85 protein-coding genes and 3 tRNA genes are annotated in these 99,604 nt (G+C 63.3%); 35 read left to right on the top strand and 53 right to left on the bottom strand.

The annotated features are described in order from the left end of the window. Positions 1 to 1,221: 1,221 nt before the first annotated feature. Positions 1,222 to 2,226: a YeiH family protein gene (locus FLQ03_RS05150; protein WP_144372889.1), complete on the bottom strand. Its 1,005-nt coding sequence runs from the start codon at positions 2,224 to 2,226 to the stop codon at positions 1,222 to 1,224. Between the two features lie 98 nt (positions 2,227 to 2,324). On the opposite strand from FLQ03_RS05150, the gene FLQ03_RS05145 reads away from it, so the two are divergent. Beyond that, the gene (locus tag FLQ03_RS05145) at positions 2,325 to 3,203 is read left to right on the top strand and encodes a LysR family transcriptional regulator (RefSeq protein WP_144372888.1); all 879 of its coding nucleotides are present in this window, start codon (positions 2,325 to 2,327) and stop codon (positions 3,201 to 3,203) included. Between the two features lie 12 nt (positions 3,204 to 3,215). On the opposite strand, the gene FLQ03_RS05140 is transcribed toward FLQ03_RS05145, so the two are convergent. Next, complete coding sequence (locus tag FLQ03_RS05140) at positions 3,216 to 3,830, bottom strand: LysE family translocator (protein ID WP_144372887.1); 615 nt, start codon at positions 3,828 to 3,830, stop codon at positions 3,216 to 3,218. A 121-nt stretch (positions 3,831 to 3,951) separates the two neighbouring features. Between FLQ03_RS05140 and FLQ03_RS05135 the strand changes: the two genes are divergently transcribed. Further along, positions 3,952 to 4,395 carry an Lrp/AsnC family transcriptional regulator gene (locus FLQ03_RS05135; RefSeq protein WP_144372886.1) on the top strand — a complete coding sequence of 148 codons (444 nt, stop codon included), beginning with the start codon at positions 3,952 to 3,954 and terminating at the stop codon, positions 4,393 to 4,395. A 95-nt stretch (positions 4,396 to 4,490) separates the two neighbouring features. Here FLQ03_RS05135 and FLQ03_RS05130 read toward each other — a convergent pair whose 3' ends face one another. Continuing rightward, entirely contained in the window at positions 4,491 to 4,832 is a 342-nt protein-coding gene (locus FLQ03_RS05130; protein WP_144372885.1) for a hypothetical protein, read from the bottom strand. 10 nt (positions 4,833 to 4,842) lie between these two features. Continuing rightward, complete coding sequence (gene lgt / locus FLQ03_RS05125; protein ID WP_144372884.1) at positions 4,843 to 5,637, bottom strand: prolipoprotein diacylglyceryl transferase; 795 nt, start codon at positions 5,635 to 5,637, stop codon at positions 4,843 to 4,845. 212 nt (positions 5,638 to 5,849) lie between these two features. On the opposite strand from lgt, the gene ilvD reads away from it, so the two are divergent. From ilvD to FLQ03_RS05105, 4 genes are all read left to right on the top strand, one after another. Then, on the top strand, positions 5,850 to 7,706 hold the full coding sequence (gene ilvD, locus FLQ03_RS05120; RefSeq protein WP_144372883.1) for a dihydroxy-acid dehydratase: 1,857 nt from the start codon (positions 5,850 to 5,852) through the stop codon (positions 7,704 to 7,706). 364 nt (positions 7,707 to 8,070) lie between these two features. Next, a complete protein-coding gene (locus tag FLQ03_RS05115; protein WP_170252314.1) occupies positions 8,071 to 11,604 on the top strand; it encodes a pilus assembly protein in 3,534 nt (1,177 codons plus the stop codon). 1,362 nt (positions 11,605 to 12,966) lie between these two features. Further along, the gene (locus FLQ03_RS05110; RefSeq protein ID WP_170252313.1) at positions 12,967 to 17,427 is read left to right on the top strand and encodes a pilus assembly protein; all 4,461 of its coding nucleotides are present in this window, start codon (positions 12,967 to 12,969) and stop codon (positions 17,425 to 17,427) included. Positions 17,428 to 17,598: 171 nt separating this feature from the next. After that, positions 17,599 to 21,180 carry a pilus assembly protein gene (locus FLQ03_RS05105; RefSeq protein WP_170252312.1) on the top strand — a complete coding sequence of 1,194 codons (3,582 nt, stop codon included), beginning with the start codon at positions 17,599 to 17,601 and terminating at the stop codon, positions 21,178 to 21,180. A 118-nt stretch (positions 21,181 to 21,298) separates the two neighbouring features. Here the strand turns inward: FLQ03_RS05105 and rlmD are convergent, their stop codons facing one another. After that, the gene (gene rlmD, locus FLQ03_RS05100) at positions 21,299 to 22,894 is read right to left on the bottom strand and encodes a 23S rRNA (uracil(1939)-C(5))-methyltransferase RlmD (protein WP_144372879.1); all 1,596 of its coding nucleotides are present in this window, start codon (positions 22,892 to 22,894) and stop codon (positions 21,299 to 21,301) included. Between the two features lie 142 nt (positions 22,895 to 23,036). Between rlmD and FLQ03_RS05095 the strand changes: the two genes are divergently transcribed. Next, complete coding sequence (locus tag FLQ03_RS05095; protein ID WP_240802200.1) at positions 23,037 to 23,903, top strand: L,D-transpeptidase; 867 nt, start codon at positions 23,037 to 23,039, stop codon at positions 23,901 to 23,903. 193 nt (positions 23,904 to 24,096) lie between these two features. Continuing rightward, a complete protein-coding gene (locus tag FLQ03_RS05090) occupies positions 24,097 to 24,528 on the top strand; it encodes a hemerythrin domain-containing protein (RefSeq protein WP_144372878.1) in 432 nt (143 codons plus the stop codon). On the opposite strand, the gene FLQ03_RS05085 is transcribed toward FLQ03_RS05090, so the two are convergent. The 6 genes from FLQ03_RS05085 to FLQ03_RS05060 form a co-directional block, all read right to left on the bottom strand. Beyond that, complete coding sequence (locus tag FLQ03_RS05085) at positions 24,525 to 24,824, bottom strand: HigA family addiction module antitoxin (RefSeq protein ID WP_144372877.1); 300 nt, start codon at positions 24,822 to 24,824, stop codon at positions 24,525 to 24,527. The two genes, FLQ03_RS05090 and FLQ03_RS05085, sit on opposite strands and share 4 nt — an antisense overlap. 113 nt (positions 24,825 to 24,937) lie before the next feature. Further along, complete coding sequence (cybH, locus tag FLQ03_RS05080; RefSeq protein WP_144372876.1) at positions 24,938 to 25,642, bottom strand: Ni/Fe-hydrogenase, b-type cytochrome subunit; 705 nt, start codon at positions 25,640 to 25,642, stop codon at positions 24,938 to 24,940. Between the two features lie 219 nt (positions 25,643 to 25,861). Next, positions 25,862 to 27,652 carry a nickel-dependent hydrogenase large subunit gene (locus FLQ03_RS05075; RefSeq protein ID WP_144372875.1) on the bottom strand — a complete coding sequence of 597 codons (1,791 nt, stop codon included), beginning with the start codon at positions 27,650 to 27,652 and terminating at the stop codon, positions 25,862 to 25,864. After that, positions 27,652 to 28,761, bottom strand: coding sequence for a hydrogenase small subunit (locus FLQ03_RS05070; RefSeq protein WP_144372874.1), 1,110 nt, complete (start codon positions 28,759 to 28,761; stop codon positions 27,652 to 27,654). Before FLQ03_RS05070 ends, FLQ03_RS05075 begins: the two co-directional genes overlap by 1 nt. A 401-nt stretch (positions 28,762 to 29,162) precedes the next feature. Further along, positions 29,163 to 29,741 carry a HupE/UreJ family protein gene (locus tag FLQ03_RS05065; RefSeq protein ID WP_144372873.1) on the bottom strand — a complete coding sequence of 193 codons (579 nt, stop codon included), beginning with the start codon at positions 29,739 to 29,741 and terminating at the stop codon, positions 29,163 to 29,165. Positions 29,742 to 30,049: 308 nt separating this feature from the next. Then, positions 30,050 to 30,490 (bottom strand): GNAT family N-acetyltransferase, encoded by a 441-nt coding sequence (locus FLQ03_RS05060; protein ID WP_144372872.1) that lies wholly within the window; start codon positions 30,488 to 30,490, stop codon positions 30,050 to 30,052. A gap of 249 nt (positions 30,491 to 30,739) precedes the next feature. Here FLQ03_RS05060 and FLQ03_RS05055 point away from each other — a divergent pair, with 249 nt between their 5' ends. Further along, on the top strand, positions 30,740 to 31,165 hold the full coding sequence (locus tag FLQ03_RS05055; protein ID WP_144372871.1) for a hypothetical protein: 426 nt from the start codon (positions 30,740 to 30,742) through the stop codon (positions 31,163 to 31,165). A gap of 51 nt (positions 31,166 to 31,216) precedes the next feature. On the opposite strand, the gene FLQ03_RS05050 is transcribed toward FLQ03_RS05055, so the two are convergent. The 18 genes from FLQ03_RS05050 to FLQ03_RS04965 all read right to left on the bottom strand — a co-directional run bounded on the left by FLQ03_RS05050 (position 31,217) and on the right by FLQ03_RS04965 (position 47,872). Beyond that, positions 31,217 to 32,542: a sensor histidine kinase gene (locus FLQ03_RS05050; protein ID WP_144372870.1), complete on the bottom strand. Its 1,326-nt coding sequence runs from the start codon at positions 32,540 to 32,542 to the stop codon at positions 31,217 to 31,219. Between the two features lie 368 nt (positions 32,543 to 32,910). Then, on the bottom strand, positions 32,911 to 34,356 hold the full coding sequence (locus FLQ03_RS05045; RefSeq protein WP_144372869.1) for a nickel-dependent hydrogenase large subunit: 1,446 nt from the start codon (positions 34,354 to 34,356) through the stop codon (positions 32,911 to 32,913). Then, the gene (locus tag FLQ03_RS05040) at positions 34,353 to 35,345 is read right to left on the bottom strand and encodes an NADH-quinone oxidoreductase subunit B family protein (RefSeq protein WP_144372868.1); all 993 of its coding nucleotides are present in this window, start codon (positions 35,343 to 35,345) and stop codon (positions 34,353 to 34,355) included. Before FLQ03_RS05040 ends, FLQ03_RS05045 begins: the two co-directional genes overlap by 4 nt. A gap of 1 nt (position 35,346) precedes the next feature. Then, positions 35,347 to 36,783 (bottom strand): sigma-54-dependent transcriptional regulator, encoded by a 1,437-nt coding sequence (locus FLQ03_RS05035; RefSeq protein WP_144372867.1) that lies wholly within the window; start codon positions 36,781 to 36,783, stop codon positions 35,347 to 35,349. Between the two features lie 39 nt (positions 36,784 to 36,822). Further along, complete coding sequence (hypE, locus tag FLQ03_RS05030; protein WP_017508547.1) at positions 36,823 to 37,860, bottom strand: hydrogenase expression/formation protein HypE; 1,038 nt, start codon at positions 37,858 to 37,860, stop codon at positions 36,823 to 36,825. After that, the gene (gene hypD / locus FLQ03_RS05025) at positions 37,857 to 38,981 is read right to left on the bottom strand and encodes a hydrogenase formation protein HypD (protein WP_144372866.1); all 1,125 of its coding nucleotides are present in this window, start codon (positions 38,979 to 38,981) and stop codon (positions 37,857 to 37,859) included. The genes hypE and hypD overlap by 4 nt, the downstream gene beginning before the upstream one ends. After that, positions 38,978 to 39,214, bottom strand: coding sequence for a HypC/HybG/HupF family hydrogenase formation chaperone (locus tag FLQ03_RS05020; RefSeq protein ID WP_144372865.1), 237 nt, complete (start codon positions 39,212 to 39,214; stop codon positions 38,978 to 38,980). Before FLQ03_RS05020 ends, hypD begins: the two co-directional genes overlap by 4 nt. Further along, on the bottom strand, positions 39,193 to 41,505 hold the full coding sequence (hypF, locus tag FLQ03_RS05015; RefSeq protein WP_144372864.1) for a carbamoyltransferase HypF: 2,313 nt from the start codon (positions 41,503 to 41,505) through the stop codon (positions 39,193 to 39,195). The genes FLQ03_RS05020 and hypF overlap by 22 nt, the downstream gene beginning before the upstream one ends. 3 nt (positions 41,506 to 41,508) lie before the next feature. Beyond that, a complete protein-coding gene (hypB, locus tag FLQ03_RS05010) occupies positions 41,509 to 42,555 on the bottom strand; it encodes a hydrogenase nickel incorporation protein HypB (protein ID WP_144372863.1) in 1,047 nt (348 codons plus the stop codon). Between the two features lie 72 nt (positions 42,556 to 42,627). Then, entirely contained in the window at positions 42,628 to 42,969 is a 342-nt protein-coding gene (gene hypA, locus FLQ03_RS05005) for a hydrogenase maturation nickel metallochaperone HypA (RefSeq protein WP_206210871.1), read from the bottom strand. Further along, entirely contained in the window at positions 42,962 to 43,954 is a 993-nt protein-coding gene (locus tag FLQ03_RS05000) for a hypothetical protein (RefSeq protein ID WP_144372862.1), read from the bottom strand. Before FLQ03_RS05000 ends, hypA begins: the two co-directional genes overlap by 8 nt. Then, on the bottom strand, positions 43,951 to 44,439 hold the full coding sequence (hybE, locus tag FLQ03_RS04995) for a [NiFe]-hydrogenase assembly chaperone HybE (RefSeq protein ID WP_170252311.1): 489 nt from the start codon (positions 44,437 to 44,439) through the stop codon (positions 43,951 to 43,953). Before hybE ends, FLQ03_RS05000 begins: the two co-directional genes overlap by 4 nt. Next, positions 44,436 to 44,648 (bottom strand): rubredoxin, encoded by a 213-nt coding sequence (locus FLQ03_RS04990; protein ID WP_017508555.1) that lies wholly within the window; start codon positions 44,646 to 44,648, stop codon positions 44,436 to 44,438. The genes hybE and FLQ03_RS04990 overlap by 4 nt, the downstream gene beginning before the upstream one ends. Then, positions 44,645 to 45,535 carry a hydrogenase expression/formation protein gene (locus FLQ03_RS04985; protein WP_144372860.1) on the bottom strand — a complete coding sequence of 297 codons (891 nt, stop codon included), beginning with the start codon at positions 45,533 to 45,535 and terminating at the stop codon, positions 44,645 to 44,647. The genes FLQ03_RS04990 and FLQ03_RS04985 overlap by 4 nt, the downstream gene beginning before the upstream one ends. Beyond that, entirely contained in the window at positions 45,532 to 45,978 is a 447-nt protein-coding gene (locus FLQ03_RS04980; RefSeq protein ID WP_144372859.1) for a thioredoxin domain-containing protein, read from the bottom strand. Before FLQ03_RS04980 ends, FLQ03_RS04985 begins: the two co-directional genes overlap by 4 nt. 19 nt (positions 45,979 to 45,997) lie before the next feature. Then, positions 45,998 to 46,324, bottom strand: a complete 327-nt coding sequence (gene hypC / locus FLQ03_RS04975) for a HypC/HybG/HupF family hydrogenase formation chaperone (protein WP_144372858.1) — start codon at positions 46,322 to 46,324, stop codon at positions 45,998 to 46,000. Further along, positions 46,324 to 46,941 carry a HyaD/HybD family hydrogenase maturation endopeptidase gene (gene hybD, locus FLQ03_RS04970; RefSeq protein WP_144372857.1) on the bottom strand — a complete coding sequence of 206 codons (618 nt, stop codon included), beginning with the start codon at positions 46,939 to 46,941 and terminating at the stop codon, positions 46,324 to 46,326. Before hybD ends, hypC begins: the two co-directional genes overlap by 1 nt. A 91-nt stretch (positions 46,942 to 47,032) precedes the next feature. Further along, a complete protein-coding gene (locus FLQ03_RS04965) occupies positions 47,033 to 47,872 on the bottom strand; it encodes a substrate-binding periplasmic protein (protein WP_144372856.1) in 840 nt (279 codons plus the stop codon). Positions 47,873 to 48,065: 193 nt separating this feature from the next. Between FLQ03_RS04965 and FLQ03_RS04960 the strand changes: the two genes are divergently transcribed. From FLQ03_RS04960 to FLQ03_RS04945, 4 genes are all read left to right on the top strand, one after another. Then, positions 48,066 to 48,716 carry a HugZ family pyridoxamine 5'-phosphate oxidase gene (locus FLQ03_RS04960; RefSeq protein ID WP_170252310.1) on the top strand — a complete coding sequence of 217 codons (651 nt, stop codon included), beginning with the start codon at positions 48,066 to 48,068 and terminating at the stop codon, positions 48,714 to 48,716. A 93-nt stretch (positions 48,717 to 48,809) separates the two neighbouring features. Further along, a complete protein-coding gene (locus tag FLQ03_RS04955; protein ID WP_144372854.1) occupies positions 48,810 to 50,924 on the top strand; it encodes a sensor histidine kinase in 2,115 nt (704 codons plus the stop codon). Further along, positions 50,917 to 52,557, top strand: a complete 1,641-nt coding sequence (locus FLQ03_RS04950) for an EAL domain-containing response regulator (protein WP_144372853.1) — start codon at positions 50,917 to 50,919, stop codon at positions 52,555 to 52,557. Before FLQ03_RS04955 ends, FLQ03_RS04950 begins: the two co-directional genes overlap by 8 nt. Further along, positions 52,554 to 54,395: a sensor histidine kinase gene (locus FLQ03_RS04945; RefSeq protein ID WP_144372852.1), complete on the top strand. Its 1,842-nt coding sequence runs from the start codon at positions 52,554 to 52,556 to the stop codon at positions 54,393 to 54,395. Before FLQ03_RS04950 ends, FLQ03_RS04945 begins: the two co-directional genes overlap by 4 nt. Positions 54,396 to 54,517: 122 nt before the next feature. On the opposite strand, the gene FLQ03_RS04940 is transcribed toward FLQ03_RS04945, so the two are convergent. The 11 genes from FLQ03_RS04940 to FLQ03_RS04890 all read right to left on the bottom strand — a co-directional run bounded on the left by FLQ03_RS04940 (position 54,518) and on the right by FLQ03_RS04890 (position 63,081). Continuing rightward, the gene (locus tag FLQ03_RS04940) at positions 54,518 to 55,087 is read right to left on the bottom strand and encodes a YceI family protein (RefSeq protein WP_144372851.1); all 570 of its coding nucleotides are present in this window, start codon (positions 55,085 to 55,087) and stop codon (positions 54,518 to 54,520) included. Positions 55,088 to 55,149: 62 nt separating this feature from the next. Next, positions 55,150 to 55,695, bottom strand: a complete 546-nt coding sequence (locus FLQ03_RS04935) for a YceI family protein (RefSeq protein ID WP_144372850.1) — start codon at positions 55,693 to 55,695, stop codon at positions 55,150 to 55,152. A gap of 29 nt (positions 55,696 to 55,724) precedes the next feature. Further along, entirely contained in the window at positions 55,725 to 56,261 is a 537-nt protein-coding gene (locus tag FLQ03_RS04930) for a cytochrome b (RefSeq protein WP_144372849.1), read from the bottom strand. Continuing rightward, positions 56,258 to 56,716 carry a MarR family winged helix-turn-helix transcriptional regulator gene (locus FLQ03_RS04925; RefSeq protein WP_144372848.1) on the bottom strand — a complete coding sequence of 153 codons (459 nt, stop codon included), beginning with the start codon at positions 56,714 to 56,716 and terminating at the stop codon, positions 56,258 to 56,260. Before FLQ03_RS04925 ends, FLQ03_RS04930 begins: the two co-directional genes overlap by 4 nt. Before the next feature lie 173 nt (positions 56,717 to 56,889). After that, complete coding sequence (locus FLQ03_RS04920; protein WP_144372847.1) at positions 56,890 to 57,867, bottom strand: GlxA family transcriptional regulator; 978 nt, start codon at positions 57,865 to 57,867, stop codon at positions 56,890 to 56,892. 178 nt (positions 57,868 to 58,045) lie between these two features. After that, positions 58,046 to 58,828 carry an ABC transporter ATP-binding protein gene (locus tag FLQ03_RS04915; RefSeq protein ID WP_144372846.1) on the bottom strand — a complete coding sequence of 261 codons (783 nt, stop codon included), beginning with the start codon at positions 58,826 to 58,828 and terminating at the stop codon, positions 58,046 to 58,048. Continuing rightward, entirely contained in the window at positions 58,825 to 59,952 is a 1,128-nt protein-coding gene (locus FLQ03_RS04910) for a succinylglutamate desuccinylase/aspartoacylase family protein (protein WP_144372845.1), read from the bottom strand. Before FLQ03_RS04910 ends, FLQ03_RS04915 begins: the two co-directional genes overlap by 4 nt. A gap of 10 nt (positions 59,953 to 59,962) precedes the next feature. After that, a complete protein-coding gene (locus FLQ03_RS04905; RefSeq protein WP_144372844.1) occupies positions 59,963 to 60,694 on the bottom strand; it encodes an ABC transporter permease in 732 nt (243 codons plus the stop codon). After that, complete coding sequence (locus tag FLQ03_RS04900) at positions 60,691 to 61,380, bottom strand: ABC transporter permease (protein WP_144372843.1); 690 nt, start codon at positions 61,378 to 61,380, stop codon at positions 60,691 to 60,693. Before FLQ03_RS04900 ends, FLQ03_RS04905 begins: the two co-directional genes overlap by 4 nt. An 84-nt stretch (positions 61,381 to 61,464) precedes the next feature. Next, positions 61,465 to 62,229, bottom strand: coding sequence for an ABC transporter substrate-binding protein (locus tag FLQ03_RS04895; RefSeq protein WP_144372842.1), 765 nt, complete (start codon positions 62,227 to 62,229; stop codon positions 61,465 to 61,467). An 87-nt stretch (positions 62,230 to 62,316) separates the two neighbouring features. Further along, a complete protein-coding gene (locus tag FLQ03_RS04890; RefSeq protein ID WP_144372841.1) occupies positions 62,317 to 63,081 on the bottom strand; it encodes an ABC transporter substrate-binding protein in 765 nt (254 codons plus the stop codon). Positions 63,082 to 63,600: 519 nt separating this feature from the next. On the opposite strand from FLQ03_RS04890, the gene FLQ03_RS04885 reads away from it, so the two are divergent. The 5 genes from FLQ03_RS04885 to FLQ03_RS04865 all read left to right on the top strand — a co-directional run bounded on the left by FLQ03_RS04885 (position 63,601) and on the right by FLQ03_RS04865 (position 73,213). Next, positions 63,601 to 68,403: an NAD-glutamate dehydrogenase gene (locus tag FLQ03_RS04885; RefSeq protein WP_144372840.1), complete on the top strand. Its 4,803-nt coding sequence runs from the start codon at positions 63,601 to 63,603 to the stop codon at positions 68,401 to 68,403. A 422-nt stretch (positions 68,404 to 68,825) separates the two neighbouring features. Then, positions 68,826 to 69,941 (top strand): ABC transporter ATP-binding protein, encoded by a 1,116-nt coding sequence (locus FLQ03_RS04880; RefSeq protein ID WP_144372839.1) that lies wholly within the window; start codon positions 68,826 to 68,828, stop codon positions 69,939 to 69,941. A gap of 65 nt (positions 69,942 to 70,006) precedes the next feature. Next, positions 70,007 to 71,044 (top strand): ABC transporter substrate-binding protein, encoded by a 1,038-nt coding sequence (locus FLQ03_RS04875; RefSeq protein ID WP_144372838.1) that lies wholly within the window; start codon positions 70,007 to 70,009, stop codon positions 71,042 to 71,044. A 75-nt stretch (positions 71,045 to 71,119) separates the two neighbouring features. After that, on the top strand, positions 71,120 to 72,382 hold the full coding sequence (locus FLQ03_RS04870; protein WP_144372837.1) for an ABC transporter permease: 1,263 nt from the start codon (positions 71,120 to 71,122) through the stop codon (positions 72,380 to 72,382). A gap of 6 nt (positions 72,383 to 72,388) precedes the next feature. Further along, positions 72,389 to 73,213: an ABC transporter permease gene (locus tag FLQ03_RS04865; protein ID WP_144372836.1), complete on the top strand. Its 825-nt coding sequence runs from the start codon at positions 72,389 to 72,391 to the stop codon at positions 73,211 to 73,213. Positions 73,214 to 73,281: 68 nt separating this feature from the next. Here FLQ03_RS04865 and FLQ03_RS04860 read toward each other — a convergent pair whose 3' ends face one another. From FLQ03_RS04860 to coaBC, 4 genes are all read right to left on the bottom strand, one after another. Continuing rightward, a complete protein-coding gene (locus tag FLQ03_RS04860; RefSeq protein ID WP_144372835.1) occupies positions 73,282 to 73,551 on the bottom strand; it encodes a hypothetical protein in 270 nt (89 codons plus the stop codon). A 187-nt stretch (positions 73,552 to 73,738) separates the two neighbouring features. Then, positions 73,739 to 74,725, bottom strand: a complete 987-nt coding sequence (locus FLQ03_RS04855) for a GGDEF domain-containing protein (RefSeq protein ID WP_144372834.1) — start codon at positions 74,723 to 74,725, stop codon at positions 73,739 to 73,741. A gap of 13 nt (positions 74,726 to 74,738) precedes the next feature. Continuing rightward, complete coding sequence (gene dut, locus FLQ03_RS04850) at positions 74,739 to 75,191, bottom strand: dUTP diphosphatase (RefSeq protein ID WP_144372833.1); 453 nt, start codon at positions 75,189 to 75,191, stop codon at positions 74,739 to 74,741. 7 nt (positions 75,192 to 75,198) lie between these two features. After that, positions 75,199 to 76,383: a bifunctional phosphopantothenoylcysteine decarboxylase/phosphopantothenate--cysteine ligase CoaBC gene (gene coaBC / locus FLQ03_RS04845; RefSeq protein ID WP_144372832.1), complete on the bottom strand. Its 1,185-nt coding sequence runs from the start codon at positions 76,381 to 76,383 to the stop codon at positions 75,199 to 75,201. Positions 76,384 to 76,530: 147 nt separating this feature from the next. Between coaBC and radC the strand changes: the two genes are divergently transcribed. The 3 genes from radC to FLQ03_RS04830 all read left to right on the top strand — a co-directional run bounded on the left by radC (position 76,531) and on the right by FLQ03_RS04830 (position 78,087). Further along, entirely contained in the window at positions 76,531 to 77,205 is a 675-nt protein-coding gene (gene radC / locus FLQ03_RS04840; protein ID WP_144372831.1) for a RadC family protein, read from the top strand. 71 nt (positions 77,206 to 77,276) lie between these two features. After that, entirely contained in the window at positions 77,277 to 77,528 is a 252-nt protein-coding gene (locus tag FLQ03_RS04835) for a hypothetical protein (protein WP_144372830.1), read from the top strand. Positions 77,529 to 77,712: 184 nt separating this feature from the next. Next, the gene (locus FLQ03_RS04830; RefSeq protein WP_144372829.1) at positions 77,713 to 78,087 is read left to right on the top strand and encodes a Gfo/Idh/MocA family oxidoreductase; all 375 of its coding nucleotides are present in this window, start codon (positions 77,713 to 77,715) and stop codon (positions 78,085 to 78,087) included. A 224-nt stretch (positions 78,088 to 78,311) separates the two neighbouring features. Here the strand turns inward: FLQ03_RS04830 and FLQ03_RS04825 are convergent, their stop codons facing one another. The 3 genes from FLQ03_RS04825 to FLQ03_RS04815 all read right to left on the bottom strand — a co-directional run bounded on the left by FLQ03_RS04825 (position 78,312) and on the right by FLQ03_RS04815 (position 81,651). Next, complete coding sequence (locus FLQ03_RS04825; RefSeq protein WP_144372828.1) at positions 78,312 to 78,920, bottom strand: 3'-5' exonuclease; 609 nt, start codon at positions 78,918 to 78,920, stop codon at positions 78,312 to 78,314. Further along, a complete protein-coding gene (locus FLQ03_RS04820) occupies positions 78,917 to 80,725 on the bottom strand; it encodes a putative nucleotidyltransferase substrate binding domain-containing protein (protein WP_144372827.1) in 1,809 nt (602 codons plus the stop codon). Before FLQ03_RS04820 ends, FLQ03_RS04825 begins: the two co-directional genes overlap by 4 nt. An 83-nt stretch (positions 80,726 to 80,808) precedes the next feature. Next, positions 80,809 to 81,651 (bottom strand): class II glutamine amidotransferase, encoded by an 843-nt coding sequence (locus tag FLQ03_RS04815; protein WP_144372826.1) that lies wholly within the window; start codon positions 81,649 to 81,651, stop codon positions 80,809 to 80,811. Between the two features lie 166 nt (positions 81,652 to 81,817). Between FLQ03_RS04815 and FLQ03_RS04810 the strand changes: the two genes are divergently transcribed. Both FLQ03_RS04810 and hslO read left to right on the top strand, forming a co-directional pair. Continuing rightward, on the top strand, positions 81,818 to 82,402 hold the full coding sequence (locus FLQ03_RS04810; protein WP_144372825.1) for an Ntn hydrolase family protein: 585 nt from the start codon (positions 81,818 to 81,820) through the stop codon (positions 82,400 to 82,402). Beyond that, the gene (gene hslO, locus FLQ03_RS04805; protein WP_144372824.1) at positions 82,399 to 83,277 is read left to right on the top strand and encodes an Hsp33 family molecular chaperone HslO; all 879 of its coding nucleotides are present in this window, start codon (positions 82,399 to 82,401) and stop codon (positions 83,275 to 83,277) included. Before FLQ03_RS04810 ends, hslO begins: the two co-directional genes overlap by 4 nt. Positions 83,278 to 83,416: 139 nt before the next feature. Here the strand turns inward: hslO and FLQ03_RS04800 are convergent, their stop codons facing one another. The 3 genes from FLQ03_RS04800 to FLQ03_RS04790 all read right to left on the bottom strand — a co-directional run bounded on the left by FLQ03_RS04800 (position 83,417) and on the right by FLQ03_RS04790 (position 86,393). Then, on the bottom strand, positions 83,417 to 84,283 hold the full coding sequence (locus FLQ03_RS04800; RefSeq protein WP_144372823.1) for an HDOD domain-containing protein: 867 nt from the start codon (positions 84,281 to 84,283) through the stop codon (positions 83,417 to 83,419). Positions 84,284 to 84,350: 67 nt separating this feature from the next. Then, complete coding sequence (locus FLQ03_RS04795) at positions 84,351 to 85,436, bottom strand: aminotransferase class I/II-fold pyridoxal phosphate-dependent enzyme (RefSeq protein ID WP_206210870.1); 1,086 nt, start codon at positions 85,434 to 85,436, stop codon at positions 84,351 to 84,353. A 63-nt stretch (positions 85,437 to 85,499) separates the two neighbouring features. Further along, positions 85,500 to 86,393, bottom strand: coding sequence for an alpha/beta fold hydrolase (locus FLQ03_RS04790; protein WP_144372821.1), 894 nt, complete (start codon positions 86,391 to 86,393; stop codon positions 85,500 to 85,502). Between the two features lie 57 nt (positions 86,394 to 86,450). Between FLQ03_RS04790 and FLQ03_RS04785 the strand changes: the two genes are divergently transcribed. Next, positions 86,451 to 87,296, top strand: a complete 846-nt coding sequence (locus tag FLQ03_RS04785; RefSeq protein WP_144372820.1) for an AraC family transcriptional regulator — start codon at positions 86,451 to 86,453, stop codon at positions 87,294 to 87,296. 78 nt (positions 87,297 to 87,374) lie between these two features. Here the strand turns inward: FLQ03_RS04785 and guaB are convergent, their stop codons facing one another. Further along, positions 87,375 to 88,838 carry an IMP dehydrogenase gene (guaB, locus tag FLQ03_RS04780; protein ID WP_144372819.1) on the bottom strand — a complete coding sequence of 488 codons (1,464 nt, stop codon included), beginning with the start codon at positions 88,836 to 88,838 and terminating at the stop codon, positions 87,375 to 87,377. A gap of 137 nt (positions 88,839 to 88,975) precedes the next feature. Here guaB and FLQ03_RS04775 point away from each other — a divergent pair, with 137 nt between their 5' ends. The 10 genes from FLQ03_RS04775 (at position 88,976) to FLQ03_RS04730 (ending at position 97,119) form a co-directional block, all read left to right on the top strand. Continuing rightward, on the top strand, positions 88,976 to 89,410 hold the full coding sequence (locus tag FLQ03_RS04775; RefSeq protein WP_144372818.1) for a DUF4124 domain-containing protein: 435 nt from the start codon (positions 88,976 to 88,978) through the stop codon (positions 89,408 to 89,410). After that, entirely contained in the window at positions 89,411 to 91,216 is a 1,806-nt protein-coding gene (gene uvrC, locus FLQ03_RS04770) for an excinuclease ABC subunit UvrC (protein WP_144372817.1), read from the top strand. Positions 91,217 to 91,233: 17 nt separating this feature from the next. Next, positions 91,234 to 91,815: a CDP-diacylglycerol--glycerol-3-phosphate 3-phosphatidyltransferase gene (gene pgsA / locus FLQ03_RS04765; protein WP_144372816.1), complete on the top strand. Its 582-nt coding sequence runs from the start codon at positions 91,234 to 91,236 to the stop codon at positions 91,813 to 91,815. 97 nt (positions 91,816 to 91,912) lie between these two features. After that, a tRNA-Gly gene (locus tag FLQ03_RS04760) sits at positions 91,913 to 91,988 on the top strand. Positions 91,989 to 92,038: 50 nt separating this feature from the next. Then, positions 92,039 to 92,112: transfer RNA gene (locus FLQ03_RS04755), tRNA-Cys, on the top strand. A gap of 329 nt (positions 92,113 to 92,441) precedes the next feature. Beyond that, complete coding sequence (gene hmpA, locus FLQ03_RS04750) at positions 92,442 to 93,653, top strand: NO-inducible flavohemoprotein (protein ID WP_144372815.1); 1,212 nt, start codon at positions 92,442 to 92,444, stop codon at positions 93,651 to 93,653. An 80-nt stretch (positions 93,654 to 93,733) separates the two neighbouring features. After that, the gene (locus tag FLQ03_RS04745) at positions 93,734 to 94,198 is read left to right on the top strand and encodes an RrF2 family transcriptional regulator (RefSeq protein WP_144372814.1); all 465 of its coding nucleotides are present in this window, start codon (positions 93,734 to 93,736) and stop codon (positions 94,196 to 94,198) included. A 171-nt stretch (positions 94,199 to 94,369) separates the two neighbouring features. After that, positions 94,370 to 95,653, top strand: a complete 1,284-nt coding sequence (locus FLQ03_RS04740; protein ID WP_144372813.1) for an acetyl-CoA C-acetyltransferase — start codon at positions 94,370 to 94,372, stop codon at positions 95,651 to 95,653. Between the two features lie 116 nt (positions 95,654 to 95,769). Further along, positions 95,770 to 95,853: transfer RNA gene (locus FLQ03_RS04735), tRNA-Leu, on the top strand. 108 nt (positions 95,854 to 95,961) lie between these two features. Further along, positions 95,962 to 97,119 (top strand): tyrosine-type recombinase/integrase, encoded by a 1,158-nt coding sequence (locus FLQ03_RS04730; RefSeq protein ID WP_144372812.1) that lies wholly within the window; start codon positions 95,962 to 95,964, stop codon positions 97,117 to 97,119. A gap of 38 nt (positions 97,120 to 97,157) precedes the next feature. Here FLQ03_RS04730 and FLQ03_RS04725 read toward each other — a convergent pair whose 3' ends face one another. Next, positions 97,158 to 97,736, bottom strand: coding sequence for a hypothetical protein (locus FLQ03_RS04725; RefSeq protein WP_144372811.1), 579 nt, complete (start codon positions 97,734 to 97,736; stop codon positions 97,158 to 97,160). A 564-nt stretch (positions 97,737 to 98,300) separates the two neighbouring features. On the opposite strand from FLQ03_RS04725, the gene FLQ03_RS04720 reads away from it, so the two are divergent. Beyond that, positions 98,301 to 98,969 carry a hypothetical protein gene (locus tag FLQ03_RS04720; protein WP_144372810.1) on the top strand — a complete coding sequence of 223 codons (669 nt, stop codon included), beginning with the start codon at positions 98,301 to 98,303 and terminating at the stop codon, positions 98,967 to 98,969. Between the two features lie 222 nt (positions 98,970 to 99,191). Here FLQ03_RS04720 and FLQ03_RS04715 read toward each other — a convergent pair whose 3' ends face one another. Further along, positions 99,192 to 99,485, bottom strand: coding sequence for an ATP-binding domain-containing protein (locus FLQ03_RS04715; protein WP_144372809.1), 294 nt, complete (start codon positions 99,483 to 99,485; stop codon positions 99,192 to 99,194). Between the last annotated feature and the right edge of the window lie 119 nt (positions 99,486 to 99,604).

The raw sequence follows: 99,604 nt of genomic DNA, 5'->3' as shown, positions 1-99,604 counted from the left end.
GGCGCAAGCGCCTGCACCCATCCTACGAGCTGGCGGTGAGCCACTTTGTAGCGGAGATGTAGGATGGGTGCAGCGCAGCGTAACCCATCAGTATGCTGCGATTGAGGCGATGGGTTACGGCGCAAGCGCCTGCACCTATCCTACGAGCTGGCGGTGAGCCACTTCGTAGGGGAGATGTAGGATGGGTGAAGCGCAGCGTAACCCATCAGTATGATGCGATTGAGGTGATGGCTTACGGCGCAAGCGCCTGCACCCATCCTACGAGCTGGCGGTGAGCTGCTTCGTAGCGGAGATGTAGGATGGGTGCAGCGCAGCGTAACCCATCACTATGATGCGATTGAGGTGATGGATTACGGCGCAAGCGCCCGCACCCATCTTACGTGCTGGCGGTGAGCTGCTTCGTAGCGGAGAGGTAGGATGGGTGCAGCGCAGCGTAACCCATCACTATGATGCGATTGAGGTGATGGATTACGGCGCAAGCGCCTGCACCCATCCTACGAGCTGGCAGTGAGCCGCTTCGTAGCGGAGAGGTAGGATGGGTGAAGCGCAGCGTAACCCATCAGTATGCTGCGATTGAGGTGATGGGTTACGGCGCAAGCGCCTGCACCCATCCTACGAGCTGGCGGTGAGCCGCTTCGTAGCGGAGATGTAGGATGGGTGAAGCGCAGCGTAACCCATCAGTATGCTGCGATTGAGGCGATGGGTTACGGCGCAAGCGCCTACACCCATCCTACGAGCTGGCGGTGAGCTGCTTCGTAGCGGAGAGGTAGGATGGGTGAAGCGCAGCGTAACCCATCAGTATGCTGCGATTGAGGCGATGGGTTACGGCGCAAGCGCCTGCACCCATCCTACGAGCTGGCGATGAGCCGCTTCGTAGCGGTGATGTAGAATGGGTGCAGCGCAGCGTAACCCATCATTATGATGCGATTGAGGCGATGGGTTACGGCACAAGCGCCTGCACCCATTCTACGAGCTGGCGGTGAGCCGCTTCGTAGCGGAGAGGTAGGATGGGTGCAGCGCAGCGTAACCCATCAGTATGACGCGATCGAGGTGATGGGTTACGGCGCAAGCGCCTACACTCATCCTACGAGCTGGCGGTGAGCCGCTTCGTAGCGGAGAGGTAGGATGGGTGCAGCGCAGCGTAACCCATCAGTATTATGCGATTGAGGCGATGGGTTACGGCGCAAGCGCTTGCACCCATCCTGCGTGCTTTCAAACAGTTCACCCCAACAGCCAGTTGAACAGGCCGCCGCCCGCCATCAGCCAGCCAAACAGCAGCCCGGCCAGCAGCAGCGGTTGCCAGCCGGCGGCGCGGATGGCGCTGGCGCGGGTGTCCAGCCCCAGCGCGGCCATGGCGGTGGCCAGCAGCAGGGTGGTCAGCTGCTGCAGCGGTGCCACCACGGCGGCCGGCAGCCAGCCGCTGCTGTTCAGCGCCACCATCGCCACAAAACCAAAAGCAAACCACGGGATGGTGATGCGGCCACGCTGGCCGTCCGCCTGCGGCTGGCGGCGTTGCCACCAGGCCGCCAGCAGCAACAGGAACGGCGCCAGCATCATCACGCGCAGCATTTTGGTAAGCACGGCGGCGTTGGCCGCTTGGTCGCTTACCGCCTTGCCGGCGGCCACCACTTGCGCCACTTCGTGCAGGGTGGAGCCGGTCATCACGCCGTAGGCGGTATCGCTGACGCCCAGGCTGGCCAGCAGCGGGTAGGCTGCCGGATACAGCAGCATGGCGAGGCTGCCGAACAGCACCACGCCGGCCACCGCCAGGCTGGCGCGCTCGCCGCTGGCGCGGATCACCGGCTGTGCCGCCATCACCGCGGCGGCGCCGCAGATGGCGCTACCGGCGCCGATCAGCACGCTGCTTTCGCGGTCCAGCCCCAGGCGCGGCCCAGCCCACAGCGCCAGCGCGAAGGTGCTGCCCAATACTGCGGCGTCAATCAGCCACACGGTGGGGCCCAGCTGGCCCAGCTCGCCCAGCGTCAGGCGCAGGCCGAACAGGACGATGCCGGTGCGCAGCACGGTGGTTTTGCAAAACGCCAGCGTGTGCGGGTCGGGGCGGGTATGGCGCGGGCCCAGGTTGGCCGCCAGCATGCCCAGCAGCATGGCCACGGTGAGGGCGGATACGCCGTGCGCGGCCAGCCACGTCAGGGTGGCCAACCACAGCGAGGCCAGCGCCAGCGCGAGTGCCAGCAGCAGGCCGTGTTGCTTATCCAGAATCTTCATATCGTTATTACCTCCATGAATAAGCCAAGCTTAGTGGGCTGCTATTCAGTGGTAAAACGGATAATATGAATGGTACCGATCACTAAAACCGATTAATCATGGCGCTAAAACTATCGCTGCGCGAACTGGAAGTGTTTGCCGCCGTGGCCGCCTGCGAGTCGGTCACCCGCGCTGCCGCCGAGGTGGCGCTGTCGCAATCGGCCGCCAGCCAAGCGCTGGCACAGCTGGAGCAGGCGCTGGGCGTGCCCTTGTTCGACCGCATCGGCCGTGGCCTGCAGCTGAACGAACACGGCCGCACGCTATTGCCACGGGCGCGGGCGTTGCTGGACGAAGCGGCGGCGCTGCAGGATTTGTTCGGCGAGGCGGCGTTGTCGTTGCGGCTGGGGGCCAGTACCACCATTGCCAACTACCTGTTGCCGCAGCGGCTGGCCGCTTTGCGGCAGCGTTGGCCGCAATGCCGCGTCAGCCTGCAGGTGGCCAATACCCGCGACATCGTGGCGGCGGTGGCGGCGCTACAAGCCGACTTCGGCCTGATCGAAGGCCCGTGCCACCACCCGGCGCTGCACAGCCTGCCGTGGCAGCAGGACGAGCTGCTGGTGTTTGCGGCGGCCAACCATCCGCTGGCCGGGCGGCAGGTGAGCCAGGCCGAGCTGGCGGCTGCGCCGTGGCTGCTGCGCGAGGCCGGTTCCGGCACCCGCGAGGAAGTGGAGCGCGTGTTGCTGCCGCACCTGGGCAGCCTGAACGTGGAAATGGAGCTGGGCGATTCCGAGGCCATCAAGCGGGCGGTGGCGGCCGGGCTGGGCGTGAGCTGCTTGTCGCGCCGCGTGGTGGCCGAACTGCTGGACAGCGGCGCGCTGGTGCCATTGCAAACGGCCTTGCCGCCGCTACAGCGCACGCTGTGGTGCATACGCCATCGCGACAAGGCGCCCGGCAGCAGCATGCGCGCCTTTCTGCAGCTGGACGGTCTGGCGCCATAGTGCCGCTTGCGCCTAGCCGGCCAGCGTGCGCCACGCCATCAGTACGGCAAAGCCGATCAGCAACACGCCGCACAGCTGGTTGATGCGCCGCTGCCCGGCCGGCCCCAGCCGCGCCAGCAGGCGCCCGCCGCCGTAGGCCAGCAACAGCCACCACAGCGCCGAGCCGGTAAACACGCCGGCCACCATCAGCGCCGCGTCGGCTGGCGCCGGTGGCTGGCCGCCTGCCAGGCTGGCAAATACCGCGATAAACGACAGGATGGTCATCGGGTTGCTCAGCGTCAGCCCCAGCGCCGACAGATAAGCCATGGCCAGCCCGCCGCCTTCGCTGGCGCGGGCGGCATGGTTGGCCGCGGCGCGGCGCAGCGTGCCCACGCCCATGTACAGCAGCAGCGCGCTGCCGGCCAGCGCCAGCGGGGTGGCGATGGTGCTGAGGGTGTGCAGCAGCGTCCCCATGCCGGCAGCGCCAGCGCTGGCGTACAGGCCGTCGGCGCTGGCAGCACCCAGGCCGGTGACAAAACCGGTGGCCGGGCCACGGCGCAGCGTGCGCTCGATGCACAGCAGGCCGATGGGGCCGACCGGTGCGGCAATGGCCAGCCCGATGGCGGCCGCTTCCAGAAACAGGCTCATGGTGTTCTCCTTTGCTGCTGCATAGTGTGGCGTGGCGCGCTGCCGCTGCCCATGCCGTGATGCAGGCGATGCGCTATGCTGGCTTAAGAAATTCAGGCCAAACGGCAGAAAGGCTTAACAAATGGAAGTGGATGCCAAATCGTGGGCCATTCTGGCCGCGCTACAGGACAACGCGCGCCAGTCGCTGACCGAGCTGGCGCAGGCGGTGGGGCTGTCGGTGCCGGCGGTGTCGGAGCGTGTTAAACGCCTGGAAGAGTCGGGGGTGATTCGCGGCTACCACGCGGTGGTGGCGCCGCTGAAGGCAGGGTATGCGCTGTCGGCGTTGGTAGGCATTACCGTGCCGCAGCCGGCCAAGAAAACGCTGCTGGACAGGTTGGCCGCCATGCCGGAGGTACAGGAGTGCCACCACGTGACCGGGGTGGATTCCTACGTATTCCGCGTGCTGGCGCGCGACGTGCAGCATCTGGAGCTGCTGGTGTCGCACCTGAACGATCTGGGCGAGACGCGCACCAGCATCATTCTGTCCACGCCGCTGTCGGCGCGGCCGGTGTGCCCGCCGCGTTAGGCGGTGGCGGCCGGGCAGCGTGGCGCCACATAAAACAGCAAGGCCCTGCCGGATGGCAGGGCCTTGTGCTTTGCGGCCAACCTTGGCGGCAGGCGCTAATCCACGCGGATGTACGCCCAGCCCTTGGCCTTCATGCAGCTGTTGTACATGTCCTCGCGTTGCTCGGCATTGGCGTCGTAGCTTTCACGGCGTTCCGGCTCCCAGTAACCCGGTGTCCAGGTGCACTGGTTGTTGGCGCCGCAGATCTGCCGTGGCGGCTGGAACGAGGCGGCGCGCGCCACGCGTTCGCGCATGTCCGGCGGGAAGGCTTTGGCGGCTTCCTGCTTGCACGGGTAGCTTTCGGCGTCAAAGTTGCGGGTGCCGTCGCCGTGGCGCCACTGGTAAGTGGCGCAGCCGGCCAGCAGGCTGCACAGCAGCAGGGGAACGATGGCTTTCATCGCAGGCTCCTCAAACAGTTTGCGGCTGGCGCGCCGCCCAGCGGTATAGCGCGATACCGGCCACGATCATCGGCAGGCTTAGCCACTGGCCCATGCTGATCACGTCGGACTGGCCGAAGATGCCGGCGTCCGGGGTGCGGAAGTATTCGGCGATGAAGCGGAAGCTGCCGTAGCCGATCAGGAACACGGCCGATACCTGGCCTACCGGGCGGCGGCGCGCCGAGAACAGCCACAGGATGACGAACAGCGCCAGGCCTTCCAGCAGTGCCTGGTAAAGCTGCGACGGGTGACGCGGCAGCATGTCCACGCGCGGGAACGCCATCGCCCACGGCAGGTCGGCCGGTGCTACGCGGCCCCACAGTTCGCCGTTGATGAAGTTGCCGACGCGGCCGGCGGCCAACCCTGTGGGTACCAGCGGGGCGACAAAGTCGGCCACCTGCCAGAAACTGCTGCCTTTCTTGCGCGCAAACAGCGCCATGGCCACCAGCACGCCGATGAAGCCGCCGTGGAAGCTCATGCCGCCTTTCCACACCATCAGGATTTCGGCCGGGTGCTGCAGATAGTAGCCGGGCTGGTAAAACAGCACTTCGCCCAGGCGGCCGCCGGCGACTACGCCCAGCACTGCCCAGGTAAGGAAGTCGTCCAGGTCCTTGGCGCTCCAGCCGCTCCACGGCTGGCTTTTCACGCGCAGATTGCCCAGCCACAGGAACAGGCCGAAGCCCAGCAGGTACATCAGGCCATACCAGTGCACGGCCAGCGGCCCCAGGTGGATGGCCACCGGGTCAAACTGAGGATGGATCAGCATTTGTCAGTAATGTGCGTTTGCGGTAAAAGGAAGATCGAAATTATACGGAAAGCGCCCGATGGCGTCCCGACGCGATCATGACGGGATGTTGTCATTCACAGAAACTTCACGCACCCGGAAGTTCCTGCCAGCTGCTCACAGAAGCGGTATCCGCGCCCCGGGACACGTTACTTCCGCCCACGGGCGGGCAAAGAGAAACCAAGGATCAAGCCATGCCGCAATACCGCTCCAAAACCTCTACCGCAGGCCGCAACATGGCCGGTGCCCGTGCGCTGTGGCGCGCCACCGGCATGAAGGACGAAGACTTCCAGAAGCCCATCATCGCCATTGCCAACAGCTTTACCCAGTTCGTACCCGGCCACGTGCACCTGCACAATATGGGGCAACTGGTGGCGCGCGAGATTGAACGTGCCGGCGGCGTCGCCAAAGAATTCAACACCATCGCCGTGGACGACGGCATCGCCATGGGCCACGGCGGCATGCTGTACAGCCTGCCCAGCCGCGACCTGATCGCCGACAGCGTGGAATACATGGTAAACGCGCACTGCGCCGACGCGCTGGTGTGCATCTCCAACTGCGACAAGATCACCCCCGGCATGCTGATGGCCGCGCTGCGCCTGAACATCCCGGTGGTGTTCGTGTCCGGCGGCCCGATGGAGGCCGGCAAGGTGCAGTGGGGTAACGAGATCCGCAAGCTGGACCTGGTGGACGCCATGGTGGAAGCGGCCAACAGCGCCGTGTCCGACGCCGAGGTAGACAAGGTAGAGCGTAGCGCCTGCCCGACCTGCGGTTCCTGTTCCGGCATGTTTACCGCCAACTCGATGAACTGCCTCACCGAGGCGCTGGGCCTCTCGCTGCCGGGTAACGGCAGCCTGCTGGCCACCCACGCCGACCGCAAGGAGCTGTTCCTGAAAGCAGGCCGCCTGATCGTGGAGATCACCAAGCGCCATTACGAGCAGGACGACTTCAGCGTGCTGCCGCGCAGCATCGCCACCAAGGCCGCGTTCGAGAACGCGATGAGCCTGGATGTGGCGATGGGCGGCTCCACCAACACCGTGCTGCACCTGCTGGCGGCCGCCAGCGAAGCCGGTGTCGACTTCAAGATGGCCGACATCGACCGCATCTCGCGCAGCGTGCCGTGCTTGTCCAAGGTGGCGCCTGCCACGCAGAAGTACCACATGGAAGACGTGCACCGCGCCGGTGGCGTGATCGGCATTCTGGCCGAGCTGGACCGCGCCGGCCTGATCCACCGTGACGTGCCCACCGTGCACAGCGCCAGCATGGGCGCCGGCATCGAAGCCTGGGACGTGATGCGTCATGGCCCGGATAGCGAGCCGCACCGCTTCTACCGCGCGGCACCGGGTGGCGTGCCGACCACCATCGCCTTCAGCCAGAGCATGCGTTACCCGACGCTGGACGACGACCGCGCCGAAGGCTGCATCCGCGACAAGGCCAACGCCTACTCGCAAGACGGCGGCCTGGCCGTGCTGTACGGCAATATCGCCGAGCGCGGCTGCATCGTGAAAACCGCCGGCGTGGACGATTCCATCCTCAAGTTCACCGGCCGCGCCCGCGTGTTTGAAAGCCAGGACGACGCTGTGGCCGCCATCCTCGCTGACCAGGTGGTAGCCGGCGACGTGGTCGTCATCCGCTACGAAGGCCCGAAAGGCGGCCCCGGCATGCAGGAAATGCTGTACCCCACCAGCTACCTGAAGTCCAAGGGCCTGGGTAAGGCCTGCGCGCTGCTGACCGACGGCCGCTTCTCGGGCGGTACCTCCGGCCTGTCCATCGGCCACGTGTCGCCGGAAGCTGCCGAAGGCGGCGCCATCGGCCTGGTGGAAGAGGGCGATACCATCGAGATTGACATCCCCAACCGTGGCATCCATCTGGCCGTCAGCGCTGAAACGTTGGCCGCACGCCGCGCCGCACAGGAAGCCCGCGGTGCGCAGGCGTGGAAGCCGCTGGACCGCCAGCGTGTGGTCAGCCCGGCGCTGCGCGCCTACGCCGCCATGACCACCAGCGCCGACACCGGCGCAGTGCGTGATGTGTCGCAGGTAGAGCGCAAGTAAGAAGTAGCAAGTTTAAACGAAGCTAAAAAAACCGCCGCATTGCCAATTAGGCAGTGTGGCGGTTTTTATTTATTGCTGCCTTACTCTTTTTTATAATCGATAATCCAATTTTTAATTGAAATGTCTATTTTTGTTTGATTTGTGATTTCGATATAAATAAGAAATTCTCTATTGTTCTCAATGGCTTCTCTGTCAATTAAGATGAATGTTTGCTTATTCAAACATTCGCCCTGGTTTTGCTATGAAGAAGCTTTTGATTGGGTGGTTTGTCGCTGCCTATATGATTTTTTCTGCTATGGCCTATGCGCTGGTGCCGACGAGTACAGCACCGTTGGCGGGCGTAACTGCGGCGGATGGGGTCAATGTGCTGCTGGCACTTTCGATTGAATATCCCACTGCCGGCTGGGCTTACCAGACGGGCTATACCACCACTAATGAATACTTGGGCTATTTCGAGCCCGGGTTGTGCTACAGCTATGTCACCAACGACAACAGTGCGGGTGTCAACTATTTCAACCCGGTCAGTGCGGTCAATAACGCCAGCTTGCGTACCTGCAACGATGGCTTGTGGTCGGGCAACTTTCTCAATTGGGCGACCGGCACCGCTACCGACATCTTTCGCAAGACGCTGACCGGTGGTTACCGGGTTCGGGAGGCGACCGGCAAGACCATTTTACGCATGTCGCGCCACGGCTATGGCGATGACTCGCGCAGTTACGACGATTTTCAAGGTTATCTGCCGCTGCTAATCGGCCACGGCAGTACTGCCCGCTACCGTGATGTCACTGCGACGCTATTGCGGCCAACTGCTTCGCCATTTTCTCTCACACTGACTCGCAATTACCAGCGTGAAGAATGCGGTAGAGGATGCAATTGGGTGAAGTACAACGACACTACCACCTTCGACCTGAATGTGCGCGCCTGTGTGAAATCCACCAGATTTGGCATGGCCAGTAACTGCACCTTATACACGCCCTCTGCCGGGGTGGTGGATTACAAGCCGGAGGGCCTGATTCAGAAATACGCCAAAACCATGCGGGTGGGGGTGCTGAGCTATTTGCTCGACGATGCTGAAAACCGCGATGGCGGCGTGCTGCGTGCGCGCTTGAAGTACCCTGGCTGTTACCAGACGGTAACCACCAATAGTGGTAACAGTATTGCCTTGGGCCAGGAGTGGGACCCGAAAACCGGGGCCTTCTACCCCAACCCCGACCCAACCGACGCCAGCAACAGCAGCGTCAGCGACAGCGGGGTGGTCAATTATCTGAACCGTTTCGGAGAGTTGGGCTACAAGACGCTGGACCCAGGGGCCGAGCTGTACTACGCCGCCTTGCGCTATTTACGTAATAAAGGTGATGACAGTGCGTATTCGACTATCACCGATGATAGACAGAAAGACCGTTTCCCGGTCATTACCGACTGGGAGGACCCATTGACGTATTCTGACCAAAATAACTTCATTCTCTACTTTGGTGATGTCAACGTTCACCGCGATGTGGACTTGCCGGGTTCTACCTGGACAGACATTCCCACGCGCCCTCCTGGCGATGATAGCGAAATCAACGTCAGCACTTTGCTTAATACCGTGCGCAATGGCGGTACCAGCAACATCGGCTCTACCCACTCACCGGGTTATATTGCCGCGCTGGCCTACTGGGGCAATATGTTCGATATTCGCGGCGATAAGCTTGGTCAGCAGCGGGTGAAGGCTTTCATGATCGATGTGGTGGAAGGTGGCAACTACAAGAGCGAAACTACCAACGCTTTCTATCTGGCAGCCAAGTGGGGTGGTTTTGACGACAGTAACGGCAACAAGACGCCGGATGTGAAGTCGGAATGGTCAACCGATCTGCAAACCATCGGCGCGTTCCCTACCGGTGTGCCAGACAACTACGCCCCGGCTAACAACCCGGAGGCGCTGATCCGGGCGCTGAACCGTGCGTTCAGTTATGCGGCGCTGGCGGTCAAACCGTCGCTGTCCGGCCTTAGCGTGTCGTCTGGCAATAACAGTGTCGGCACCGGCAACCACCTGTTCCGCACCACGTTTGAACGCTCGTCTGCCAACAGTAGCGATGGCGGCGCAGACTGGTATGGTGACATCGAGGCGTACAAGGTGACGCTGAACAGCAGCAATGCGCTGAACAGCAACTCGCTGGCACTGGACTGGAGTACCAAAACCATTCTGGAAAGCCAGCTTGGCACCACGGCCAGTGGCCGCAATGTGTACGCCCATAACAAGAGCGCCGAGCGCGGTATGGTTTTCGACACCGGCAGCAGTTATCTGCAAACTCAGACCGGCCTCAATGCGGCGGGTTTGGCCTATCTGCGTGGTGACAATACCAATGCCGGCAACAGTGGCAGCAGAGCCTATCGTGCGCGCAGCTACCGTCTGGGGCCGATCGAGCTGGCCAAGGTGGCGTTCAATGGTGCACCGGCGGACATCAGCGGCTGCGGCAGTTTCAGCAGCAACGCCAAGGGGCGGCCAGCCATCTACGCGGTACCCGCTAACGACGGCTTCCTGCACATCTTCAACTACGGCAACAAGAATGACGCGGACAAGGGCAAGGAGCTATTTGCCTTCATGCCGTCTGCGGTGTACCCGCAAGCGGCCAGGTTGGCCGCCAAAGACTACGACTACGTTCGCCTGCACGATGGTAGCCCGGTCATCAAGGACGTGTGCCTCAATAACACCGCCACCACATTGTTGATCGGCTCTACCGGCCGTGGCATTACCCGGAGTGACGGCTATGGTAGTAGCAGCATTTACGCCATCGACGTTACCACGCCAACCAGCATGAACGCCGACAGCGTGCGCTGGGAGTTCTCGTCCAGCAACGATAGCCTGCTGGGCAATATGATGACGCTGCCCAAGCTGGTGAAACTCAATAACGGCAAATGGGCAGCGGTACTGGGTAACGGCATTAACCAGACGGCCAGCAACGCCGGCGTCTTCTTGCTGATGCTGGATAAGGCACCCGGCACCCCCTGGGTGCTGGGCAGCAATTATTTCCGCCTGACCGTCAGCCCCCGCAGCGCGCCCCTGTATGCGCCCAACGGTATTACCGACGTCAGTACCTACGACAACGACAACAACGGTACCGCCGATTACCTGTACGCTGGCGACCTGAATGGTAATGTCTGGAAGTTCGACATCAGCACGCCCCTGCCTGCCGCTTGGCGCGTAGCGCTCGCTGGCCAGCCACTGTTTACCGCTTACGAAATGAGTGATGGTACGCTGGGTAAGCGTCAGCCGATTACCGCAGCACCCGTTCTGATGAAAACGGCTAGTGGGCAGAAGATGGTGGTGTTCGGTACCGGCATCAACTACGCCGAGGCCGACCGTGCCACCAGTGGTCAGGCTATTTACGGTATTTACGACAATAATCAGCAGATTGCCGACCCGCGCAGTTTGTTGGCTCAGGAGGTTCCTTCTGCTGATGTCGGCTTCTCGCGCACCTCTACCAGTAGCGTTGCGGCCAACCAGAAGGGCTGGTACATCCCGCTGACCAGTAATGAGCAGGTGGTGTCGTCACCGTTCTATCTGTCACTGAAGAAAAAGGACTTGGTGGTAGTAGACAGCATTCGCCTGCGACAGGAGTGCGCAGCCGGCGGCGAGGCCGCGTTCCGTACCATCGTCAACCTCAGTAATGGTGCAGCTCCCGATAGGGTACTGATGGATACCAATGGCGACGGCAAGGTATCCAGCCAGGATAGCCAAGCCAATCGCCAGTTACTGAAGACAGGTCTCAACTACGGTGGCTCCCTGCTGTTAACCTTGCCCAACGGCAAGCAAGCGTTGTGTCATACCGGCGTCAGTGGCAATGTTGATTGTCAGATGCTGGGCAGTCGTAGTCGCGTGGTGCGTCGCGTCAGTTGGCGCGAGATCATTTTGGATTGATTCGAACTTCTGCTCATAAAGAACGGTGTTGGTGTACAAATCAGGCACAGATCGAATTATCCCCAATTCGCCGATGGACTTATCCCTGTCAGGGGGCGTGCGGCCTGCCCGGTGTCGTAAAGCGATGCCGAATCGCGGCATCAATCCGACTGTACCCGCCGTTCAACGCCCGAGGCTTGACGCTGTTGGCAGCAATCTGAAGCAGTGTATCCTCGATTCGGCAAGGCTAAGGCAATGGCAGTCATGCTACTTTTCCAGAATCTCCCCTTCACGTATTTCACTGCGTGTAGCGATGCATTCGGGGCCTGATTGTCTCGTGAACTCCCTTTCCAGACGTGGCCGTTTAGATATGGGGTAATGATGGCTGAAGCTTGGGCCCTGCCAGCGCGGCACAACGCTGGCATGTGTCGTCCCCCCCCCCATCCGTCGTCATGGTGACCAGTCTCTCTGCTTCCGGATAAGCGCTGCCTGGTGGCGTCTCCGGCGCGATTGTCGGCCACGCCCATCACCCGGATTGTGTCGTCCGCCTATCCATATCCCGTTACCGCTTGCGCTATTGGTGTCGGTGACCAGCAGCATGCTTTTGTCTTCTAGATGGCTAGGCCCGTTTTCTCGTTGCGGTACTGTCCACCTGCTGTTGTAGACCACTCACTGTGTTATCTGTTGAGGTGCAGCTGCAGGTTTTTCTGCCCGGAAAATAGTGATAACCCGTTAGGTTCAACGAGTGGCTTCATACGCTCGCGCCGTGGTTGGACGTCACGCCACAGCAAACCCGGCCTGCTCGTTCAGGGCCTGTTAACGCTATTTTTGATGCGGCGGCGCTTGTTTGACGGCGGCAATGCGCGAAAAACCGGGCGCAGCAGGACGATCCCTGCTCGCACGGTTTGACAAGGCAGTGCTGCGCTTTGCACCTGCCCCGAAGGGCAGGCCCGGTAAGCTTCCCACTGCGGCGTTGTCAGGCTTGCGCTGCGCTCGCTGTTTGAAGGGTAGGTGCCAGGGTGGTTAGGTGGCGGATTGATACTTGGTAGTGAATTATCATTATGCCTATGTATTTTATTTTTTGCTATTAAAATGATATTGCAATATCTTGTTGTGATTTATTAGGGTGGTGGCGTCGATTGCTTAAATGAGCGCCGGAGAGGTGATGGCCAAGCAGGTGCCGATTGGGGCAAACGCCGGCAAAATTTTATTTTATAATTTTTATATCGCCATGAGATATTGCTATCGGTAATATTGTTCTATCGCATCGTGGTGTTGCCCGAGTATTTGGCCGTACCCCCGTATTGGTTGTTGAGGTTTAAAATGAATAGATTGGTCAATAGTTTTAAATATCTAATATTGACATGCCAGGCCCTGCCTGCCATGGCGCTGGTGGTGCCCAATCTGCCGATGGTGGGAACGTCGGTGTCGCAGCCACCGCTGAACGTGCTGGTGGTGGGGCGTGACCGCAACATGTTTGTGGAAGCCTACAACGACGCCACCGACCTGGACGACGACGGCGTGTACGACGTGGAATTCAAACCGTCCATCGATTACTACGGCTACTTCAACAGCAACGTCTGCTATGCGTACTCCACCACCAACAGCCGTTTCGAGGCCATGCAGTACACGGCCGACAAGAAATGTGGTGGCAGCTACTGGTCTGGCAATCTGCTGAACTACGTGGCGATGTCGCGAGCCGACGTGCTGCGCAAGTCTTTGTACGGCGGTACCCGCGAAGGGACTTCAGCCGTGCTGGTGCGTTCGCGCATTCCGCGTGATGCGCATGCCTGGGGCAAACAACTTACTGCCACGCTGTCGGGGCAGGGCAGCCTGCTGGATTACGTACCCTCCAATTTCATGGTCGGCACGCTGGGGTATTGTACCGATGCCAGCAACAGCAACCTGTGCGTGACGGCATCCGGTGGTGCCAACACCCTCAAGAGCCGGCTGGACCTGGGCCATACGCTGGTGTTTGCCAACGCCGACGACGGCACCACACCGGTGATCAAGGTGGCCTCGGCCAGCAGCGGCGTCGACATTACCCAGTGGGTCAGCAGCGAGGCCAACGCCAACCTCAACAACTCCCGTTTCAGTTCGATGACCGGCATGGTGGCCAAGGTACAGTCGTGCACCAGCTACGATCTGCAGGCTGCGCAGGCACTGGGCAAGAACGCCAACTGCCGGCTGTACGGCAGCACCTACAAGCCGACCGGCCTGCTGCACAAGTACAGCGTGGACAACAATATGGAGTTCGCGCTGTTCACCAGTATTTATGCCAGCCCCAAGAGTGGCGCCGCCTTGCGTGTCGCCATGCGCCGTTTTGCCAGCGAGATCGACGCCAATGGCGATTTTGCCGCTGGCGGTATCGTGAAGACGCTGGACGCGTTGATGATCTACAAGCCCAATAGTGGCGGCTACAACGGCGGCGGGGACGGCAACTGGGGCAACCCGCTGGCCGAGATGTATTACGAGGCACTGCGCTACTACGCCGGCAAGAGTGGCCCTACCTACTTCACGGCCGGTAGCAGCAGCACCATCGACAAGAACAATATCGGCATCAACTTCCTGGAAAACTGGTCCAGCTACAAACCGTACGCTGGCAAGTACTGGTGTTCCAAGCCGTTTATTACCGTGGTAAGCGATGCGGTATCGTCGTTTGACAGCAAGCTGCCCGGCTCGCCGTTCGAAAGCATGGCCACCGAGTCCGGCATGAGCGACCTCAATGTCGGCACGCTGGCCACCACGCTGTGGAACAAGGAATTCGCCGGGGTGATGAAAACCATCATGATCGGCCAGGTCAGCGGCAGCAGCAGTAGCGTGGGTCTGCCTACCGGCAAGTCGGCCAGCTCGTTCAACGTGCGCGGCATTTCGCCGGAAGAGCCTACCCGCGAGGGCGGTTTCTATGGCGCCATGGCAGCTTATTACGCGCGCACTACGCCGCTGGTGGATGTGTCCGTGCCCAGTGGCAAGACCAAACCCACCATCCGTACCTTTGCCATTGCGCTGTCCAACTCCTTGCCCAAGGTGGAGCTGAAATTTCCGCAGCAGACGGTCACTTTCATTCCGTATGCACGCTCCGGCAGCAACACCATGTCGATTGTCGACTACTACCTGTTCAAGAGCGATACCAGCTGCACTTGGCCAGACTGCTACCGCTTCCGGGTGAACTTCGAAAACTCCGAAGACGGCAGCGACTGGGACGTCGACCACATCGTCGATTACCGCATCAGCAAGGACAGTAGCAGTACGGTACGCGTGAAGGTGGATACCTTCTACGCGGCCAACGGTGCGCAGACCTACGCCGGCTTCATCATCTCCGGCGTCAGCCCGCTCAGTGGGGCGACCGATGGCAACAAGACCGGCCCTTACCTGGTGATCCGCGAGAAGGAAGACGAACCGTGGGCGCTGACCTGGAACGGCTACAAGGGCACCAGTATCGAGTGCATTGCCACTAGCCAGCCTTACTACAGCCTGTTGTACGGCCTGTATAACAGCCCGCGCCGCAGCAACTGCCCGATCCTGCCGGAGAATTTTGACCGCATCTTTACTGTCAGCAATGGCGCTTCCACGGTAGAGCGGCTGCAGTCCCCGCTGTGGTACATGGCCAAGTACGGCGGCTATACCGACGCCAAGACCGGCAGCGACGCCAATGCCCTGCTGGAAACCAGCCAATGGGATGCTGACGGTGACGGTGTGCCCGATGCTTACGCATCCGCCACCAACCCGCTGAAACTGGAACAACAGCTGGACCGCATCTTCAATACCATCCAGCAGCAGGCGCCGTTCCTGGTGCCGGCGGTGGGTAGCAGCAGCAAGCTGGAAACCGATACCGCCGAATACACCGGCGGCTACGATTCGGCCGATTGGTCGGGCAGCCTGGTGGCCAAGAAATACGACGAGACGCAGAAGAAGTTTGCCACCACGCTATGGTCGGCCGCCGAGTTGCTGCCGGCCAGCAGCTCGCGCCAGATCATCGCCGGTGTCAGCAACAGTTCGGTGAAGGCCATTCCGTTTACCAGCACCAGCCTGGCCTTGCCCGCTTACAACCTGCTGCCGTCGCTGCGCGAAAGCGTGGAAAGCAACAGCGTGGCGATTAACCGCGTCGACTACCTGCGCGGTAGCGCCGCCAACGAGGGCACTACCACCGGCAAATTCCGCGTTCGCAGCCGCACCAAGCTGGGCGACATCCTGCATTCACGTGGTGCCTATGTCGGCGCACCGGTCAGCGGCTTCCGCAGCGACAGCAGCTACAGCAGCTTCTACAGCAACTACAAGAGCCGGGCGCCGATGCTGTACGTGGGCGCCAACGACGGCATGCTGCACGGTTTTGATGCTGCCAGCGGGGTGGAGAAGTTTGCCTTCATTCCCAAGGTGTTCCTGTCGTCCACCGTCGGGCAGTCGCCGCTGATCGACCTGACCGAGCAGAACTACAGCCACCGTTACTTCGTGGACGGCCAGCTGCACAGCAGCGCCGCCTGGGCCGACAGCAGCTGGAAAACCCTGCTCGCCGGTGGCTTGCGCGGTGGCGGCCGCAGCCTGTTCCTGCTGAACGTGACGGCGCCGGCCAACCTGCTGGAGTCCAAGGCCAACGAGCTGGTGCAGTGGGAGTTCACTTCGTCCGACGACAGCGACCTGGGCCTGACCTTTGCCCAGCCGCAGATCCTGCAGATGAACGACGGCAACTGGTACGTGGTATCGCCCAATGGCTACAACAGCAGCAGTGGCCGTGCGGCCATGTTCTTCCTGCCGGTTGATGCCCGCACCAGCTGGACCTCGTCCAACTACAAGAAAATGGTGGTGGAGCAAGCCACGGCGGCCAACGGCCTGTCCGATTTCTCCTATTACGACCTCAACAAGGACGGCAAGGTCGACCTGATCTACGCCGGCGACCTGAAAGGCAATATCTGGCGCTTCAACGTCAGCAGCAGCGATACCAGCAAGTGGACGGCCAGCAGCATCTTTGTGGCCACCGGGCCGGATGGCAAGGTACAGCCGGTGGTGCTGGCGCCGCAGCTGTCGCTGCACCCGACGCTTGTCCTGCCGCGCAGTGCCACCGCACCCAATCTGGTGCTGACGTTTGCCGGCGGCAAGTTCCTGGAAGCCTGCGACAAGGATTCTGCCGGTTGTAGCGGCGAATCCACCACCCGCAGCATGTACAGCATCTGGGACTTTGGCGGCTACATCTGCAACCGCAGCGAGCTGGGCGTGGTGGGCGTAGAGCACTTCCCCGACACCATGCCGAAAACCCGTCACGTTTTTGACTACGACAGCAAAGGCTACCCGGGCAGCGGGGTGAGCAATGCGGCGGTAGCCTGCACCACCAGCGGCTCTCGCACCTTGTCCAGTGCGGACGGCAAGAGCACGTACAGCCTGTCCAGTTACAAGCTGGGTTTCTATCACGACCTGGAGCTGCCATTCGAGAACGTGGTCAACCTGGAAGCGTTCGGCAAGACGCGCGTTGTTTTCGAGACCGATTACCGCAAATCCACTGCCGATGCCTGCGAGTCTGAATACGTCACCTACCCGTACGACAATTTCAGTCTGACCGGCAAGCCGCTGGCCGGGGTGATCAACCCGCCGGACACAGCAGAAACCGCAGCCCTGGTGGCCACGCTGAAAGCGCGTGGTTATAGCGACGCCAAGGCCCGCGAGTTGGCCGCCGGTATTGGCGGCCCGGGCAGCATGTCGCTGTCCGGCTCGTACGGGCTGATCCGGCGCAATACCTTCAAGCAAGGCAACCAGTGCTACATCAGCTACAACGGCACGGTGATCGGTCCGGTGGCTTGTGGTACGTCGCGCAGCATCAAGCGGGTGTCGTGGCGTGAGGTAATCCAGGACTAGTTTTGCCCTGTGCAAAGCAAAAACAAAAGGCCGCAACCGCGGCCTTTTTTTGTCGGGAAGGATTATACCCAATGTATTTTTATTGATACATGAAATGCCATTTATATAGTAGTGAATGGTATGATGTCACGATCAATCGTTTGTCATCAGCACCGCCCGCTGCCATTCCACATGCATTTGAAGCGCCTGTCCTGCCTGTTGCTCAGCCTGTCCTGCCTTGTCGCGCCGGTAGTGGCGCGTAATCTGGACATTCCCAATGCGCCGTTAACGGCCACCCGCAGCATCCAGCCGCTGATCATGTACCAGATCGACGATTCCGGCTCGATGATGTGGGACATCATGCCGGACAGCTACATGCCGCTAGGCAGCGCCAGTGGCTACCTGTTTGCGCCGGTCGAAAGCAATACGGTGTATGGCGGCAGAAACTATGCGTCGCTGCACAACTACTATCTGCCAGCGCAGAGCGGTCTCAATATCTACGACGTGTTCCTGCGCTCGTCCCGTAACAATGCGGTGTATTACAACCCGCAGCAGAATTACAAACCGTGGGTGGATGCCTCCGGTCAGACCTATTCCCCGCACGGGCCGGCCGACAAGCCGGAGGATGCCAGTTTCAACCCGGCGTACCGCGACGCCGAGCGCATCGACCTCACCCGTTACCGCGAGCACTGGGGGCGCTGGTATTTCAAGAATGCCCTGCACGGCGAAGGCAGTCTGGGCTATTGCCAGACGCACTACGACTGTCGCGACGTGTCGGACGCCAACGTCCAGACCTGGCAGGGCTACTGGCCGATCACGTTCTACGTCTACAAGGGCAGTGGTTCAGCGCAGGACCGCAAAAACTACGTCCGTTACCAGATTCGCGGCGACCAGGCTTACCAGACCGACCTGGCCCAGGTAAGCAGCAGGAAAGACGACGAGAGCAAGGCGCAGCAGATCACCACCTTCCCTTGGGGCCGCAGCGTGGCGCAGGAGGCGCGTAACTTTGCCATCTGGTTCCAGTACTACCGCTCGCGCATCCTGGCGGCCAAGGCCAGTACCGCGCTGGCGTTTTCCGAGCTGGGTTCGGAATACCGGGTGGGGTTTTCCACCATCAACGGCCTGGACAATGGCAGTTATGTTCCGATGCCGTCTGACGGCGGCTTCAGCGGTGTCAACCGCAGCCAGTTCTTCGATACCCTGCTGGACTTGCTGATTTACCAGCGCGGTACGCCCCTACGCTCGGCGCTGCAGTGGTCGGGCGCGAACTTCAAGAAGAACTACTGGAACGATGGCGTCAGCTGCCGGCGTGCGTTCACCATTCTTACCACCGATGGTTACTGGAGCGCAGAAGATATCCGGGTCGGTAACGTCGATGGCGACAGCAAGGCCCCGTATGCGGACAGCGTAGACAATACGCTGGCCGACGTGGCGATGAAGTACTGGCGCGATGACCTAAGCACCGAGCCCGACACCGTGCGACCCACGCAGCAAAACCCGGCCACCTGGCAGCACATGACCACCTTTAGCCTGTCGCTGGGCCTGAAAGGCAAGCTGGACCCGGTAGCCGACCTGCCGCTGCTGGCGGCCGGCAAGAAAAGCTGGCCCGACCCGTTTGCCTCGGACAGCCACAAGATCGACGATCTGCTACACGCCGCCGTCAACAGCCGCGGCCGCTTTGTGGCGGCGGCCAACCCCGACGAATTCCGCAAAGGCCTGCTGGACGCACTGAACGAAATCACCCAGATGGCCGGCTCACAAGCCGCCGGCGGCATGAGCCAGCAGGCGTATAGCGACGGTGCGTTGTATTTCCAGGCCGGTTTCGATTCTGACAACTGGAGCGGCACCCTGCGCGCGTTCAAGCTCAACCATAGCGGTAACTCGGTCACGGTCGGCAACGCGCTGTGGAATGCGGCCGACAAGCTGCTGCAGGACAAGGTGCGCGTCATCCTGACCGGTGGCGGTGGCACCGGCAAGCAGGCACAACCATTCCGCTGGGACCCGCTCAAGACCGCCGGGCTTGGCAGCGGGCTGGATAGCGATCTGGTGGCCTACCTGCGCGGCAGCAGCGCCGGCGAAGGCAGCCGCTACCGGCAGCGCACCACGCTGCTGGGCGACATCATCGGCGCCGCGCCGTTGTACGTTGGTGCGCCGTCTGCCGACCTGGCCGCCGCCAAAGACCGGCCCGCCATGGTGTATGTCGGCGCCAACGACGGCATGCTGCACGCCTTTGACGCGGCCAGCGGCGAAGAGCGTTTTGCTTATATTCCGTCTGTGCTGCTGCCGCGCCTGAAAGACTTGGCTACCTTCGACTACAAAGACCGCCACCGTTATTTTGTCGACGGCCTGAGCGCTACCGCCGAGGCAGTAGGGCAGGACGACGGCAAGCGTGCCACCTTCCTGGCCGGCACGCTGGGCCGCGGTGGCGAGGCGATGTACCTGCTGGACATTACCCGCCCGGAAAACGTCAGTGATAGCACCGCCGGCCAGCTGGTGCGCTGGGAATTCACCAGCCAGCACAGTGCGCACCTGGGTAAACAGCACGGGTTGACGCCGCAGATCGTACGCCTGAACGACGGCAAGGATTACGTGCTGGCTCCCAACGGCTACAACAGCGCGCAAGGCAGCGCCTCGCTGTTCATCCTGCCGGTACGTGGCGGCATCGACAGCTGGCAGGAGGGTAGCAACTACTGGCGTATACAGGCAGTGGCCGGTAGCGGCAACGGCCTGTCCGACCTGGCCCCTTATGATCTGAACGCGGACGGCCGCATCGATCTGGTCTACGCCGGCGACGCGCTGGGCAATGTCTGGAAGTTCGACCTGTCCGGCACCGGCCCCGAGCAGTGGGCGCAGGCCAGCCCGGTGCTGCTGTACCAGGCGCGGGGCCCGGGCGGCAAGGTACAGCCCATCAGCGCCGCGCCGGCACTGGCACCGCATCCCGACTACCCCGATACCCGCCGCAGTGCAGCCCGCCCCGGCTTGATGGTGTACGTGGGTACCGGCCGTTATCTGGACAGTTGCGACAAGGCCGGCGGCAGCTGCCAGGACGAAGACGGCACCCGCAGCGTGTACGGCCTGTGGGACTACGGCGGCCGCATTTGCCGGCGCCAGGAGCTGCTGCCACAGTACTTGTCCAGCGTCAGCATTACCGGCGCCGCCAGCGGCGCGTATCGCGAGGTCAGCAACCACACGCTGAACTACCCGCCCGACGGCGTCAGCGGGCCGGACTGCGTCAGCAATGGCCAGCCGCGCAGCGCGGTGCACACCCGTCTGCCCGATGGCCGCATCGACAAGCTGTACGCCTTCCCGGCGTTCGATAAACCCCAGAGCGAGCGCGAAGCCAGCGGCGGCTACTGGCTGGGCTGGTACATCGACCTGCCATCCCGGGACGAGCGGGTAGTCGGCGCGCTCGACTACTACAAAAAGCGGCTGGAAGTGCAGACCTACATTCCGGCGGCCGTCTCCGATAACGTCTGCGAAGTCGGCAAGGACAGCGGCTACCTGCTGCGGCTGAACTACCGCAATGGCGGCACCTTCAGCAAGCCGCGCTTCGACGACCCGCTGCTGAAAGCCGACCTGAACAAGCCCGGCAGCCGTGCCAGCCGCGTGGTGGGCAAAGCCACGCCAGGCTCGCTGGGCCGCACCCGCATCAAGTCCGGCACCCGCTTCTCGCTGGCGCTGTCGCTAACCTCCGGCGGTACCGGCGGCGAGCTGGACGAAGTGCTGGGCCGCGTGGTGTCCCGCGTCAGCTGGCGCGAAGTCATCCAGCCTTGATGCCAGCGCCGTGTTGGCCGCAGGTTGCGGCCAACAAAAAAGACAGCGCCCGTCGATAAACGGGGCTGTCTTTTTTGTTACAGCGAAACACCGGGCGCGCCGGTGTCGGCCTGGCTGTTTACTCCGCCTGCTCGCTACCCGCATCACCACCAGCCTGGCGGGCTTCGAAAGCGGCGCGCTTTTCCGCGTTGGCCGCAGTGCGGGCCTGGAACTCCGCAGTGCGGGCGGCTTTGGCGGCCAGCTTCTCGGCCTTTTCGGCGGCCTTGATCTGGGCCAGCTCAGCTTCGCGCAGTTCGCGTGCGGCGATGGCGGCTTCACGGGCGATGGCACGTTCGGCTTCTTCGGCGGCTTCCATGGCGTCCACTTCTTCGCGGGTCATGCACGGGCTGGTTTTTTCGAACCAGGCGATGGACTCCACGTGGCCGGTGTGCGGGAACATGTTCACGATACCGGCGGCTTTCAGCGTGTAGCCCTTGGTGTGCACCAGTACGCCGGCGTCGCGGGCCAGCGTGGACGGGTTGCACGATACATAAACCAGGCGCTGCGGTGCGGTTTCTTCGGTGAAGGCCTTCACCAGCTGGATGGCGCCGTCACGCGGCGGGTCGATCAGCATCTTGTCGAACTTGCCCAGCGCGGCCAGCGATTCTTCGGTGACGTCGAACAGGTTGGCCATCTCGTAGCTCACCTTGTCTTGCAGGCCGTTGTGGGTGGCGTTTTCCACCGCGCGCTTTACCAGCGCGTGGCTGCCTTCCATGCCGTGCACGGTGGCGCCGCTACGGGCGATGGGCAGGGTGAAGTTGCCGATGCCGCAGAACATGTCGGCGATGCGTTCGCCGGCTTGCGGGTCCAGCAGGCGCAGCGCGCGCGATACCATCACGTTGTTGATGTCGGGGTTCACCTGGGTGAACTCGGTGGGGTAGTACGGCATTTCCACGTCGAAGTCGCGCAGGCGGTAGGTGAGCTTGGGCGCGTCCAGCGGGTAGATCGGGTAACAGGTTTCCGGGCCTTTGGGCTGCAGCCATACCTGCAGCGGGCGGCCAGGCTGGCTGTGGGCGTCGGAAAACGCCTTCAGGATGGCGAAGTCGTTATCGGTGATGGCTTCCATGTTGCGGAACACCAGGATGTCCACTTCGGCGCCCACGGCCACTTCCACCTGCGGCATGCGGTTGTTGATCGACAGCTTGATGATCATTTCACGCAGCGGGGTGATCAGCGCCGAGATGTGCTTGGGCAGGATGTGGCACTCGTTCATGTCGGCAATGAAGCTGGAGCGCTTCTCGTGGAAGCCCACCAGCACGCCGCCTTTCTTTTCCACCAGGCGGGCAGACAGGCGGGCGCGGTGGCGGTAGCCCCAGGCCGGGCCGGCGATCGGGGTCATCACCACTTCCGGCTTGACGCGGCCAATGCGCGCCAGGTTGTCTTCCATCACGCGCTGCTTGATGGCGACCTGGGCGGTGAATTCCACGTGCTGCATCGAGCAGCCACCGCATACGCCGTAGTGCGGACAGGAGGGCTCGGTGCGCATGTAGCTGTCTTTCAACACTTCTACCGCTACAGCGTTCTCGTAGCTGGGTTTTTTGCGGAAGCTGCTGTAAGTAACTACTTCGTAAGGCAGTGCGCCTTCGATAAAAATGGTTTTGCCTTCGACGTGGGCAACACCACGTCCTTCATGGTCCAGGGATTCGATCTGGGCAATGTGTTGCTGTTGAGTCATTGTTTTTTAAAGTCAAAATGCGGTGGCAAAGGCGGCAATTGTCGCAGAAACCACAGCAAAACGCACGGCGCCATGGCATGGCTATGGCAATGCAACAAATGACGCGTCATCTGCTAACATCGCCCCAATGCAACCTGTACGAATGACCAAATTGACGATGAAAGCCAGCTTTGTCCTGCTTCCCTTGTTGTGCAGCCCGGTCTGGGCCGCTACGCCGGAGCCGGACGTCGAGATCGCCCCGGTCGGCCAGCACCTGGTGGTGAACCTGCCGCAAACCCGCGTGCTGCTATATCAGGACGGGGTGCTGCTGCGCAGCTACCCGGTGGCGGTGGGCAAGCAGATTACCCGTACGCCTACCGGTAATTACAGCATTACCGGCATTCACCGTGACCCCACCTGGCATGTGCCCAAGTCCATCCAGGCCGAAATGGCCAAGAAAGGGCAGCCGGTAAAAACCGAGGTACCGCCAGGGCCGGACAACCCGCTGGGCAAGGTGTTCATCCGTTTTGGCGAGCCACGGCTGGGGCTGGGGTTTCACGGTACCAACCAGCCCGGTAGCGTGCCCGGTGTGCGCAGCCACGGTTGCGTGCGCCTGAAAAACGAAAACGCGCTGGCGTTGGCCGACTGGGTGGCTAACGGGGCGCAGGTTACCATTGCCTACCAGCCGTTGTTGCTGAACGAAGACGAGGCGGGCGAGCTGTGGCTGACGGCCTACCGTGACATCTACGGCATGAAAGACCCGTCGTACCGCCATCTGGCCAATACCTTGCTGCAGTGGCAAACCGAAAACGGCAAGGTACTGCACGGCAAACGGGTGGATCTGGCTATCCGCGAGCGTACCGGCAAGCCGGTTTGCCTGTCGTGCAAGGATGCCGACAGCGCCACCATCACCGGCGCGCTCAGCAGCAAGCGCTGGCTGAGTGTGGAAGAGCCGGCAAAAGAGGAGCAAGCCACCGTGCCGGTAGAAGGCCGCAGTGTGCAGAGCCGTCCGCCGGTCAGCCCAAGTTAGGCCAGGCAAGGCTCAGGTAAGCAGCCCGTCCCCGAGACGGGCTTTTTTGCGCCGGTGCATGCCATATGGGCGTCCGGCAGGCATTTGACCGGCGTCATGTCGGTACGGTTGGGCGGGGCAGATACTGGAAAAAACACCAAGACCTGCCGCCGCCGGCAACACGGCGGCGGCCAGAGCCAGAGAGCACACCGCCATGAACTTGCATGAATACCTGATTGCCTCCCACCGCCGTTGCCGCCTGCTGCTGGGCGAACTCTGTCATCTGGTTGCTTGTGCCGACTGGGCGGCGGCCCAGCACCATTGCCGCGCTTTCTGCGTGGAAATGGACAGCCACTTTACCGATGAAGAAGAAATCGTCTACCCGCTGTTCGAGCAGGCAACGGCCATGCCGCAAGGCCCGACCGAGGTAATGCGTTACGAGCACGACCAGATGCGCGAGCTGATGGAGGCGCTTTACCAGGCGGTGGCTGCGGCCAACCCGGTGCAGTTCGAGCAGCTGACGGCCAGCCTGCAATTGCTGCTGCAGCAGCACAATGTGAAAGAAGAAACCATCCTGTACCCGTTCTGCCAGCCCGGGCCGGAGGCGATGACGGCGCTGCAGGCCGGTACGGCACGGCGTGGCTAGCGGGCGGTGCTGGCGCTGGTGTCGGTGCAGAATTTGCGCCGTGCTTGCGCCAGGTCCCAGTCGCCTTGCAGGTCCAGCCAGAAGCGCGGCGGCAGGCCGAACAGCCGCGACAGCCGCAGCGCGGTATCCGGTGTAATGCTGCGGTGGCCCTGGATGATTTCGTTCAGGCGCCGGCGCGATAGCCCCAGCTGGCTGGCGGCGTCGGTTTGCGTCAGCCCGGCCGGGCGCAGAAAGCGGCTGTACAGAAAGCGGCCGGGGGCGATAGGGGTTCGGGTGTTCAGGGGGTGACGTGCCATGCGGCCAACCTCGCGAAAAAATGGCCGGGGTCGCCCCCGGCCCAAACTTACCCACACACTCTTACTACAATCGTCCAGCGATGGTGTCGTGTGCCATCGCCGCCTGACGGGTACTAATCCTTGAACATGCGGAAGCCGCTGATCATGGTAGAGACCATGCTCTGCTTGGACATGATGTCCTCGCGGATGGCGGCGTACACGTGGATCATCACGAACAGCAAAATGGCCCACATGCCCAGCCGGTGCCAGCTGTGTACGTCCAGGCTGTTGCCGAATGCCACGATCACCCAGTTAAAAGCGGTATGTGCCCAGCTGCCTTCGCCGGTGCCTTCGCCGTACAGCGCAAAGCCGGTGGCGCACATGAACAGCGTGGCCCAGATGAAGCTGGCCATCGCAATCTGGCCCACCGGGTTATGGCCGATGTACTTCTTCGGGTAGCGCTCCAGAAACAGGTACCAGCGGATCTCGAAGAAAAATTCTTTCCACCACGCCTTGTCCCATACCGGCACCAGGATGATCTCGCGGGCATGGTGGTTACCCACGATTGCCCAGTACAGCCGGCCCAGCAGCCCGGCGGCCAGCACGTAGCCGGCGGTGAAATGGGCAAAACGTATATAGCCCATCACGTACTGGTAGGTGGCTTCGCCCGGCACGCTGGGTAGCGGCTTGCCGATAAAGTAGCCGGTTACCGACAGCGTGATGATGCACAGCACGGTGACCCAGTGCCATAGCCGCACCGGCGCTTCGTACACGTAAACCGACGTTACCTTGCGGCCCAGCCCCTGCGGGGCGTTGCCGTCAAAACCATAGCTTTTCATCGCTTGCTCCTGCGTCTGGGGTGGCGACCGATGCCCCGCTGGCTGCCAGCCAGGGCAATGCGGTCGTGAACCCGCGCTGAAAGAACCGGCAGCACCGTGGCGGGGGAGTGCAGCCCCCGCCACGGGCCATTCCGGCGATCCGGCCGCCGCCGGGGTGTGCGGTGGCGGCAGCCGGGTCTGGGGACCACAGGTTGGCCGCATGCGGCCAACCGCTCGCGCTTAGCGCACCTGTACCTTTACCAGCTCGCCGCCGTCATCGCCGATGACGTGGGTAGAGCAGGCCAGGCACGGGTCGAAGCTGTGCAGCGTGCGCAGGATCTCCAGCGGCTGGTCCGGCACCGCCATCTTGGTACCCATCAGCGAGGCCTCGTAGGCGCTGATCTGGCCCTTGTCATCGCGCGGGCCGGCGTTCCAGGTGGTGGGCACCACGCACTGGTAGCTGTCGATCTTGGTGTTGTCGATCTTCAGCCAGTGGCCCAGCGCGCCGCGCGGCGCCTCGGTAAAGCCCACGCCTTTCACCGATTTGGGCCAGGTGGCCGGGTCCCATTTTTCGACGTTGGCGGTGGCGGTATCGCCGTTCTTGATGTTGGCGATCAGCTGGTCGTAGAAGCTGGCCATCTGGCGCGCGGCCCATACCGACTCCAGCGCGCGGGCGGCGGTGCGGCCATTGGTGGAGAACATCACCTCCAGCGGTGCGTTGAAGTGCTTCAGCAGCGCGTCTACCGGCTCTTTGAACTCCGGCTTGTTCTGGTGGTAGCCGATCAGGTAGCGCGCCAGCGGGCCCACTTCCATGGCGTGGCCTTTCCAGCGCGGCGATTTGATCCACGAGTACTTGGCGGACTCGTCCAGCGACTCGATGCGCGTCTTGGTGCCTTTATGGTTCGGCCCCAGCTCGAATTTGGGCTGCGTCAGGCCGTCAAACGGGTGCAGGCCTTTCTTGTCGTCGCCGTAGCTGTACCAGCTGTGGGTGACGAATTCCTGGATTTCGTCCGGCGCGTACAAATCCACCGGGTGGATCTCGCTGAACTTGCCGTTGATGATGGCGCCACGCGGCAGCAGCAGGTTGGCCTCGCTGTAATCGTTGGCGCGCGCCGGGAAGTCGCCGTACGACAGCACGCTTTGGCTGGCCAGGCCGCCGCCGATCTTGAACCACTCCGGGTAGAAGCCGGCAATGGCGATCACGTCCGGCACGTACACTTGCTCGCAAAACTCGATGGTACGGTCGATCACCTGTTTCACCAGGTTCAGCCGCTCCATGTTCACGGCGCCTACCGCGCCGGTGTCGTCCACGTTGATGGCGCACGGCATGCCGCCCACCAGCCAGTTCGGGTGCGGGTTCTTGCCGCCGAAGATGGTGTGGATCTTGACGATTTCCTTCTGGAAATCCAGCGCTTCCAGGTAGTGCGCCACCGCCATCAGGTTGGCTTCCGGCGGCAGTTTCATCGCCGGGTGGCCCCAGTAACCATTGCGGAACGGGCCCAGCTGGCCGCTTTCCACAAAACGTTTCAGCCGCGACTGCAGGTCGCGAAAGTAACCGGGGCTGGACAGCGGCCAACTGGAGAGGCTTTGCGCCAGCTCGCTGGTTTTCTTGGGGTCGGCTTTCAGCGCCGATACCACGTCTACCCAGTCCAGCGCGTGCAGGTGGTAGTAGTGCACCAGGTGATCGTGCACGTACAGCGCGGCCTGCATCAGGTTGCGGATCAGGTTGGCGTTTTCGGGGATATTGATCTTCAGCGCGTCTTCCACGGCGCGCACCGAGGTCAGCGCGTGGGTGCCGGTGCACACGCCGCAGATGCGCTCCACGAAGGCCCAGGCGTCGCGCGGGTCGCGGCCTTTCAGGATCACTTCCAGCCCGCGCCACATGGTGCCGGTGGATACCGCGTTGGTAATCACGTTATTGCTGTCGAGGTTCACCTCGCAGCGCAGGTGGCCTTCAATGCGGGTAACCGGGTCTACCACCACGCGGCGGCCGCTGTTGTCCAGGGTAAAGCCTTGGGTCTGGTAGGCCATTACACGTTCTCCTTGTTCTTGTTCTGGGTGTCGTCAAGCGGCTTCAGGTCCTGCTTTTTCAGCACCGTGCTCTTGATGGCGCTTACCGCCGCGTGGGCGGCAATGGCGGCGCCCACGCCGCCGGCCACGGTCAGGCCGATCTGGTCGGCGTTGGCCTCGATGCCGAATTGCGGAATGCTGGTAACGCGGTCGTAGAACGAGCCCTTGTCCCAGAAGCCGTCTTCCGAACAACCGATGCAGCCGTGGCCGCTTTGTACCGGCCAGCTCACGCCGCCGTTCCAGCGCACGGTGGAGCAGGCGTTGTAGGTGGTGGGGCCTTTGCAGCCCACCTTGTACAGGCAGTAGCCCTTGCGTGCGCCTTCGTCGTCCCAGCTTTCCACGAACTGGCCGGCGTCGAAGTGCGGCCGGCGATAGCATTTGTCGTGAATGCGCTGGCCGTAGAACATCTTGGGCCGGCCCTGGCGGTCCAGCTCCGGAATACGGTCGAAGGTCACCATGTAGGTGATGACGGCGGCCATCACTTCCGGGATGGGCGGGCAGCCCGGCACCTTGATGATGGGCTTGTCCAGAATCACCTGGTGTACCGGCGTGGCACGGGTGGGGTTGGGCTTGGCCGCTTGCACGCAGCCCCAGCTGGCACAGGAGCCCCAGGCGATCAGCGCCTTGGCGTCAGCCGATACGCGCTTCAGTTTTTCCACGAACGGCTCGCCGCCGGGGAAACAGAACATGCCGTCTTCGTTCAGCGGCGGGTTGCCCTCGATGGCCACGATGTACTCGCCTTTGTGCTTGGCCATGATCTCTTCGAGGATGGCTTCGGCCTGGTGGCCGGCAGCGGCCATGATGGTGTCGTCGTAGTCCAGCGAGATCAGCGACAGGATGGCGTCCTTCGCCAGCGGGTGCGCCGAACGGATGAACGATTCGGTGCAACAGGTACATTCCAGCCCGTGCAGCCAGATCACCGGCGTGCGTGGCTTGGTTTCCAGCGCCTGGGCGATGCGCGGCACAAACGCCGAGCCCAGGCCCATCGAGGTGGCGGTGAGGCTGCAGAACTTCAGAAAGCTGCGGCGGGTAACACCCTGGCGCCGCATGGCCTGGTAGAAAGTCTCCATCGTGGTCTCTGCCTTATTCTGTTTTGTAGGGGGGTGGTAACAACATGGGTGGCGCCCTGTTACAAGAAGCGTGCCAGCTTGGCGGGGTGGGCAAGTGCTTGTTATGTAACGACTTTGCGGCGTGCCGAATGGCGGGGTGGTAAGCGGCTTTGCAGTGGGTGCGGCCAACTGGTTGCCGGCTGTGCGGCGGGTGTGCTGGCGGGCAGGCAAAAAAATACCGGGCCGGCACAGGGGGGAGCCGGCCCGGTTGTTGTATGCGGTACAACCAGGTTTGGATGGAGGAGTGCGAGCGGCAATACCACTCGTGCAGCGCTCGCCGGGCAAGCGCTGCGCGCGATGTACTGGCAGTTCGGGTTAGATAAGCCTGTGCCGGCCGTTTTCAAGCCCGGCCGGGAACAGAATTACAGGCTGGACGCCAACAGCCAGGCGCCGCAGGCGGCAATGGCGGCACCGCCGGCACGCAGCCACAGGCTGGCGCGCGCCAGCAGCGTGTTGCCGGCCACCAGGCCGCCAGCGTGCAGCGCGGCGGTAGCCAGCACGAAACCGGCCATATAGCCGGCCAGGCTGCCGGCCGGCGCTTCGGCACCGTGGGCATGGCCGTGTACCAGGGCAAAGGCGGCAATCAGCGGCAGGCCGATGCTGGCCGGCACGCGGCTACCGGCGGCCACCATCAGGCCCAGCACCAGTACCGACAGCGCAATGCCCGGCTCTACCGCCGGCAGCGCCACGCCGCCGGCACCCAGCAGGCAACCGGCCAGCATGGTCAGCACGAAGGTGGCCGGCGCTGCCAGACGCAGCTTGCCGGGCTGGCTGGCCGCCCACAGGCCGACGGCTACCATGGCCAGCAGATGGTCCAGCCCGCCTACCGGGTGGGCCAGGCCGGAATACAGGTTGAATGCGTGGTCGTGGCCGGTGTGGGCCAGCGCGGGCAGGGCAGCGGCGCCCAGGGCGACGGCCAGCAGGCTGCGGGTGGGGGTCATCGGTGTCTCCGGTAGGTTGTCTTGTACCGCACGCGGCGGCTGGAGCTAGCCGCTTGCAGGAAACATGCCAGTTTGCCGCCGGCAGCGGCAAGTGGCTGATTCTTCAAGGGATGGCGGTTGGCTGTAACGGGGGCGGTTACAGCAGCTGGCAAGCAGCTTTGCACTCTGGCCCGCCGGCTGGCAGCCGGCTTTGCTGGCGGGTGTCATCGCGCTGTCACGCCAGGGCGCTACAGTGGCCGCCGTTCTTCAGGTTTTGTCCCGATGCGTTTCTGCCTTGTGCGGCCTGCCATGCAGGCCGTTTTCTTTTGCTACCCCAGCGGCGGCAACGGGCAGGCCAACCCCAGCAAGACGCCGTCCTGGCGAACCACCTCAAACCCCTCGCGCACATAGAAAGCGACCGCCCGGCTATCGTGAAAGGTACGCAGTCGCAGCTCGCGCCGCCCGGCGGCTTGCTGCCGTAGCCAGCCCAGCGCCTGCGCACCCAGGCCACGGCCTTGCCACGCGGGCAGCAGGTGCAGCTCGGCCAGATAGACGGCAGCGGTTTCCAGCCGGTAGCCGATGATACCGACGCGCGCGTCGCCAAGCTGCAGCCAGTGGAAGCGGGTACCGGCGGCGCGCAGCCGGAAGGCGGCACTGTCCCAGGCCAGCTGATGGCGCTGGTAGTGCTCGGCCATCGCGTTGCGGACAAGGCTTTCGATGGCAGTCAGGTCGTCGCTGCCGGCGGGCGGGAAGGTGAGGGATGCGGGCATGGGGGAGGCGCCAGGGTTGGCCGCAATGGCAATAAAAACCGTCACGGTGATGTCATGTTGTGCATTTACAGTGCTGCCATACAACAGCTTTGGCTGTTGCTGCTCTCCTTATCATCCTGGTCCTGATGCTGTAGACCCGCCCGCGCCAGCGGGCATTTTTTTTGCACGGGCTTTGATCTGGCAACTTGGCACACGGTTTGCCGGTGGTTATGTTAACGTGATTTTTCAGCCAAACAGAGGGAACGCCTGATGAATGCTGCCAAACGTATCAAGAAGCTGATGGATGCTGGCGCCGCCCCGCATCAACTGGAAACCCTGAAGCACCTGGTACTGGCCCTGCAGCTGAAACAGCCGTACGAGCTGCACCGCCTGTACGACATCGATTACCCGTTTTTCCAGATTGCCATGCAACTGCTGGAAGACTGGCGCCTGGGGCACCATATCGATGCCCGCAGCAAGCTGATGGAGCGCCTGTTTGGGGAGTACCCCGAGCTGATGCTGCCCAGCGAAGCCGAGCTGCACCCGGCCGCCACCGCGCCGGTTGTCGAGCCTGCAGCCGCACCGGTTGCCGCGCCGGCCACCGAGCCAGTAGCAGAAGCCGCCGTCACGGCAGAGAAACCGGCCGCCAAGCGCAGCCGCAGCAAGAAAGCCGCTGCCAAGCCGGCTAGCGAATAAGCGCCTTACCATCCCCAAACGCCCCTGCGTGCCCAGCGCCAGGGGCGTTTGTCATGCAGCCGGCAGTGTTAGCGTAAAGCAGGCGCCGCCCTCTGCCAGGTTGGCCGCAGACAGCGTCCCGCCGTGCTGTTCCACGATGCCATAGCTGATCGACAAGCCCAGGCCGGTGCCTTTGCCCACCGGCTTGGTGGTAAAGAACGGGTCGAAGATGCGCGCCAGGTTGGCTGCAGCAATGCCGGGGCCGTTGTCGGCCACGCTCAGCGCCACCCGGCCCTGCTCGCAGGCCAGCGTCAGCGTCAGTGCCGGGGCCGCTTGCGCTTCCACCGCGTCGTAGGCGTTCTGGATCAGGTTCACCAGTACCTGCTGCAGCTGGTTGGCGGAGCCGGTGACCCACTGCGCGTCATCCAGCCCGTGGCAGTGCACGCTCACACGATGCGGTGCTGCCTGCCCGACCCAGTGCAGCGCGCGCTGCACCGCCTCGGCCAGGTTCACGCGCTGGCGGGTGTCGGTTTCGATGGCAGAAAAACGTTTCAGCGCGTCCACAATCGCGCTGCTGCGCTGCGCGCCTTCCATCAGCCCGTCCAGCAGCGACGGCAGGTCGGCCAGCAGGCGGTCGATCTTCAGCTGCTGGCGCAGCGCGGCGGCGTCGGGGTTGGCCGCGTGCACGGCGGCCAGGTACTGCTGCAGCTTGGTGGCGTAGCGCTGCATGGCGTGGGTGTTGCCGACGATGAAGCTGATCGGGTTGTTCAGCTCGTGCGCCACGCCGGCCACCAGCCGCCCCAGCGACGCCATCTTTTCGGCCTGCACCAGCTGCGCCTGCGCCGCCTTCAGCGCCTCGTGCGCCTGTTTCAGCTCGGCGTAGGCTTTCTTCAGTTCGCCCACCGGGCGCCCCACGGCCACAAACCCGCTGTAGCGGCGTTCGCCGTCGTACAACGCGCTGACGTTCCAGGTGACGGGTATCGCCTCTCCATTGTGGGCGATCAGCGCGATTTCGATATCGCTACCCTCGGCGTTGCCGGCGGCCAACCGTTGCAGCAGCAGCTCGCGCTCGGCCTCGCCCGGCACCAGGTCGGTGAGCTTGCAGGCGGTGAGCAGGCTTTCGCTCAGCCCGGTCAGCGACACCATGGCGCGGTTTACCTGCCGCACCTGGCCCAGCGTGTCGCACACCACCATCACGTCGGTCATGGCTTCCAGCACGCCTTCGGTAAAGCGGTGTGCGTCGGCCAGCTCGCGGTGCTTGGCTTCCAGTGTTTCCTGCGATTGCACCAGCTCGGTGTACACCTGGTCCATGCGGCGTATCACGTCGATCCAGGCTTCTTCGGCCAGCTCGCCGCCCAGGCGGGTAGCTTCGGCGCTGCTGCTGAGTTTGTCGGGCATGGCTTTGCTCGTTTCTCTGTCTATCAGCTTGTTCTGCGAGCCGTGTGAATAGGGCCGGAGGGTGGACGGGCGATAGTGAATCCGCGTTGCGGATGGTGATGAACATAGCCGGTTCCGCCCGGCGGACGGGGTACTTTCTTTTGCGTCGCCAAAAGAAAGTACCCAAAGAAAAGGCGACCCGGGGCTGCTCGAAACCCCGCGCCAAACGGCCCGCCCCAAGCGCCGCCGAACTCGCCCCTTGCTAACGGCGCGGGGCTCAAACAAATCGGCGTCTTAAAACCTGGGGCAAACCGTTTGGCCCGGCTCGCGCCAACGGGATGGGGCACGTGGCTAAGGTGTCTGTATTCGCTCATGGGGTAAAACCTGTCCTACTGCACCGTGCACACCTGGCACGGGTCGAAGCTGCGCACGATGTGCTGCACTGCCAGCGCCTGTGCGTCGTCGGCCACGGTGCCCAGCAGGGCGGCTTCCAGCGGGCCGGGCTGGCCGTCGCTGTCGCGTGGCGAGAAGTTCCAGGTGGTGGGGGCGATGATCTGGTAGCGCTGGATGCGGCTGCCGTCCAGCGTCACCCAATGGCCCAGCATGCCGCGTGCCGCTTCGGTCAGGCCTTCGCCACGGGCGTACAGCGGGTGCGCCGGTAGCGCAGTCTGGAACGGCGCGTCCAGCTCAATGGCGGCTAGCCACGCCTGCATCTGCAGCACCAGCAGCGCCATTTCGCGCACCCGGGCCAGTACGCGGGTGTACACGGTGCTGCCTTGCGCCTGCACCAGCGTGGTGGTCAGCCGGTCGCGGCGCAGCAGGGCGCGGGCGATGGCGCCGGTTTGCGCCGGCTGCCCGGCCAGACGCGGCGCCTTGCTCCAGCTGTAGGCGTCGGCTTTGTCCGGCACCGGCAGCGTGTCGTCGTCAAACGGGTGGGTGGGGCCGTAGTCCACAAGCCAGGCGTGGCGGCTGTGTTCGCGGATTTGCGTGGTATCCAGCACGTCAAGGCGGCCCTGCCGCCACACGCCGGCGGGCGCCCACGCGCTGCTGCCTTCGCCTTCCAGATAGGCCGGGCCGGCAATCAGCGGCGCGTCGCAACGGCCCAGTGTGGCCAGGCCAAGGCTGTCTGCCAGCAGCAGAAAGCGCGCCAGGTCAGCCTGTGGCTGGCGGCTCACGTAGTCGGCCAGCGCCGCCGGGCTGTCCCAGGCAGCCACCTCGGGCAGCGGTACGCCGTAGGTGTGCTGTTCCAGAAAGCGGCGGAAAGCGGCCAGCCATTGCCCCAGCCGCACGCGTTCGGCGGCGCTGACGGTGCGGCTGACGCCGCCGGGCTGGATCACCATGGTGTGCGGCCAGTGCCCGGCCAGCGTGCCCATGAAGCGCATCAGCGTGGCGCGTGCGGCCAACATCGGCGCGTGGGCGCTGCCTTCCACTGCCTTGAAACGGGCGCGGATGTCGGCGTGCCAGCGGTGGCCGGCGTAGGCGTCGCGGGCGAAGTCCGGCATGAAAAACAGGTAGAAGTGCGACAGGTGGTCGGCCACGTTTTCCACGGCGTGGATCAGGTTGGTGACGCGCTCGCCGTTGGCCGGCGGCGTCACGTGGTACAGCTGCGCCAGTGCGCGGGCGGCGGCCACCGACTGCGACACCGAGCAGATGCCGCAGATGCGCGGCACGATGGCCAGTGCGTCCATCGCCTGGCGGCCCACCAGAATGCGTTCGAAGCCGCGAAATAGCCCGCTGGTGGCTTCGGCGGCGGCTACCTTGCCGTCTTGCAGTTCCAGCGTCAGCGTCAGGTCGCCTTCCACACGGCCCAGCGGGCCCAGTATGCGTCGTGTCATGGGGTGTTTTTCTTGGGAAGCGAGGGCGGCATGGTCATGCGGTCCAGCGTGGCGTTGACCTTCACCCGCGTCGGCGTGGCCGATTTGGACAGCGTGGACAGCGCCACGAACCAGGCCTTGGGCATGTCGGTGGGCAGCCCTACCGGGAAGCCGGCAATCTTGGGCGTGTCGAAAAACGCGTGGCCGGGGTCGGCAAAGTCGGGCGCGGTGCAGTTGATGCACGGGTAGCCGCCGGTGAGGCAGGAGCCTTCGCCGTTCCACGGCCGGATATTGCAGTCGGCGTGTGCCTGCGTACCCTTGCAGCCGACAAACTCCATCAGGCAGCCCTGCTGGCCGGGCGCTTCGGCGCTGGCCTTGAATTCGTAAAACTCGTTCTTGTCGCAGCCGTGGTGCACCAGCTTGTCGGCGTAGAAGCGTGGCCGGCCCAGCGGGTCCAGGTCGCTGGCGGCCAGCGCGTCGGCGGCCAGCAGCGCCAGCGTTTCCAGCACCCAGCCGGGGTGGGTGGGGCAGCCGCTGATGTTGACCACCGGCAGGCCGCTGCTGCCGGCAAAACCGTCGCCCAGCAGGCCGCCGGGTTGGCTGCCCTGCCACGCCAGGCCGGTGGCGCCGGTGAGGTTGTCGCCGGCGGCGGTAATGCCGCCGTAGGCGGCGCAGGTGCCCACCGCCACCACGTAGCGGGCGCGGGCGGCCAGCGCGGCGATTTGCCGGTAATACGGCTGGTGTTCGCTACCACTGATGTGGAAGCGGCCGTCCGCCCCCAGCATGACCGAGCCTTCCAGACACAGGATGTTGATGCCGTCTGCGGCCAACCCTGCCAGCAGCGGTGCCACCTCGTCGCCGCTGGCTTCGGTCAGCGACGGGTGATAGGCCAGGCGGATGCCGCTATCGGCCAGTGCGGTAAAGAAGTCGGGGCTTTCCGCGCACAGCGCCGACAGCGTACAGCCGCCGCAGCCGCCGCTTTGCAGCCAGACCAGGGTTTTGCTCGTCATGTCATTCCAGCCCGTAGCGCGTCAGCTTGCTGCGCAGGCCTACCCGCGACAGGCCCAGCTCTTCTGCCGCGCGGGTCTTGTTCCAGCGCTGGCGGGTGAGGGTTTCTTTCAGGATGCGCTTCTCCAGCGCCTCCAGCCGCGTTTTGAGGTCGCCCTCGATGCCGGCCAGGAACGCCAGCTCGGCCACCTGTTCTTCGGCAGCGGCCTGCAGCACCTCGGGTGACAGCAGCTCGGCGCCCAGCGCGTCGCCGTCGGCCAGCACCAGCATGCGGTTCAGCTCGTTGCGCAGCTGGCGCACATTGCCGGGCCAGCGGTACAGCCGCAGCGCGTCCTGCGCGTCGGCCAGCAGCGTCAGGCCGGGGCGCTGGTAGTGGCGGCGCGCTTCGTCCAGCAGCTTTTCGGCAATCAGCGGAATATCGGCCGGCCGTTCGCGTAGCGGCGGCACGGTGACGGCAAACGCCGACAGCCGGTAGTACAGGTCTTCGCGGAAGCGCCCCTCGCGCACCAGCTCGGCCAGCTTGCGGTTGGTGGCCGACACCACGCGCACGTCCACCTTCAGCGGGCGCGGGCTGCCCACCGGGCGGATTTCGCCTTCCTGCAGCACGCGCAGCAGCTTGGCCTGGAAGGCGGGCGAGGTTTCGCCGATTTCATCCAGAAAGATGGTGCCGCCGTCGGCCTGCTGGAACAGGCCGATGTGGTCCTGATAGGCACCGGTAAAAGCGCCGCGCTTGTGGCCGAACAGCTCGCTTTCCAGCAGCTGCTCCGGCATGGCGGCGCAGTTTTCCACCACAAAGGGGCGGTCGCGGCGGTGGCTGGCGTAGTGCAGCGCCCGCGCCAGCAGCTCTTTGCCGACGCCGGATTCGCCCTCGATCAGCACCGCAATGTCGAAGCCGGCCACGCGCTCCAGCAGCTCGCACACTTTGTCCAGCGGGCTGCCGGCGGCGCGGGTGATGTTGGCCATCGCGTTACGGGCCTTCAGCTCGCGGCGCTTGCCGTCCACCCGGCCTTGCAGCCACGGCGCCGAGGTTTTCAGCTCCACGTTCAACAGTTCGTTGTCCTGCTGCAGGCGGAACAGCTCGGCGGCGCCCTGTACGGTCAGCAGCAGGCTTTCCGGGTGCCAGGGCTTCAGCAGGTACTGGTAGATGCCGGCTTCGTTGACGGCGGCGATGATGTCGGCGTTGTCGGTGTAGCCGGACAGGATGATGCGCACCACCTGCGGGTGGCGCTCGCGCACGCGGCGCAGCAGCGCCACGCCGGTCATGTCCGGCATGCGCTGGTCGGTGACGATCACCTGGATGAACTCGCTTTCCAGGATGGCCAGCGCCTCGTCGGCACTGCTGGCGGTAAACAGCGTGAAGTCGTCTTCCAGCGTGCGTTGCAGCGCTTCCAGCGAGCGGATTTCGTCGTCCACCAGCAAAACGGTAGCTTGGGGGCTCATGGCGTGTCTTTCTGTAGCATGGGCGTATTGTAGCGGGGCCTAGCAAATGCGCGGCAGCATCTCGCCGGCCAGCCAGTCCAGCAGGCGCTCGCCGCCAAACGGCGTGCGCACGCGCACGAAGTGGTGCGGGTCGGCCACCACCTGGCCGATGTTGGCCGCATGGCGCCCCAGCGGGTGCGCCCGCAGCGCGGCCAGCGCGGCGTCGGCTTCGGCGGCGGGGCAGACGGCAATCAGCTTGCCCTCGTTGGCCACGTACAGCGGGTCCAGGCCCAGGAACTCGCAGGCGGCGCGCACCGCCGGTTGCAGCGGAATGGCGTCTTCCTGCAGCTGCATGCCCACGCCGGACTGGCGGGCGATCTCGTTCAGCGTGGTGGCCAGGCCGCCACGGGTGGGGTCGCGCATCAGGCGCAGGCCGGGGCTGGCCGCCATCAGCGCCGCCGCCAGCGTGTGCAGCGCGGCACTGTCGGACACGATGGGGCTGGCAAAGCCCAGGTTTTCGCGCTGGCTCATCACCGCCATGCCGTGCTCGCCCAGCGTGCCGGATACCAGAATCGCATCGCCCGGCCGCGCCTGGCTGCCGCACAGCTGTACGCCGTCGGCCACCACGCCAATGCCGGTGGTGCTGATGTACACGCCGTCGCCATGGCCGCGTTCCACCACCTTGGTGTCGCCGGTCACGATACGCACGCCGGCGTCCCGGGCGGCGGCGGCCATGCTGTCCACGATGCGCTTCAGGTCGGCCAGCGGCAGGCCTTCTTCCAGGATAAAGCCGGCGCTCAGGTACAGCGGCGTGGCGCCGCCCATCGCCAGGTCGTTCACCGTGCCGTGCACCGCGAGGCTGCCGATGTCGCCGCCGGGGAAAAACAGCGGCGAGATCACGTGGCTGTCGGTGGCGATGGCCAGGCGGCCGCCGGGCGGCGGCAGGATGGCCTGGTCGTTACCCTGCGCCAGGTAGTCGTTGCGAAAGGCCGGGGCGAACAGCTCGTCTACCAGCTGCGCCATGGCGCGGCCGCCGCTGCCGTGGGTCATGTCGATGCGGCCGTGGGCCAGGTCCAGCTTGCGGGGGTAGTGGCTCATGCCGGTTGCTCCTGCGGCGCGGTAAAGCGGCCGTAGTGGTAGTGGGCGGCGCAGGCGCCTTCGCTGGACACCATGCAGGAGCCCAGCGGGTTGTCGGGGGTACAGACAATGCCGAACACCTTGCAGTCCTGCGGCTGCTTTTGCCCGCGCAGGATGGCGGCGCACTCGCAGGCGCGGTGGTCCGGCACGTGGCGGTAGGGCAGGCCGAAGCGGCGTTCGGCGTCGAAGTCGGCGTAGTCGGGGTGGATGGCCAGCGCCGACTGCGGCACCTGGCCCAGGCCGCGCCATTCAAAGGTTGGCCGCAGCACCAGCGTTTCGGCCACCACGGCGCGGGCGGTGGCGTTGCCGTCGGTGGTGACGGCGCGGGTGAACTGGGTGGCCACGCCGGCCTCGCCACGGTTGATGCGTTCCACCAGCATCAGCACCGATTGCAGCACGTCCAGCGGCTCGAAACCGGCAATCACCACCGGCTTGGCGTAGGCGTCGGCCACCGCCTGGTACGGCGCGCTGCCGATCACGGTGCTGACGTGCGACGGGCCGATGAAGCCATCCAGCTGCACCGCGTCGCCGGCAGCCAGCAGGTGCTGCATGGCAGGCGGGGTCAGCACATGGTTGCAGAACACGCTGAAGTTGCGCAGCCCTTCGGCGCGGGCGGCTTTCAGCGCCAGCGCGGTGGGCGGGGTGGTGGTTTCAAAGCCGATGGCAAAGAACACCACCTGCCGCGCCGGGTTGTCGCGCGCGATCTGCAGCGCGTCGGCGGTGGAGTACACCATGCGCACGTCGCCGCCCTGCGCCCGCGCCTTGTACAGGCTCAGCTTGTTGCTCGCTGGCACCCGCAGGCAGTCGCCGTAGCTACAGACAATGGCGCCGTGCTGCAGCGCCAGCTCGATGGCGGAATCGATACGGCCGATCGGCAGCACGCACACCGGGCAGCCGGGGCCGTGGATCAGCTGCACCGCCGCCGGCAGCAGGCCGGTGAGGCCGTAGCGAGCAATGGCGTGGGTATGGCCGCCGCAAAACTCCATCAGCCGGTAGTGGCGGCCGGGCTGTACCGCCTCGGCAATGCGGGCGGCCAAGCCGCGTGCCACGTCGCCACGGCGGAATTCGTCTACGTATTTCATGGCTGGCCCTCCTGCGGCAGCGCGGCCAGCTCGTGCATCAGCGCCAGCGTTTTTTGGGCTTCGGCGGCGTCCAGCCGGCCGATGGCGTAACCCACGTGCAGGATCACGTAATCGCCGGGCTGCACGCCCGGCACCAGGGCGATGGATACGTTGCGCATCACGCCGTCCACCTCGACACGGGCGTTATCGCCCGCCAGTAGCTCCGTTACTTTCACCGGCATGGCCAGGCACATGGGTCAGTCTCCTTGTTGGCCAGTAGCTGCCGTGCTACCCAGGCCTGGCCCACGGCCAGACCGCCGTCGCCGGCCGGCAAGGCCTGCGGGTGGTAGACGGCCAGTCCGGCCTGTTGTAATCGCGGTAGCAGCGCGGCCAGCAAGGTGCGGTTGGCAAAACAGCCGCCGCCCAGTGCCACCGTGCCGAGGTGGTGTTGTTGCGCGGTAGCCAGCACCCAGCTGGCCAGTGCCGCCGCCAGCGTGGCATGCCACAGGCTGGCGATGGCGGCGGCGTCGGGCCGGGCCAGCAGCTGCCGTAGCAGCGGCGCCAGGTGCAACGCGTTGGCCGCATCGATATGCCAAGCCTCGGCCAGCGGCGCGCAGGGCTGCGCCAGCGCTTGCAGCCGTTGCGGCGCTTCGCCTTCGTAGCCTTGCTGCAGGCACACGCCGGCCAGTGCGGCGACCAGGTCGAAATAGCGGCCCATGCTGCTGCTGTACGGCGTGTTGATGCCGCGTGCCAGCTGCTGCTGTAGCAGCGGCCACGCCGGCTGGTGGCCAAAACGGCGTTCGGCTTCGTCGGCATGGCCGTGCTGCAGCAGCCAGGCGGCGGCCACGCGCCACGGTTCGCGCGCAGCGGTGTCGCCGCCGGGCAGCGCCAGCGGCGCCTGATGGCCGATGCGCTGGCTGTGCGCGCCGTCTACCCGCAGCAGCTCGCCGCCCCAGGCGCCGCCGTCGTCGCCGACACCGTGGCCGTCCAGCGCCAGCCCCAGTACCGGGCCGTGCAGCTGGTGTTCGGCACACACGGCGCCGATGTGGGCGTGGTGGTGGCTAATGCGTAGCAGCGGGAGGTTGGCCGCCGCGGCCAACTGCGCCGCCAGCTGGCTGGCAAAGTGCTCGCCGTTGTCGCAGGCGATGGCCTGCGGCGCGTGGCCGGCGTGCAGCTGCAGCGCGGCGATGGCGTGCTCCAGCGCCACGCAGGCGGCCGGGTGCGCCAGGTCACCGACGTGGGCGCCGGGCAGCGCCGCGTTGCCGTACAGCAGCGCCGGGGCGTTTTTCAGGTAGCTGCCGGTGGCCAGCACGGTGGCGCCGTCGCTGGCCAAAGGCAGCACGTCCGGCAGGTAGCCCCGGCTGCGGCGCAGCGTGGCGCTGCCCAGTGCGTCGATGCGCAGCACGCTGTCGTCGCTGCGGGCGTGGATGGCACGGTCGTGCAGCAGAAAGCCGTCGGCGATGCCGGCCAGCGCGGCGAGCGCTTCGTCGTTATCGATGGCCACCGGTGCACCGCTGGCGTTGCCGCTGGTCATCACCAGCAGCATGGTTTGGGCATCATCCAGCCAGCCGGTGCCGGCCGGGCGGCCGGCGGCCTCGTGCCACAGCAGCAGGTGCAGCGGCGTGGGTGGCAGCAGCACGCCCAGCTCGGCCAGGCCCGGCGCCAGCGCGTCCGGCAGAGGCACGTCGCCGCGCGGCAGCAGCACGATGGGGCGCGCCGGGCTGGCCAGTAGCGTGGCAGCGGCGGCATCCAGCTGCACCACGCCGTGCAGGCTGGCCAGGTTGGCCGCCATCAGCGCCAAGGGCTTGGCCGGGCGTCGCTTGCGCTGGCGCAGGCGGGCAATGGCGCCGGCGTTGCGCGCGTCGCAGGCCAGATGAAAGCCGCCGCTGCTTTTGATCGCGACGATGCCGCCGCCTTGTAGCGTGGCCAGCGCCAGCCCCAGCGGGTCGCCGGCTTGCGGCGCACCCTCCGCGCCCAGGTAGCTCAGCTGCGGGCCGCAGGCCGGGCAGCAGGTGGGTTCGGCGTGAAAGCGGCGGCTGGTCGGCTGCTGGTAATCGGCCTGGCAGGCCGCGCATAGCGCAAAGCCGGCCAGCGTGGTGGCGCTGCGGTCGTAGGGCAGGGCGCGGGTAACGCTGTAGCGCGGGCCGCACTGCGTGCAGTTGATGAAGGCGTGGCGCCAGTGGCGGCCAGCCGGCTGGCACAGCTCGGCCAGGCAAGCGTCGCACGGCGCGCTGTCGGCTGGTAGCCTCACCTGCGCCGTGTTGCCTGCGCTGGCAGCGATGGTGAAGTCCTGCCCGCCTTGTGGCGGCAGCGCGTGGCTGGTGAGGCTATCCACCTGCGCCTGCGGCGGCAGGCCGGCCAGCAGCTGCACGGCAAAGGCGTCCAGCTGCGCAGGCGGGCCTTCCACCTCGATCACCACCCCGCTGGCGTGGTTGGCCACGTGGCCGGCCAGCCCCAGCTTGCTGGCCACGCGCCACACGTGCGGGCGAAAACCCACGCCTTGTACGCGGCCACGGGCGGTGAAGCAACGGCGTTGCAGCGTCATGCCTTAGCCCTGCGCCAGCCGGGCTTCCAGCGCGGCGACCTGGGCTTTCAGCTCGGCCAGCTGGTTTTGCTGGGCTACCCGCTCGGCGCGCAGGGCGCGGGCTTCGATCAGGCCGCCGGCCAGCCACTGCAGCCAGGCGTCCATGCCGTCGCCGTTGCGGGCGCTCAGCTGCAGTACCGCGATGGCGGGGTTGACGCGGCGGGCGTAGGCGATGCAGGCATCGACGTTGAAATCCAGGTGCGGCAGCAGGTCGGTTTTGGTCAGCACCATCAGGCTGGCGGCGGCAAACATGTCCGGGTATTTCAGCGGTTTGTCCTCGCCCTCGGTGACCGACAGGATGGCCACCTTGTGCGCCTCGCCCAGGTCGAACGCCGCCGGGCACACCAGGTTGCCGACATTTTCGATCAGCAGCAGGCTGTCGTCCTGCAGCGCCAGCGCGTCCAGCGCCTGGCCCACCATGTGCGCGTCCAGGTGGCAGCCCTTGCCGGTGTTGATCTGGATGGCCGGCGCGCCGGCGGCGCGGATGCGCTCGGCGTCGTGCGCGGTTTGCTGGTCGCCCTCGATCACCGCCAGCGGGGTGGAGGCGGCCAACCTTTGCACGGTTTCGGTCAGCAGCGTGGTCTTGCCGGAGCCGGGGCTGGACACCAGGTTCAGCGCGAAAATGCCGCGCTCGGCCAGGCGGCGGCGGTTGGCCGCCGCGTACTGGTTGTTCTTGCCCAGGATGTCCTGCTCGATCTTCACCATGCGCGCCTGGCTCAGCCCCGGCGCGTGGGCGTGCGCCGGGCCGTGGCCGTAGTGGTGGCTGCCGTCGGCCAGTGTTACCGGCGTGCTGTCGGCGGCGTCGCTTGCCTCCGCGGCCGGCTGGGCGTGTGCGTGGCCGTGATCATGATCATGCTGGTGTGGGTGAGCGTGGCTGTGATCGTGGTCATGATGATGGTGATGGCCATGCGCGTGGCCGCCGGCGCGGCGCGGGCGGTACGGGTATTTGACGGCCGGTTTCTGGCCCTCGATGCTGACATTGCCTTCGGCGCAGCCACAGACGGTACACATGGGTGGGGTCCTTTCTTGTTCTGTTCGGTGTTGTGTTTTTCTTTGTGCGGGCGGTAACGGTGCTGGCAGGGCTTATTCCACCTCCAGCTCCGCCACGCGCAGCTCCTCGCCGCCGGTAACCTGTACCTGATGGCGGCCACAGCTGGGGCAGGCGTCAAAGCGGGCGTGGATGGGCACTTCCTGGCTGCAGGCCAGGCACCAGCCACGGCCGGGCTCGCGCAGCAGGTGTACCTGCGCGCCGTCGGCCAGGCTGCCGCGCAGTACTACGTCCAGGCAGAAGGTGAGCGCTTCCGGCTCGACGCCGGCCAGCTCGCCCACTTGCAGCCAGATCTGTTTGACGCGGCGAAACTGCTGCGTCTGTGCGTGCTCTTCCAGCAGCTGCACGATGCCCTCGGCCAGCGACATTTCATGCATGGTGGCATTCCTCTTCTTCGATACCGGCAAGTGTAAAGGCTACACAGGGGTCGATCAGCAACAGCCTGCGCCGCACTTGCGCGGCAGTGCCGTTGGCTGCAGCCTGCGCCATGCAGCCCTGCGGGTGGCAGTGCCACAGTGTGGGCGGTAGCACGCGGTAATGGCTGATGCGGCCGTCGCCGCCCAGCGTGGCCAGGTGCAGCAGCGGGCCACGGGCGGTGTCCACCAGCGCCAGACCGCTGCCGGCCAGCGTGCAGCTGTCGCTGCCCGCTTCGGCCTCGCCCAGCCAGGCGGCCAGTGCCAGCCAGCGCGCCAGCAGGCGGGCGGCGCTGACGTGGCCGGCGTCCAGCCAGGGTTGCAGCAGTGGCTGGTAACGCGCCAGCGCGCCGGTTTCTACCGCCTGGCCGTACCAGGCCGGGGTGTGGCCGGCCAGCCAGTGCGGGTTGGCCGCCAGGTTGGCCGCGCTGTGCAGCCATTGCAGGGCGGGCACGGCTTCCGGCGCCGCCGTCAGCAGTTGTTGCAAGACGCGAGCTGCGGCACTGTCGCCACTGGCCGCCCATTGCTGCCAGCCGGCCAGACCATACTGGCGCCAGATGCTGGGGTCGGTACCGAAGATACAGAACGCGGCCAACTGGCGGTAATCGCGCAGCGTGACAGCGCGGCCCAGCGCGGCGAGGGCGGCAGGGTCCACGGTTTGGCCGCAGGCCGGCGCCCAGTCCAGCAGCCAGCGGCGCAGCGTTTCGCGGATGGCTTCTAGCCGCACGGCGGCCAGCGCCTGCGTATCGGCTACCGCAGGCTGGCCGCTGGCAGCCGCCAGCGCCAGCGTAGCGGCCAGTTGCTGGGCGTGGCCGCACAGCGAAAACAATTGCGGCGCCAGCGCGATGGCCTCGGCCGGCGTGCGGCCGACAAACAATTGCTCGGCGGCCAACCTGGGCCAGTGCACGCTCACCTGGCCGTGCTGGCGCTGCAAGGTGATGCCGTTCATGCGCCGCCCAGCCCGAATAGCCGGCGACGGCTGAGGTCCGGCCCGGCTGGCGTCGCCGCTGGCGGCGCCGGAATCTCGAACAGCAGGCGCAGTACTTCGCTGGCGGTGTCGCGCGCGGATTGCTGGTCGGCAAACTGCGGCAGCGGCGAAAACAGCGAGCACATCAGGTAGGGGCCAATGCTGTCTTCGCTGCCGGGCAGAAACGGCATGATGCCTTCCGGTAGGGCCACCAGCTGTTCTTCACCGGCCGCGCCATCCGGCAGCGGCGCGTCGGCGGGCAGCAGCATCAGGTTGATGAACCACGGCGTAATCAGCACGCCGGCCCACCAGCCCTGATAGCGGCGGAAACCGACGCTTTCCACGCTGATGGCCGGGTTCAGGATGGGAATACCCTGCATGCGCGTGTGCTGGATGTGGCGATAGGCCTGCTCCAGCGCGGCGCCGGGGTGCTGCAGCCAGCCGGCGCTGCTGTGGCGCGCGTTCATGGCAGCACCATGAACTGTTCGTGTGCGCCGTCGCATACCGGGCAGCGCCAGTGCGCGGGCAGTGCGGCAAATGGCGTGCCTGGCGGTATCTGCCAAACGCTGTCGCCTTGCGCCGGGTCGTACACCCACCAGCAGATCTTGCACTCCAGCCGCGCGTCGTCGGCCAGCTCGCCAGGTTTGCCGAGGTAACTGCCTTCAAAGGTGTTCATGCCGCTTGCTCCCCGGTCAGCCAGTCCAGTGCCTCCTGCAGCCGGTCGATGGCGTCGGCCAGGTCGTCGGCGGCGGCCAGTGCTACCTCCGGCATACGGGTGATTTCCAGCGTATCCAGCAGGATGCTGTTCATGCCGTTGAAGTACTGCACCCGCCACACGTTTTGCAGGCTGGTGGCCATCACCCGGCATTTGCCGTAGCCGCGCGAGAACACGCCGCTGTTGCCGCCGCCGAGGTTGGCGTCGATATAGGCCAGGTCTTCCGGCGTCATCGGCAGCAGGCTGAAGTTGATGACGTGGTCTTCGTCACCGTCCTGGTAGGCGGCGGCGCGCTCGGCGACCTCGGCCAGCACCGCCGGCGCGTTCATTAGCGCCACGCCAGCCGGGTCGAACGGCGTCAGTTCTCGGCGGCCGAAAGCGCGGGCCTGCTGCCACACGGCAGCGGGGATGGCGCAGGCTTCGATGCGGTCGGCCAGCGGCTGGCCATCGGCGTCGGTTTCCAGCACGCGCCACACGCCGGCAAATACCGACTCCTGGATCAGCAGCTCGTGGCCGTTGAGGCAACGCACGCGGGCGCTGACTTCGCCTTCGCCCAGCAGCTGGCTGATCAGCGTGCGGCCGTCGCTGTCCAGCCCGTTCAGCAGTAGCGACGGGTACGGTTCGCTCGTGCCGTCCCACGCTTGCATGCGGCGGATCAGCTCGGCCACCAGCGCCTTGGCATCGCCCAGGTGGGCGGTTTCTTCGGCGGTGGGCAGGTAGGGCATGTCAAAGCCGTCCAGCTCGCGCGGCAGCGGCAGGTAGTTGAGGTCGGGGTCGACCGGCTGCGAGCCGGGGCCGATGCCGACCACCGGAATAGGGAAGGCTTTGGGCAGGATGAACTGGCTCATTGGCAGGCTCCGCTGGTGGGGCTGGTCACAGGAATGCCCACCGACGGCGGGCGGCGCGACGGTGCGGCCAACAGTTCGGCAAAGCGGTGCACCACGTCGGGCCAGTCCATCAGGCCGACGATAACGCCGGTGTACTGGCCGCCGCGCAGGAATACCAGTGCCGGGTACTTCAGCACGCCAAAGCGGCTGGCAAGCGTGCGGCTGGCGGCGGGGTCGGCCCAGCACACGTGCGGCGTGGCGCCGGGCAGGCTTTTCAGCACCTCGGGCACGATGATGGCGTTGTCGGCCACCTCGGGGTGCTGGTGCGGGTCGGCGTTCAGCATCAGCACCAGTTGCGGGTGTTCGGCGGCCAGTGCGTCCAGCTTGGCCGCGTCGGTCTGGCTGTAGCCCAGTGCGTCCAGGCGCAGGGCGACGCTGTCGAAAGTAGGGATATACGATTGCATGGTGGGTGGCCTTGCGTTGTCAGCTTGATGGGGTATCGGGTGTCAGCAGCGCCTGCAGGTGCGGCGGTAGCTGCGGCTCGCGGTGGCAGAGGTCGGCAAAGTGCTGCTCGGGCTGGTAGTTGCCGGCCAGCGCGGCTTCCAGCGCGGCGATGGCGGCAAGGATGTCGGCGGCGCGCTGCTCGTCCAGCAGCTCGCGCGCGGCACCGGTGAATACCAGCAGCCACTGGCCGGTGGCCACTTCGCCCAGCAGGCGGGTGTCGATGTCGACCAGGCTGCCGTCGCGGTCGCGGCAGCGGGCGCTGAACCAGCCGGGGCTGACCACTTGCATCGGGGTGCCCATGCACATCAGCCGGGCTCCCCGTCAAACAGCACGCGGGCGTCGCCGACGCGGCAGGCGCTGTCGGCGCTGGGGCGTTCGCTTTCGTAGCGCGTCATGTCCAGGCTGGCGTCGTTCAGGCGTGCGCCGTCACCGCTGGCGGGCTGTACCTGCACGCCCCATGCAGCCAGGGTTTGTACGGCGATGGCCAGCGCCTCGGGCAGCCGGGCGCGCACGGCCGGCGACAGGCTGCCGCCGTAGTCTTCCAGCTCGGCCGGCTGCACGCCGATCAGCGTGATGTTGGCCGGCAGGGCACCCTTGAGCTCGGCCAGCGCCAGCACTTCGGAAAAACCGGTCTGGTGCAGGCTCATTTTCTTGGCAGTGAGGTAGGCGGGTACCGCGTCGTTGTGGAAGACTCGCAGCGTGGCCGGCGGCAGGCCGAAATCGATGGCGTCCAGGATCAGCAGATGGTCGGCCGCTTCCACATAGGGCAGCAGCAGCAGGCCCTGGGTGCCGCCGTCGATCACTTCTACGTTGGCGGGCAGGCTGTAGCCGGCGTACAGCGCCTCGGCACAGCGCACGCCGAAGCCTTCGTCGGCCCACAGCAGATTGCCCAGACCCAGTACCACGATGTGTGGCGTTGACATGTTTGCCTTCCCGGTGTGTTACGGAGGGCGTTACATATACAAAGGCCGTGCCAGCCAGGCGCTGCATGCCGGGGCGCGCAGGGCCTTGATTTTATTGGCTTCTGGCGGCTGGCGCGGCAGGCGGGTTAGCAGGAATGGTTAGTTTGTTGTCGTTTTGCTGTGGCTGGGTGGAAGGAAGGTTTGCAGTGCCGGCCGGCAACTGCTGGTAGTGGCGCTGCTGGCGCGCCAGCCAGCCGCTGCGCTGCAACTGGCGAAAGCTGGCCTGGTAGCGGCGCACCAGTGCGCTGTCGCTGCCGGGGCTGAACGCCAGGTACAAGGGCTGTGCCAGCGCCGGCAGGTTGAAGGCCGGTTTGAGCGCGGCGAAGTCCAGCCCGGCCTGGGCGCTGCGGTATTGCAGTACCTGGCGGTGGCTGAACGGCAGCAGGTCGATGCGGCCGGCAAACAGCTTGCGGATATTGCTGAGGTCGTCGCCGCTTTCCTGCAGGTTCTGCCCGATGACAAAACCCTGCTGCAGCAGGTACTGCATTTTCATGTCGCCGACGGTGGCGCCCAGCTGCCAGCGCCGTGCCTGCTCCAGCGTGCGGGCGTTCAGGTCGCGGCGTGCGGCCAACTGCCATACGGTAACGTCGCCGCTGGCGATCTGCCCCAGCCATTGGTAGCGGTGTTCGCGCTCGGCGGTGCGCGCCAGGCAGAAGATCAGCACGCCGGGGGTGGTTTCGGCGGTTTGGTAGGCGCGGGCCCATGGCAGAAACTGCACGTCCAGCGTGTCGCCGTTGCGTTTTGCCAGCTCGCGGGCGGTATCCAGCGCCAGGCCCCACGGTTGCGGGCTGGCACTCTGGAACGGCGGAAACTCGGTGGTGACGGCCAGCACGCTGGCCGCCTGGCTCAGGGCAGGGCAACACAGCAGCAGGGCAAGCAGGCGAGTGCTCATCGTTGGGGGCAATGTAGGCCAGGGGCATTGAAGTTAGCATCATGCCGGCTTTACGTTAAGTGCCTTTTATCAATGCATGACGAAGAAGCATGATCAATAGTAATCAATGTGGCGTCGCTGGCAGCGTGAAGGCGGTTGCCGGGCCGCGCTTCGCTGCCTAAGCTGTAGGCAGACTTCTTTTCAGGCAAATGTCATGATCATTCCCTTGGGCGATTGTCTCTCGCTGTTGCACCGCTGCCAGTCGGCCGCGCTGGCAACCCACTCGCTGTCCTTGCCCGGCTACCCGTTTGTCACGGTGTTGCCGTTCGCCATCGGGCCCGACCACAGCCCGTGGTTGCTGATGAGCGGCCTGGCCGAGCACTGCCGCAATGTGCAGGCCGACCCGCGCGTCAGCCTGCTGCTGCAGCCGCCGGCTGGCCAGGTCTGGGAACAGGCCAGGATGACGCTCAGTGGCGACCTGCACGCCGAGACCCCGGACGACGCGCTGCTGGCGCGCTTGCTGCGCTACGCGCCCGCGTTCCAGTCTTGCCTGGCACTGGGCGATTTCCGCTTCTACCGCCTGCAACTGCAGGCGATCCGCTTTATTGGCGGTTTCGGCCGCATGGGCTGGGTGTCGGCGCAGGAATGGCACGCCTTGCCGGCTTTCGACCTGGCCACCGAGACGCGGCTGCTGGACGAACTGGCCGCCAGCAGCGGCAGTGCCAAGCCGCTGGGGCTGGACTGCTTCGGCGTCGATTACCAGCTGGGCGAATTGCGACAGCGGCTGGATTTCGGTGCGGCGGTCGATGCGGCCAACCTGCCGCAGCGGGTGGCCGACGCGCTGGCTGCCGGCGAATTGCGCTGAGGCAGGCCATGCCGGCCGCGAAATAAAGCGGCGCACTGGCAACAACTACGCCATACTGATAATGTTGTTTAAGAACGACCGGCGTATTTGTAAATGGATAATGCAAGCGGGGGCGGTATGACGGTGAAGGTCAGGCTGGACAGCTGGTTCTGGCGCTCATTCCTGCGCACGGCGTTGTTGCCGCTGCTGTTCATCGAGCTGGGTTTTCTGCTGATTTACTGGCTTAGTGCGCAGATGATCTACCAGGACAACAGCCGCACCGTGGGCGAGGTGTCCAAGGCGTTCCTGCCGCGCACGGTACAGGCCGAGGCCCGAGCGCTGACCGAACGGCTGGACGCCGTTGCCGGCGTGACCCGCCTGTTTGCCGCCCATGCGCAGCATGCGCTGGACACCCCGTACCAGCCCACCGCCGCCGAACTGGCACGCTACGCGCCGCAGGCCGATGGCAGCGTGGTGACGACTCGTGACAATGGCGGCGCTGCGGCTTTCTACAGCGGCATCGTGCCGCTGGGCGCCGCGCAGCAGCAGGTAATCCAGCGCAGCGTACAGCTGGACCCGTTCATGCGTGACGCCAAGGCCAGCAACCCGCTGATCGCGCAGCTGTACCTGAATACCAAAGATTCCTTCAACCGCATCTACCCGTACTTCGACGTCAAGGGCCAGTACCCGCCGCGGATGGATATTCCGTCGTACAACTTCTATTACGAAGCCGACGCCAAACACAACCCCGGCCGCAAGGCGGTATGGACCGATGCCTATCTGGACCCGGCCGGCCAAGGCTGGATGGTGTCGTCGATTGCGCCGGTATGGCAGGGCAATACGCTGGCCGGCGTGGTAGGCATCGACATCACGCTGCAGACGGTAGTGGACGATCTGCTGAAGCTGGACCTGCCATGGGGCGCCTACGTGATGCTGCTGGGCCGCGACGGCACCATTCTGGCGCTGCCGCCACAAGGCGAGCACGACTGGGCGCTGCAAGAACTGGGCAAGCACAGCTACACCGAAGCCATTCGCCAGAACGTGTTCAAGCCGGAACGTTTCCGTATCGATTTGCAGCCGGAGGGTAAACCGCTGGCCTTGGCCATCAAGCAGCGAGCCAGCGGTTTGCTATCGGTCAAGCTGGCGCACGGCCAGCGCGAGATGGTGGCGTGGTCGCGCGTCGCGGGGCCGGGCTGGACCTTGCTGATGGTAGCGGAAGAGCCGGCCATCCTGGCCGAGGCTTCCCGCCTGCACCAGCGCATGACCGACGTCGGCTGGCTGATGCTGGCCGGGCTGCTGCTGTTCTACGTGGTGTTCTTTGCCTTGCTGGCGCGGCGAGCCCGCCAGATGAGCCAGCAGGTGGTCGCCCCGCTGGCCGACTTCCAGCAGGCAGTGGCCGCCATCGGTGCCGGTGATTACCACGCGCCGATTGCCAGCCAGCGCATTACCGAACTGGACGAGCTGGGCCGCCATATCCGCCAGATGGGCGACCGCCTGGCGCAAGCGGCCAACGTAGAAGAGCAGGCCCGCCACCGCACCGAGCTGGCGCTGTCGGCCGAGCGCCGCATCAACCAGCAACAACAGCATTTCATCGAGGTGCTGTCGCACGAAGTGCGCACGCCGCTGGCGCAGATCGACTCTATCGCGCAAGCCCTGCAGCGCCGCCAGCCTGACGCCGAGGTACTGGCAAGCCGTGTACAGCTGATCCGTGACGCCGGCGAGCGGCTGGCGGCCACGCTGGACCGCAGCCTGCTGGCCTTGTTGCCGGTGGCCGACAATGGCGAACCGCAGCAGCGCGTGGCGGTGTCGCCGCTGCTGGACCAGATCGCGCAGACCACCGCCGCCGGCGAGCGGCTGCAGCGCCAGATCGACGCCGAGCTGACGCCACCGCTGCGCGCTTCGCTATTGCAGGCGGTGCTGCAAGAGCTGGTGGCCAACGCTGTGCGGCACGATAGCGGGCCGATCCACGTGCGTAGCCGGCAGCACGACGGCGCCTGGGAGTTGCAAGTCAGCGGTAGTGGCCCGGCCTTGCCGGCCGACGAGCTACCGCACCTGGCACACGCTTTTTATCGCGGCGCGCAGCAGCGTGCCGATGGCAGCGGCCTGGGGCTGACCATGGTGGCGCGCTTTGTCACCGAAATGGGCGGACAATGGCAACTGGACACCGCCGACGGCCACGGCCTGATCGTGACGGTGCGTTTGCCGCAAGCGGGAGCTGACGATGTCTGAGCAAAAAACCGTCCTCTGTGTCGAGGACGACAACACCATCCGCATGCTGCTGTGCGAAGAGCTGGCCTTTGCCGGCTACCGCGTGCTGCAGGCGCGCGATGGTGCCGAAGGGCTGATCGTCATCCGCGAACAGCAGCCCGACCTGGTGGTGTGCGACGTATCGATGCCGCGCATGAGCGGCTTCGAGTTACTGGAGGCGGTGAACGCCAGCAGCGAAGACCCGGTACCGTTCGTGATGCTGACCGCGCTGGGCGACCGCCAGAACCAGATCCGCGGCCGCGAACTGGGCGTGGTGGATTACCTGGTCAAACCGGTGGATTTCGATCTGCTGCTGGCGTCGGTGGCTTCGCGCATCCAGCGCCGCCGGCGCAGCGACGTGTATGCCGGTGCCGGCAGTCTGTTCCTTACCCGCAACCTGCTGCTGGAGCGGCTGGAATCGGCGCGCCGGGTGGTGGCACCGGTCAGCCTGCTGCTGGTGAAGATAGACAGCTACCTGGGCTTGTCCATCCGCTTGTCGCTGGCCGAGCAGCAGCTGCTGCGCCAGCAAGTGGCCGCCCAGCTGCAAACCTTGGCCGAAGACGGCAAGGTCTACGGCTGGACCGACGGCTGCTGGGCGCTGGTAGAACGCGACGAGCTGGCCGACAACCGGGTACCGGCCAGCCTGCAGCGGCACCAGATTGTGGTGGCCGGCGTTTCGGTGAACTACACCTTCAGCATGCTGCGCATCCGGGTGGACTGGACGTCGCCGGCGCTGCGCCGTCTGGACGCCAGTGCGCTGGTAGAGGCGTGCGCTGTCCACCTCAATTTTCTTAGCGCCGGCAACGCGCGCCGATTCCTTGACCTGGGCGACGCCGATTACCACGCGCTGGAGGCCTCGCGCTACGCGGAACGCAACCTGGCCGAGGCCATCCGCCGTGGCGAGCTGGAGCTGGTGTTCCAGCCGCGGGTGGATATCGCCAGCGGCCGCATTGTCGGCGCCGAGGCGCTGCTGCGCTGGCCTGGTTCCGCCATTGGCGCGCTGTCGCCAGGCTTCTTTGTGCCGGCGGCCGAGCGCATGGGGTTGGCCGCCGAACTGGACCGCTGGGTGATTACCCACATTGTCGCTGCCGCCGGCAAGCTGGTGGCCGCCCGGCCGCAGCTGGTGTTGTCGTTCAACCTGTCCGGGCAAAGCCTGGACGCCGGGGTGCCGGCCTTCATCCGCGACTGCCTGCGCAGCCTGCCGGCGCTGGCGGCCAACCTGGAGATCGAGGTCACCGAAACCTCGATGGCGCACCTGACGCCGGAAGTGGAAGCCGCCATGGCCGCCCTGCGTGGCATGGGCACCAAGCTGGCGGTGGACGACTTCGGCATGGGCTATGCCTCGCTGGCCTATCTCAAGCGCCTGCGCGCCGAAGTGATCAAGATCGACCGCAGTTTTGTCACCGATATCGCGCACGAAGCCATCGATGCCCAGATCGTGGAAGGGCTGATCGGCCTGGCGCGCGCCATGGGTTGCACCGTGGTGGCCGAAGGCGTGGAAAACGCCGACCAGGCCGACGCACTGCAGCAACTGGGCTGCCGTTATGCCCAGGGCTACCATTTCCACCGGCCGATGGCACTGGCCGACCTGCTTGCCTTGCTGGAGGCGCCATGATGACCTTGCCTGAAGACTGGCAGGCCGCCCTGCCGGTGCTGGAACGCCTGGGAACGGCGATCTGGCTGTACCAGTTCAGCCGCCAGACCATAGTCTGGGCCAACCGCGCGGCCTTGCAGCTATGGGACGCGCCGGATCTGGACGCCTTGCAACAGCGCGATTTCAGCGCCAGCAGCGAGGCAGCGCGGCTGCGGCTGGCGACGTATCGCGATGCGTTTAGCCGCGACGAAGTGCTGCGCGAAAGCTGGACCATCTATCCGCGTGGCCGCCCGGTACAGATCAACTGCTATTGCTCGCCGTTCCGGCCCGATACCCCCGACCTGATGCAGGTGGAAGCTTGCCTGCAAGACCAGGAAAGCGATACCTCGCGCGCGCTGGAAATGCTGCGCCATGTGCGCGAGATGGTGTCGCTGTACGACCTGCACGGCCGCGTGCTGCTACGCAACCCGGCCGCGCGTAACTATCTGCCGGCGGCCGACGACGCGCTGGCGGCCAACCTGCAGGACGAGGGCCTGGCGCGCGAGCTGCGCTCGGCGGTATCGGAAAGCCGCGCCGTGCGGCGCATCGTGGACGTGCACCTGGCCGACGGTAGCCAGGCGCGGCACCAGATGCAGATGATCGAAGTGACCGACCCGGCCAATGGCGAACCGGCGCTGCTGGTGAGCCAGCACGACGTGGGCGACCGCGAAAAACTGCTGCAATTGCAGCGCGAGCGCAGCGAAGAGCTGCAAAGCATTCTGGATGCGCTGCCGTTACCAATGGTGATTTCCGAGCTGGACGGTGGCCGTGTGCGCTACGCCAACCGGCTGGCGATCGAGCTGTACGGCATGTGGCTGGGCAGCAGCAGCGAGCTGACGCCGGTGTCGGTGGCGCTGTACGACAAGCCGGAAGACCGCCAGCGCTTTCTGGATCTGCTGATGCTGCAAGGCATGGTGTCCGACTTCCAGACCGTGCTGCGCGACCGCCAGGGCGAGCGTTTCGAGGCCAGCCTGACCAGCTGCCTGGTGGACTATCGCGGCATTCCCAGCGTACTGGCCAGCGTGCTGAACATCTCGCATATCCGCGAGCGCGAGCGCTCGCTGGAAACCACCTTGCTGCACGAGCGCGAACTGCTGGAGATGCAGCGCCGATTTGTGTCGATGGTGTCGCACGAGTACCGCACGCCGCTGTCGGTGATCGACGGCATTGCGCAGCGCATCCTGCGCAACCCGGCACAGTTCAGCGGCGAACAGCTGCTGGCGCGCATGCAGCGCACGCGCGATATGGTGAAGCACATGGTCACGCTCACCGACAGCGTGCTGACGCTGAGCCGGCTGGAGTCGGGGCAGATTACGGTGGAGCTGCAGCCGGTGCGCTTGTTGCCCTTGCTGTCGGAGCTGATCGAGCTGCATCGCGACATCTACCCCGATTGTCAGATCGAGCTGGAGGCCCGCGCCGACGCGCCGCTGACGGTGGATGGCGACGCCGAGCTGTTGCGGCTGATTTTTTCCAACCTGGTGAACAACGCCATCAAGTATTCGCCCAATTGGCAGCGGGTAGCCCTGTATGCCGGCCTGGATGGCGGTCATGTACGGGTGGCCGTGCGCGACTGGGGGGTGGGGATTCCGGAAGCGGAGCAGGAGCGGCTGTTTACCCGCTTCTTCCGTGCCAGCACCTCGCAGGGCATTCCTGGCAGTGGTATCGGGCTGTCGCTGGTGAGGGAGCTGGTGCAGATGCACGGCGGCGAAATCAGTGTGCAAAGCAGTGAGGGCAACGGTTCGGTGTTTACCGTGCTGCTGCCGCTGTCTGCCAGTGTGCACCTGCAAACCGCCGCGGTATGGCAGCCGCCAGCGGGCTAGGTGCGGCACGAGCATGCCCGACCGGCCGGTAAAAAAACAGCGCCGGTTGACGAGGCAAACCGGCGCTGTCTGATATAGCAAGGGCGTCTGCCTGGCAGACGCCCTTGTTACGTGCTTCGGGCTTATTCGGCCTTGGCGGCTTCCAGTGCGATGTTCAGCTTCACTTCGTCGCTGATCGCCGGGATGAAGGTTTTCATGCCGAATTCGCTACGCTTGATGGTCGCCACAGCGTTGGCGCCCCAGGATTCAGTACCGGTCATCGGGTGCTTGGCCTTGGTCACGTTCACCAGCTTCAGGGTGACCGGCTTGGTCACGCCCAGCAGGGTCAGGTTGCCTTTCACTTCAGCCGGCTTGCCGTTCTTGAACTCGACTGCGGTGGACTTGTAGGTCAGGGTCGGGAATTTTTCCACGTTGAAGAAATCGGCGCTCTTCAGGTGCTTGTCGCGGTCGCCCAGGAAGGTTTGCAGCGAGGCGGCATCGATGGTGATGTCCACGCTGCCGGACTTGGCGGCTTCATCCACGGTCAGCTTGCCGGCTACCTTGGTGAAGGTACCGGTCTGGGTGGACAGGCCCAGGTGGTTCACTTCGTAGCTGGCGTAGGTATGGGTGGGGTCAACGTTGTAGGAAACCGGGGCAGCAAAGGCGGCGCCAGCGGTGGCGAACAGGGCGGCAAACAGGGCGGTACGGATCATGTTCTCTCTCCAGAGTAGGGTGGGGCTATCAGTACAAAAACGGTTGATGCGGGTTCCGGGTATCAGGGGTTGACCAGCACCAGACGGAATTTCAGGTCCACGTTGTCGGCGACGGTGCCGGTATCGCTCCAGCTGCCTTCACCGATCTTGAACGCCAGGCGCGAAATCGGCAGCGTGCCGTCCACGGTCAGGGTCTTGCCCTGGGCGGTGGCGGTAAACGGGGCGCTGACGTCGCGGCTGATGCCTTTCAGCGTCAGCTTGCCGTTCACCTGGTAGCGGTTGTTACCCAGCGACTTGATGCTGGTGGACACAAAACGGGCCTGCGGAAACTGGGCGGCGTTGAACCATTCTTTCTTGCGCGCTTCGGCGCTGGCTTCGCCGGTGGGCAACGCGATGCTGCCTACGTCGATGCTGATGTCGGCCTTGCCGGCTTCCGCTTGCGCCGGGTTGAAGTCCACGTTGGCCGCAAACTTCTTGAAGCTGCCGGACATCGGCACGCCCATCTGTTTCAGGGTAAAGGCCAGTTGGCTCTTGGTCAGGTCGACCGGCTGGGCGAAGGCCGGGGCAGCCAGCAGGGCCGCCAACGGCAGAAGGAGTGCTTTTTTCATGGGTGGGTTCCTGTGTGTGCCACGCGGGGTTAGCCGCGCAGGCTCATGCGGCTCAGCAGGCCGTCCTTGTCGATAAAATGGTGTTTCAGCGCGGCGGCTACGTGGCCCAGTACGGCCAGCAGCAGCACGGTATTCAGCAGGCCGTGGATCTGGCCAAGCTGTGGCGCCAGCTCCGGGTTGGCCGCAATCAGGTCGGGCAATTGCCATACACCGAACATCACCACCGGAATGCCGTAGGCCGAGCTCATCAGCCAGCCGGACAGCGGAATGGCAATCATCAAGACGTACAGCAGCAGGTGACCGGCGTGCGCCACCAGGCGGGCGGCGGCGGACATGCTGGCCGGCAGCGCCGGGGCGCCTTTGGCCAGGCGCACCACGATGCGGATGGCCACCAGCAGCAGCACGGCCATGCCGGCCCACTTGTGGTAGCTGATCAGCTGGAACTTGGCCGGCGACAGCGGCAGGCTGTGTACGTATTTGCCGAAGGCGAAGGTACAGACCATCAACACGGCCATCAGGCCATGCAGCACGATTTGCAGCGGGTGGTAACGGGTGTTCTGCGTCATTCTGCTTGCTCCAGTTTCTTGCCGATGGCGGCCCGGAGGGCTGCCAGCAGCGTGATGTGGTGCGCCAGTTCGGCGTCGTCCAGATAATCCATGGCCGCCCCGCAGTGTTCAATCACGTCGGGGAAGGCTTCGTTGAATACGGCCTCGCCAGCCGGTGTCAGTGCCACAAACAGGCTGCGGCGGTCGTGCTCCGGTACAGTGCGCGTGATCAGGCCTTTTTCCAGCAAGCGGTCCAGCACACCGGTAAGGGTGCCCTTGGTGATCAGCGTGCGTTCCGACAGCTCGCGGCAGCTCATGCCTGCGGTGTTGCCCAGCGTGGCGATGACGTCGAATTGCGGGTGCGTCAGGCCGTGCAGGCGGATGCGTTGCGTACTCAGTTGCTCGAACGCCTGGTAGGTGCGAACCAGTTCGCGTACCAGCGGAATCGAGCGGTGCAGGGCGGTCTTTTGTGTCATCTGACGCGTCTCCGAGTAAGTTCTGTGTAGGATAGTTCCAGTTAGTACTAAAAAAAAATCAATCTTTTCTGCAAAACAATTTCAGTAAAACTGAAGAAGCTTTGTCGGCTTTGGGCGAGGCAAGCGGGCAGCAAAAAGCCACCTTGCGGTGGCTTGCTTTGGGGGCGTTACGGCTAGGCGGCGGTGCCGCGTTGCGCGCGCTCTTCACGCGGGGTGATGCCGAAATGGCTGCGGTAGGTGCTGGAAAAGTGCGGGCCGCTGGAAAAACCGCATGCCAGGCCGATCTGCACGATGGATTTGCTGGTTTGCTGCAGCAGCTGACGGGCGCGGCTCAGGCGCAGCTCCAGATAGTACTTGGATGGCACGGTGCCCAGGTGCTGCTTGAACAGCCGCTCCAGCTGGCGGCGTGATACCCCGACGTAGTAGGCGATGTCGTCGGTGGTCAGCGGTTCTTCGATATTGGCTTCCATCAGGCTGACTGCTTCGGTGAGCTTGGGCTGGCTGCCGCCGATGCGGGTAGCCAGCGGAATGCGCTGCCGCTCGCTGCCCGGGCGCAGCCGCTCCATGCTGAACACTTCGGACAGCGTGGCTACAAATTCCTGGCCCAGGTTGGCCGCTACCAGCGCCATCATGAAATCGAAGGTGGCGGCACCGCCGGCACAGCTCAAACGCTGGCCATCCTGTTCAAAAAGATTGGACGATACGATGACGTCGGGAAACTCGTCGGTCAGGCGGCTGATTTCCTGCCAGTGGATGGTGGCGCGGTGCCCGGCCATCAGGCCGGCGCGCGCCAGCCAGTAGCTGCCGCAGCCCACGCCTGCCAGCAGCATGTGTTCGGTCAGTTGGCCGCCGATAGCTTTGGCCAGCTCGTCGGCAGACACGTCGATGCCCACTTCGTCGGCCAGTACCACCAGCACGTCCAGTTTGGGGGCGTGCGCCAGCGGCAGGTCCACCGGCATGCGCATGCCGTTGCTCATGGTGACCATCTCACCGGTCAGCGACAGCGGCAGGAATTCGTAGGCGCGCCGTTCGGCCAGCTGGTTGGCGCGGGTCAGCACCTCGGTGGCGATGGCCAGGTCGGCCATCGAGGCATGGGGCAGGAGCAGGAATCCGAAGCGGACCGGTTTGTTCTGGGCAGTATTGGTGGCCATATCCGTGAGCTGGGTACCGTGCCGGGGCAGCGGGGTGAATCAAGCGCGCATTGTGTCTTGCGCGCCGGTAGCAGGCAATACGCGCTGCGCAAAAAGCAGCCGGCGTGGCGCGATGCCATAAAAAAACGGCGCCATGCAGGTTTTGTAGCCTGCATGGCGCGGGGGAGGCAAGCCGGGCTTACTTCAGGCTGCCGGACAGGAACTGCGCCAGGCGCTCGCTCTTCGGTTGTGCCAGCACTTCGCGCGGGTTGCCTTGCTCTTCGATGCGGCCCTGGTGCAGGAAGATCACGTGGTTGGACACCTCGCGGGCAAAGCCCATTTCGTGGGTCACCACCACCATGGTGCGGCCTTCGCGGGCCAGGTCCTGCATCACGCGCAGCACTTCACCCACCAGCTCCGGGTCCAGCGCCGAGGTCGGCTCGTCGAACAGCATCACTTCCGGTTCCATCGCCAGCGCGCGGGCAATGGCCACACGCTGCTGCTGGCCGCCGGACATGTGCGACGGGTATTTGTCTTCCACGCCTTTGAGGCCAACCTTGTCCAGGTACTTGCGGGCACGGGCGATGGCTTCGTCCTTCGGCACGCCCAGCACGTGGACCGGCGCTTCGATGATGTTTTCCAGCACCGTCATATGCGCCCACAGGTTGAAGTGCTGGAACACCATGGCCAGCTTGGTGCGGATACGTGCCAGCTGTTTGGCGTCGGCGGCCTTCAGCGCGCCGTTGCGCTTGTCGGTGGTCAGCGCCAGTTGCTCGCCAGTGACGGCAATGCTGCCGCTGTTCGGCTGTTCCAGCATGTTGATACAGCGCAGGAAGGTACTCTTGCCGGAGCCGGAAGAGCCGATGATGCTGATCACGTCGCCTGCGTGGGCGGTCAGCGACACGCCTTTCAGGACTTCGTGGCTGCCGTAGCTTTTGTGCAGGTCCTGCACTTGCAGTTTGATGTTGGATGTCTGGTTCATGCTGAGAGCAACTTTCCGGTTTTGAAGGCTTCGGCGCTGGCAACTTTGGCCAGCCACTGTCCTGCAATGGCGTAATGACGGCTATCGGTGGCGTACAGCATGCCGCCACGGTTGGCGCGCAGTGCGGTGACGCGGTCGTTGATCGGGTCGATCACTTCGGCCAGCAGCTGGCCGGGTGCCACCTCGGTGCCCGGGGTAACGTGGTAGTGCACCACGCCGGCGTGCGGTGCCAGCAGGCTTTCCGACCCGGCCAGCGGCGTGGCGGGGTATACCAGCGCCGGCAGCGGGGCGACGTCGCCGCGGATGATGCCGCGGTAGGTCAGAAAGGCCAGCAGTGCGTCGGCGTCCTGCGCTGCCAGCGCGTGGCTGACGTCGGCCTGGCCGCGCAGCTCCACGGTAACCGACAGGCAGGCCATGTCGATGGCGGCGTCGAGCCCGGCTTCCTGCACCAGGTCGCGCAGTTGCCACCATAGCTGGCTGCAGGCTTCGTCGAACGGGTTGTCGCCGGAGTCTTCCGCCAGTAGCGTGGCGGCGGCACCGGTGTAGCGCGCCAGCGGCTCGCACTGCGGCCACAGCGGGGTGCCGGTGTACAGGTGCAGCGCGGCGTCCAGGTCGCAGTGCAGGTCCAGTACCACGTCGGCGTCGCAGGCCAGCAGCATCAGCGTCTTGCGCTGTGCTGCCAGCTCGCTGGCCGGCTCGATGGCGGCCACCATGCTACGCAGGTGCTGGCGCACCAGACGGGTGTTGGCTGCTGCGTCCGAGCCCAGTTGCTCGCGCAGCAGTGCGAACAGCTGGCGGGCGAAGGCCGGGTAGTAACGGTTGAAGTTCTGGCCACTGCCCAGCTCGAAGCGGCCCAGTGCCACGCCGTTCAGGTTCTGGTCCAGACCGATGGGGTTGGCCACCGGCACCAGGATGATCTCGCCGGCCAGGCGGCCTTCGGCTTCCAGTGCGGCCAACCTTTGCTTCAGGTGCCAGGCGGTCATCATGCCCGGCAGCTCGTCGGCGTGCAGGCTGGCCTGGATGTAGACCTTCTGGCCACTGCCCGGGGTGCCGAAATGGAAGCTGCTGATGCTGCGCTGCGTGGTCAGGCTGGGGGACAGCAGCGGGTGATCCTGTCGTTGCATGCCGGTCTCCTTAGTGCTTGCGCGGGGCCAGGTAGGCCAGCCAGCGGCGCTCGGCCAGCTTGAACAGCCAGACGAAGATGAAGGTCAGCACCAGATAGAAGCAGGCCGCCACGATGAACGGTTCAAACGGCATGTAGGTGTCGCTGAACACGCGGCGTGCCACGCCGGTGAGGTCGGCCAGCGTCACTAGGCCGGCAATGGAGGTGGACTGCATCATCATTACCACCTCGTTGCTGTAGGCGGGCAGGGCGCGGCGCAGCGCCGACGGGATGACGATGCGGCGCATCATCAGCCATTTGCTCATGCCCATGGCCTTGGCAGCTTCGATCTCGCCGTAGTGGGTATTGCGGATCTGGCCGGCAATGATCTCGGTGGTATAAGCCGCGGTGTTCAGTGTGAATGCCAGGATGGCGCAGGCGTAGGCTTCGCGCAGGTATTCCCACGCCCAGCTATCGCGCACCCAGTCGAACTGCGACAGGCCGTAATAGATGATGAACAGCTGCACCAGCAGCGGCGTGCCGCGGAACACATAGGTGTACAGCCATACCGCACCGGCAACCACACGGTTTTTCGATACGCGCATCAGCGCCAGCGGTACCGCCAGCAGCAGGCCGCAGGCCAGCGACAGGAACAGCAGCTCCAGCGTCAGTTGCAGGCCGTCGCTGGTGGACAGCATCGGCGCGCCGTCGGCGCCGCCCAGGAAGGCGGGGAATTTTTCCACGATCAGGTTGAAGTCGATCACAGTTCACTCTCCCGTACGCCCAGCGAGTAGCGTTTTTCCAGACGCTTGAGGGCAAAGTCGGACACGCTGGTGATGGCCAGGAAAATGGCACCCACCACGGCGTACACGGTAAACGGTTCCTGGGTAATCGATTTGGCGGTGTCGGCGCGGTACATCACGTCGTTCAGGCCGATGACCGATACCAGGGCGGTGGATTTCACCAGTACCAGCCAGTTGTTGGAAAAACTGGGCAGGGCAAAGCGCACCATCTGCGGGAAGGTAATGCGCAGAAACACACGCAGCGGGCTCATGCCGTAGGCCAGGCCGGCTTCCATCTGCCCCTTGGGTACCGCCATGATGGCGCCACGGAAGGTTTCGGTCATGTAGGCACCGAAGATGAAGCCGATGGTCATCACGCCGGCGAAGAAGGAGTTGATCTCCGGTGCCGGCCAGCCCATGCGGGTACAGAAATCGTTGATCAGCATCTGGCCGCCGAAGAACAGCAGCAGCATCCACACCAGGTCGGGCACGCCGCGCACCACGGTGGAGTACAGCTCGGCCAGCCAGACCAGCGGTTTGGACGGTGCCATCTTGAACATGGCACCAATCAGCCCCAGCACCACGGAAACCGCCAGCGACGCTACTGCAACCTGCAGCGTCAGCACGGTGCCTTCCAGAATGCTGGGAAGATAACCCTGTAGAAACATTGTCTTACTCCGTTGTTCCTGCCTGATGGGGCATGCGGCCAACCCGGGCAGGCCGGCCGCAGCGTTGGCTACGGTTGCCGCCTGTTATTTGCCGTAAATGTCGAAGCTGAAGTACTTCTTCTGGATCTTGTCGTAGCTGCCGTCGGCACGGATCTGCTTCAGCGCCTTGTTGATGCGCTCCAGCAGGGCCTTGTCACCCTTGCGTACCGCAATGCCGGAGCCGATGCCGAAGTACTTCGGGTCGTTGTAATCTGCGCCGACCAAAGCAAAACCCTTGCCATTCGGCGTCTTGACGAAGTCCACGTCACCCACGGCTGCGTCCACGAACGCCGCGTCCACGCGACCGGCTTTCAGGTCGAGGAACGATTCCGGCGCCTTGCCGTAGTTCACCAGCTTGGCACCCAGCTTCACGAAGTGTTCGCGGGCGTATTTTTCCTGGATGGAAGAGCGCAGCACGCCAATCTTCTTGCCCTTGAACCAGGCGTCGTTGATCTGGGTACCGTCGCGCGCCACCAGGCGGCTAGCCATGTTGTAGTACTTGTCGGAGAAATCCACGGCCTTCTTGCGTTCTTCGGTGATGTTCATCGAGGCGATCACGGCGTCGAACTTCTTGGCGTTCAGTGCCGGGATGATGCCGTCGAAGTCCTGCGGCAGCACTTCGCACTGCACCTTCATCGCCGCGCACAGCGCCTGGGCGATGTCCGGATCAAAACCGGTCATCTTGCCGTCGGCCCCCTGTTTGGAGAACGGCGGGTAGCTGGCGTCGGTGGCAAAACGCAGGGTTTCTGCGTGGCTGGCAGTGGTCAGGGCGAGCGCAAGCGCACCCAGCACAAGCAAGGGCTTCTTCATGTTTCTCTCCGGCACGGTGATGTGTTTTTCTGGTTTTGGGGGTGAAAAACCCTGCCTCCGGGCGGAGGCAGGGCGGGGCAGGCAGGGTTAATTGCCGTAAACGTTAAAGTTGAAGTACTTGTCTTGTACTTTCTTGTAGCTGCCATCCTTGCGGATCTGCTCGATGGCTTTGTTCAGGCGTTCGGTCAGGGCGCCATTGCCTTTCTTCACGGCAATGCCGGCACCGCGGCCGAAGTATTTCGGGTCGTTGTAGTCGGGGCCCACGAAGGCGTAGCCCTTGCCCTGCGACGACTTCAGGAAGTCGGTATCGCCCACCACCGAGTCAACGAACACGCCGTCGATACGGCCGGACTTCAGGTCCAGGAAAGCTTCCGGCACTTTGCCGTAGGCCACCAGGGTGGCACCGTTCTTGGCCCAGAAGTCTTTGGCAAATTTTTCCTGGATGGACGCGCGCAGCACGCCGATCTTCTTGCCCTTGAAGCTGCTCTGGTCAACCTTGGTGCCGTCTTTGGCGATCATGCGGCTGGGGGTGTGGTAGTACTTGTTGGTGAAGTCCACCGCTTTCATGCGCTCTTCGGTGATAGACATCGACGACAGAATGGCGTCGAACTTGTTGGCATTCAGCGCCGGGATCAGGCCGTCCCAGTCTTGCGGCACGATCTGGCAGGTCACTTTCATCGCATTGCACAGCGCGTAGGCGATATCCACGTCGAAGCCTTGCAGCTTGCCGTCGGCGCCTTGCTTGGCAAACGGCGGGTAGTTGCCGTCGATACCAAAGCGCAGGGTTTCAGCTTGTGCCGACATGCCGGCAGCGGACAGGGCCATGGCGGCCAGGAAGAGTACTTTTTTCATGCTGCTATAACTCACTTTGAAGATGGTGAACCCCGGTAGCCGGGATCGGGTCTGATGCTGCTGCAGGGCAACAACAGAACACAGTCCGGTGCGGGCCTAACCTTGGTTGCAATTTGTTGTTTTCGCGCCCTCTCTGGCGGAGGGACGGCGAAATCTTTGCATGCATGCCGGGCTGGCACAATCCGCCACGCACCAGGCTGCCGCAGACCGTCTGAAGGGGGCGCATTCTACTGGCTTTTTCTTTTGGAGGGAAATGCGTTAATAAACAATTGCTTAGGCTGTTTTTATGACGTATTGCCGTTTTTTTACGCCTGTTCATTTTGTAATTTGCCGTCGCATTGCTATAAGGCAAAAAGTGCAAGAATTGTCAAATCGGCAACTTTAATGCTTATGGCATTGTGCACTGCAGTTATCGAATGTGTACGTTGATGTCGCAATAAGGAAATCCCTAGGGTGTGGGCACTCTTACAATGCGCCTCACACAACACCTGTGTTCCCAAAACAAATACGAGAAGCAACATGTCGCTTACCAACAAGACTGAATTCCTGAGCCTGATCGAAGATATCCAGGCGATAGCAGAACAGAAGCTGTCCGCGCAGGACGCCGCAAGTCTGGGTGCCTTTGTGCCGCTCTACTTCGAAGAATCCGAACACGCCGATCTGAAGAGCTTCTCGCCGCAAGACCTGTTCGGCGCTGCCATGGCCCATTTCGACTTTGCCAAAAAGCGCAGCAGCGGCCAGGTAAAAGCCCGTATTTACAACCCTGATTTCGAGCGTGACGGCTGGCAGAGCACCCACACCGTGATTGAGATCGTGAACGATGACATGCCGTTCCTGATCGATTCGCTGGCCATGCTGCTGGCACGCCATAACCTGAACCTGCACCTGCTGGTGCACCCGGTGCTGTCGGTTGGCCGCGATGCCGCCGGCCAGATCGCCGAACTGAAGCGCACCGAAGACCGCAGCCTGCCGCTGGAATCGTTCATCCACGTGCAGGTAGACCGCGTCAGCGACCCGGCGGTACTGAAGGCGCTGCAGGAAGACCTGAACAACGTACTGGCCTACCTGCGCCGCGTGGTTGACGACGAGCCGCAGATGCGTGAAGTCGTGGCCGCCCTGCGCGCCGACCTGGCCGCCATCAAGGGCGAGCGCGAGCGCGAAGCCGCCGAAGCGGTGGCCTTCCTGGACTGGATGGCCGCCAATCACTTCATCTTCATGGGCTACTGCGACTACGACTTGGTGAAGCGCGACGGCAACGACAGCCTGAAAATCGTGAAGGACTCCGGCCTGGGCTTCCTGAAAGACCAGGGCAGCAAGGAATACTCCGCCAGCTTCGAAGCCCTGCCGCAAGACCTGCGCGAACTGGCGCACCAGCCGCAGCTGCTGATCCTGAACAAATCGCAGTCCCGTTCGGTGCTGCACCGCCCGGCCTACATGGACTTCGTTGGCATCAAGCGCTTCAACAGCAAGGGCGAGGTGATCGGCGAGCGCCGTTTCCTGGGCCTGTACACCGCCAGCGCCTACCAGCAGTCGCCGAAAGACATTCCGCTGCTGCGCGAAAAAGTGGCCCACGTGGTATCGGCGTGCGACTACGTGGACAACAGCTACAAGGCCAAGACCCTGGGCTTCGTGCTGGAAAGCTACCCGCGTGACGAGCTGTTCGAAATCCCGGCCGAGACCCTGACCCCGATCGTGGAAGGCATCGTCAGCCTGCAGGAGCGCCCGCGTGTGCGCCTGTTCACCCGCAACGACCGCTACCACCGCTATGTGAGCTGCCTGGTATTCGTACCGCGTGACAGCTTCAACACCGAAATCCGCCTCAAGATCGAGCGCGTGCTGATGAATGCCTTCAACGGCGTATCGGCCGAGTTCAGCGTGCAGATCAGCGACAGCACCCTGGCGCGCGTGCACTACATTATCCGCACCCAGGGCGGCCACCTGCCGCAGTACCGTACCCACGAGCTGGAAGCCGACATCGCCCGCGTGGTGCGCGGCTGGCAGGAAGAGCTGCATCACCAGCTGATCGAAACCCACGGCGAAGAGAAGGGCAACCTGCTGTTCAACCGTTACCGTGGCGCGTTCCCGGTGGCTTACCGCGAAGAATTTGCGGCCCGTAATGCCGTGCTGGACATCCAGCTGATCGAAGAAGCTGCTGCCGGCCAAGGCATCAGCATGAAGCTGTACCGCGCGTTCCACCGCGGCCAGGGCTACAACCTGAAGCTGTTCCGTGGCGGTGAGCCGCTGGGCCTGTCTGCCAGCCTGCCGATCCTGGAAAACATGGGCGTGCAGGTGCGCGACGAGCATCCGTACCGTATCGAACTGAACGACACCACGGTGTGGATCAGCGACTTCGGCCTGGAGCTGGGCGGTGCTGCCGAATCGATGCAGGACGAAGCCATCCAGAAAAACTTCCAGGTGTTGCTGTCGCGCGTGTTTGCCAAGCACGTCGAGAACGACGGCTTCAACCGCCTGGCCGTGGTAGCAGGCCTCGACTGGCGTGAAATCACGCTGGTGCGCGCACTGGCCAAGTACCTGCGTCAGGGCGGCCTGACCTTCAGCCAGAGCTATATCGAAAACTGCGTAGCGCATTACCCGGAAATCACCCGTCGCCTGGTACAGCTGTTTGCTGCCCGCCTGCACCCCACCGCGTTTGACGACGCGCGTGCCGCAGCCTTGCAGGAAGAGCTGAAAGACCTGCTGGACGGCGTGGCCAACCTGGACGAAGACCGCATCCTGAACGGCTTCCTGCAGGTGATTCTGGCGACCCGCCGTACCAACTTCTGGCAGAAAGACAGCAGCGGCGAGTTCAAGTCGTACGCGTCGTTCAAGCTGGAATCCAACCTGATCTCCTTCCTGCCGCAACCGCGTCCGATGTTCGAGATCTGGGTGTACAGCCCGCGTGTGGAAGGCGTGCACCTGCGCGGCTCCAAAGTAGCCCGCGGCGGCCTGCGCTGGTCCGACCGCATGGAAGACTTCCGTACCGAAGTGCTGGGTCTGGTGAAAGCCCAGATGGTGAAAAACTCGGTGATCGTGCCGATGGGCTCGAAGGGCGGTTTCGTCGGCAAGCAACTGCCGGCGCCGAGCGACCGTGAAGCCTTCATGGCCGAAGGTATCGCCAGCTACAAGACCTTCATTTCCGCGCTGCTGGACGTGACCGACAACCTGGTGAACGGCCAGATCGTACCGCCGGCCGACGTGCGTCGCCTGGACCCGGACGATCCGTACCTGGTGGTGGCTGCCGACAAGGGCACCGCAACCTTCTCCGACATCGCCAACAGCATTTCCGAAGCCTACGGCTTCTGGCTGGGTGACGCGTTTGCGTCCGGTGGCTCTGCCGGTTACGACCACAAAGGCATGGGCATTACCGCCCGCGGCGCGTGGGAATCGGTAAAACGCCACTTCCGTCATCTGGGCATCAATACCCAGGAGCAGGACTTCAGCGTGATCGGTATCGGTGACATGGCCGGTGACGTGTTCGGTAACGGCATGCTGCTGTCCGAGCACATCTGCCTGAAGGCCGCGTTCAACCACCTGCACATCTTCCTGGACCCGACGCCGAACGCTGCGGTGAGCTTTGCCGAGCGTGCCCGCCTGTTCAACCTGCCGCGTTCCAGCTGGGCGGACTACAACCGCGAGCTGATCTCGGAAGGCGGCGGTATTTTCGAACGCTCTGCCAAGTCCATCCCGCTGTCGCCGCAAGTGAAGGCATGGCTGGAAACCGACAAGGACAGCATGGCGCCGAACGAGCTGATCCACGAACTGCTGAAGGCCAAGGCCGATCTGCTGTACAACGGCGGTATCGGTACCTACGTGAAGGCGTCTACCCAGAGCCACGCCGACGCCCGCGACCGCGCGTGCGACCCGGTACGTGTCAACGGTAACCAGCTGCAGGTCAAAGTGGTAGCCGAAGGCGGCAACCTGACGTGCACCCAGCTGGGCCGTGTCGAGTTTGCCCTGGCCGGCGGCCGCATCTGCACCGACGCCATCGACAACTCGGCCGGTGTGGATTGCTCCGACCACGAAGTGAACATCAAGATTCTGGTAGGCGCCGTGATGCAGGCCGGCGACATGACGCTGAAGCAGCGTAACGACCTGCTGGCCGAGATGACCGAGGAAGTGGGCCACCTGGTACTGCGCAACAACTATCTGCAGACCCAGATCCTGGCCATCAACCGCAGCCATGCTGCGTCCATGCTGAGCACCCACGCCCGCATGATCACGCACATGGAAAAAACCGGTGAGCTGAACCGCGAGATCGAGTACCTGCCGACCGACACCCAGATCAACGAGCGTCGTCTGGCGCGTCAGGGCCTGACCCCGCCGGAAGTGGCCGTACTGCTGGCGTACAGCAAGATTTCGCTGGACCAGGCCATCCTGCGTAGCGATGTGCCGGACGATGCCGACTTCCTGCCGGTGCTGGTGAACTACTTCCCGCAGCCGCTGCAGCAACGCTTTGGCGAGCAGATGAAGCGCCACCACCTGAAGCGCGAGATCATCGCCAACCAGCTGGCCAACCTCATCATCAACCGCATGGGCACCACCTTCGTGTTCCGCCTGCAGGAAGAGTCGTCGTTCTCGGCGGCCGACATCGCCCGTGCGTTCTGGATTGCCAGCCGCGTGTTCGACGCCGAAAGCCTGTGGACCCGCATCGAGCAGCTGGACAACCTGGTGTCTGCCGACCTGCAGGTAGAGATGATGGTGATGGTGCGTACCCTGGTAGAGCGCGTGGTGCGCTGGGTACTGCGCAACCGCCGCAACGCCGGTTCGGTGGACGCGGTCATTGCCCAGTACGCTGCCAAGGTGCAGGCGCTGCTGGCCAAGCTGCCGCAGCTGGTCAGTGCCGAGGCTTACAGCCAGGTAGCGCGTCTGGAAAAACGCCTGAACCAGCCGAACGTACCGGCCGATCTGGCCAGTGTGCTGGCGCGTCTGGAGTTTGCCGTACCGCTGATGGACATCATCGAGATCGGCGAGGGCAGTGCGCTGTCGCTGGACGACGTGGCGGCCAACTACCTGCAACTGGGCCGCGACCTGCAACTGGACTGGCTGCGTGCCGCCATTACCCAGCTGCCGCGCGACAACCGCTGGCAATCGCTGGCCCGCAGCGCGCTGCGTGACGACCTGTACCGCCAGCACCGCTCGCTGACCCAGAGCGCGATGGCGGTGTCGCAAGACGCCGATTTCGTGCCGCAATGGCTGAAACAGCGTGCGACCGACGTCGAGGCTTGCCAGCAGATGTTTGCCGAGCTGCAATCGTTCGAAGCGCTGGATCTGGCCATGTTGTCCGCCGGCATGCGCGAGCTGAACAACCACCTGCTCGCCTAAGCCACCCCGTTTCGCATTACTCCCTTACAAGCCGACCGCAAGGTCGGCTTTTTTTTGTTGTCGGCGCGCGACAAACAAGCGTTTGACATGGCTGTGCATGCCTGCCGCCCTTTGGTGCACTTCCATGCCGAACAGACGGCAAAACCGGCAGATTCTTTTCAATAAATGCAATAAGCATGCACTGTGCGGGTGCGCGCAATCTTTGTCGTATCAGTCGCTTGCAGTGTTTTGCAAAAAAGCTGCGTTAGGTAGTTTGTTTTATTAAACGGGGCGATTAAATTAATGGACACCTGTACACAGAGACAGGAAGACAAACCACAGGGCAGGGTCGTGCCCTAGCGCTTTACTTCGTTAAAGATGCTGGTTAATCTGATAAAAACGAAACAATATTCCGCATAGCGGAACTACTCAGGAAGGACATGATGAGCGAGAAACACACGGCCTCCGACACCCTCGTCAGTTTTCGCGGGGTGCAGAAGAGCTATGACGGCGAATCCCTGATCGTCAAGAACCTGGATCTGGACATTCGCAAGGGCGAATTCCTGACCATGCTGGGGCCGTCCGGCTCCGGCAAGACCACCTGCCTGATGATGCTGGCCGGTTTCGAAACCCCCACCCACGGCGAGATCCGCCTCGGCGACAAGCTGCTGAACCACGTGCCGCCGCACAAGCGCAACATCGGCATGGTGTTCCAGAACTACGCGCTGTTCCCGCACATGACGGTGGCCGAGAACCTGGCCTACCCGCTGACCATCCGCAAGATGAGCAAATCCGAGATTGCCGACCGCGTGAAGAAAGCGCTGGGCATGGTGAAGCTCGACGCGCTGGCCAACCGCTACCCCGGCCAGATGTCCGGCGGCCAGCAGCAACGCGTGGCGCTGGCCCGTGCGCTGGTATTCGAACCGCAGCTGGTGCTGATGGACGAGCCGCTGGGCGCGCTGGACAAACAACTGCGCGAGCACATGCAGCTGGAGATCAAGCACATCCACGAAAACCTGGGCATTACCGTGGTGTACGTTACCCACGACCAGGGCGAGGCGCTGACCATGTCCGACCGCGTGGCGGTGTTCAAGGACGGCATCATCCAGCAGATCGATGCGGCCAACGTGCTGTACGAAAAGCCGGTCAACTCCTTTGTGGCCAACTTCATTGGCGAGAACAACACCCTGCACGGTGAAGTGGTGGCGGTACAAGACCAGCACTGTACCGTGCGCCTGGGCAATGGCCAGACGGTACAAGCGTCGGCCATTTGCGTGAACCAGGCCGGCGACGCTACCTCGATGTCCATCCGCCCCGAGCGTGTGCGTCTGAACCGCCACGCCGAAGCCTGCGAGAACCGCCTGCAAGCCAAGCTGGCCGAGTTCATCTACTTCGGCGATCACGTCCGCTTGCGGCTGGATGTGGCTGGCCAGACCGGTTTCATGGTGAAAGTGCCGGCCGGCGAGCTGGACAGCAGCTGGAAGGTAGGCGACAGCCTCGACATCGGCTGGATGGCGCGTGACATCCGCGCGCTGGATGCTTCCGTTTATACGCATTAAAAAAGCCCGAGCAAACGGGCGAATTCAACGTCCTGCAAAGCGATATCCCCAGAGGAGTTATGAACATGAACAAAAACACCCCGCGTCTGATTGCCCTGTCCGTTGCTGTTGCCCTGGCCGCGCCGGCCATGGCCAAGGACCTCACCGTCATTTCTTTCGGTGGCGCCAACAAGGATGCGCAAGCCGTGGCGTACTACCAGACTTTCGAGAAAGCGACCGGCCACAAGATCACCGCCGGTGACTACAACGGCGAGATGGCCAAGATCAAGGCCATGGTCGACGCCAAGAAAGTGACCTGGGATGTGGTGGAAGTGGAATCGCCGGAGCTGCTGCGCGGCTGCGAAGAAGGCCTGTTCGAGAAGATCGACTGGGCTAAAGTGGGCAAGAAACCGGACTTCGTGAAGGCGGCTGTTTCCGAATGTGGCGTGGGCATTTTCGTGTGGTCCACCGCTATGGCCTACAACGCCGACAAGCTGAAAACCGCGCCGCAAACCTGGGCCGATTTCTGGGACGTGAAGAAGTTTCCGGGCAAACGCGGTCTGCGCAAGGGCGCCAAGTACACGCTGGAGTTCGCACTGCAAGCTGATGGCGTGAAACCGGCTGACGTATACAAAGTGCTGGCCACCAAGGCTGGTGTGGACCGTGCCTTCAAGAAACTGGACCAGCTGAAGCCGAACATCCAGTGGTGGGAAGCCGGCGCCCAGCCGCCGCAGTTCCTGGCCTCCGGCGACGTAGTGATGAGCTCGGCCTACAACGGCCGTATCGACACCGCGCAGAAAGAAGGCAAGAACCTGAAAGTGGTGTGGACCGGCAGCGTGTACGACGTTGACTCCTGGGCCATTCCGAAAGGTTCGCCGAAGCTGAAAGAGGCGATGGATTTCATCAAGCACGCCAGCCTGCCGGAAAACCAGGCCGTGTACTCCAACAAGATCGCCTACGGCCCGACCAACCTGAAAGCCATCCAGAAGGTAGACCCGAAGTCGGCGACCAACCTGCCGACCTGGCCGGCCAACCTGAAAAACGCGCTGGCCCTGGACGTGAACTTCTGGGTTGAGCATGGTGAAGAGCTGGAAGAGCGCTTCAACGCCTGGGCTGCCCGCTAAGCTGCTGCCTGTTGCCTGAACCATCCCGCCTAGCCCCACCGGGCTGGCGGGATTTTGCCGGAAGCGATACCCACCATGTCCCAAACCCTTTCCGTCAAAACACCGTTGACGGCGGCCGATGGCGAGCCGTTGACCGTGAAACTGGCGCGCGAGCGCCGCAACAAGCAGTTGAAGGCCGTTGCCCTGGTTGCACCGCTGGCCATCTTTCTGCTGCTGACCTTTCTGGTGCCCATTTTCATGCTGCTTGGCCGCAGCGTGGATAACCCGGAGGTGGTCACCAACCTGCCGGCCACCAGCAAGCTGATCGCCAGCTGGGACCGCCGGGCCTTGCCGTCGGAAGATGTGTTCCAGGCCATGGCACGCGACCTGACCGCGGCCAAAGAAGCCAAAACCGTTTCTGAAGTGGCCAAGCGCCTGAACATGGACATCAGCGGTTTCCGCTCGCTGATCCAGAAAACCGCGCGCAAGATGCCGCTGGAGTTGGCCGCAGGCGAAAGCATGCGCGACCGCTTCATCCAGATCGACGAGCGCTGGGGCGACCCCGACCACTGGCACGTGATCGCCAAGAACGCCAAGTCGTGGACGCCGTACTATCTGTACAGCTCGCTGGACTTGCGTGAAACCAAGGCCGGTACGCCGGAACTGGCGCCGGAAGAGGAGCGCGCTTTTGTCAGCATCTTCGGCCGTACGCTGTGGATCAGCTTTTGGGTGACGGCATTTTGCCTGCTGTTGGGTTACCCCTTGGCCTATTGGCTGGCCAACCTGCCTGCCCGTCAGAGCAACCTGCTGATGATTCTGGTGCTGCTGCCGTTCTGGACTTCGGTGCTGGTGCGTGTAGCGTCGTGGATCGTGCTGCTGCAACGCGAAGGCCTGATCAACAGCGCGCTGATGAACCTGGGCTTGATTGGCGAGCCGCTGCAGCTGGCGTTCAACCGGGTCGGCGTTTACATCGCCATGGTGCACATCCTGTTGCCGTTCGTGATCCTGCCGGCTTACAGCGTGATGAAGAGTATTCCGCAAACCTATATGCGCGCTGCCATTTCGCTGGGTGACCACCCGTTTGCCGCCTTCTGGAAGATCTACTTCCCACAGACGGTTGCCGGTGTGGCTGCAGGTGCCTTGCTGGTATTCATCATGTGTATCGGCTACTACATCACCCCGGCCCTGCTGGGCAGCCCGGAAGAGCAGATGGTGAGCTACTACGTGGCGTTCTATACCAACGTCACCATCAACTGGGGCATGGCCGCCGCGCTGGGCAGCCTGTTGCTGATCGCCACCATGACGCTGTACGCGGTGTACAGCAAGCTGGTGGGTGCCAACAAACTGAGTCTGGGGTAAGAAGACATGCTGCCAACTTATGCTTCGCCTATCGAGCGCATCTGGTACTGGGGCTTCCGCATTTTCTGCGTGCTGATCCTGATCTTCCTGGTGTCGCCACTGCTGGTGATCGTGCCGCTGTCGTTCTCGGCCGATACCTTCCTGCTGTACCCGATCAAGTCGTTCTCGCTGCGCTGGTACGAGGAATTCTTCGGCAACGGCGTGTGGCTGACGTCGCTGAAGAACAGCTTCATCGTGGCACCGGCTGCCACGCTGCTGGCGACCACGCTGGGCACGCTGGCCGCCGTGGGCCTGACCTCGTCGGACTTCCCCGGCAAGTCGGTGCTGATGAGCGTGCTGATCTCGCCGATGGTGGTGCCGGTGGTGATCGTCGGGGTAGGGGCCTACCTGTTCTTCGCCCCGCTGGGCTTGTCCAACAGCTACCTGGCGCTGATCCTGGTACACACCGCACTGGGCGTGCCCTTTGTGGTGATTACCGTGTCGGCCACGCTGCGCGGCTTCAATGCCAACCTGATCCGCGCCAGTGCCAGTCTGGGTGCCAACCCGGTCACCACCTACCGTCGCATCGTGCTGCCGCTGATTGCGCCGGGCGTGATCTCGGGTGCGCTGTTCGCCTTTGCCACCTCGTTCGACGAAGTGGTGGTAACGCTGTTCCTGGCCGGCCCGGAGCAAACCACGCTGCCGCGCCAGATGTTTGGCGGTATCAAGGAAAACATCAGCCCGGCTATTGCTGCCGCGGCCACGGTGCTGATCCTGTTCTCCATCGCCTTGCTGCTGACGCTGGAATGGTTGCGTGGCCGGGCCGAGAAGACGCGCACCAGCGCGGCCTGATGCCAGGCTGGTACCAAGCAAAAGCCCCTGCCGGATGGCAGGGGCTTTTTTGATAGCGATGCGATTTGTCAGGGCGTGAGAATGACCACTTTGGCGGGGGTGATGCTGGCTGGCGGTGATACCTGCGGGGCATCGTAAAAGATACTCACACCATCGATGATCCTGACTTGCCCTGCGGTGATGCGGGTGTTGTCTGTAACGCTATTCACTACCTGTACTGAGCCATCATCCAGGATGAGAATCAAGCTCTTGGCCTGTGCGGTTAGGCTTGATAGCAGGCAGCAGAGACCGAGAAGGCAGGCGTATTTGAGTGAATGAAGGGTGGCTATGATGGGCATGGTTGCGTTCCTGCAGGTGGTGAGATGACTGCCCAGCATGCAGCGGCTGATCATGTTGATAAAATGCATTTTGCATTATTTATGGGTGGGTGTGGGTTTTGCGCTACGTCGTGCCTGGCTGGCACCAAGCAAAAGCCCCTGCCGGATGGCAGGGGCTTTGTGTGACGGCAAGGTTGGCCGCAGCCGCTCAGAACAGCTCGATATCCCCCTCGTGTGACACTTGCGGCGTAATGTTGCCCTGTTGCAGCAGCTGGTCGTAGGCACATACCTGGTTGCGACCGTGCTCCTTGGCGTAGTACAGCGCGCGGTCGGCCTGCTCCACCACATTGGCCGGCAGCATCTGGCCCTGGATGCCGACATGGCCGATGCTGATGGTGACGTGGCCAACTTGCGGAAAGCTGAAGGCGGCAATGCTCTGCCGCAGGGTGTCCAGCCGCGTCTGGGCCAGTGCCGGTTCGTCACGCAGGATGATGCCGAACTCCTCGCCACCGTAACGGTACAGTTGGGCGTAGGGGCCCAGGATCTGCTCCATGTGATGCGCGACCAGCAGCAGCACCTCGTCGCCGACGATGTGGCCGTAGCGGTCGTTTACCAGCTTGAAATGGTCGATGTCCACCAGCGCCAGGGTTGGCTGCCCGTTGCCCTGGGCCAGCAGTTCGTACAACCGCGCATCGAACGAGCGCCGGTTCAGCAGGCCGGTCAGCATGTCGCGCTCGGCGTCGTATAGCAGGCGCAGGTAATTTTCGTGGATGCGTACCATGCCGCTCAGAAAACCGGCTTCGTCCGGGGTGAGCGGGCTGTGTTCGATTTGCAGCAGGGCAATGATGGCATTCTTCTGGTAGATCACTTGCCAGATATGCCCGGCGTATTGCAAAGGCTCGCGCTGCTCCAGGCCTATGGCAATGGCCTTGCGGGCGTCGTCACCGGCCGCAATCCAGCCGCAGCCTTCCGGCGTGATCAGCTGGCCGTGATCGTCGCTGACTTGTAGCAGTTTCAGTTCGGGCAGCGTCTCCGGATAACGCACGGCGAACAGCGAGATGCTGACACTTCCCAGAAAGCCGCCCAGCAGCTCCAGCAATGCCCGCTCCAGCTCGCGCTGTTCTCGCTGCGAGGTGAGCTTCGCCATCTGTTCCATCAGCGTGGCGATACTGGCCGGAGGTAAGGAGGGGTGCATGTCGCGTCGTCTGTTATTGGCGGCCTGTGCTACCGAAGCCACCGCTGCCACGTTCTGTATCGATAAATTCTTCTACGATATTAAACCCTACTTGGACCACTGGCACGATAATCATCTGTGCTATGCGCTCCATCGGTGCCAGCGTAAAGGCAGTATTGCCACGGTTCCATACCGACACGAACAACTGGCCCTGGTAGTCGGAGTCGATCAGGCCGGTGAGGTTGCCCAGCACGATGCCGTGCTTGTGGCCGAGGCCGGAGCGCGGCAGGATCATCGCTGCCAGGCCCGGGTCAGCCAGATGAATGGCCATGCCGGTGGGCACCAGTACGGTTTCGCCAGGCTGGATCACCATCTCGGCTTCGGTGGCGGCGCGCAGGTCCAGGCCGGCGGAACCGGAGGTGGCGTAGGCCGGCAGATTGTCTTTCAGGCGGGCGTCCAGAATCTTGACGTCGATCACGGGTTTCATGCGTTTTTCATTCCTTGTGGGGTAAAAGCCGGGCCATGTGCTGCACGATGGCGTGCGCTACCTCGGCCTTGGGCATATCGGGGAGCGGATGGTGCCCGGCATCATCCAGCAATATCACGCTGTTGCTGTCGGCCCCCATCGCGTGTTGTGCCAGGTTGGCCACCAGCAGCGGCACCTTCTTGCGGCGGCGTTTCTGGTCGGCGTAGGCCAGCAGGTTCTGGCTTTCTGCGGCAAAGCCCACGCAGAAAGGTGCCGCCGGCAGGCCGGCCACCGTGGCCAGGATGTCGGGGTTTTCTTCCAGTTCGATCACCGGCAGGCCTTCGCCTTTCTTGATCTTGTGCTCGGCGCGGTTCTTCACCCGGTAGTCGGCCACCGCCGCCACGCTGATGAAGATATCACTGCGGCCAACCTCGCCCAGCACGGCCTGGTACATGTCCTGCGCGCTCTGTACCGCGATGGTGCGCACCAGCGTCGGCGGTGTCAGGGCGGTGGGGCCGCTGACCAGCGTCACCTCGGCACCGGCGTCTCGGCAGGCGCGGGCCAGCGCGTAACCCATCTTGCCGGAGCTGATATTGGTGATGCCGCGCACGGTATCGATCGGTTCGTACGTCGGGCCGGCAGTCAGCAACACTTTCTTGCCTGCCAGCGGCTTGCTGCTGAACACGCCGCCCAGCAGGTCGAACACTTCTTCCGGCTCCAGCATGCGGCCGGGGCCGGTCTCGCCGCAGGCCTGCACGCCGTGCGCCGGGCCCCACACCTGTACGCCGTCGGCCTGCAGCTGGGCCACATTGCGCAGGTTTGGCGGGTTTTCCCACATCTGCCGGTTCATTGCCGGCACTACCACCAGCGGGCAGGTACGGGCCGCGGCCATGGTGCTGATCAGGTCGTCACACGCACCGTGTGCCAGCTTGAAAATACAGTCGGCAGTGGCCGGTACGATCAGGAACACGTCGGCACGGCGCGACATCTCGATATGCGCCATCGCGTTATGCGGGCGCGGGTCCCAGATGTCACTGTAGACCGCGTTGCCCGACAGTGCCTGGAAGGTGGCCGGGGTCACAAAGCGGGTAGCGGCCTCGCTCATCACCACTTCTACGTGATGGCCAGCCTTGACCAGCAGCCGGGTAAGCTCTGCCGATTTATAGGCAGCGATGCCGCCGGTAATGCCAAGAAGGATGCGTTTCTGAGCCATGTTGCTGCCTGCCTGTCATGATGCGAGGCGTAATTGTAGCCTAATGCTGCACCTGCACCCAGCCCGTGCTGGCAGGCGTCAAACCCGGTTTTTAACGATAGCCGCTCGCCACGCACACTGCCTGCTGTTGTCATGCCGGAGAGTGCAATGCCGATCAGCGACTGGCCAGCGGACGAGCGTCCGCGCGAAAAACTGTTGTCACATGGTGCTCATACCTTGTCAGATGCCGAATTGCTGGCGATATTCTTAAGAACAGGCATCAAGGGTTGCTCGGCTGTTGATATGGCCAGATTGATGATGCAACGCTTTGGTAGCCTGGGGCGGTTGCTGAGTGCCAGCCCGGAAGCGTTTCAACAGCAGGCGGGGCTGGGCCCGGCCAAGTACGTGCAGTTCATGGCGATGCACGAGCTGGCACGCCGCCTGCTGGCTGAGCAAATGGCCGACGCCGACGTGCTGGATAGCCCCGAGGCGGTCAGCCGCTATTTACGACTGACCATCGGCCAGCAGCCGGTAGAGGTGTTTTACGTGGTGTTCCTGTCGGCACAAAACCGGGTGCTGGCAGTCGAAGAGTTAAGCCGTGGCTCGTTGACCGAAACCCGTGTCTACCCGCGGGAAGTCGTGCGGCGGGCTTTGTTTCACCATGCGGCGGCGGTCATCGTGGCACACAACCACCCGTCCGGGGTGGCCGAGCCGTCGGCGGCAGACCAGGCCGTCACCGTCCGTCTCAAGCAGGCTTTGCAGTTGGTCGATATCTGTTTGCTGGACCATATCGTGGTAACGGGTGCGCACGCCGAATCACTGGCGGAGCGTGGATGGGTGTAGCGGTGGCCACCTGGCTGCCGTTGCGGTGGTGGTACGGTCAGCCGGTCTGGCCGCTGCACAAGGAGCAAGCCATGAACATCCTGCGTCTGATGAACCAGTCCGATTACATTCAGGTCAACAACCAGCTGGTCAAACCCGAATTCATGTACGCCTCGGAAGACTACGCCGACGATGACGACATCGCGCTGGAAGCCCACCTCAGCGAGGCCGATATCGTGCTGACGGTGGCTGATCTGGAAGATGCCACGCCGCTGGCAGACGGCGCTTACTGGATAGAAAGCGTCGGCTACATCCGCTTTCTCAGCCGGCAAGCCCTGCACTGAGCGGCCGCGTCAGCCCACCCCGGCCCGCCCATGCCTGGCGGGTTTTTTTGCGCCTGCGGCTTGCCATTCGGGCAGGCTGGATACAATCAATTAGCATTTGATCTGGCGCAAGTCGGGTTCGATAGAGCTTGCTAAAGTACCTGCTTCAATGCGTGCCATAATGCGGCACCAAGCGAGGATGCTCATGAACAAGATTCGAATTGCCATGGTGGGGGCGGGCGAAACGGCCACGCCACTGTTGCGTCAGCTGCTGGATGCGCCGTACGTGGAGCTGATCGGCGTAGCCGAGCTCAATATGGCGTTGCCGGGTGTGGCGCTGGCGCGCGAACGCGGCATTCCGGTAACGGATAACTTCATCGAGCTGGCCGAGCAAGGCGAGCGAGTAGACATCATTATCGACCTGACCGGCTCGCGCAAAGTGCGCGAAGACCTGCGCCGTTTCATGCAGTTTGCCGGCAATACCCACACCGTCATCATGCACGAGCGTATTGCGCTGCTGATGATGTCACTGTCGGCAGGGCAGCTGGTGGAAACCCGTCACGAGTCGTTGAGCTACTGAAGGCAGAGATCGATGCAGTGTCAGCCAGTGCGCCACCGTACCGGCTGAATTGAAGGGCGTGCGCAAGCACGCCCTTTTTTCGTGCGGCCAACCTTGGCGCCTGTGCAAAGTCTTTTCACGGCGTTGGCCGTCTTGACCTTGGCATGACCAAGGCCGGCAGCGTCCGCCTGGTATCTGACCCTTTGCCAGGCCAGCGCAGTCGCTAAAAGTCCTTGAACAGGCGCTTAGCCGAAACCGCGCTTTTTCAGCGCCAGGTACAGCATGCCGGCGGTGATGGCGTCGTTCAGCGCATCGTGGCGCGGCAGGGCCGGTACCTTCAGGTCGTCGATCAGCGTGGCCAGCTTCAGGTCGATATGGCTGTCCGGCTGCTGGCGCAGTTTGTAATCGTAATAGCGGCCCGATACCTCGATCTGGCGGTTGGGCAGCTTGATGCCGGTCAGCGGCTGTACGTACTTGTTCAGCACCGCCACGTCGTATTCCAGGTAATAGCCCAGCAGCGGGCGGCCACCGATGAAGTCCAGCAACTGCGCCACCGCTTCCTGCGGTGCCAGGCCTGCCGACACGTCGCGCGGGCGCAGGCCGTGGATGCGCACGCTGCCGGCGTCCGGCATGCGTTCCGGCTTTACCAGCACGTAGAACGATTCGCTGCTGACAATACGTTGGCCGCGTATCTTCACCGCGCCGATGGACAGCAGCTCGGCCTCGCGCACGTTGAGGCTGGTGGTTTCGCAGTCCACGCTGACCAGTTCGTCTTCCTGTGGTTGCAGCAAGGCGGCAAAGCGCGGGTCTTTCAGGCGCTGGGCGGCCCAATGCCGTTTCAGCGCGCCGATCATGCCACCGCTCCCAGGCGAAACTGGTGGCGCAGCAGGTTCTTGAACTTCTTCACCAGCCCCAGCGCGTCTTTCAGCAGGTCTTTTTCCAGTGTGGACAGCCGGTCCGGCCGGATCAGGTTGCTGGCAGCGCGGCCGTCGGCCAGGTCGGCCAGGCCGTGGCTCAGCCTCAAGCCCAGCAGGAAGGCCAGCGTCTCGCTAATGTCGTTGGCAAAGTCGCGCTCCAGATGGCCCAGTTCGGCCAGCCGTTGCAGGCGGTCGAAGGTGTTGCAGGCGGCAATGCCGTGGCGCAGCGCCAGCGAGCGGATGCCGTGCACGATGGGGAAAATGCCGCCCTTTTTTATGTCCAGCGTGGCTTCGCCGTTTTTCTCCCGCGTCAGCAACTGCGCAAAGAAGCCTAAAGGTGTATCGAACTGTTCGATGGCGCGAGCAAAGCGGGCGTAGAAGCTTTCGTCATCCGACAGCAGGCTGTGCAGGTAGTGTTTGCACTGCGCCAGCAGCGCGTGGTCGCCGGCCACCGCTTCGGCGTCCACGAAGATGGCCAGGTTCATCAGCGAGTCGGCATCGGGCAGGTACAGCCAGCGGTACAGCTGGTCGCGCATGCCTTGCTCCGGCTGGCACCATTGCGGGTTGTTCACCATGATGCGTCCAGGGCATGGCGGGTAGCCAAAGCGCGCCAGCGCCTCGCTGAAGGCCTGGCAAGCACCGTGTAGCGTGGGGTGGTCGAAGCCGTCGCGGATGATCAGTGCGTTGTCCTGGTCGGTTTTCAGGATCTGTTCGCCGCGGCCTTCGGAGCCCATCACGATCAGGCAGCTGTTGTTCACCACTTCCGGCATGGCAATCAGCTGCCAGGTGCGCTCGAACAGGCGCGCGTTCAGCGCCTGCACCAGCCGGCCCAGCTGCGGCGCTTTCACGCCGTGGCTGGACAGCATGCCCACCAGGCGGGTGATCTGGCCGGCAATGTCGGCCAGCTCGTCCAGCGATTCGGCGCGTTCCAGTTTGTGCGCGATCAGGTGCGAGTGGTTGGAGAAGTAAGACAGGATGTCCACCTGCGCCAGAATGCCCACCGGCTCGCCCTTGTCCATCACCACCAAGCGGCGGATATTGCGCTTGGTCATGGTGAGCAGGGCATCGAACAGGAAGCCGTCGATGTCGGTGGTGATCAGCTGGAAATGGCACACCTGGTGCAGTGGCGTATCCGGGGTGAGGCCGTTGAGCAGGGTGTCGCGGAAGTCGGTAGTGGTAAACATGCCCAGTTGCCCCATGTGGCGGACCAGGATGGATTTGCTCTTGCGCTGCTTCATGATGCGTGCCGCATCAAGGATGGTGTCCTGGCCGTCGACAAACACCGGCAGCCGGCTACAGGCGTCGCGCACGGTGGCGGTCATCAGCGTTTGCAGTTCGCGGGTGCCGGCGCTTTGCGCCAGTGCGCCGAATTTCTGCGACACGCTGGCGTAGAAGAAGGCGCCAAAGCGCGGGTTGCTTTCGGTCAGCTGCATGACCACGCTGCGCGGCAGCGTGTAGACCAGCGCCTCCTCGTGTACCACGAAGCGCTGTGTGGCTTGGCCAGCCACCATGGCGCGGGCGTCGAAGGTGTCTTGCGTATGGTAGACGGCTAGTACTTCGTCGTCGGCCATCTCGCGTACCACGCCCTTGATCAGCACGTACAGCGTGTCCACGCTGTCGCCGGGGGCCATGATGACTTCGTCGTTATCGAAGAAGACGATGTCTGCGGCGTTTTCCAGCGCCAGGCGCTCGTGCGGGCTAAGGTGGGTAAACGGCGGATGGGTAAAGTCGAAGCGGCTCATGCGGGCAGGTCCGGTCAGTGACTGATGGCTTCAGCATACGGTGCTATCGAAACACGTGACCAGACCCGGCAGGGTCAATGCTGTCAGCTTTGCGCTGGATCAGACGCCGTTGCGTCATTCCCGCAGCAGCTGGCCGGTCGGGTAGCCGGTAGCGTCACGCTACGGCGGTGTACATTGCCATCCACGAACAGCGCCAACTCGCCGTCCTGCATGGCGGTCCACGTTTCGTTGTCGGTCAGCGGCACGGTGGCGATCACCGCCACACGGTCGTCGGGGGTGGTGACGGTAGAGAAGTCCACTGTCACGTCGTCGTCCACCAGGTGGGCGGTGGGAAACGGCGCCTGGCGCACGATGTAGTGCAGCTTGGTAGAGCAGTGGGTAAACAGCCACTGGCCGTTGGACAGCATGAAGTTGAACACGCCGTAGCTGCGTAGCGTGGCGGCCAACCCTTCGATGGCCTCGAACAGTTCGTCTAGCGACGGCGGCTGGCACCAGCGCTGGCGCAGCTGCTCCATGATGTAGCAGAACGCGGCTTCGGAGTCGGTGCTGCCCACCGGCTGATAGTGGCAGCCGGCTGCCGGGGCAAAATCTACCAGGTTGCCGTTGTGGGCAAAAATCCAGTATTGGCCCCACATTTCGCGCTGGAACGGGTGGCAGTTGGCCAGGTTGATTTCGCCCTGCGTGGCTTTGCGGATGTGGGCGATGACGTTTTGCGACTTGATCGGGTACTGCCGTACCAGTGCCGCTACCGGCGAATCGGCTGACGGTTTGTCGTCCAGGAACAGCCGCACGCCGCGGCCTTCGAAAAAGGCGATGCCCCAGCCGTCGGCGTGGTGGTCGGTCAGGCCGCCACGGCGGTGGAAACCTTCAAAGGAAAACAGGATGTCGGTGGGCGTATTGCAGTTCATGCCCAAAAGCTGGCACATGGCGGAATCTCGGGTGGTTGATGCAGCCATTGTTCCACGCGTTGCCGGCAGCGCCAAGCCCGTTGGCTGCGGTGGCAGCGTTGGGCGGGCTTGTGATTTGTGAGAAAATCCCGATATCAGACCCTCTGGTAGCAATGTGCTACCCGGCAGCGCAGAAAGGCAAGGCATGACAACCATCGTCGTGGTAAGCAAGGGCAAGCAGATTGCCATTGCCGCGGACAGCCAGACCACCTTCGGTGACGACCAGAAACTGCTGGCCGCCTACGATGCGTACAGCAACAAGATCTTCCGTGTGGGCGACAGCTACTTGGCCATTGCCGGCTCCGCCGCGCACGATCTGGTGCTGCAAGCGGCGCTGAAAGGCATGAAGTCGCGCGACTTCAGCAGCCGTGCCGGCCTGTTTGAAACCTTCCGCAAGATTCATCCCAAGCTGAAGGACCATTTCTACCTGCGGCCGGAAGAGGAAGAAGACGACCCGTACGAATCCAGCCAGATGATGGTGCTGGTGGCCAACAGTCACGGCATTTTCGGCGTGTACCCGATGCGCGAGGTGTACCAGTTCTCGCGTTTCTGGGCCATCGGCTCCGGCCGCAAGTTCGCCATGGGCGCCATGCACGCGCTGTACGACAGCCCGTTGGACGCGGCCGGCATTGCCGAGGCGGCCATCCGCGCCGGCTGCGAGTTCGACGCCAGCTCCTCGCTGCCGCTTACCCTGTATACCCTTGAAAAAGAGAAGGACACCCATTCATGAGCCAACACAATACACTGCAACGCTTCCTGTTCGACGGCATACCGGTACGCGGTGCGCTGGTTCGCATGGACGGCGCCTGGCAGGAAGTGCTGGCGCGCCATAACTACCCGGCCGCCATCCAGAACGTGCTGGGCCAGATGCTGGCCGCCAGCAGCCTGTTGGCCGCCAACCTGAAGTTCGACGGCACGCTGATCATGCAGCTGCACGGCAAGGGCGCGCTGCGCCTGGCCGTAGCCGAGTGCACCAGCGAACGCACCGTGCGTGCCTCTGCCCGCTACGACGACGGTATCCACGACGCGCCGCTGGCAGAGCTGTTGGGCGAGGGTGGCACCTTCGTGATGACGCTGGAGCCCAAGGACGGCGAGCCGTGGCAAGGCATTGTGGCGCTGGAGGGAGACAGCATCAGCCAGATGCTGGAAAACTACATGCGCCGCTCCGAGCAGGTGGAAACCATGCTGCTGCTGGCCTGTAACGACCAGACCGCCGCCGGCCTGCTGCTGCAGCGCCTGCCGGATGGCCACGGCGACGCCGAAGGTTGGCCGCACGTACAGGCGCTGGCGCAAACGCTGCAGCAGGACGAGCTGCTGTCGCTGGACGCGCTGGACATCCTGTACCGCCTGTACCACCAGGAAGCGGTACGCGTGTTCGACCCGGAACTGGTGAGCTTTGCCTGCAACTGCAGCGAAGAGCGCGTCGGCAACATGCTGAAGCTGCTTGGCGGCGAGGAAGTGGCCAGTGTGGTGCTGGAGCAGGGCAGCATCGAAGTGGGCTGCGAATACTGCGGCCAGCGCTACGTGTTTGACGACGAAGACGTCAACACCCTGTTCGGCATGGACGTGATCAACGCGGTGCGTACCGAGCAGCAACGCCACTAAGCCTGCCGGCTGCGCTGAAGACAACCCGCCTGCTGGCGGGTTTTTTCATGCCCGCCCATTGTTGCGGCCAACCTTGCCGCCCGGCCGCAGGCAACAAAAAACCCGCCGTGCGGCGGGTTTGTCATGCAAGGGCTGGCAGTTACAAGCCAACACCGGCGTGGATGCGGTCGTGCATTTCATCCACCCAGTCTTCAAACTCCACTTCGTGCATGCCCAAGTAGGCGATCAGTTCCTCGGAGCGGTCTTTCCAGCCCGGGTCGCCGTTCTGGTCGGTGCTGGTGCGCCACACGTGCTGCGCGGCGCGGGCAACGGCCACCATCATCTTGTGGTCGTGGTCCAGCAGTGCGTCGTCGCTGTCGCTGAACAGTTCGGGGTTGTGCTGCAGCAGGATGGCCTGGCAGAAGTTGTCCGGCATGTTCCAGGTGCGGGCTACCAGGTAGCCCACCACGTCGTGGCTGGTGCCGTGGAATTCCTGCTCGATCTTGCTGATCTGGCGGTCGCGCGCCTGGGTGACCAGTCGCAGCGTGCGCTCGTAGTTGGGGTAGCGCATCAACATCACGGCAATGCCGCAGCCGCGGAACAGGGCAAAGGTCTGGCACTCGTCGCTGGGGCGACCCAGCTTTTCGCACAAGGCCGCCGCCATGGCGGACTCGTGCATGGTGCGTTCCCAGAACTGTTCGATGACCGGCGGCGAATTGCTGGTCAGCGTCAGGCGCAGCAGCAGGCCGTGTACCAGCTGGACGATATTGCGCTCGCCCAGCAGGTTGACGGCTTGCAGGATGGAAGTGAGGGTGCGGCCGCTGCCGAAAAACGGGCTGTTGGCCGCCTTCAGGATGGCGGCCGACAGACCGAGGTCGCTACCGATCACGTCTGCCACGTCCATCAGGCTCATGTCCGGATTGCCGCGAAGGGCAACCAGCTTGTCGAGCATGGCAGGGCGGGGCGGAATGACCAGATTGCGTACCAGGTCTGCGGTGGTGCTGGCGTCGAATTGAGGGACCTTCATTGCTAAGGATCCGGTAGGGGCTAGATTATCGAATTTCAACTCATTCTAGCAGTGACGCCCGCCTATTTCATGGAGAAATCAGGGTTTGCAGCACCTTTTTTTGCAGTGCGTCCGGATGGGCGGTGACGCGCAGCACGTGCTGCATGGCCGGGTGCGGCGGGCGGTGTACGGCAACCCCTTGCGCCCACAGGGCTTTTTGTCTGGCCAGCGCGGCATCGGCGTCCGGATAGACGATGGCCAGGAAGTTCGTATGCGACGGGATGACGCGCAGCCCGCCTTGCTGCAAGGCTTGCTGCAACTGCTCGCGCAGCGCCAGCGTGTCGGCAATCAGGCGCTGGCTGCAGGCCGGCTGGTCTAGTGCTGCAACTGCCGCAGCCTGTGCCACGCTGGAGGTGCCGTACTGGGTGCGGATCTGGTCGGCCTTGGCCACCCACTCGGCCGGGGCCAGCGCGTAGCCGATGCGCAAGCCGGCCAGGCCGTGTGCCTTGGACAGCGTACGCAGCCGGGCGGTGTCGGGCAGCGTGCCCTGGTGCTCGGCTTGGTCGCAGAAGTCGATATAGGCTTCGTCCAGCAGCAGGAAGGTGTCTGCCGGCAGCGCGGCACGCAGCGCGGTGATGTCGGTCAGCGGCAGATAGCTGCCGGTGGGGTTGTCGGGGTTGGCCAGGTACAGCAGCGCCGCCTGGTGCTGCTGCACGGCGGCCAGCAGCGCCGGCAGGTCGTTCACCAGGCTGTCGCCGTGCTGTGCGTACGGCACTTCCACCACGCGGGCGCCCACGCCTTCGGCAAAGTAGCGGAAGGTAGGGTAGGTGCCGGCGGTGCACACCACCACGTCGCCGGGCGACACCCGCGCGCGCAGGAACAGGCCGATCAGGCTGTCGGCACCGGCGTCGACTACCACGTTGGCCGCATCCACGCTGTTCAGCACGGCAGCGCGCTGGCGGATGGCGCCGGCGTACGGGTCGGGGTACAGCCGCGCCAGTTCGTACAGCGCCTCGCCCCATTGCTGGCTGACGCTATGGCCGGCGATGGCCATGCTTTCGTTGGAGCCGATGCGGCTGTCGATGCGGCGGCCGATCAGGGCTTCCAGCTTGGGCAGGCCGGGGAACGGGTTGGCGATGGTGACGTCTTGCAGGTGGCGGGCGTAGCGTGGCATGGCGGTATCCATAAAAGCTGATGGCATGACACTAAGGCAAAACGCGGCGGCGTGCCATGCCGGTTATGCATAAGCAAAGAACGCAGCCAGCGTATCGGCCAGCGCGGCCGGTTGCTCCCACTGGATCATGTGGCCGGCGTTGGCGATGGTGGTTTCCGTCAGGTTGGCAAAGCAGGCGCGGCGTTCGGGCAGCGTATCGAATACGCCCTTGGCCATCGGGTGGTCCCACATGTCGCCGCCGATCACCCACAGCACCGGCGCGCTGATGCGCTGCCAGCAAGCCTTGGCTTCTTCCAGCCGGTACAGCACCGGGTTCACCATCTTGTGGCGCGGGTCCGCGCGGTATTGCCACTGGCCGTTCTGCTGCCGGCACAGCGCGGCAGCCATGTGCTGCGCGTAGGGCGGGGCCATGCGCGGGTTGCGCGCCTGCAACTTGGCGGCGACGTCGTCCAGGCCGCTGACGGCGGTAAAGGCCGGCGCCTGCTGTTTTTCGCGCAGCCAGCGCGCGTAGCGGCCCGGGGCCTCGGCCGGGCGGGTGGCGGCCAGGCCGAAGCCTTCCACCAGTGCCAGCCGCGCCACGCGTTCCGGGCGGATGCCGGCGTACAGGCCGGCCACCATCGCGCCCATGCTGTGGCCCACCAGGTTGGCCGCACGGTGCGGGCTGTAGTGCTGCAGCAGCGCGTCCAGGTCGGCCAGGTAGTCGGGCGAGTAGTAGCTGCCGCTGTTCCACGCGCTGTGGCCGAAGCCGCGCCAGTCGGGCGCCACGATCTGCCAGCTGCCGGCCATATGGTCGGCGACAAACTGGAAGGTGTCGGCACAATCCATCCAGCCGTGCAGCATCACCAGCAGCGGGGCGTCGTGCGGGCCCCAGCGCCGGACGTGATAGGCGTGGCCGTTGAAGGTGTGCTGTTCGCTGCGCGGCAGGTGCAGGGGCTGGTAGGGGGAGGTGAGGCTCATGCAGAATCGCAACCTGGATCAATCGGGGACGCCTAGTGTACGCACAGGAGGATACAGATGACGAGCCGCGACACTTACCAGCGTCACGTGCAGCGCGTGCTGCGGGTGGTGCACTACCTGTGGCAGCACCCGCAGCAGGAAACGCCGCTGGCGGTGCTGGCCGACATGGCGCACTTTTCGCCGTATCACTTTCACCGTACCTATGTGGCGGTGATGGGGGAGAGCGTCAGCGATACCCGGCAGCGCCTGCGCCTGCAGTTGGCCGCACTGGCGCTGCGGCGTCAGCCTGGCTCGCCGCTGCTGCAGGTGGCGCAGCGGGCAGGTTACGGCAGCGCCGCCGCTTTCGTGCGCGCCTTCCGCCAGGCGTACGGCATGCCGCCGGGTCGCTATCGTCAGCACTGTGTCCAGCGCCTGCAATACTTGTCCTGTTTGGAGAACGCCATGTACACCCCCGAATTCCGCACCCTGAACCACGCCATCCAGCTGGCGGCGTTGCCGCACCACGGCGATTACATGCAGATCGGCCAGGCCTTCGAGCGCCTGGGCGCCATCGCCCGCCCGTGGCTGGGGCCTGAGAGCCGCTGGTACGGCATCTATCTGGACGACCCGCGCGCGGTGCCGGCCGAACAGCTGCGTTCGGCCGCCTGCCTGACGCTGCCGCCCGATGTCAGCCTGCCGGCCGGGCTGGAAGCGTGGCGTATCGAGGCCGGCCGCTATGTGGTGATCTGCCATCGCGGCCCGTACTGCGAGCTGGAGCAGGCTTACGGCTGGTTGTATGGTGTGTGGCTGCCGGCGAGTGGCGAGCAGCTGGCCGACCGGCCGTGCGTGGAGGCGTACCTGAATTCGCCGCAGGATACGGCGCCGAAAGACCTGCTGACCGAGATCTGGGCGCCGCTGGTGTAGCACGGTGCAGGCAGGCCGGAGCAAAAGAAAAACCCCGCAGCGTGCTGCGGGGTTTTGTGCGGCCAACCTTGGCGCGGCTTAGCGGCCGGCGTTGTAGTTGGGGGCTTCTTTGGTGATCTGTACGTCGTGCACGTGCGATTCGCGCATGCCGGCGGAGGTGATTTCCACGAAGCCGGCTTTTTCGTGCAGCACGTCGATGCTCGGGCAACCCAGGTAGCCCATCGACGAACGCAGGCCGCCGATCAGCTGGTGGATCACCTGGGCGATCGGGCCCTTGTACGGTACGCGACCTTCGATGCCTTCCGGCACGAACTTGTCGGCAGCGTTGGAGCTGTCCTGGAAGTAGCGGTCGGCCGAACCCTGGCTCATCGCACCCAGGCTACCCATGCCGCGGTACGATTTGTACGAACGGCCCTGGTACAGTTCCACTTCGCCCGGGGCTTCCTCGGTACCGGCAAACATACCGCCCAGCATCACGGCGTTACCGCCGGCAGCCAGGGCCTTGGAGATGTCGCCGGAGTAGCGGATGCCGCCGTCGGCGATCATCGGTACGCCGGTGCCTTTCAGCGCTTCGGACACGTTGTGGATGGCGGTCAGCTGCGGTACACCGACACCGGCCACGATACGGGTGGTGCAGATGGAGCCGGGGCCGATGCCCACTTTCACGCCGTCGGCGCCGGCGGCCACCAGGGCCAGGGCAGCTTCGGCAGTGGCAATGTTGCCGCCGATCACGTCAACGTGCGGGTAGGTTTCTTTCACCCACTTCACGCGGTCCAGTACACCCTGGCTGTGGCCGTGGGCGGTATCCACCACGATCACGTCCACGCCGGCGGCCACCAGCGCTTTGACGCGCTCGTCGGTATCGGCACCGGTACCCACGGCAGCACCCACGCGCAGACGGCCTTGGCTGTCTTTGTTGGCGTTCGGGTGTTCGCTGGTCTTGATGATGTCCTTGACGGTGATCAGGCCCTGCAGCTCGAACGCGTCGTTCACCACCAGCACACGCTCCAGGCGGTGGGTGTGCATCAGTTCGCGGGCTTCTTCGATGCTGGCGCCTTCCTTGACGGTAACCAGGCGTTCGCGCGGGGTCATGATGCTGGAAACCGGCTGGTCAAGGCGGGTTTCGAAGCGCAGGTCGCGGTTGGTGACGATGCCGACTACCTTGCCATCCTGGATCACCGGCAGGCCGGAGATCTTGTGCTGGCGGGTCAGCAGTACCAAGTCGCGTACCAGCATGTCCGGGGCGATGGTGATCGGGTCTTTTACCACACCGCTTTCATGGCGTTTCACCTTGGACACTTCCAGCGCCTGTTTTTCGGCACTCATGTTCTTGTGAATGATGCCGATACCGCCTTCCTGCGCCATGGCAATGGCCAGGCGAGATTCGGTAACCGTATCCATGGCAGCGGATACCAGCGGCAGATTCAGGGTGATATTGCGGGTGAGGCGGGTGTGGAGGGCAACGTCGCGCGGCAGTACAGCAGAATGGGCCGGGACGAGGAGAACGTCGTCGAAAGTATAGGCTTTCTCGATGATGCGCATCTTGGCGTTTCCTTAGGCGGCAAAAACGCATTATACCGATCTGGCCGCGCAAGTGCAAAACCGGATGCGCCGCTTTTGCCTGCGGCTGTGCCTCGGTGTATAAAGTGGCCTGCAGCATGGACTGACAGACGGTTTTTATGAAAAAAGACAAAGTGATAGCGCTGCTGTTGCTGGCAGCCTGCTCCCTGGCGCACGCAGAAGTGTATAAGTGGGTAGATGCCAGCGGGCGCACCGTGTTTTCCGACCAGCCGCCGCCGGCACAAAAGCCCGGCATGAAAGTGGACAAGATCAAGGTCTACCCGGGCGGCAGCAGTGCGGCACGCGCCGCGTCGGCACCGCTGGGCGCGCCGGCTGCCGGTGGCGTCGGTGGCAGCAGCGGTAATCTGGATGCCGACATCAAGAACCTGAACGAGCGTATTGAAAAGCACAACCAGGACGTTAAGCAGCAAAACTGCCAGACCGCACAGGCTAACCTGGCGGCGCTGGACCGCGCCGGCAGCAAGCCCGACGCCCGGCGCGAGGACATGCTGAAGCGAGCGCGCGAGGAAGTGCGTATCTGGTGTAGCAAGTAAATGCAGCCAAGCCCGTTTGATTACCGGCCGGTACTGGCCAGCTTGCCCAATCTGCCCGGGGTGTATCGCATGTTCGATGCCTCGGGCAATGTGCTTTATGTCGGCAAGGCCATCGACCTCAAGAAGCGCGTCAGCTCGTATTTCCAGAAGAACGATCTCAGCCCCCGCATCCAGTTGATGGTGGCGCAGATCGCCAGCATCGAAACCACCGTGGTACGCAGCGAGGCCGAAGCGCTGATCCTGGAAAACAACCTGATCAAGGCGCTGGCCCCCAAGTACAACATCCTGTTCCGCGACGACAAGTCTTACCCCTATCTGATGATGTCGGGCCACGCCTGGCCGCAGCTGGCGTACTTTCGTGGCGAACCCAAAAAACCGCACCAGTATTTTGGCCCGTACCCCAACGGCTACGCGGTGCGCGAAAGCATCCAGATCCTGCAGAAGGTGTTCCGGCTGCGCACCTGTGAAGACAGCGTGTTTGCCAACCGCTCGCGGCCGTGCCTTTTATTCCAGATCAAGCGCTGCTCCGGCCCCTGTACCGGCGAGATCAGTGCCGAAGCCTACCGCGAAGACGTGCGTGGCGCCGTCTCCTTTCTGCAAGGCAAGCATAACGAGCTGATCGATACCCTCACCGAACGCATGCTGGCGGCGTCCGAGGCGCTGGCCTTCGAGCAGGCAGCCGAGCTGCGCGACCAGATCCAGGCGCTGGCGCGGGTGCAGGAAAAACAGTTCATCAGCAGCAATACCAGCCAGCTGGACGCCGACGTCGTCGCCATCGTGTGCCGTGGCGGGCTGGTGTGCGTCAACCTGGTGATGATTCGCGGCGGTCGCCACCTGGGCGACAAGAGCTTCTTCCCGCAAAATGCCGACGACAGCAGCGCTGCGGCCAACCTGGAAGCCTTCCTGGCGCAGCATTATCTGGGTGCCAGCCTGCCCGCCGTCATCATTCATAACGAACAGGTGGCGCCAGAGCTGCAAGCGGCGCTGGTGGAGCAGGCCGACAAGCGGCTGGCGTTTGTGGGCAACCCCATCGGCGAGCGGCGCGTGTGGCTGGAAATGGCCGAAAAGAACGCCACGCTGGCTATCGAACAGCGCTTGCTGAGCGCCGCCAGCCAGCAGGGCAGGTTGGCCGCACTGGCCGAACTGATGGAAGTGGAGCAGGTGGCGCGGCTGGAGTGCTTCGATATCAGCCATACGCTGGGGGAAGCCACCGTGGCGTCCTGCGTGGTGTACGACCGTGGCGGCATGCAGCCATCGGAGTACCGTCGCTTCAATATTGAAACTGCCGCCGCCGGCGATGACTACGCCGCCATGCGTGAGGCGCTGACCCGCCGCTACAGCCGCCTGGCCGCAGAAGACGGCCGCTTGCCCGACGTGCTGCTGATCGACGGTGGCAAGGGGCAGGTGGGGGTGGCACTGGACGTGCTGGCCGAAGTGGGCGTCGACGTACCCATCGTCGGCGTCGCCAAGGGCGAAGAGCGCAAACCCGGCCTGGAAACGCTGATCGTGCCGCATCTGCAAAAGACGCTACAATTGCCGCACGACCACGCCGCCCTGCACCTGATTCAAACCGTTCGTGACGAAGCGCACCGCTTCGCCATTACCGGCCACCGTGCGCGGCGCGCCAAGGCGCGTACCACCTCCACACTGGAAGACATCCCGGGCGTGGGCCCCACGCGCCGGCAGCGGCTGCTCACCCGTTTTGGCGGGCTGCGCGGCGTGGTGGCTGCCAGTATCGACGACCTGGCGCAAGTAGACGGTATCAGCCGCGCGCTGGCCGAAAAAATCCATAATGCCCTGCACTAGCACTACAGAGCCGACTCATGCCCTTTAACCTCCCCATCCTGTTGACCTGGCTGCGCGTAGCCCTTATCCCCGTCTGTGTGGCGGTCTTTTTCCTGCCGGACAGCGTGCTGCTACAGCACCATCGGAACAGCCTGGGCGCTTTCATCTTCGGCCTGGCTGCCGCCACCGACTGGCTGGATGGCTACCTGGCACGCCGCCTGGGGCAAACCTCGGCCTTTGGTGCCTTTCTGGACCCGGTAGCCGACAAGCTGATTGTGGCGGCCGCGCTGATCCTGCTGGTGGAGCTGGGCCGTCTGGAAGGCTGGATGGCGATGATCATCATCGGCCGCGAGATCGCCATTTCGGCGCTGCGCGAGTGGATGGCCGAAATGGGGCGCCGTGGCAGCGTGGCGGTGGCCTATATCGGTAAGCTGAAAACGGCGGCCCAGATGGTGGCCATTCTGTTGCTGCTGTACGCCGGCCCGCTGCTGCCGGGGCTGGATACCATGATCGCCGGAAAATTGTTTATGGTTGTCGCTGTCATTTTGACTTTGTGGTCAATGGTTTATTACTTGCAGATGGCGGCGCGTGAATTTTCAGGCAAAAAAATTGATGTTTGAGTGTTGACACCCCCGAAAAGATCATTATAATTCGCCTTCTCTTAACGACGCAGCGAAAACAAGACGCCGCGAAGTTCTGAGAAAAACCAAGTTTTATGCGGGAATAGCTCAGTTGGTAGAGCGCAACCTTGCCAAGGTTGAGGTCGCGAGTTCGAGCCTCGTTTCCCGCTCCACAGATTGTTCAAATTGTTTGAATGTGTTACCCTTCAGGCAATCAAGTTTTGGCGCGGTAGCAAAGCGGTTATGCCCCGGATTGCAAATCCGGTCAGTCCGGTTCGACTCCGGACCGCGCCTCCAGATAAAGCCCGATAGATCAATGATCTGTCGGGCTTTTCTCATTTCACTCTCCCCAAATGATCGTCTGGCCCGATGTTGTCATCGGAGCGTTGCCAGGGCCTCGCTGCGTGCCGGCGATGGGCTGCCACGCCCGTGTTACATGGCCGCGGTGGGCTTTCGGGCAAATGCGGCGGGGAAGGAGCCTGTCTCTGGCTGTGTATTGGGTGCTTGTATTGCCAATCTAAAAGATGTATATTTTGCACATCTTAATGTCGCAGGCGCCCGTTTGGTAGTGGCGCCGGTTTTTTACCCTTAAAGATGTATTTTGTGTTCATCTATTGGAGCTCGCCATGCTGGATCTCGCCACCCGTCAACTCGTCAAAGCCACCGCGCCGGTACTCAAAACCCACGGGGTTGCGCTTACCCGTCATTTTTATGCCCGCATGTTCCAGCACAATCCGGAGCTGAAGCAGCTATTCAACCAGGGCCACCAGCAGGCTGGCAGCCAGCAGCAAGCGCTGGCGATGGCGGTGGCTGCCTACGCCGAGCATATCGACAACCCGTCGGTGCTGGCGCCGGTACTGACGCTGGTGGCCAACAAGCACGCAAGCCTGGGCATTCGCGCCGAGCATTACCCCGTCGTTGGCCGCCACTTGCTGGCGTCCATTGCCGAAGTGCTGGGCGACACGGCCGATGACGCGTTATTGGCTGCCTGGGGCGCGGCCTACGGCCAACTGGCCGACCTGCTGATTGCCGAAGAAGCGGCGCTGTACCAGCAGGCCGCCACGCAGGCGGGGGGCTGGAGCGGATGGCGCGCCTGCCGTGTGGTACGCAAGGTGGCGGAAAGCAGCGAGATCACGTCGTTTTACCTGCAGCCGGCCGATGGCGGCAGCTTGCCGGCGTGGTTGCCTGGTCAGTACGTTACCGTGCGCGTGGCGGTGCCGCAGCTGGGCATCATGCAGCCGCGCCAGTACAGCCTGTCGTCGGCACCGGGTGGCAGCGCCCTGCGCATTTCGGTCAAGCGCGAAGCGGCGGGTGCTGACCGCCCGGCCGGCATGGTGTCCAATGTGCTGCACGATACGGTAGAAGAGGGCGCGCTGATCGACGTGGCGCCGCCGATGGGCGACTTCTGGCTGGATACCGCCGCCGACACGCCGGTGGTACTGATCAGCGCCGGCGTCGGCATTACCCCGATGATGGCCATGCTGGACGCGCTGCTGCAGGCCGGCCAGCCGCGCGAGGTGCAGTTTCTGCACGCGTGCCGCAGCCCGTCGGTACAGGCTTTTGGCGCGCACCTGGCCAATCTGGCGGCCGAATACCCGCAGTTGCAGCTGGCACTGTGGTACGAGCAGGCCGACAGCTTGCCAGCCCACGCCGCACAGGCCAGCCACGTTGGCCGCATGCAACTGACTGCGGCCAACGTGCTGCCGGCTGCGCATTACTACCTGTGCGGCCCGCTGGCCTTCATGCAGGCGCAGCAGGCCAGCCTGCTGGCGCTGGGTGTGCCTGCGGCCAACATCCACGCCGAGGCCTTCGGCACTGGCGGTAACGGCCTGGGCTAAGCGGCCTTGCCCGCCGCCGGGTTTTGTCAGCCGGCAGCGGGCAGCGTATGCTGCGCACTGTTTCCACGCCGCCTACCGTTATGCAACTTACCCAGTTTACCGACCTGGGCCTGCGCGTCCTGATGTACCTCAGCTACCCGCAGCGCGAACAGCCCGTCACTATCGCCGAAATCGCCGAACGCTTTGCCATCTCGCGCAATCACCTGATGAAGGTGGTGCACGCCATGGCGCAGCAAGGCTGGCTGGCCACCACGCGCGGCAAGGGGGGCGGCCTGGCGCTGGCCATGCCGGCCGATCAGTACCGGCTGGGGCAGGTAATCCGCCAGCTGGAGCAGGTCACGGTGCTGATCGATTGCGCCGAGCCGCCCTGTGCGCTGCGCGGCCAGTGCCGGCTGAAAGGCGTGCTGGACGAGGCGCTGGCCGCCTTCTTTACCGTGCTGGACCGCTACACGCTGGCCGACGTGGTAGCGCAGCCCACCGGCCAGGCCATTGCCATCCTGCACCGGCTGGGTAGCGCCGGCCTGTCGCCAGCTGGCGACAGCTAAGCGCGTGGCTACCGGCTACGCTATAAAAGGTGGCGCGGCCAGCCAGGCCCTGGCCATGCACGGGGCTTGAGGCAAATTCAAACGCGTGTTTAACTGTGGGCCAGCGCTGCCGCCACGGCAGCCGGCAAGGGCCGCAGAGCCCCCCGCCCACACCAACACGAGGAATTTCCCATGCTGCACGGTACCCCGCGCAAAGTCGCCATTGTCGGCGCCAACCGCATCCCCTTCGCCCGCTCCGGCACCGCCTACAGCCAGCTGTCCAACCGCACCATGCTCACCGATACCCTCAAAGGCCTGGTGGAAAAATGCGGCCTGCAAGGCCAGCTGCTTGGCGAAGTGGTGGGCGGTGCGGTGATGAAACACGCCCGCGACTGGAACATGGTGCGCGAATGCGTACTGTCCAGCGGCCTGCACCCCCACACCCCGGCCTACGACATCCAGCAAGCCTGCGGCACCGGGCTGGAAGCCACCATTTTGGTGGCCAACAAGATCGCGCTGGGCCAGATCGATGCCGGCATCGCCTGCGGTACCGACACCACCTCCGACGCGCCGGTAGCCGTCAGCCGGGGCCTACAGCGCGCGCTGATGGACATCAACGCCGCTCGCAGCACCGCCGACAAGCTCAAGCTGCTGCCACGCCTGCTGAACCCGGCCAACCTCAAGCCCGAGCTGCCGGCCAACGCCGAGCCGCGCACCGGCAAGAGCATGGGCCAGCACGCCGAAATCACCGCCCAGCGCTACGGTATTACCCGCGAGGCACAAGACGCGCTGGCGCAGGCCAGCCACCAGAAGCTGGCCGCCGCCTACGACCGCGGCTTCTTCGACGACCTGGTCATGCCCTACCACGGCCTGCAGCGCGACAACAACCTGCGCCCCGATAGCAGCCTGGACAAAATGGCCAAGCTCGCGCCGGCCTTTGCCCGCAACGGCGGCACCATCACCGCGGCCAACGCCTCGCCGCTGACCGACGGCGCCTCCGCCGTACTGCTGGCCAGCGAAGACTGGGCCCGCGCCCACAACCTGCCCATCCTGGCCTACATCACCGCCGGCGAAGTGGCCGCCGTCGACTACATCGACGAACGCGAAGGCCTACTGATGGCGCCGGCCTACGCCATCCCGCGCATGCTGCAAAAGCACGGCCTGACGCTGCAGGATTTCGACTTCTACGAAATCCACGAAGCCTTCGCCGCCGTGGTGCTGTGCACGCTGGCGGCGTGGGAGTCCGACGACTTCTGCCGCAATAAGCTGGGCCTGCTCGCCGCGCTGGGCAGCATCGACCGCAACCGCCTCAACGTAAACGGCAGCTCCATCGCCGCCGGCCACCCGTTTGCCGCCACCGGCGGCCGGGTGGTGGCCACGCTGGCCAAACTGCTGGCCGAAAAAGGCAGCGGCCGTGGCCTGATCAGCATCTGCGCCGCCGGCGGCCAGGGCGTTACCGCCATTCTGGAACGCTAAGCGGTGACGCGATTTAGCGCAGGGCAGGGTGGCCAGCGCAGCCCGGGTTGGCCGCAGCCCACGCCGCCGGCATTGCCGCAAGGCCCGCTTTCGGCTAGAATCCGCACCCTGTCTGTGCCCCGGTGGTGAAATTGGTAGACACAAGGGACTTAAAATCCCTCGCTTTTAGCGTACCGGTTCGATTCCGGTCCGGGGCACCAGTCAAGTAAATCAAGGCTCTCAGCATCGCTGGGGGCCTTTTTTTGTTGCTGTTCAGAGTGTTCAGTGTGCAAAATGATTGCACATGAATTGCACACGGAGTATGCGCTGTGGCTATCACACAACTGGCTAGCGGTAAGTGGCGAGTACAGATCAGGCGGAAAGACTTAAAGCTGGATAAGGTCTTTGACACGAAGAAAGAAGCGACTCAAGCGGAGGCAGTAGCTCTAGGTAGAGTTAAACCAAGAGAGACCGCTAAGACCTTGGCGGACGTCTGGGAACGCTACCTGCAGAGCTTGGAATTCAACAGCAAGAAGCCATCAACGCAGCAGACTGAAAAAGTCAGGAGTGGGCCACTCTTGCGTGAGTTGGGTAAGCTGGAGATGAAGCAGCTGACAGCCTCCAAAGCCATCATTAGCGAGTATCTGGCAAAACGGTCAAAAGAGAAGTCAGGCAGGACAGGCAAAGTGCCTTCCGGCACATCCCTGCGCCTTGAGCTTGCCCTGTTCTCGACGCTATGCAAGTTTGCCGAAGACATAGGGATTAGCTCAGGAAATCCATCTAGGGGGATAAGGAAACGCCCTAAAACGGATGTCAGGCGGCGACGTGTGGGGGAGGATGAAATAGGGGAGCTTGAGACATGGTTAAGCGACAAAAGAGGGTGGGAACTGCACGAACATTGCCGCTTTATGATGCTCTTGTTCCATGTGGGGTGCAGACCTGGGGAGCTGGCCAGTGCGAAGTGGAAGAACGTAGACTTACAAGACCGGAGTGTTCTCTTTGAGGATACAAAAAACGGAGACTGGCGGAAAGCTCACTTGGTAGAACCTGCGTGTGATTTAGTAGCTGACCAGATAAAGCATAACAAGCATAAGACAGACGGCAAGTCAGATTATCTATTTTCTACGCTAAGTAAAAAAACAGGTGAATGGAAAGCGTTTAATTACACTCAAAGTGTCAAGACGCTAAAGGCCAATGGTGTGCTGAAAGATGATTTTCACGCGCATGCGATGAGGCGGGAGTTTGTCAGTAGGTTGATCGAAAGCGAAGTGCCCATTATGTCGATAAAGAAGCAGACAGGACATGGAACCACAGCAGCTTTAGAAATATATGATCAAGCTTTGGCGACGTCTCAAAATCTAAGAAATACGCTAGATAAGGTGGCAGAGACACAAGCAGAAGCGGCTATGCGAGATGAGCTTAAGAAGAAAGGTTTAACCCGTGATCAGATTGAACTAGCAATGCAAGTATTCAAGGCTAGGAAGTAGTTAAAGATAGAGGCGGGGAAAAGGCTAGGGTTGCGTCCCTAGCCTTTTTGCTGTCTATTTTCCAGGGCAATATAATGCTTCATAGGGAATGGAAGAGAGTATGTCTTTCCGCTAGCGACAACTATTATTTTTACATCACTGTTTTTACTAATTAAAAGAGAGGCTGAAAAGGGTTGGAATTTAAAATTAACTTGAGATGACTGGCCTAAAAAAAGAAGAGGATTTTGAAAAGTTTGGCGATCGGTTGAAGATTTAAAAGACTCTGTCAATTCTTCTAAAGTATAGTTTCCATCCTTTAGCAATACAGATTGTAGCTGTACAGGTGCTTGCGATTTATTCATAAATTCCAATTGCAACACGATATCATCAATGAATTGACCTCGTTTTAATTCAAGACGTGGCTTTATTTCTAAAGAGGGAATCATTGAGTTTATAGATTTATTGGCATAGCGAACAGTGGCGAGAACGGCAGCTATAGTGCCTATGCTTGATAGCCAGGTTCCAGCGATATTAAGGATCTCGGCAGTGGTCAGATAAATAAAAACGTACGGAAAAACAAGCTTAAAAATATAGCCAAAGAAAAAGCCAAGAGAAAATAATGCAATCCAGAGAAGCATATATATCTTTCAAATAATCCGTAAGAGAGACGATAGCATAAAAGCCCGAAGGGTGGCTAGGCGTTCAGCCTAGCCAGTGGGGCACCCCAGTGCCCCACCGTGGGGGAGCCGTGCACCGTGCTGCGTGCGCTGAACAGCGCACCAGAAGCCGCCCCAGCGGCTGGCAGGGGCACGGGGGTGAAACCCCCGCCCCCACGCGGAGCGGTGGGGCAACCCCCCTCAATAGTGAACCTTGGACAACGTCAAAGGGAGCGGTCAACCGGCGCGGGTTCCCTACTTTTTGAGTATCAAAAAGAAAGGGCAAAGACGGGGGAATTGAGGGGGGTTGCCCCAGCGTGAGCTGGGGGGCGGCTGCTTGTGGTGAGGTTGAGGGCGTCCAGCCCGAAAAGCCCCGTTAGACCGCCCTAGCGGGCTGTTTTTAGGGGCTGTGCCGAATGCTTTTGACGTTGTTAAGCTCATTACAATGAGCTTAACAGGGGGGCTAGACAGGTGGCTACAACGTCAGAGACGTTGTAAGCCCGATAGCTACACTGTTCACGATAAACACCGTTTGGAGTGAACAAAATGACAACGAACACGAATGACAAAGCGGTTCAGAATGAACTGCGAACCTTGGAAGCGATTGCAAGGTTCGGGATATTGATGGCTAAAGATGTGGCGGCTATTCCGTTTAAAAACGCAGGCAGTGATGCGTCAGCATTGAATATGGCAAACAGAACGCTTGCTAGGTTGATGACGCTTAAGCAAGTTGGTAGGAAACAAAGCCGCTTCGGGTACTGGTATTATCTGCAAGAGTCAGGGGCAAGACGTTGCAACGATGACTTGAACGAACAGGGAATTGGAGCATTTGCAAGATATGGCGGGCATCTGTCTGTCATGTCCACTATTGATAGAAAACGCTGTATTAGCGAAGTAGCCCGCAACTTAGCTAAAAATGATTTCGAAGTTATGGGGCAATTTGCATTATTCATGGTAGACGAAGAATTAAAAGAATTTGACATGTTTGCGGTGAAGAAACGAAAAAATGGTGTCTATACTTTGGGAGTTCTTGTTGCTTTAAACGTGAGAGATTCTGAGAAATTCTTAATGCAATGCTCAACTCTGGTTAAGCATTGCAACAAAATCTTGATTCACGGTGAAACTAATATTTGCCAAAAAATGCTTTACGAAGCAAATAAGCTAGATGCACTAAACGGAAAGTTAATGCTCTTGCGTAATAGCGGTAAGACTTAATCAATCAAGGTGAGATCAAGAAAGTGTTCAGGCTGTTTCATTTTCCCGAATGATTCCCGACAGTCAATAGACCAAAACTGAATTAAGCTTAATTCCAAGCCCCGCATCTAGCGGGGCTTTTTTTGTTAGGTGTGGACCGTTTCAGACAATGGCAGTCCGTCCGGCTGGCAAGGGATGGCAGGCGGGCGGGCTGTCATTCTCTTTCAACGTAGCCCACCAATACTAATTGACGCTGGGTGCGGGTAAGTTCTGGAATGCTTTGCAGTGCTCAAGAGCGTTCTCGATGATTTGCGGAAATGCACCTTGAGACGTAATCATAAGATCATTCTCGGCGCGAGTAATCGCGACATATGAAAGGTTCGGGAAGTCGTCAGACTCTTCACGCTCAGAGCGTGAACCGCACGCGATAGCAACGTTGTGGTATTCGAGTCCCTTCGATGCGTGGATTGTCTTGAACTCGATGCCCTGTAATGCGGGGAGGTTCTCAAGAACAAAGCGGCGCTGGATGAAGTTCAACTGTGCTTGAGTGCGTGCGAGAACTGCGTTAGGTAGCGTTTTACCGACGTCCCCCCAATCTCAGTAGCACTACGCTTTAGAGTCCAAGGCTAATTTACCTGATTTCTCCGCCAGTAATT

This window comes from Vogesella urethralis (genome assembly GCF_007644045.2).
In the GTDB taxonomy this organism is placed as follows: domain Bacteria; phylum Pseudomonadota; class Gammaproteobacteria; order Burkholderiales; family Chromobacteriaceae; genus Vogesella; species Vogesella urethralis.
This window is presented reverse-complemented; position numbering and strand designations above follow the sequence as displayed.

What these genes read in the sequence shown, in the direction of transcription:
- FLQ03_RS04830 (WP_144372829.1), top strand. Translation starts at nt 77,713, where the DNA reads ATGAACAAGATTCGAATTGCCATGGTGGGGGCGGGCGAAACGGCCACG.
- FLQ03_RS04990 (WP_017508555.1), bottom strand. Translation starts at nt 44,648, where the DNA reads ATGAACACCTTTGAAGGCAGTTACCTCGGCAAACCTGGCGAGCTGGCC.
- FLQ03_RS04955 (WP_144372854.1), top strand. Translation starts at nt 48,810, where the DNA reads ATGGATAATGCAAGCGGGGGCGGTATGACGGTGAAGGTCAGGCTGGAC.
- FLQ03_RS05040 (WP_144372868.1), bottom strand. Translation starts at nt 35,345, where the DNA reads ATGACGAGCAAAACCCTGGTCTGGCTGCAAAGCGGCGGCTGCGGCGGC.
- FLQ03_RS04950 (WP_144372853.1), top strand. Translation starts at nt 50,917, where the DNA reads ATGTCTGAGCAAAAAACCGTCCTCTGTGTCGAGGACGACAACACCATC.
- FLQ03_RS04745 (WP_144372814.1), top strand. Translation starts at nt 93,734, where the DNA reads ATGCAACTTACCCAGTTTACCGACCTGGGCCTGCGCGTCCTGATGTAC.
- hypB (WP_144372863.1), bottom strand. Translation starts at nt 42,555, where the DNA reads ATGTGTACCGTCTGTGGCTGCGCCGAAGGCAATGTCAGCATCGAGGGC.
- FLQ03_RS04980 (WP_144372859.1), bottom strand. Translation starts at nt 45,978, where the DNA reads ATGCAATCGTATATCCCTACTTTCGACAGCGTCGCCCTGCGCCTGGAC.
- FLQ03_RS04930 (WP_144372849.1), bottom strand. Translation starts at nt 56,261, where the DNA reads ATGACGCAGAACACCCGTTACCACCCGCTGCAAATCGTGCTGCATGGC.
- FLQ03_RS04960 (WP_170252310.1), top strand. Translation starts at nt 48,066, where the DNA reads ATGATCATTCCCTTGGGCGATTGTCTCTCGCTGTTGCACCGCTGCCAG.
- FLQ03_RS04940 (WP_144372851.1), bottom strand. Translation starts at nt 55,087, where the DNA reads ATGATCCGTACCGCCCTGTTTGCCGCCCTGTTCGCCACCGCTGGCGCC.
- FLQ03_RS04885 (WP_144372840.1), top strand. Translation starts at nt 63,601, where the DNA reads ATGTCGCTTACCAACAAGACTGAATTCCTGAGCCTGATCGAAGATATC.
- FLQ03_RS05050 (WP_144372870.1), bottom strand. Translation starts at nt 32,542, where the DNA reads ATGCCCGACAAACTCAGCAGCAGCGCCGAAGCTACCCGCCTGGGCGGC.
- FLQ03_RS04895 (WP_144372842.1), bottom strand. Translation starts at nt 62,229, where the DNA reads ATGAAGAAGCCCTTGCTTGTGCTGGGTGCGCTTGCGCTCGCCCTGACC.
- FLQ03_RS05035 (WP_144372867.1), bottom strand. Translation starts at nt 36,783, where the DNA reads ATGAGCCCCCAAGCTACCGTTTTGCTGGTGGACGACGAAATCCGCTCG.
- FLQ03_RS04720 (WP_144372810.1), top strand. Translation starts at nt 98,301, where the DNA reads ATGACAACGAACACGAATGACAAAGCGGTTCAGAATGAACTGCGAACC.
- hybE (WP_170252311.1), bottom strand. Translation starts at nt 44,439, where the DNA reads ATGAACGCGCGCCACAGCAGCGCCGGCTGGCTGCAGCACCCCGGCGCC.
- FLQ03_RS04965 (WP_144372856.1), bottom strand. Translation starts at nt 47,872, where the DNA reads ATGAGCACTCGCCTGCTTGCCCTGCTGCTGTGTTGCCCTGCCCTGAGC.
- FLQ03_RS04790 (WP_144372821.1), bottom strand. Translation starts at nt 86,393, where the DNA reads ATGAGCCTCACCTCCCCCTACCAGCCCCTGCACCTGCCGCGCAGCGAA.
- FLQ03_RS05105 (WP_170252312.1), top strand. Translation starts at nt 17,599, where the DNA reads ATGCATTTGAAGCGCCTGTCCTGCCTGTTGCTCAGCCTGTCCTGCCTT.
- FLQ03_RS04875 (WP_144372838.1), top strand. Translation starts at nt 70,007, where the DNA reads ATGAACAAAAACACCCCGCGTCTGATTGCCCTGTCCGTTGCTGTTGCC.
- hmpA (WP_144372815.1), top strand. Translation starts at nt 92,442, where the DNA reads ATGCTGGATCTCGCCACCCGTCAACTCGTCAAAGCCACCGCGCCGGTA.
- FLQ03_RS05130 (WP_144372885.1), bottom strand. Translation starts at nt 4,832, where the DNA reads ATGAAAGCCATCGTTCCCCTGCTGCTGTGCAGCCTGCTGGCCGGCTGC.
- FLQ03_RS04870 (WP_144372837.1), top strand. Translation starts at nt 71,120, where the DNA reads ATGTCCCAAACCCTTTCCGTCAAAACACCGTTGACGGCGGCCGATGGC.
- FLQ03_RS04860 (WP_144372835.1), bottom strand. Translation starts at nt 73,551, where the DNA reads ATGCCCATCATAGCCACCCTTCATTCACTCAAATACGCCTGCCTTCTC.
- coaBC (WP_144372832.1), bottom strand. Translation starts at nt 76,383, where the DNA reads ATGGCTCAGAAACGCATCCTTCTTGGCATTACCGGCGGCATCGCTGCC.
- FLQ03_RS04740 (WP_144372813.1), top strand. Translation starts at nt 94,370, where the DNA reads ATGCTGCACGGTACCCCGCGCAAAGTCGCCATTGTCGGCGCCAACCGC.
- hybD (WP_144372857.1), bottom strand. Translation starts at nt 46,941, where the DNA reads ATGTCAACGCCACACATCGTGGTACTGGGTCTGGGCAATCTGCTGTGG.
- FLQ03_RS04900 (WP_144372843.1), bottom strand. Translation starts at nt 61,380, where the DNA reads ATGTTTCTACAGGGTTATCTTCCCAGCATTCTGGAAGGCACCGTGCTG.
- FLQ03_RS04890 (WP_144372841.1), bottom strand. Translation starts at nt 63,081, where the DNA reads ATGAAAAAAGTACTCTTCCTGGCCGCCATGGCCCTGTCCGCTGCCGGC.
- FLQ03_RS04795 (WP_206210870.1), bottom strand. Translation starts at nt 85,436, where the DNA reads ATGCCACGCTACGCCCGCCACCTGCAAGACGTCACCATCGCCAACCCG.
- hypC (WP_144372858.1), bottom strand. Translation starts at nt 46,324, where the DNA reads ATGTGCATGGGCACCCCGATGCAAGTGGTCAGCCCCGGCTGGTTCAGC.
- FLQ03_RS05085 (WP_144372877.1), bottom strand. Translation starts at nt 24,824, where the DNA reads ATGGCACGTCACCCCCTGAACACCCGAACCCCTATCGCCCCCGGCCGC.
- FLQ03_RS04815 (WP_144372826.1), bottom strand. Translation starts at nt 81,651, where the DNA reads ATGTGCCAGCTTTTGGGCATGAACTGCAATACGCCCACCGACATCCTG.
- lgt (WP_144372884.1), bottom strand. Translation starts at nt 5,637, where the DNA reads ATGCTGATCCATCCTCAGTTTGACCCGGTGGCCATCCACCTGGGGCCG.
- FLQ03_RS05150 (WP_144372889.1), bottom strand. Translation starts at nt 2,226, where the DNA reads ATGAAGATTCTGGATAAGCAACACGGCCTGCTGCTGGCACTCGCGCTG.
- hypA (WP_206210871.1), bottom strand. Translation starts at nt 42,969, where the DNA reads ATGCATGAAATGTCGCTGGCCGAGGGCATCGTGCAGCTGCTGGAAGAG.
- hypF (WP_144372864.1), bottom strand. Translation starts at nt 41,505, where the DNA reads ATGACGCTGCAACGCCGTTGCTTCACCGCCCGTGGCCGCGTACAAGGC.
- FLQ03_RS04945 (WP_144372852.1), top strand. Translation starts at nt 52,554, where the DNA reads ATGATGACCTTGCCTGAAGACTGGCAGGCCGCCCTGCCGGTGCTGGAA.
- FLQ03_RS04825 (WP_144372828.1), bottom strand. Translation starts at nt 78,920, where the DNA reads ATGATCGGCGCGCTGAAACGGCATTGGGCCGCCCAGCGCCTGAAAGAC.
- FLQ03_RS05135 (WP_144372886.1), top strand. Translation starts at nt 3,952, where the DNA reads ATGGAAGTGGATGCCAAATCGTGGGCCATTCTGGCCGCGCTACAGGAC.
- hslO (WP_144372824.1), top strand. Translation starts at nt 82,399, where the DNA reads ATGAGCCAACACAATACACTGCAACGCTTCCTGTTCGACGGCATACCG.
- FLQ03_RS04880 (WP_144372839.1), top strand. Translation starts at nt 68,826, where the DNA reads ATGAGCGAGAAACACACGGCCTCCGACACCCTCGTCAGTTTTCGCGGG.
- FLQ03_RS04910 (WP_144372845.1), bottom strand. Translation starts at nt 59,952, where the DNA reads ATGCAACGACAGGATCACCCGCTGCTGTCCCCCAGCCTGACCACGCAG.
- FLQ03_RS05070 (WP_144372874.1), bottom strand. Translation starts at nt 28,761, where the DNA reads ATGGAGACTTTCTACCAGGCCATGCGGCGCCAGGGTGTTACCCGCCGC.
- FLQ03_RS04810 (WP_144372825.1), top strand. Translation starts at nt 81,818, where the DNA reads ATGACAACCATCGTCGTGGTAAGCAAGGGCAAGCAGATTGCCATTGCC.
- FLQ03_RS05020 (WP_144372865.1), bottom strand. Translation starts at nt 39,214, where the DNA reads ATGTGCCTGGCCATGCCGGTGAAAGTAACGGAGCTACTGGCGGGCGAT.
- FLQ03_RS04785 (WP_144372820.1), top strand. Translation starts at nt 86,451, where the DNA reads ATGACGAGCCGCGACACTTACCAGCGTCACGTGCAGCGCGTGCTGCGG.
- radC (WP_144372831.1), top strand. Translation starts at nt 76,531, where the DNA reads ATGCCGATCAGCGACTGGCCAGCGGACGAGCGTCCGCGCGAAAAACTG.
- FLQ03_RS04925 (WP_144372848.1), bottom strand. Translation starts at nt 56,716, where the DNA reads ATGACACAAAAGACCGCCCTGCACCGCTCGATTCCGCTGGTACGCGAA.
- FLQ03_RS04920 (WP_144372847.1), bottom strand. Translation starts at nt 57,867, where the DNA reads ATGGCCACCAATACTGCCCAGAACAAACCGGTCCGCTTCGGATTCCTG.
- FLQ03_RS04775 (WP_144372818.1), top strand. Translation starts at nt 88,976, where the DNA reads ATGAAAAAAGACAAAGTGATAGCGCTGCTGTTGCTGGCAGCCTGCTCC.
- hypD (WP_144372866.1), bottom strand. Translation starts at nt 38,981, where the DNA reads ATGAAATACGTAGACGAATTCCGCCGTGGCGACGTGGCACGCGGCTTG.
- FLQ03_RS04865 (WP_144372836.1), top strand. Translation starts at nt 72,389, where the DNA reads ATGCTGCCAACTTATGCTTCGCCTATCGAGCGCATCTGGTACTGGGGC.
- FLQ03_RS04935 (WP_144372850.1), bottom strand. Translation starts at nt 55,695, where the DNA reads ATGAAAAAAGCACTCCTTCTGCCGTTGGCGGCCCTGCTGGCTGCCCCG.
- FLQ03_RS04800 (WP_144372823.1), bottom strand. Translation starts at nt 84,283, where the DNA reads ATGAAGGTCCCTCAATTCGACGCCAGCACCACCGCAGACCTGGTACGC.
- FLQ03_RS05045 (WP_144372869.1), bottom strand. Translation starts at nt 34,356, where the DNA reads ATGACACGACGCATACTGGGCCCGCTGGGCCGTGTGGAAGGCGACCTG.
- ilvD (WP_144372883.1), top strand. Translation starts at nt 5,850, where the DNA reads ATGCCGCAATACCGCTCCAAAACCTCTACCGCAGGCCGCAACATGGCC.
- rlmD (WP_144372879.1), bottom strand. Translation starts at nt 22,894, where the DNA reads ATGACTCAACAGCAACACATTGCCCAGATCGAATCCCTGGACCATGAA.
- FLQ03_RS05060 (WP_144372872.1), bottom strand. Translation starts at nt 30,490, where the DNA reads ATGCCCGCATCCCTCACCTTCCCGCCCGCCGGCAGCGACGACCTGACT.
- dut (WP_144372833.1), bottom strand. Translation starts at nt 75,191, where the DNA reads ATGAAACCCGTGATCGACGTCAAGATTCTGGACGCCCGCCTGAAAGAC.
- FLQ03_RS04725 (WP_144372811.1), bottom strand. Translation starts at nt 97,736, where the DNA reads ATGCTTCTCTGGATTGCATTATTTTCTCTTGGCTTTTTCTTTGGCTAT.
- FLQ03_RS04915 (WP_144372846.1), bottom strand. Translation starts at nt 58,828, where the DNA reads ATGAACCAGACATCCAACATCAAACTGCAAGTGCAGGACCTGCACAAA.
- FLQ03_RS04985 (WP_144372860.1), bottom strand. Translation starts at nt 45,535, where the DNA reads ATGAGCCAGTTCATCCTGCCCAAAGCCTTCCCTATTCCGGTGGTCGGC.
- hypE (WP_017508547.1), bottom strand. Translation starts at nt 37,860, where the DNA reads ATGAGCCACTACCCCCGCAAGCTGGACCTGGCCCACGGCCGCATCGAC.
- FLQ03_RS05145 (WP_144372888.1), top strand. Translation starts at nt 2,325, where the DNA reads ATGGCGCTAAAACTATCGCTGCGCGAACTGGAAGTGTTTGCCGCCGTG.
- FLQ03_RS05110 (WP_170252313.1), top strand. Translation starts at nt 12,967, where the DNA reads ATGGCGCTGGTGGTGCCCAATCTGCCGATGGTGGGAACGTCGGTGTCG.
- FLQ03_RS05055 (WP_144372871.1), top strand. Translation starts at nt 30,740, where the DNA reads ATGAATGCTGCCAAACGTATCAAGAAGCTGATGGATGCTGGCGCCGCC.
- FLQ03_RS05140 (WP_144372887.1), bottom strand. Translation starts at nt 3,830, where the DNA reads ATGAGCCTGTTTCTGGAAGCGGCCGCCATCGGGCTGGCCATTGCCGCA.
- FLQ03_RS05075 (WP_144372875.1), bottom strand. Translation starts at nt 27,652, where the DNA reads ATGGCCTACCAGACCCAAGGCTTTACCCTGGACAACAGCGGCCGCCGC.
- FLQ03_RS04835 (WP_144372830.1), top strand. Translation starts at nt 77,277, where the DNA reads ATGAACATCCTGCGTCTGATGAACCAGTCCGATTACATTCAGGTCAAC.
- FLQ03_RS05090 (WP_144372878.1), top strand. Translation starts at nt 24,097, where the DNA reads ATGAACTTGCATGAATACCTGATTGCCTCCCACCGCCGTTGCCGCCTG.
- FLQ03_RS05065 (WP_144372873.1), bottom strand. Translation starts at nt 29,741, where the DNA reads ATGACCCCCACCCGCAGCCTGCTGGCCGTCGCCCTGGGCGCCGCTGCC.
- FLQ03_RS04855 (WP_144372834.1), bottom strand. Translation starts at nt 74,725, where the DNA reads ATGCACCCCTCCTTACCTCCGGCCAGTATCGCCACGCTGATGGAACAG.
- uvrC (WP_144372817.1), top strand. Translation starts at nt 89,411, where the DNA reads ATGCAGCCAAGCCCGTTTGATTACCGGCCGGTACTGGCCAGCTTGCCC.
- FLQ03_RS05000 (WP_144372862.1), bottom strand. Translation starts at nt 43,954, where the DNA reads ATGAACGGCATCACCTTGCAGCGCCAGCACGGCCAGGTGAGCGTGCAC.
- FLQ03_RS05095 (WP_240802200.1), top strand. Translation starts at nt 23,037, where the DNA reads ATGACCAAATTGACGATGAAAGCCAGCTTTGTCCTGCTTCCCTTGTTG.
- FLQ03_RS04820 (WP_144372827.1), bottom strand. Translation starts at nt 80,725, where the DNA reads ATGAGCCGCTTCGACTTTACCCATCCGCCGTTTACCCACCTTAGCCCG.
- guaB (WP_144372819.1), bottom strand. Translation starts at nt 88,838, where the DNA reads ATGCGCATCATCGAGAAAGCCTATACTTTCGACGACGTTCTCCTCGTC.
- cybH (WP_144372876.1), bottom strand. Translation starts at nt 25,642, where the DNA reads ATGAAAAGCTATGGTTTTGACGGCAACGCCCCGCAGGGGCTGGGCCGC.
- pgsA (WP_144372816.1), top strand. Translation starts at nt 91,234, where the DNA reads ATGCCCTTTAACCTCCCCATCCTGTTGACCTGGCTGCGCGTAGCCCTT.